The sequence below is a fragment of the Bacillus sp. FSL L8-0528 genome (genome assembly GCF_038593085.1).
Classification (GTDB): domain Bacteria; phylum Bacillota; class Bacilli; order Bacillales; family Bacillaceae; genus Bacillus; species Bacillus paralicheniformis.
Genome location: NZ_CP151961.1, coordinates 3,347,094 through 3,460,927, shown reverse-complemented (window position 1 = coordinate 3,460,927; position 113,834 = coordinate 3,347,094). Strand labels below are relative to the sequence as shown.

The following is a 113,834-nucleotide window of genomic DNA, read 5'->3' as shown; positions in this document are numbered from 1 at the left end:
GACAGACGGGACGTCTTCAAGCTTCTTTGCAGACATCTTGCGCGGCGTCAACAAGGTGATCGATGAAAACTATAATATGGTTGTCAGGGGGATTGACGATTATCATGATTTGTCATCCATTCACCGCAACCGCTATGACGGCATGATTTTAATCAGCCAAAGCGAACAGGACCAGGCTTTTATTGAGCATGTCCTCAAACAGAATATTCCGGTCGTCGTGCTGAACAGAAAAATCGAAGGGCACTCCGTCGTCAATATTTTGGCGAATGAACACGAGGGCGCTTTCCTCGCTGCTTCATACTTGATCAAAAACGGCCACAGACGGATCGCCATGGTGCAGGGGAAAGAAGGTTTTAAATCGTCTCAAGAAAGAAAAGGAGGCTTTCTTCGCGCGCTTCGCGACTCAAATCTTGACATGCCCGGCGAATACCTCGTTCAAGGTGATTATACGATGCAAAGCGGCTTTCGCGCGGCTGAAACGCTGCTGAAACTGAAGAACCCTCCGACAGCCCTGTTTTGCGCCAATGATGATATGGCGATCGGCGCGATGAACGCCCTTTATGCAAACGGGAAACGCTGTCCTGACGATATGTCGATCATCGGTTTTGACGATAGCGGATTTTCGGCGTATACGACACCGTCATTGACGACGGTAAAAAAACCGACGGAAAAAATCAGCATGCTTGGTGCGGAAAGCCTGTTGTCACTGATCGAAAATCCGCAGGTAGAAGGCAGGCAGACGCTCATCGGCACGGAGCTGATCATTCGCAATTCAGTTAAGCATCTATAGCATCATTTTTGATGCGCTATAAAATGTGAACGTGTGCAAAAATGAGGAGGGAATTGAAATGGAGAGGCTGTCCAAACGGATAAGGTCTAAGCCGAGCCGTCCCGAACGGATTTTGCAAATCGGGGAAGGTAATTTTATGAGGGGGTTTATTGACTGGCAGATTCATAGATTGAATGAAGAAACCGATTTTAACGGCAGCGCCGTCGTCGTGCCTCCGCGCCGCGGTTCAGTAACGGCCTTTCAAGAGCAGGATGGGCTTTACACGCTTTATCTTGAAGGTTTCCGGGAAGGACGGGAGGTTCGCGATTCTGCTGTCATTACAACAATCAGCAGAGTCGTCAGCAGCTATGAACACTATGATGAATTTATGGAGCTGGCCGATCTGCCGGATTTGCGCTTTGTCTTTTCAAATACGACAGAGGCCGGCATCATTTATATCGAGGAAGACCGGCTGTCCGACCGTCCGCAGAAAAGCTATCCGGGGAAGCTGACTGCACTGTTATACAGACGATATCTGACTTTTCAGGGAAGCAAGGAAAAAGGTCTGGTCATCCTCCCGTGTGAGCTGCTTGAAGATAACGGAAAAAAATTGAAAGACATTGTGATGCGCTATACGAACGAATGGGCGCTTGAACAAGGGTTCATCGATTGGCTTGAGGAGGCGAATGTGTTTTGCAATACGCTTGTGGACAGGATCGTACCGGGATTCCCGCAAGAAAATGCACACCGGCTTGAAGAGGCGGCCGGCTATCGCGATTCCCTGATGGTGACAGCGGAGCCGTATCATTTGTTCGTGATTGAAGGGCCGAAATGGCTTCCAGACGAGCTTCCGCTTCATGAGGCCGGTCTGAATGTCGAGTTTGTCAAAGATGTGACACCGTACAGGGTGAGAAAAGTGAGAATCTTAAACGGCGCCCATACCGCGATGACGCCGGTCGCTTATTTGGCAGGCCTTGAGACGGTTCGTGAAGCGGCTGAAGACGAGCTTATCGGATCATTTGTGAAAGAGCTGATTCAGCGGGAAGTGCTCGAGACGATCGATATGCCCGGCAATGAGCTTGACGCCTATGCGGAAGAGATTCTCGACCGCTTTAAAAACCCGTTTATCCGTCACAAGCTGATCGATATTTCCTTAAATTCCTTTGCAAAATTCAAAGTCAGAAATTTGCCCGTCTTAATGGAATATGCGGAACGAACTGGCAAACTTCCGGCTCGAACCGTATTTGCTTTAAGCGCTTTAATTTATTTTTACCAAGGAAAACGGGAAGATGAGGCCATTCCGCTGTCTGACGACGATGAGGTGCTGGCTTTCCTCAAACGGCTCTGGACAGAAGTGACAGACGTTTCGAACATCGCGTTCCATGTTCTCGGGTTTGAAAAAGTATGGGGGCAAAACCTGAACGACATGCCCGGATTGACGGACAAGACGACCGAATATTTAAGGGACATGAAACAAACGGGAATGAGAAAGGCGCTGAAAAAAATGATGAACAGCCAAATGGCTGAGCTGGGGGACATGTGATGAAAGACTGCTTGATGATCAATCCTCAAGATAATGTCGGCATTGCGTTAAGAGAATTGCAGACCGGTGAAACGGTCACTGCAGGAGAACGGACCATCGTGATCAAGGAAACGATTTTGAAAGGCCATAAGTTTGCTTTAAAAGACATCGCTGAAAATGAAGACGTCATCAAATACGGCTTTCCGATCGGGCACGCGACTGACATGATTCAGACGGGGGAGTGGGTGCATACAAAAAATGTGAAAACGAATTTGGGCGGTGTCGAAGAATACAGCTACAAGCCGAAATTTACGGAAAACCGCTATCAAAAAGAACCGCTCACATTTAAAGGCTTTAAACGAAAAGACGGAAAAACGGGAATCAGAAACGAGCTGTGGATCGTACCGACTGTCGGCTGTGTAAATGGCATTGCAGAGCTGATCATCAAAGAATTTAAAGCTGAGGTCGGCTCTATCGCCCCTTTTGAAAGCGTTCACGTATTAAAGCACCAGTACGGCTGTTCACAGCTTGGCGATGATCATATCAACACGAGAACGATTTTGGCGAATGCCGTCAAACACCCGAATGCAGGCGGTGTCCTTGTGCTGGGACTCGGCTGTGAAAACAACAGCATCCATGAATTCCGCGAAGCGCTCGGCGATTATGATCACAGCCGGGTCAAGTTCCTGCTTTCCCAAGAAGTATCAGACGAAGTCACGGAAGGCGTCAAACTGTTAAAAGAAATTTACGAGTATGCAAAAGGTGACCGGCGTGAAGATGTTCCGCTTTCTGAACTGAAAATTGGTTTGAAGTGCGGCGGATCTGATGGATTTTCCGGCATTACCGCGAATCCGCTGCTCGGCCGGCTCTCCGATTTTCTGATCGCCCAAGGGGGAACGGCGGTTTTGACAGAAGTGCCTGAAATGTTTGGAGCGGAAACGCTTTTGATGGAGCGGGCTGAAAATGAGGAAGTGTTTCATAAAATCGTCCGCTTAATCAACGATTTTAAACAGTACTTTATCGATCACAGGCAGCCTGTCTATGAAAACCCGTCTCCGGGCAACAAAGCAGGCGGCATTACGACATTGGAAGATAAGTCGCTCGGTTGTACGCAAAAAGCCGGCACTTCAAAGGTGACGGATGTTCTGGAATACGGGGGCGTTTTGAAAAAGAACGGGCTGAACCTGCTGAGCGCTCCGGGAAATGACCTTGTTGCTTCATCCGCACTGGCCGCTGCAGGGTGTCAAATCGTTTTATTTACGACAGGGCGGGGCACGCCTTTTGGCACCTTTGTGCCGACGATGAAAATTTCGACAAATACAGCGATTTATGAGGCGAAGCGCCACTGGATCGATTTTAATGCGGGAAGGGTGCTCGAAAATCAGTCAGAAGATGACGTTTTGAAAGAGCTGACAGCATATTTGATCGAAGTCGCGGGCGGCAGGCAGCTAAACAATGAGATAAACGATTTCAGGGAGCTTGCGATATTTAAAACAGGCGTTACATTGTAAAGGGGGAGGTAACGTGAGTCTGCAGAAAATAAAAGACGAGATTCTAAAGACGCTGAAGGTTCCGGTATTTCCAAATCAATCATTTGATGTTACAGCGTTTGGGGCTGACGGAAGCGGAAAAAAGGATGCGACGGGAGCGATACAGAAGGCGATTGATCAAGCCCACCAAGCCGGCGGCGGAAGAGTAGCAGTTCCTGAGGGCGTGTTTCTTTCCGGTGCACTCAGACTGAAAAGCAATGTGGAGCTTCATCTTGCACAAGGAGCGGTGATCAAATTCAGTCAGAACCCGGAAGATTATCTTCCCGTTGTGCTGACGAGGTTCGAAGGCGTCGAGCTTTATAATTATTCACCGCTCATCTACGCTTACGAAGCCGAAAATATTGCGATAACCGGAAAGGGCACACTTGACGGTCAAGGAGATGACGAGCATTGGTGGCCGTGGAAAAGGGGAACGAACGGCCAGCCTTCACAGGAAAAAGACCGGAATGCTTTGTTTGAAATGGCTGAGCACGGTGTTCCGGTCACTGAGCGGCAGTTTGGAAAAGGGCATTATTTGCGGCCGAACTTCATTCAGCCGTATCGCTGCAAAGATATTTTGATTCAAGGTGTCACCGTGCTGAATTCGCCGATGTGGCAAGTTCATCCCGTGCTTTGCGAGAATGTGACAGTGGACGGCATCAAGGTCATCGGACACGGTCCGAATACCGACGGAGTCAACCCGGAATCGTGCAAAAACGTGGTGATCAAGGGCTGCCATTTTGATAATGGAGACGACTGCATTGCCGTCAAATCGGGAAGAAACGCTGACGGCCGAAGGATCAACATGCCATCGGAGAACATTGTCATCGAACATAACGAAATGAAAGACGGGCATGGAGGGGTCACGATCGGAAGCGAAATTTCCGGCGGCGTGAAGAATGTCATCGCCGAGGGAAACCTCATGGACAGCCCGAACTTGGACAGAGCCCTCCGCATTAAAACGAATTCGGTGCGCGGCGGCGTTCTTGAAAACATCTACTTTCACAAAAATACAGTCAAAAGCTTGAAGCGCGAAGTGATCGCCATCGATATGGAATATGAAGAAGGGGACGCCGGAGATTTCAAGCCCGTCGTCCGCAACATTGATGTTAAGCAGCTGAAAAGCATGGGCGGACAATACGGGATCAGGGTGCTGGCGTACGATCATTCTCCAGTCACCGGTCTGAAAGTGGCTGATTCCGAGATCGACGGCGTCGATATTCCGATGGAACTGAAACATGTGAAAGACCCTGTTTTTTCGAATCTGTATATTAATGGAAAACGCTATGATTCACACGAAGTCTAAACAGAAATCCTCTGCAGACATGCAGAGGATCTTTCTTTTAACGCGGCGGCGCTTCAGCAGTTTCGTTTTTGACCGAGGAAATCAGCAGTTCCATAAACACCCGGCTTGCAGCGCACATATGCTTGTTTTTACGGTAAACGATGCTGATCTCCGTCGTCAAATCCGGCATTTGAATCGGAATCGTCTGAATGGATTTATTTCCAATATCATCAAGATAGCCTTTCGGCAAAATGGTGGCGCCAATGCCTTTACCAACCATGTTCATGATCGATTCCATCGTTGTCATTTCCATGACCGGCCGAGGCTCGAATCCAAACGTGCGGCACTTTTCGTTGATCAGCTGCCGCAAAAAATACGTCTGAGGCAGCAAAATAGATGGAATCTCCCTTAACACGTCAAGCGTGACAAACTGCCGTTTTGCAACCGGATTGTCGACAGGCACTGCGAGGGCGAGCTGCTGGGTCAGGAATGGAACGGTTTCCAGGTCACTGTGTTCCACCCGCTGGGCTACAATGCCCAAGTCGAGCTCATTTTGCAGCAGCCGGTCGTAAATATCCCCGGTTCTCAGCCCTAAAACAGACAATTCAATATTGGGGTAGCTGCGGTGAAATTCGATCACGGTCCGGGGAAGCAAATAATTAACCACGGTCAAAAGCGCTCCGATTTTTAGCGTCCCCCTCTTTAAACCTTGGAGCTCGCTGATCGCGTCTTGCGCCTGTGACAGTTCATGAAAGATATTGTAACAGTGCTGGAGCAGGATCTTTCCCGCTTCCGTTATCACGGTGCGTTTGCCTGAACGGTTAAACAAAGGCGTTCCGATTTCGTGTTCAAGCAACCGGATTTGCTGGCTCAGCGAGGGCTGAGCGATATTCAGTTTTTCGGCGGCACGGGTAAAATGAAGCTCCCGGCACAATGCCATGAAGTATTCCAATTGCTTTAGCTCCAATGCTCTTCCTCCTCTCCATCATAAAAAACAGACGAATTTCAATGATAGGTTTAACCTATTGTTTTTATAATAACGATTGAATAGTTTTATGGTAAGAGGTCGATTATACTTAAATCTCAAAAGGGATGGGCAGCGCTGCTGTTCGGCCGTTGCCGTCTGCAAGACATTTGAATGTAAGAGGTGATATGAATGGAATATGCCGATATCCTTTCGATCAATGTGGGGAAGCCAGAGGCAATTCAGTTTCAAAATAAAGCTGTGTCTACCGGAATATACAAGAAGCCGGCAAGCGGCCCTATCTTCCTGTCATCTACTAATTTCGCGGGGGACGGACAGGGGGATCTCGTTCATCATGGTGGCGCGGAAAAAGCAGTGTGTGTCTATCCGTATGAACATTATCTCTTTTGGGAAAAGGAACTGCAAAGAAAGCTGGAATACGGAGCATTTGGCGAAAATTTAACGATCAAGGGTCTGCTGGAGGATGACGTTCATATCGGCGACATCTTTCAGCTGGGTGAAGCTGTTGTACAGGTGAGCCAGCCGAGGCAGCCTTGCTATAAACTAACCGTAAGGTACGGTGTGCCCGACATGATACTGAAGGTACAGGACACCGGATTTACGGGTTTTTATTTTCGCGTGCTGAAAGAAGGGTTCGTCTGTAAGGATCGTGGTCTGAAACGAATCTCACGCCACCCTAAAGGCATCACGATTTCTTACGCAAATCGCATCAAGCATCATGAAAAGAACAATATTGAGGGGATCAAAGGTGGAGGAACTGTCGGCAAATTGGCGGGCATCATCTTTAAAACGGCTGAACGGTTTTGAGCCGGATGACCGCGAAAGGCTGACTGGAGGTCTGAAGCAGAGACCTTAATCCAAAAGGAAAAAAATCCTCTGCCGATCGGCAGAGGATACCTGTTAAATGGAGCGGATAATTCCGCCTTCCACTCTTTGAGCGGAACCGTTGATGGCCGCAGCTTTTTCGGAAGCGAGATAGACGATCGTACTCGCCACTTCTTCCGGTTTTGCATAGCGCTGAATCAAAGAAGTCGGCTCATTCACTTTGAAATAATCTTTGACAAAGGTGTCTAAATCGGTTTTCTCCTGAGCGGCGGCACCCTCCATATAATTGGCGACGCCTTCCGTCCATGTAGGTCCGGGAAGGACGGAGTTGACCGTCACATTTGTCCCTTTCGTCATTTCGGCCAAACCTCTTGATAAACTGATCAGAGCGGTTTTCGTCATCGAATAAGGGATCATCTGCGGAAGCGGTTTGATGCCGGCTTCGCTTGCCAAATTGAGAATCCTTCCCTTATTACGCTTCAGCATGGCCGGCAGAAACGCGCGGCAAAGCCTGACTGCGCTTAAAACGTTTACTTCAAAATAGTTGAGCCACTCTTCGTCTGTCACCTCTGTGAAATCCTTCACTTCAAAGAAGCCCATATTATTGACGAGGACATCAAGCTCCCCGATTTTAGCTGTTTTTTCGACCAATGCCATGCTTTCTTCAGGAACGGATAAATCAGCGGCAATGCCGTGAACGTTTCCGTGCCGGGAAAGTTCCTCAACGACTGACTGGACTTTTTCTTCTGTCCGTCCGTTCACGATGACTTCGGCCCCTTCCGCCAAAAAGGCTTCCGCCGTTGCTTTTCCAATACCTGCAGTAGAACCTGTCACGAGGACGAGTTTGTCTTTCAGCTTTAAATCCATATGTCATCAATCCTTGTTTTGAGAGTAAGATGAAAAAACATCTAATGAACAGTATATCGCAGCTGGACACCTCGGTCGAAAATCGTGCTTGACGTTTTATTGTTCCTTGTCTTTTAAAATCTTATGAATATCTTCCATCGGACGGAGCCAATTCTTTTTCATCACTTCAGCCGCCAATTTCGGATCGTTTTTTTCAAAAGCGGCGATGATTTCCCAATGCTCGGCGGCGGACTGCAGTTTCGGAGCAGACGGCCGATTAAAAAACACATACTTCATCCGTCTGACATGAAGCTGCAGAACGGCGGAAAACTGAAGAACATACGGGTTTTTAGCCGCTTCTGTAATCAAATGGTGGAACTGTTCGTCCAGTTCAGCTGCATCGTGGTTCCGCTCCTCTTTAAAAGCGGTTTCGTATTGAGCCGCGAGTTTTTTGAGCTCGGTGATCTCTTCTTCAGTCAAAAGCGGAGCGGCCAGTTCTGCCGCCAGAGCCTGAAGATGTGCGAGCGGGGGATAGACGGCCAGCGCATCATCGGGATGAATGAGCGTGATCTTTGTTTCTTTTCCCGGCTTCATTTCCACAAAACCTTGAGATTCGAGGAGCTGAAGCGCTTCTCTGACCGGTGTGCGGCTGACGCCGAGCGCTTCGGCCAGATCGACGTCTGTGACTTTTTCACCGGGTTCAAGGGTTCCGTCAACAATCCAGCGTTGCAATTGATGAAACGCTTTTTCCTTTGCTGAAAGTCTGACCTGCGGCGTATAGTTTTTCGGTATCGGCATAAAACCACCCTTTCTCTAAATGCAATATATCGTAAATGATTTAGTAAAAACAACGTTTTTTGGTTGAAAATCTCCTTTTCAGAATCTCATATACAGACCTGTGTCGATTATAGTATAATAATTCCGAAATTAGGACACGAATGAGTCAGAAAGGCGCTGCCCAGAAGCAGCTAAGAGGGGAGCCGGCGAGTGCCCCCCGCGAGCAGTTCGGCGGGCCGGAGCGATCAACCGAAAGCCGGAATAACCGCCTGGATGATGACCGCGTTTTCTGCGAAGACAGATGCGGTATAAGCGATGTGCTCTTTTTTTGTAAGTTCCTGGTTTGCTGCATCTTTACTGAGTAGAGATGTTTTTATTTTATCCCGAGGAGGAAGCAGAATGAAGAAGTTAGGGCTTTTATTGCTGTCACTGCTGTTGGCCGCCGGCGTTCTTAGCGGCTGCGGTCAAGCGCAAAAACCGGCAGAACAGCAAAAACAGGGGAAGGCGGCTGAAGCGTTTCCGGTCACCATAAAAGATGCTTCAGGACAAGAGGTTAAAATTGAAAAAGAACCGAAGAAAATCGTCTCTCTGATGCCGAGCAATACCGAAATTACATACGCCCTCGGCCTGGGGAAGAAAGTCGTCGGCGTGACGGATTTTGATACATATCCAAAAGAAGTGAAAAACGTTGAAAAAATCGGGGGCATGGAATTCAACACAGAAAAAATCATTTCGTTAAATCCCGACTTGGTCTTGGCACACGCTTCCAGCATGCAGAGTGCCAAAGAAGGGCTGAAGCAGCTGGAGGATGCAGGAATTACGGTGGTGACCGTTAATGATGCGGCCTCTTTTAAAGAGGCGTACCGGTCCATCGAAATGATCGGAAAAGCTGCCGGCGCAGAGGATCAAGCGGCAAGCCTGATCAAAGGCATGAAATCTGACCTGGCTGACATAAAAGAAAAAGCCGCCGGCATATCTAAAGACGATCAAAAGAAAGTATTTGTCGAAGTGTCTCCGGCTCCGGACATTTATACGACCGGAAAAGGCACCTTTATGGATGAAATGCTTGAAGCGATCCATGCGGAAAATGCCGCTTCCGCGCAGAAAGGCTGGACCAAAATAACGGAAGAAGCGATCGTCAAGCTGAATCCCGATGCGATCGTGACGACAAACGGTGAATCCGCTGTCAGCGAAATTAAAAAACGAAGCGGCTGGAGCGGTGTAAAAGCCGTCAAAAATAACGAAGTATACGACGTGGACCCTGACCTCGTGACCCGTCCGGGACCGCGATTGATCAAAGGGGTCGAAGAGCTTGCTGAACATATTTACCCTGACGTTTTTAAGAAATAACCGCTTCGCGGCATATGTCTTCAGCCTGATGTTTCTGTCGGCATCTGTTCTTATGGGAATCTCTATCGGATCTTTGGAGATTCCCATTCCTTCTATTATCAAGGTTTTTTTGAACGAATGGTTTGGCATTCAAGGGTTAAATCCCGATCCGACAGAGGCGAGCATCATCATGAAAATCAGACTGCCGAGGGTGGTGCTGGCCGCTCTCGTCGGCGCGGGGCTTGCTGCTGCGGGAGCCGGGTTTCAGGGGCTCTTGAAAAACCAGCTCGCAGATCCGTATACGCTCGGCATTTCATCAGGCGCGGCCGTCGGTGCAGTGGTCACGCTGTTTTTTGGGATTCAGCTGCCGGTGATCGGAAGTTTTACACTGCCGTTTTTAAGCGTTGCCGCGGCCGTTGTCGTGATTTTTTTAGTTTTGTTCTTTGCGCGGCTCGTACACCCTTCATTGACCCTGTCTGCTTTGATTTTGACAGGAATTATCTTCAGTTCTTTTTTGGGGGCGCTTATTTCTCTCATGATCGCATTGACCGGCGATGATTTAAAACCGATCGTCCACTGGCTGCTCGGCAGCGTATCGATGAGAGGCTGGGGCTATGTCGCGCTGTTTCTGCCTTTTTTTTCTGCGGGTGCTGCCGCGCTTTTGATCAGCGGGAGAGAACTGAATGTGATGACTTATGGCGAGGAAAAAGCGAGGCTCCTCGGTGTGAATGTGAAGCGAAGTAAGTATGTCGTTCTGTTGGCGGGAGCTATTTTAACTGGCAGTGCGGTTGCTGTGTCTGGAACCATTGGCTTTGTCGGCCTCGTCATTCCGCATTTTATCCGGCTTTTCTCTATTACGGATCACCGCCATCTTCTGCCGCTCTCGATGCTGAACGGCGCTTCGTTCCTTGTGCTGTCAGACCTTTTGTCGAGAACCATCATTGAGCCGTCCGAACTGCCGATCGGCATTATTACCGCACTGATAGGAGCGCCTGTTTTTGGGTTTATTTTGATTCGGCGCTACCGGGGAGGGCGAATTCATGATTGATGTCATCCGTGTGTCCGGCGGTTACGGAAAAACGGATGTCTTACAGGACATCAGCTTTGCTGTAAAGCCGGGTGAGTTTTTAGGAATTCTTGGTCCGAACGGCAGCGGAAAAACGACTTTGCTGAACATGTTGTCGGGAACAATCGCGCCTCGAAGCGGCGAGGTGCTGCTTGAATGCCGTTCAGTCGGGGCGTACCAAACGAAGGAGCTCGCTCGCAAAATGGCGGTCCTTCCTCAAAAAACGGAGCAGGCCTTTTCCTTTACGGTGGAGGAAACGGTACAGTTTGGCCGCTACGCGTATCAATCAGGCCTTTTTCGGCAGCTGACAGCGGAAGACCATGATATCGTGAAGAGGGTGATGAAGCAGACAGACACGCTTCGTTTCGCTCAAAAATCCATTCATGAGCTGAGCGGCGGAGAGCAGCAGCGGGTGTATTTAGCGCAGGCACTTGCCCAGGAACCCGAATATTTGCTGCTTGATGAACCGACGAGTTTTCTCGATTTGTCATTTCAAAAGAGTCTGCTTGATTTAATGAAACAAGAAACGGCTGCATCCAAACTCGCAGTGGTCGGGGTGTTTCATGATGTGAATATTGCGAGTTTATACTGTGACCGCCTGTTGTTGTTGAAAGATGGAAAAGCGGAAGTTCTTGACCGCCCGGAAGCTGCCCTTTCTGCCGAGGGTATCGGAAGAGTGTATGATACGGGCATCACAGCGCTGGACCATCCTCAGCGTGCAAATCCGCAGTTTACGATCAAGGCGAAAACCATCCCGGAGAAAACCGAGCCCCTCTTTTTAAAAGAGCAAATTGAACAATATTTGCCGCATGGCATCGCATTTTCGGCAGACCGCCCGCTGCGTCTTCTGTCCTCTGAAGCAGGCTTTGCGTGGAGACGAAAGCTTGTCTTCGCAAGCGGAAACAACTCTGGATGGCCGCATGACCTGTCAGCCTATGAACAGGAAACGCTGTTTATCCAACATGATGCTGAATTGGCTGACTGTCATATTGTGTCGGAAAACGGTGATCTTTGCATCGTCGGTATGAAAGATACGGCGGGGCGTTTGATCATGTGGGTGCTAGTTGACGGCTGTTTGCAAGATGGTCAATTTGTGACGGCGATAAGCGCTGCAGCAAATGCCGCAGCCCAGCACCATGTTCCGTGCAGCGATGTGCTTGTAGCTGCCACTCAATCCGGCCGGTCAGCGGATCAAACCGCCTTTTTTACAGAAATTCAAAATAAAACAGCGGCTTGTGTGAAAGCTTTAAAAGGTTAATTTGACCTGCTTTGGTCACGCTCCCCTAAGATAGACAGTTGAAATAAAAAATTCTGTTTCTCTAAGCAGCCGTTACAAACGGAGTATACTAATAGGTACAAGTAATAAAGAGGGGAGAAGGAAATGAAACTATACACAAAAACAGGCGATCAGGGAAAAACGAGTTTAATTGGCGGAAAGGCTGATAAAGATCATCTTAGAGTGGAAGCGTACGGCACATTGGATGAAGCAAACAGTTTCATCGGGCTGGCCCAGTCTTATTTAAAAGCGGAAGAAGCGCTGTTTCGAGATGTTCTGTCAGAGTTGACCGCCATCCAGCATGAGCTGTTCGACTGCGGCACTGATTTGGCGCATGTCAATGTTCAGGAAGAAGGCAAGCTCAAGGCTGAATCGATCACGATTCTTGAAAAACGAATTGATGCCTATGTCGAGGAAGCGCCGCGGCTGACCAAGTTTATTCTTCCGGGCGGAACAGAACCGGCATCATTTTTGCATGCGGCGAGAACGGTCATCAGAAGAGCTGAACGAAAGATTGTCGCTTTGGCCAAAGAAGAAGACATTCCGCCGCTTGCGCTGCCATACGTCAACCGGCTGTCCGATTATTTATTTGCGGCGGCGCGCATTGTCAACCACCGGCTCGGGGAAGTGGATGTCGAATATGAACGAAGCGCTGATGTATTCCGGACAAAGAAAAAATCATGATTGAGCCATCCACCAATCGTGATCGAACAGAAAAGGGGCCGATTGATCAAATCAAGCCGTTTTCCGGCAGGGGAAAACGGCTTTTTGTCGTAAATTTTAAGTAAGCGTTTTCAAAGAGAGGGAGTGTTCAAGTGGTCAATCGGGAGGCAGCTGCTATACGGCTGACGGTTTCGAAGGATGGAGACGGCGAATTTCAAACCGTTCAAGAGGCGATCGATGCTTTGCCTGAGTACAGTCGGGAACAGAAAGTGATATTCATCAAAAAAGGAGTTTACAAAGAAGTCGTTCATATTCCGGCTACAAAGCCGTTTGTGAAGCTGATCGGCGAAAATCGTTACGAGACTGTGATTACGTATGACAACTATGCCGGAAAAGAAAAGGAAGGAGGAGGGAAATACGGCACGACCGGAAGTTCAAGCGTGTTTATTTATGCGGATCATGTTGAAGCCGAAAATTTGACGTTTGAAAACTCGTTCGACCGCACGAAAGTCGACACGACCGATACGCAAGCGGTGGCGGTTTATGCGAAAGGAAACAGAATGACGTTCAAACATGTCAGGTTTATAGGCAGGCAAGATACACTGTTTGTCAATGAAGGTACACAATATTTTTATCAATGCTATATAGAAGGCGATGTCGATTTCATTTTCGGAGGAGCAAGAGCCGTGTTTGAAGAGTGCCAGATCCATAGCGCTGACCGCGGGTCCGCTACAAACAACGGTTATGTGACAGCTGCGAGCACGCATATCGCAAAGCCGTTCGGTTTATTGATGACAAACTGCAGACTGACAAGCGATGCCGCAGATGGAACGGTATACCTCGGGCGCCCTTGGCATCCGGGAGGAGACCCCGACGCCATCGCCAGTGTACTATATCACCGCTGCGATTTAGGCGCACACATCAAGCCTGAAGGATGGACGGATATGTCGGGCTTTTCGGCAGCCGATGCCAGATTGTATGAATACGAGAATACGGGTCCGGGTGCGATATCACATGAGGATCGAAGACAGCTTGCCGATCATGAGGCTGAGAAATGGACAATTGAAAACGTATTGGACGGCTGGAATCCTAAAGTTGAATCATAGCAAGGCAACGTGCAGAAAGACCGCTCTCTGGCTGAGATGAGCGGTCTTTTTATGCGAGCGGGTCCGATGTGCCGTACGACCAGGGTCGTACGGCAAAATCAATCTGTGACTCGTTTTGTCGAAGCCTGAAATTGACTATAGTAAAGACATGAACGAGAAAGGAGGAGCAAATATGAATATAAATGGGAAGTCCATCATCGGCTTTTTTCTAATCCTTTTTGGCGTCTCCCTGTTCTTCGGCGGAGGCCATTTCGGCGGATTGGTTACAGGTGCTATTGGAGCATTGCTTCTATTCTATTCCGTGAAAAAATGGAAGGAAGGACGCCAGTTTGCCGCGGTACTGGCCGCGATCTTCGGCATCATGTTTTTGGGAGGGTCATTGCCGTTTCTGATCGGCATCGCGGTTGCTGCAGCGATGGTTTATTTCGGATGGAAAATGATGAAGCAGGATGACAAACAGGATGACATCCTTTATTCAGAGAAAACGGAGCCTTCCGCAGCTTCATATGACACAGGCTTTGATGCAGAGTGGGAAGACTTTTTGAAAAAGAATAAATAATATTTTAGGAGGACGAGATCATGGCTTTAAAAAGAATCAGAGACATGTTTGTCGCATCAGTAAATGAAGGATTGGATAAACTTGAGAACCCACGGGTGATGCTGAATCAATACGTACGCGACATGGAAAGCGATATCGCCAAGGCGAAGCATACCATCGTCAAGCAGCAGACAATTGAACATAGTTTTAAAGGAAAAGTGGAAGAAGCCGAAAAGCTTGCTGTAAAGCGAAGAAACCAGGCTCAGCTCGCTTTTGATGCGGGTGAAGAAGAACTTGCTAAAAAGGCGCTCTCAGAAATGAAGTATTTTGAAGAAAAAGCTGCTGAATATAAGGACGCTCACCAGCACGCGAAAAAGCAGCTTGCCGAATTAAAGGAACAGCTTGAGACACTCGAAATTAAACTGCGTGATGTCAAAGACCGCAAGCATGCGCTGATCGCCAGGGCAAACGCGGTGAAAGCGAAAGAACATATGAATGCATCATTTAATAAAATCGACAGCGAAAGCGCCTACCGGGAATTTATGAGAATGGAAAACCGCATTGAAGAGATGGAAACAAAGGCGAACAGCTATGCTGAATTATCCGCTTCACCAAGCAGCCCATTCGGCCGCCTTGAATATGAAAAAGAGGTGGAAGAAGAGCTGGAAAAAATGAGGGCTAAAAAGACAGGCTTGGAAAAGCAGACGCCTGCGGGAAATGCATAAACGAATAGGGGCGCTCACAGGCCCCTTATGCAATTTTTGATTTCTTTCATAGATCATTTTCCTTATAATAAGGAGCATACACTTACTAGCCGAAAGGGTAATCCAAATGAAAAAAACGGTTGGAAAACTGCTGATCATCGCCGGCATTCTCATCCTTGCCGGCATGATGCTGAATGGGCGCGAAGGTTTTTCTTTCTTCGGCTTCGATGACGAGTCAGCCCGCACATATCATGCACAGGCAAAAGACATCGATAAACTTGACATTGATGCAAAGAGCATAACAGTCAACATTCAAGCTGAAAACCGCGATGATATAAAAGCCGAGATTTCGGGAAAAAACGTCCGGCTTGATTCGTCTGAACAGGGGCGTACACTCCGGCTTTCCGCTGATTCGAAGGGCTTTTGGCCGTTTTTCTGGAATAAAAAAGAGCTGATTGTCAAGATCCCTTCTGAATATAAAGAAGATCTGTCGATTTCTTCGGGAAGCGGAAATGTCAAACTGTCCGGCGGCGGTCTGCATTTGCGAAATGTAGCCTTGAAGTCGGGAAGCGGCAGCCTCAAGGCCGATGATCTTCAGGCGGTAAACCTTTCTGTAAAAGGGACCTCGGGGTCGGTCAGGCTGGAAAACGTTCAAACCACAGATGGTGACATCCGCTCCACATCCGGTAATACAAAACTTGAAAATGTCACCGGAAGACTGAGCATCAAACAGACTTCGGGCAATTTGCGCGCTTCATTTGCAGAGATCAACGATCCTCTGAGCATCAAACAAACATCCGGAAACACCAAGCTTAAACTTCCCGATGATGCCGACATCAGTCTTAAAGCCGAGTCGACAAGCGGAAACATCAGTCATTCCTATTCATTTGACCAAGTCGCCAATGAGAAGCGGACGCTGACTGGAAAAAAAGGAAATGGAAAAAATAAAATCGACATCTCTATCACGAGCGGGAATGTCTCAATTGAATAATCAACAAAAAGAAAGGGGGCTCGAGTCAGCATGCGTCTTACTAAAAACCAGCTGATCGGACTGATCATCGTACTCTTCGGAATCAGCATATTTTTGCAAAACAGCGGGCTTGGAGACGCGTTATTCTGGCCGCTCGCTTTTCTTTTTGCCGGTTATTTTCTCCATAAATATTCCCGCCGCTGGCTCGGGTCTGTCATGTATATCTTTGCGGGCTTTCTGCTGCTGAAGGACATCTTCAGCATTACATTCAGCCTGTTCGGCTTCTTCTTTGCCGCTTTCTTAATTTATGCGGGATACCGGCTGGTGACAAACCAGCCGGTATTTGACCGCCATAAGCCGAAAGGCAGGGAGAAGGAAAAGACGGATTCCAAGCCGCTTCAGGAGAAGAACAGCCCGGGACAGCGCAGCTTCTTTTTCGGTGATGTAAAATTGATGAAAACACCTTTTGACTTAAATGAATTGAATATCTCCGGGTTTATCGGTGACGTGAAAATCGATTTGTCAAAAGCGATTATTTCAGAGGGAGAAAACACCATCGTCATCACGGGGTTGATCGGAGATGTCGATATTTACATCCCGTCCGACCTTGAAGTGTCCATCAGCTCCTCTGCGTTCATTGGAGACATTGACGTTATCGGCGGCCGAAAAAGCGGCATCGGCAATCAAATCTATACCGAGACAGAGAATTACGAGCAGTCGGCACGACGGGTCAAAATTTCGATTTCGCTGTTTATCGGCGATGTGGATGTGCGGTTCATATGAGAACGAACAGGCTTGCAAACATTCAATGGCGCGCCGTCCGCTTATCCCTTGGTGTCAGCTTTACGATTTTTCTTGCTGTATTGGGCTTTATGCTGTTTTATTACCAGCTGGATCCGAGGGTGCTCATCGTTTCCAGGTGGTTCGGGATTCCGTTTATCGCACTTCTCGCATTGATCAGCACAGCTGTCGGGTTCGGCTCAGGCTATATGTTCGGCAATCAGCTGAAAAAACGGCTTGAAAAGCTGATCGAGTCTATTCTAAAGTACGAAAACGGCAACTTTGCCTACCGGATTCCATCGCTTGGAGACGATGAGATCGGGCTGGCCGCCGACCAGCTCAATGAGATGGCCGAACGGATCGAAAGACAGGTTGCCTCTTTGCAAAAGCTGTCCAATGAGAGAGCGGAATGGCAGGATCAAATGAAAAAATCGGTGATCTCCGAAGAGCGGCAGCGTCTCGCGCGCGAATTGCATGATGCGGTGAGCCAGCAGCTGTTTGCGATTTCCATGATGACTTCAGCTGTTTTGGAGGGAATCGATGCTGCGGCTGATGAAAAGCTCGCTCAAAGGCTGAAAATGGTCGAAAAAATGGCGGCCGATGCCCAGAATGAAATGAGGGCGCTGCTTTTGCATTTACGACCTGTTACCCTTGAAGGGAAAGGTCTACAAGAAGGGCTTGCAGACCTTTTGAAAGAATTTAAAGCGAAACAGTCGATCGACATCGATTGGGAGATTGAGGATGCGGGCAAACTTCCGAAAGGTGTGGAAGACCACCTGTTCAGGATCGTTCAAGAAGCGCTCTCAAACGTGTTCCGGCATTCAAAAGCGACAAAAGTCACCGTCAGACTGCTGCTCAGGAACAAACAGCTCCAGTTGAAAGTCATTGACAATGGCGAAGGATTTAAGATGGATGCCGTCAAAACATCTTCGTACGGGCTGAACTCGATCAAGGAAAGAGCCAGCGAAGTCGGCGGAGTGGCAGAAATCATTTCATTTACGGGAAAAGGAACACAGGTTGATGTAAAGGTTCCGATTTTTGAACAACAAAAAGGAGAGGCTTAAAAGGTGATTCGAGTATTGTTAATTGATGATCATGAAATGGTGAGAATGGGGCTGGCCGCTTTCCTGGAATCCCAGCCTGATATTGAAGTGATTGGGGAGGCATCAGACGGAAAGCGCGGCGTTGAATTGGCGCTTGAAACCAAACCCGACGTGATTTTGATGGATCTTGTGATGGAAGGGATGGACGGAATTGAGGCCACGAAACAAATATGCCGGCAGCTTGCCGATCCGAAAATCATCGTTCTGACGAGCTTCGTTGATGATGACAAGGTCTATCCGGTCATCGAAGCCGGAGCGCTCAGCTATTTGCTGAAAACGTCGAAAGCGAGTGAAATCGCCGATGCGATCAGGGCTGCGAGCGTCGGAGAACCAAAGCTTGAAGCCAAAGTCGCAGGAAAAGTGTTGTCCAAGCTGAGACATTCAGCCGGCGAACAGCCCCTTCATCAATCGCTGACAGCAAGAGAATTGGAAATCCTCAAACTTGTAGCAGAGGGCAAGACAAACAAAGGTATTGCCGAAGAATTATATATCACCATTAAAACAGTTAAAACGCATGTGACGAACATCCTTTCCAAGCTTGAAGTCGACGACCGGACACAAGCCGCAATCTACGCCCACCGAAACAAACTTGTCGACTGATCAAACAAAAAACAGCTTTCTCAAGAAAGCCGTTTTTCAGCCGTTCCAATATTTTCGATCCTCGGCTGCAGGAAGAGTGAATGAATCTGTTTCAACCGTGCGGGCGGTAAGTTGGGCGGCCTCGTTTTCTTCGCGTGCATGTTCGCCCGCTGTACCGTTTTGGCAAATGATGTCGAGCCGCTCGGCCACTATGGCATTGTGTTTCTCCTGCAAGTCGATCAACTTGCCGATGCCTAGCAAAATGAATCCGCCGATGAAGCAAAAAAACGGAGTGGTGAGGTATGTGCCGATCGTGAAGAAAAGCATCGACTGCGAATCCTCCATAAACGGATCATAGGCGACATCACTGATAATGAATCCGGACAGAATGACTGCCGCTGCAATCAAAAAAATGCCTGTCATGTGCAATATCCGCTTCAAGCTCATCACCCTTTCAAACACATTCTATCAGAAAAACGGGGCGCTATCTGCTTTTTGTCGCACCTTTTGTTCCAAAGTCCTGAATCGTCGCTTTAATATGATAGTCGATATAGGCTTCGCTGAAGTGTTTGTCCCAATTGAATCTGTCTTTTTCCCACTCCTTCGGAAAATTGATCCGCGCATTGTCGGAAAAATCGGTGACGTCCGTTTTGATATCGTGCTGCAGGACATGGATCAGCTGCTCAACCCGCTTTTTGATGTCTTTTTGAACCGATTTCTCTATGTTTTTTATATATTGGTCATTAAAAGAATCCTCTCCAAGATACCAGTCCTCTGACAGCCTTCCTTTAATATTGGCATTTACGACGAATTTGTACTTTCCGTTCTGCCTCATCGCCCGCACGCGGTGGGTCATCGAAAACACTTCATACGAGAACAAATGTCCATCATGCCTTGAGTCGATCACTCCGCCGATGGCATTGCCAGTTAATAAATTCAGCGCTTCGATCTGAGACGGCGAAAGGTTTGCATGGTATTTGTTGTTTTTGATCACGGCGCCGCCTTCAAGCTGAAGCTGTCCTTTTTCGATCACAACCTTCGGCATGATATAAGATAAATCAGACTGCATTTTAATCGAAATATCGTTCAATGTGACGGGCTTGAGCAGCTTGATCGTCGAAGCTCTGTTTTCAGAGATGCTGTGGATCACGTCGGACGCAGGGTCACTTGCACCATCAACCTTCAGTATGCTGTCGGCAGCTCCGGGCGTCATATAGACCTCGCTGCTCCTTCTGATGCTGTTGTCCCTAATAAATTGATTGATCAATGCTTCCAGAGAAATATCGGATACAAGCTCCTCTGAGAAAATCAGGACTTGCAGATGCTGCGAGAATACCGGGAAATTTTTCAAAGCGGTGGAACGGATGGTTTGATGGACCGTGTTTCCGGAGGTGGACACCACTTTAGACGGATCCTGAGCGCTGCCGTCTTGTCCGATCTTTTTAGGAACAAGAAACTGATACGTCAATTTCACGTTTTTATCGTCCTCGCCTTTATCGAGGGCAAGGCCGATGGCGATGCTAAGCTTTTCGATCTGCCTGCTGTCCCAGCAGCCTGTTAAAAGGAGAAGCAGAGAAAGGGCTGCTAACATTCCCTTTTTTTTCATGAAGAAGTAAACCTCCTTTTGATAGACACGAGCAAAAAGATCATAAGCGGAAGTGCACAGAAGACAACGATAAAGATATATCCAAGGTAGTCGCTGAAGGCGCTGACCTGGTTGGCGTCCCGCGGGACAAGGGATGCTAGATAGATGACAACGCCGATGAAGAGGACGTTTTTTTTCACAGGCCATCCGAATACGTTTTCAAGTCCTGAAGCGGCAAAGTACGTATAGACGACAAACGTTGTGAAAAACTGGATCGTCCAAATGACGAGCAAAAACGATTCGAACCTTTCGATGAAAATCCCTCTTATCTCAAAAGACTGAAACAACGAGATCGTCGGCCATGTCAACGTCATGACCTCAGTCGCGGTCAGCGCCCCGACAACGACCGCAAAGGTGAGGATATATAAGAAGAGCGGTATCCCAAATCCAATCGCCGATGCCTTAAAAAGCTTTTCTTTGTTTTTGACGTATTTCGGCAGAAACATCATCAGCTCCACCCCTAAAAATGAAATGGAAACGACCGTCAAAGCTCTGCTGACCGGCTCCAAACCAAGGCCGAGAACCGGCCGCAAATGGTTCAGCTGAAACATATTCAGGCTCAGTCCGCAGACGATCAGAAGAATGACAATGGTAACGGACAGGAAGAACGGGAATATCTTTGACATATCGCTGATACCCCCGACAACCAAATAAATTGCACAAACAATAAAAGCGAAAATCGTCACGCTCATCGGCGTGAACTGAAGAAGGAAAAACTTTGCCATTTCAGCCATCGCCCTGGCTTCAAAGCTGGCCACGCCCATGAAGTATAAAACGATTAACAGGTTGAGAATATTCCCGATTATAAAGCCGCAGCCTTCTCTTGTGTAATCAAAAAAAGACAGGACGTTGTGTTTTTTAACGATTTTTGCATTGATGTAGATAATGAGAAAAAAGACAAGCCCCTCAAAGATTAATACGATCCATCCGTCCGGCGACAGCGTTTTTTGCGTCAGCGCCCTGGGCAGCGTCAGCAGGCCTGCGCCAAGCATTGTGCTGGTTATGATCGAAGCGGCTTCATACGTGCTAATCCGATCGTGCTGATTTTTTGGATCCATTTTTACGGTTCACCTCCCGAGCTTTTGTTGGCAGACGAATAATGGCTTCATCCGTATGTTTTAAGCTGAAAAAATGGTTCGGGTTAAAATACGGGATGCCGAAGCTTCTTTGCCTAGCCAAATGGGTGAAGATGGCGAGCATGCACAATATGATCCCGTAAAGCCCGAACACGGCTGCAGCCACCATGGAAATAAAACGAAGCACGCGAAACGACAGACCCATGCCGTACTGCGGCACAGTAAATGAAGCAAGGGCGATAATGCTGACGATGATCACCATCACAGAGCTGACGATATTTGCTTCGACCGCCGCCTGGCCGATGACGACGCCTCCCACGAGGCCGATCGTCTGGCCTAGCGGATTGGGAAGCCGCAGTCCCGCTTCCCGTAAGAGCTCGATCGTCACTTCCATAATCAGCGCTTCAAGGAGCGGCGGAAACGGCACATTTTCGCGCGTGCTCGCAATCGTAACAGCGAGAGCCGTCGGCAGCATGCCTTGATGAAAAGATACAAGCGAAATATAAAACGCCGATAGGAACAGGGTGATGAAAATCGAACTGAACCGAAGAAATCTGATCAAGGTCGTGGCGATCCATCTTTCGTAAAAATCGTCCGGGGACTGCATCACCATTCCGAAAGAAGCCGGCACGATCAGGGCAAATGGCGAGTAATCAACAAAAATTGCGATCCGTCCATTAAACAGCGCTGAAGAAACCTTGTCAGGTCTTTCGGTATTCTGGATCTGCGGAAACGGCGAGTACTTATTATCCTCGATTAATTCTTCAAGAACGCCGGTATCTTGAATATCATCCAGCTGAACTTTTTTCAGGCGCTTTTTAAGATCTTTGATGATCGAATCGTCCGCTTTGCCCTGGATATAGAGAATGGTCGCGTCTTTAAACTTGCTCTTGCCGAGCGGGATTTTTTCCACGGTCAGTTCTTTATCCGGGACACGCTGCCTGACTAGAGCCACATTTGTATCGACATCCTCGATAAAACCGACTTTCGGGCCTCTGACGACGTTTTCCGTATTCACTTCTCCAAGGCTTCTTTTCTTTTTCTCAGCTGTCGGCAGTGCAAATACAGTATTCAAACCGTTGATCAACAGCAGACATTTTCCTTTGAAGATCGCGTTAATCGCGTCCTTTTCTGCTGTAACGGGTTCCGCATTCAGCTTGTTTAAGCGGAGCCGGACATCCTCCAATGAATAGGAGCTGTCATCGGAGACAAGCAATTTCGCAGCCTTCTGGATTTTCTTGTCATCATTCAAATCTTTAAAGTACAAAAAGTAAAAAATGATTCCGTTTTTCAGCATTTTTTTATTTTGAACCAGATCATCGTTATGCTCGAGATGGGGAAGGAGCATTGCGAGATTTTCATGGATGTGTTCCTTGAATTCCGATTGAGTCATGATCGTCACCTGCCCTGGTGTTTCTGGAGTTGTATAGGTTATCTTTTCCTGTTAAAAAAACAATATACTGTGTTACAGTAGTGTTTGGCGAAATTTTCATTGAACAGAGACGGAGTGAGAAAGTTGGCGCAAATCAGGCTTACGGGGAAACCGGAGGAGATTGAACGCATTATTCAATCTTTTTCTAAGCATTATGAGGTTTCATATGTATCGAAAGAATACGGTAAAACAAATCCGAAATATAAATATGCAAAAGATACCCGGGTTTATATTGAGCTAAAATTAAAATAAAGATAAAATTTAAATGGAAGGGTTTTATCGATTTTTATCGAAATATAGAATATTGCAGAATTAGAGAAGGAAGGGATAAGAAAGTGGACTACAGAATTGAAAAAGATACGATGGGTGAAGTCAAGGTTCCCGCCGATAAGTTTTGGGGAGCCCAAACCCAAAGAAGCAAGGAGAACTTTAAAATCGGTTCCGAGAAAATGCCGCAGGAAATTGTGTATGCGTTTGCAATCTTGAAAAGAAGCGCTGCGATTGCCAATGAAAAGCTTGGAAATCTTGAGGCGGAAAAAAAGGAAGCGATTGTTTCCGTATGCGATGATATTTTAGAAGGAAAGTATGACAGCCATTTTCCGCTGGTCGTCTGGCAGACCGGCAGCGGAACACAGAGCAACATGAATATGAATGAAGTCGTGGCAAACAGGGGAACGGCTTATTTGCAGGAAAAAGGATCAAGCCTGAAGATTCACCCGAATGATGATGTCAACCGCAGCCAAAGCTCTAACGACACATTCCCGACAGCGATGCACGTGGCTGCTGTTCTCGCGATTCACGATAAACTGATCCCGGCGATTGACCGCTTGAGAGGCACGCTGCATGAAAAAGCTGAAGCGTTCAAAGACATTGTCAAAATCGGCCGCACTCATTTGCAGGACGCGACACCGCTGACATTGGGACAGGAAATCAGCGGCTGGGTATACATGCTGGACCGTTCTAAAGAGATGATCCTTGAAGCGGCTGACAAAATCCGCGATCTTGCCATCGGCGGAACCGCCGTGGGAACAGGCATTAATGCTCACCCTGAATTCGGAAACACTGTTGCCGGAGAGATCAGCGCCTTGACCGGACAGACATTCAAAAGCTCGTCTAATAAGTTTCATGCGCTGACAAGCCATGATGAACTGACACACGTGCATGGCGCACTTAAAGCGCTTGCAGCAGATCTCATGAAAATCGCCAATGATGTCAGATGGCTTGCAAGCGGACCGCGCTGCGGAATCGGCGAATTGATTATTCCGGAAAATGAGCCGGGAAGCTCGATCATGCCTGGAAAAGTAAACCCTACGCAAAGCGAAGCGCTGACAATGGTCGCATCCCAGATCATGGGGAATGACGCAACGATCGGCTTTGCCGCGAGCCAGGGGAACTTTGAGCTGAACGTCTTTAAACCGGTGATTATTTACAATTTCCTGCAATCCGTTCAGCTTCTTGCCGACGGCATGAATTCATTCCATGACAAGTGTGCCGTGGGAATCGAGCCTAATCGGGAAACAATTGAAAAGAACCTGACCAATTCTCTCATGCTGGTTACGGCTTTAAATCCGCATATCGGATACGAAAATGCGGCGAAAATCGCGAAGCTGGCCCATAAAGAGAGGCTGACGCTGAAAGAAGCGGCGCTCAAGCTGAACCTTTTAACAGAGGAGCAGTTCGACGAAGTTGTAAAACCTGAAGAAATGGTGAAACCGAAAGCATAATCAACAAACCGGCTGCATGCATTGCAGCCGGTTTTGTTTTGCAGATCATCCGTGCGGATGGTGCATGTCTTTTTTAATCAATTCAGCGAGTTTGTCCGTTTCTTTTCGAATCGCGTCATATTCCTTCAAGTTGGATATCATGCCTTTGATGATGGCGTTTTTGCGCTTTTCTTTTCTAAGCTCTTTTTCCAGAATATCGAGGCTTTCGGCAAGGTCGGCAGGAGGAGCGCCGTTGTACCGCTTGTTCGCTTTGACCCGCATTTCATTGAGGAGGGCGTCTTTCAGCGGATCAAATGTGTAAAACGGGCCGAACCACTCGTCTGCTTTTTCGAATGAGATCAGCGGCTGATCATTGCGCTTGATCATCCCCTTTGCCAAATCGTCGAGGCGGTTCAGCATGTGGTCGGCGAGAGACTGCAGGTCGAACGAATGGTGCAGCAAAATCATCAGGTCAAGATAAACATCGCTCATTCCATTGATCATAAAGCACAATTCGGCGCTGTACGGTTCAATGTCTTTGCCGTAAATGTTCTGGATGTTTTCGATGTGCAGCCTGAGCGTGGTTCTCCGCATTTTTTTCGCGAACGCTTCAATTTCTTCATTGATCGGCATTGACCGCTCATTAAACTGCATCGTGATAAACTCTTTGTGCTCCAAAATGTTTTCGAAAAAAACGACGAGCTGCATCCGGTACACATCGCGCGGGTGGTCATGCTCCGTTTTGATTTTCTGAATTCGGGTAAAGATTCTTTCATAGTAGTAGTGAAGGACTGAAAGGAGGAGCGCTTCCTTTGATTTAAAATAAATGTAAAAAGCGCCTTTTGACATTTGGCACTCTTTTGCAATCTCCTGAACTGAAGTAGAGCTGTATCCTTTTTTTGCGAAAAGTTTGATGGCTGTTTCAATAATGACTTTCTCTTTTTGTTTCATGGCTTTCACCTTCCTGAAAGATCGAACCCGAAAGCGGCTTTCGGCGGACCGTGGTGACTGGCGGGTCACTTTTTCTGCTCCGTTATATTTTTAACTGGATTGTAACTTGTTTTTTTGTTTGATATTATTTATATTATAAAGTAAGGTGACCGAGTGGTCAAAATTTGTGGAGAAAGGGTGAAGGTTGATGAAAGAAATCGATGATATGATCAGGCGTCTGCGCAGCAGGGGAATTAAGGTGGACAAAGTCAAATATCCAAAGCATGTCCTGTGCGAAAAGAAATGGATGAAAAAGCCGAAAAACACGATGAAGCCGAGCTACCGGGATTTCAACGGCTATTCGTTTATATGAAAAAAGACTGCAGCGTCTACAGTCTAATTTCGCGGAACGGATATTGAGTAGCACACACCGGTTTGATCATTCCGAATGGTCATGTCAGCATGGTGGAGCGTCAAAATTCGTTTAACGATGCTGAGTCCAATGCCGAATTCGCCTTTCTTCCCTTTATTAAAAGGCTCATACAGGCTGGAAACCATCTCTTCTTCAATGTGTGGTCCGTCATTTTTAATGGTGATCAACGTATGTTTTTTCGTCGACCTGACGCTGATTTCAATGCATGTCTCCGCATAGCGGATCTGGTTTTCAAGAACGTTTTCCAACAGCTTGCTCCATTGTTCTTGATCGCCCGTCAACATTGTTTCCTCTTCAAGATCAATCTTCCAGTTCAATTCTTTTTTGGACCATTTCAAGCGTTCAACAACTTCTTTAATGACCTCTTGTATATCAAAAGTTCCGTACTGTCTTTCTTGTCTCAGCAAATAATCAAGCTTTGTCAAATAAAGAAGATCCTTGATTTTCTTTTCGAGTTTTTCCGCTTCGCCTTCAATGACTTCAATCGTGTTTTCCAAATCTCCTTTAGGATAGATGCCGTCTTTGATCGACTGGGTATACCCGCGGATGACCATGACCGGTGTTTTCAGATCGTGTGAGATGTTTTGCAGGAGCGTGCGTTCTGTCTCATCTTTCTGGATGAGTTTTTGCCGCATGTCCTCAATGGTGTGTCCGAGCTTGCCGATTTCGTCTTCCCTGTCGACAATCACGGGATCATCCCAATCCTGTTTAGAAATTTGTTTGACGTGTTTTTCAAGCGTGACGAGCGGTCTTGATAAATATTTCGCAAGCCAGATTGAAGGAATCCAGCTCAGCAAAATGACGACAATCAAAATAAACAGCAGCTGCTTAAACAGCGTCTGGGACAAATCGTCCCTGTATGAATCAAGCGCATAGGACAACAGCAGAAACGTCTGGTCCTGGGTCTGGATTTTTTTGAGCACAAAGAAAATGTGCTCTCCGTTGACATTCTCCGAATACCTTTTTGATGGCTCGTCCTGTCTTTTGCCGAGCTTCTGCACCTTCTCGATAAATGAATCGGGGAGAATCTGCGGGCTTTGATAGACGGTTCCTTTCTCAGGCAGCAGGACGTGCTGAACATGGCGGTTTGTGCTGCGCGAGCCGCTGCTTCCGCCGAAGCCTCTTTCCGGTGAATCGGAAAATCCGTATTCTGTCAGAACATGCTGCTCATTTTCAATGTTTGTATAAATTTCGTCAGTAAAAAAGTTCTGCAATGTCGTCGAGAATAAAAACGTCAGCAAAATCGAGACCGTTAACAGGATGCCGCAAATGACACTCCAAATTTGAAAGGCGAGCGACCTGTTCTTCATGATTTCAACATCCTGTAGCCGAACCCGTAGATGGTTTCCACTTTCAGTTCGGGCATTTTCTTGCGCAGCCTTCTGACAAGATCATCGACGACGCGGTCGGTTCCGAAGTAATCGTCTCCCCAGACGCTGACGAGGATATCCTCCCTTGAAAAGGCGCGGCCTTTGTTGTTTATAAATAGAAGCAGAAGATCAAATTCCTTTGACGTCAAATTGATCATGCTGCCATTTTCATAGACTTCTCTCAAGTCTTCATAGACTTCATAGCAGGAAACAGGCGTTCCTTTTTTCATGTCTCCCGGTTCTTCTTTATATATCAATTTGAGCAGCTTTTGCACGCGGATGATCAGCTCTCTGGGGAGAAACGGCTTAGATATATAGTCACTGCTGCCCAGCTCAAGCCCCAGCACTCTGTCAATATCGGCATCGCGCGCAGAAATAAAAATGACGGGGACTTCCGGATCATGATTTTTTATTTCTTTTATTAGCGTATACCCGTCGATATCTGGTAACATGATATCGAGAATCCATAAATGAGGTGACTGGCCTATTTTTTGCCTGGCACTTTCACCGTTTAGAAAAGAAGTGACGTGCCAGCCTTCACTCTCTAAGTATTTTGTCAGCAATTCATTTAAATTCTCTTCATCTTCAACTAGATAAATGGAGTATGACAAGGGCGGTTCACATCCTTTCTACGTCATTATACTAGTTTTAACATAAGTCTGGTCAATTTTCATAATTTCACATATTCTTTTCATTTTTATCCCACAATGTTTTCGTAACATACTCATCAGGGAAGAAAGGGAAATGAACACAGAGTGAACGACGGCCGGGTCTCTTTTTTTGTGGATGTTAAAGCTTTTATGCCATTTGCGATAGTTGAAGACAAGAAAAATAAAGGAAGTGTACGCTTATGGATTTTAGACGCGATGACGAACAAAAACATGCAAATGAAGAGCAGCTTCAAGAAGAAGCGCAGACGCCGCAAACGGCAGGTTCTGAGGAGCAGCAGTCAGAACAGCCGGCAAAGGAACCCGAGCTGATTTTAAAGAAGGATACAGACGATCAGTCAGATCTTACGAATAAAGAAACCGCTGCAGCCTTAGAAGATGCCAAGGAAACGAGAGCGGCAAAAGAAAAGCGGCGTAAGGCTTCGTGGTTGAGCCCGATTTTGGGCGGCATCATCGGGGGCGGCTTAGTGCTTGGAATCTCTCCGTATCTTCCGGGCGATCATCCGAGTGAAACAGCCGGAACCGGACAGACAGAGCCAAAGCAGTCACAGAATTTCACCACAAAACCTGTCACAAACGCAGATAACGTGCCTGATATGGTGGAAGATTTAGAGCCTGCGATCGTCGGCGTTTCCAATATCCAAACGAGCTTCGGCTTTTCTGAGGATGACGTGGAGGAAAGCGGTACGGGATCAGGCGTCGTCTTTAAGAAAGACGGCGGCAAGGCCTATATTATTACAAACAACCATGTCGTTGAAGGCGCTTCGAAGGTGACCATCTCCTTATACAACGGTAAGACAGCGGATGCCAAGATTATCGGCAGTGACGCTTTGACTGATCTGGCTGTTTTAGAGATCAGCAGCAAAGGCGTTGATAAGGTTGCTAGTTTCGGAGATTCCGCAAAACTTCGCGCCGGTGAAAAAGTAATCGCGATCGGAAACCCTCTCGGCCTTCAATTTTCAAGAACGGTTACAGAAGGTATCATCAGCGGTGTCAACCGGACAATTGAAGTCTCCACATCTGAAGGGAATTGGGATATGAACGTCCTTCAGACAGATGCGGCGATCAACCCTGGAAACAGCGGCGGACCTCTGATTAACAGCAGCGGGCAGGTCATCGGCATCAACAGCCTGAAGATCAGCCAAAGCGGTGTTGAATCGCTTGGTTTCGCGATTCCGAGTAACGATGTTCAGCCGATCGTTGACGAGCTTTTGGAAAAAGGAAAAGTGGAACGGCCTTTCCTTGGTGTACAAATGATCGATATGCAGCAGGTGCCGGAACAGTATCAGCAAAATACGCTTGGCCTTTTCGGAGACCAGCTCAATAAAGGCGTGTACGTCGATAAAGTATCGCCGAAATCGCCTGCGGCTGATGCGGGCATGAAAGCCGGCGACGTCATCACCAAAATGAACGGCAAAAACGTCGAAACCACTTCAGACCTCAGAAAAATTCTTTATACTGAAGCAAAAGCAGGAGATACCGTCACATTTGAGGTGCTGAGAAACGGAAAGCAAACAACAATGAAAGCAAAACTTGCGAAAAGTAAATCATAAATAAAAGCCATGGCGTCTGCCATGGCTTTTTCATATTACTTGTCCAAAAATGAAGAAAGCATCCAAATTTGCTTATCAATTTCCTCTGTCAGGGCGATATAAAGGTCAGCGGTAGAATGGTCTGATTTGTCTTCCGCCAGTTCTATGGTATGCTGAATTTCATCGCGGATTTGACGGTAATCGCTGACAAGTGCGGAAACCATTTCTTCGGCCGTTTTTTCGTATCCGTCTTCCTCGATTGTGCCGTGGTCAAGGTATTCTTTCATTGTGGCAAGCGGCTGTCCGCCGATGGCCAGCAAGCGTTCCGCGACCACATCTGCTGTTTCTGCGGCATGGTTGTAAAGCTCTTCGAATTTTTCATGAAGGGTAAAGAACTGCGGCCCTTTTACATACCAGTGAAAACGGTGAAGCTTCGTGTAGAGAATGAACCAGTTGGACAAATTCGTATTCATTGAGTTTTCAAGTACAGGATTTTGCTGTTTTAATTGTTGAGAGATCATGTGATATTTCCTCCTCGTGTTTTCATTTGTTAATTATATTATAACAAATATAAAATTAAAATCAATACTAAATTATAATTATTTTAAATAACCTTATTTAAACAAATTTTTTATGACCGCGCGTTCCCAAATCCGCCATGGCAGGGCGTTGTGGAGGAGAATCAGGAGGCGGACGCCCCTGCCGATCGGATAGCGCAGCCTGTTCAGCCGCTTTTTTACCGCGAGGCGGCAGATCAGTTCAGCCACATCATCAGGGTTTCCGTAATGTTGGCGGCTCGCCGCAATGTAGGCGGAGATCCGCTCAAAATATGTACTGTACCGTGATTCGGCTTCAGGTGCAGTGACCTGGGCGGCAAACGATGTCTCCCAAATCGCCGTCTGATACGAACCCGGCTGGACGACGGCCACATCGATCCCGAATGGGCGGAGTTCGAGGCGGAGGCTTTCTGAAAAGCCTTCAACCGCATGCTTTGATGAAGCATATGCCGAAAAAGCGGGGAAAGCGATCCGCCCGCTGATGCTGCTCAGATTGATGATTTTGGCGCCGCTGTGTTTCTTCATATAAGGAAGGATCGCTTTCGTTACCGCCATCAGGCCGAAAACATTTGTCTCATACTGTTTTCTGTAGTCGTCAAGAGAAAGCTCTTCAGCAAATCCGCCGTATGCCGTTCCTGCATTATTGACGAGAACGTCTATCTGTCCGTACCGTTTCAGCTCTTCGGTAAATGATGAAATCGATTGTTCGTTTGTGACATCTAGTTCGGCGACGGCAATCGATGAATCGATCGAAAGCTCCGCTATGCGGTTCCGCAAAGCTTCAGCTTTTTCTGGATGGCGCGCCGTTGCGATGACGAAATGAGTGCCGGCGAGTTTTAAAGCGGTCAATAAACCAAACCCGCTCGTCGCGCCTGTTACGATGGCGATTTTATTATTCAATGAGTTTCCTCCATTCAAAATTTTGGCTTGTTGACAAAAAAAGGCTTGTCAGCGGCAGTTTATCATTGATAAAATTTAAAAAGTGCTAAAAGACCTATTTTTTTATAAAAAAACGCAAGAGAGAAAGAAGGCAGGGTGACACGATGAATGTTAAACGATCCTTCCTGTTCATTATTGTACTATGTCTGACGCTGTTTTTTCATAGCTCGGCTCAAGCAGGAGAAAAAAATAAACCGGAAATTAAAAGCGTTTCCGCCATATTGATCGATGGGAAATCGGGGCAGGTCCTCTATGAAAAAAACAGCCGCAAAAAAATGTACCCGGCCAGCATTACAAAAATTGCCACGGCGATTTATGCAATAGAAAATGGAAATTTAGAAGATCGTGTGAAAGTCAGCAAAAATGCTGCTCAAACGGAAGGATCAAGCGTATATCTGGAAGCGGGGGAGTCGGTTCCGTTAAAACGGCTGCTCCAGGGGCTCTTGATGAATTCGGGAAATGACGCAGGAACGGCGATCGCCGAACATGTCAGCGGAAGCGTGACACAGTTTGCGGATGATTTGAACGCGTTTATTGCTGAGCATGCGGGAGTGCATGACACTCATTTTGTGAATCCTCACGGACTGTTTGACAAAAATCATTATACGACGTCCGCCGACATGGCGAGAATTACCGAGTACGCAATGAAAAACAAAACGTTTCGAGCGCTTTTTTCGGAAAAGCAAACGGCTTGGCACGGACAGACGTGGGACACGACGCTGAAAAACCATCACCGAATGCTGACAGGTGAGATTCCTTACAAAGGAATAACCGGCGGCAAAACAGGATTTGTGGATGAATCAAAGCATACCCTTGTCACGACGGCAACGCGGGGCAGCCTTGATTTAATCGCCGTCGTCATGAAGGCTGATAGCAAGAAAATGATGTACAGCGATACAAAAACGCTTCTGGATGAAGGATTTCACAATTACGAGACACAAGAACTCAAAAAGGGAGAGGCGTTTACCGACCAGAACGGGACGAGCCATGAACTGAAAAACCCTTTATACGTGACGAAAAAGAAAGGCGAAGCCCTGAGTGAAAATGTAGACAGCGACGGAATTCTGAACATTAAAGGGGAGGACGGCAGGCTGCTTCAGGCTTTGCAAATCGCAGAACCTTTCAGCGCAGAAATAGCAAGCGGCACAGATGGTGTTCACGGTCAGCCGCAAAGTAAAGGCGGATTGTTTTTATTTGTGTTCGGCCTAATCGGTTTATTGACGGCCAGCTATGCGGTCAAACGCATGAGGCAGCTGTAATATGATCAGGGAAGATGCGTGCCGGCTCACAAGCCGGCCGTTTTTTATTTGCCCTGAAAAGGCAAATTTATCTTATAATGGAAACAAGCCAATGAAAGGGGACGGGAATAATGACATTTCATCAACTTAAAGATACGTGGGAGCTCGAGGTTTTCTTTAAAGGCGGGAGCGGCTCCGCCGAGTTCCGTCAATATTTAAATGAGACTAAAGCACTGCTTTCAACTTTTAAACGCTCTGCCGAGGCTCTTACCGTTTCAAAAAGCAGCCTTGATGAATTGAAGGAAACACTGGCGCTTTTTGAAACAATTGATGTTAAAATCCGCGAAGCAGACGCTTTTGTCGGATGTCTCCAAGCGCAGGACACCGCGGATTTAAAGGCGAATGCCCTTAATTTTGAGGTCACCCAGCTCGCTGCCGATGCGCAGAAGGCGCTGGTCGTGCTTGACAGCAAATTTGCCGTTGTCCCAAATGAAGAATGGGAAGCGCTTCTACAAGATGAAGGCATTTCAGATATCGCTTATATTTTGAATGAGAGAAGGGAGCGGGTAACGGAAAAGCTTAGTTCCGAACAGGAAACATTGATTCAAGGCTTGTCTGTTGACGGATATCATGCCTGGGGCGATATGTACGACAGCATCGTCGACCAAATTCAAATTCCGTATGAAGAAGATGGCGAGACGAAAATTCTGTCTGTCGGACAAGCGCAGAACCTGACATCTAAACCTGACAGAAAAATCCGCCGCTCCGTATCGGAAAATTTGAACCACGGCTGGGAACAGCACGCTGATTTGCTCAGCAGCACGCTGAATCACCTCGCCGGTTTCAGACTGAACGTCTATGAGGCAAGAGGCTGGGACAATGTATTGAAAGAACCGCTGAACATCAACCGCATGAAGCAGGAAACCCTTGATGTCATGTGGCAGGTCATTATTGATCATAAAAAGCCGTTTGCAGACTATCTTTCACGGAAGGCATCTATGCTCGGGCTGGATAAACTGAGCTGGTATGACGTCGAAGCGCCGCTCGGTTCAGCGGCAAAGGAATATTCGTATCAAGAGGCAGCCGCTTTTATTACCGGGCAGTTTAAAACGTTTGGAAAAAAGCTCTCCTCCTTTGCCGAAAAAGCGCTCAGAGACAGATGGGTTGAAGCTGAGGACAGGGGAGGCAAGCGCCCGGGCGGCTTTTGCGCCAATTTTCCTGACAGCGGGGAATCGAGAATATTTATGACATTTGCAGGAAGCCAGTCAAACGTTTCTACGCTGGCGCATGAGCTTGGCCATGCCTTTCATCAGGAATCCATGCTGGACGTCAGGCCGCTGAACAGGGCGTACGCGATGAACGTGGCGGAAACCGCGTCCACTTTTGCAGAAATGATCGTGGCTGATGCGGCATTAAAACAAGCCGGTTCAGACGAAGAAAAACTCGTCCTTCTGGAAGATAAGGTTCAGCGAAGCGTCGCCTTTTTTATGAACATTCACGCAAGATTCCTATTTGAAACCCGCTTTTACGATGAACGAAAAAACGGCGTCGTATCCGCCGGAAGGCTGAACGAGCTGATGGAAGAAGCTCAGAAAGAAGCGTTTTGCGGAGCGCTTGGCGAGTATCATCCGTACTTTTGGGCATCAAAGCTTCATTTTTATATTACGTCTGTCCCGTTCTACAATTTTCCTTATACGTTCGGCTACTTGTTTTCGCTTGGCATTTACGCGCAAGCGCTGAAAGAGGGAGCGGCATTTGAAGAAAAATATATCGCGCTCTTAAAAGATACAGCCTCCATGTCTGTTGAGGAACTGGCGATGAAGCATCTCGGCGCCGATCTGACGAAGCGGGATTTCTGGGAAGCGGCCATTCAGCCGGCTGTCCGCGATGCAGAAGCATTGTTAGCGATGATATAAAGGCTTCCGCTAAGAGATTGAATGAGTTTCCGCAAAGTGGACATAGCTAAGGATAATGTGCATAGAGGAGATGAACGGTATGAACCTATTTCGGATGGCCGTTATCGCTCTTGTCATGATCCTGATGACCGGCTGCCGTTCAATAGTGGAAGAACATGCTGAAGGCAAGGAGGCCGTTCCCGATAACGCCCCTGTTTCAGATGTGGAAAGCGTGCCTTACGCCGCATTTGCATTGGAAGTGAACTATGGCCGTGGAAAGCACAATACGTTTGAAGCCGTATACGACAAACAGGAGCGGGAAAAAGCATCGATTAAAGACCACCTGAACGGAGCGGACCGCGAAGGGGAAGAAGCTTTAAACGAAATGAAAATGGTTTTAAGCGAACTTTCGATCGCTAAATCCGATTCAAAGCAGGACGTGATCAGCAATGTGCTCGAGGCTTTCAATCTTGATGAGCGATATGACCGGTTTCATCTGCGGGTGAAATGGCCGGATGGTACGTCAAGAATCTATCACGGAAAATAAGCAAAAGAGCATTTCCAACGGCGGAAATGCTCTTTTTTGCTTACGATTTTAAAAAGTATTTTTCGATGTCATCAAGGAACAGATACGCTGCTTTGACACCGCCGGCCGTCGTCCAGATCGCATCATCGACTTCGTGGGCGTTTCCGGTTTTTACAGCGTTCAATTTTTTCCAAAGCGGATCGCTTGTCCAATCGTTTTGCCATGTTTCGGCTTCTGTTTTGCTTTCGGCAGGTTTATATGTGAAATAGAAGAGGACATCCCCATCCATTTCAGGGATCGATTCTTTATTTTCTGTCATAAAAACAAATTTGTCGTCTTGTTTCTTAAACAGTTTTTCCTGTTTTTCCGGATACTTAAATCCGAGCTGATCCAAGATGATTCCCGGGAAAGAATCTTTATAGTAAATCCTTGATTGGCCGGCCATAAATCTGACAACCGACACCCGTTTCTTTTTCTGGTCGACGAGCTTGTCGCTCAATTCGCTGACTTTTTTATCGAAATCTTCTAAAACTTCTTTGCCCTTTTCCTCTTTGTTTACCGCTTTCGCGTAGAGGGAGAAGTTGTCTTTCCATTCGCCGCGCAGCGTTTCAGAGAAGACAGTCGGAGCAATTTTTTCAAGCTTGTCGTAGATTTTTTCATGTCTCATTTTATTCCCGATGATTAAATCAGGCTTCAGCTCGGCAATCGCTTCGATATTCGGTTCGCCTTCGAGTCCGACTTGCTTAACGCCTTTCATATCGGCTTGAATATGCTTATACCAAGGATCGCCTGTCCAGGATTTGACTGCACCCACAGGTTTGATTCCGAGTTCCAAAAGCGCTTCGGTTCCTTCATTTGTCAGGACGACGACTCTTTTTGGGTCTGAAGGCACTTGGTCTTCCGTACCCATTGCGTGTTTAACGGTGATCGTATCTTTATTCTCTCCGCCCTTTGCAGAGTCATCCTTGCCTCCGCCGCAGGCTGCAAGAATTGAAATCGCTAACAAAGCGATAAATCCAACAATTGACCATCTCTTCATGTGTGTCCTCCTTAGGTATGTAAGTCATTCATCCTGATCATAATTTTTGATCAGAATTTTGTCAATTGTTAATTGAAAATGATTTTCAAGATCAATGTTATCTGATACAATGACCAGTAGATGTTTCAGTCAAACTAGGAGAATTTTAATTTATGCTCTTAAGAACGAATAAATATAGAACGATCGCACTACTGTCTTTTATTTTGGTGCTGGTTGCCGCCGTTTGCGCCAGTATCGTATACGGTTATACGAATACGTCATGGTCGGTGGCCTACAAGGCTTTTACCGGCTTCAGCGGCTCTAATGAACATCTGGTCATCAAAAACGTGCGTTTGCCGCGCGCGCTGATTGCTGCAACTGTCGGCGCTTCCCTCGGGGTTGCCGGCGCTTTAATGCAGGCGATGACAAAAAACCCGCTTGCTTCCCCGGGAATTTTCGGTGTGAACGCGGGTGCCGGTTTCTTTGTTGTTGGAGCGCTGTTTTTCTTTCATGTCGGTTCGCTTCAGACGATTGCATGGATCTCGTTTTTCGGTGCAGCGTTTGCCGCGCTTGTCGTCTATTTTGTCGGCTCTCTCGGAAGGGAAGGGCTGACGCCGGTCAAGCTGACGCTTGCAGGGGCGGCGATGTCAGCGCTGTTCTCATCATTGACGCAAGGCATGCTTTCCGTTAATGAAGCAGCCCTTGAGCAGGCGCTGTTTTGGCTTGCGGGCTCTGTCCAGGGGCGCGACCTCAGCCTCTTGGTCTCCGTCCTTCCATATATCGTGCCGGCATTCATCATCAGCTTTTTACTCGGATCGAAAATCAATGTCTTAACGATGGGGGAGGAAGTGGCAAAAAGCCTCGGCCAGAAAACGTGGCTGATTAAAGCGCTGATGGCGGTTTCGATTATCCTGCTTGCCGGGGGATCTGTCGCCGTCGCCGGGCCGATCGGTTTTATCGGTATTGTCATCCCGCATTTTGCAAAATTTATCGTCGGCCACGACCATCGCTGGGTTCTTCCGTACTGCGCCGTGCTGGGAGCCATCCTGCTCGTAACCGCAGACATTGGCGCAAGGTACCTGATTATGCCTGAAGAAGTGCCTGTTGGCGTCATGACAGCCATCATTGGGACACCCATTTTTGTCTATATCGCGAGAAGGGGGTTCCAAAAATGAAAAATTACCGCACGCTGAGAATCGGAAAAGGCGGCATTTCATTGTTGATCGGCAGAAAAGCGCTGTTTTCATTCGTGATCCTATTGGTGTTGACGGCTTGTGCAGTCATCCTCAGCGCCGGCATCGGTGAACGTTTTATTTCTCCGGGCGCCGTCGCGAAAACGTTTTTGGGCATGGGGGATCCGGGCGATGACCTGATCATCATGTCCTTCAGGATGCCGCGGATTTTGGTCGCTCTGTTTGCCGGAATCTGTCTGGCGGCAGCCGGGTCGATCCTCCAGGGTCTGATCCGCAATCCGCTCGCTTCGCCGGATATTATCGGCGTGACCGGCGGGGCTTCAGTCGCCGTTGTCTTGTTTTTAATGCTGTTTTCCAATAAAAATAATGCGCTTACGGTCAGCATCAGCTGGCTCCCGGTCGCCGCATTTATCGGCGCGGCTCTCGCCGGAATGCTCGTTTATTTTCTTTCATATAAAAACGGCTCTTCGACTTTCAGGCTCGTTTTGATCGGAATCGGATTTTCGATGCTTGCCCAGTCGCTGACGACATTGTTTATGATAAAAGGACCGATATACAGAATGTCTCAGGCGAACGTCTGGATTACCGGATCAGTATATGGATCGAACTGGCAGGATGTGAACATTTTAATGCCGGCTGCGCTTGTCCTTTTGCTGATATCCGCAGCCGCCGCCAGAAACGTCAACATTCAGACGCTTGGCGAAGAACTGGCGACAGGAGCGGGCAGCTCGGTTCAGCGGAACCGCTTTTTGCTCCTTCTGCTGAGTACGGCTTTTGCCGGAATTGCCGTTGCCTTTGCCGGAACCGTCGGATTTGTCGGTTTGATGGCCCCTCATATCGCAAGAAGGCTTGTCGGTTCATCATTCGGCGCCCTCTTGCCGGTTGCCGCGCTGATCGGAGGATTGCTTGTGCTGATTGCCGACATCATCGGACGCACGCTTTTTTCTCCCGTTGAAGTGCCTGCCGGTGTGTTTACTGCAGCGATCGGCGCCCCTTACTTTATCTACTTGCTGTATAAAAGCAGAAACCAATAAAAGGAGAGATTTCATTTATGAGTGCCATTTCAACAGAAACGTTAAGCTTAGGTTATGGAGAAACAATCATTATTGATGAGTTAAACTTAACGATCCCAAAAGGTGAAATCACCGTATTTATCGGCAGCAACGGCTGCGGTAAGTCGACTCTCCTTCGGTCTCTCGCACGTTTGATGAAGCCAAAGGGCGGTTCAGTGCTTCTCGAAGGAAGTTCCATCGCCAAACTTCCGACGAAAGAAGTGGCAAAGGAGCTGGCCATTCTGCCTCAAGGCCCTTCGGCTCCGGAAGGCCTGACCGTTCTCCAGCTCGTTAAGCAGGGGCGGTATCCTTATCAAAACTGGCTGAAGCAATGGTCGGCGGAAGATGAAGAGGCCGTGCAAAAGGCTTTGAAAGCGACAAGAATGGAAGAACTGGCCGAGCGCACAGTCGATTCCTTGTCCGGAGGCCAGCGGCAGCGCGCCTGGATCGCGATGACGCTCGCTCAGGAAACGGATATCATTTTACTGGATGAACCGACGACATATTTGGATATGACGCATCAAATTGAAATTCTGGACCTTTTGTTTGAATTAAATGAACACGAAAAGCGCACGATCGTGATGGTGCTGCACGATTTGAACCTCGCCTGCCGCTACGCCCACCACCTCGTCGCGATTAAAGACAAAAAGATATATGCCGAAGGCCGGCCTGAATCCATTATCAACTGCAAGCTTGTGCAGGACGTTTTTGAAATGGACTGCGAAGTGACGAAAGATCCGCTTTTCGGCACCCCGCACTGCATCCCGTACGGAAGAGGAAGATGCATCGTCCAGCAGGTGGTTCAGTCCCATGCTTAATTTAACAAAAGAGGAGCTTGAGTCATTTCTTCGTTTTCGCCTTGGAACGAAGCAGACCGGCTCCTTATTCTCTGTTAAAGGAAACATGCTTCTTGATGAGGATTTTTTAGAACGTTATGTAGAAGATATGAAAGACTGGCTGAACGCTCCGAATCAAAAAGTTGCGGCTTCAATGCTCGTCAAGCGCAGCGGGATGCTTGCTGCGCTGCATTTCTATCTGTTTACGGTTTGCGGAAAACGCTTGCCAGCCGCTCCCGCTTCCGTGTCATGGGAGATAGAAGCCGATGATCAAGGGTGGACGCCGTCGTTTTATTTTCACAAAGGTGCTGAGCTTATCGAAGCGGATCGCACCGAAGAACTGAAAAAATTGACCGAGGATATCTTCAGGCGCCATCTTGGCGCCCTGATCGCAGCCTGTCGGCGGACATTTTCGATTTCAAAGCATATTCTTTGGGAAAATATTGCGGTTTATCTGTATTGGATGTATGACACGCTTCTGGAAGATCCGAAGCTCAAGGCGCGGGCGGCGCAAGATTTTCATTTTCTTCTTTATGAAGCTGAGCCCGGCCTTTTTGAAGAAGGGGCTGACGAAAACCCTCTCAAAAGGTTTTATCACGGACAGCACGCGGAGGATCGGACACGCACGACTTGCTGTCTGTATTATGCAACAGACAAAAACGGCGTCAAATGCAGGACATGCCCGAGAAATAAACGTAAAGAAAGGGTGTCGTGAGTGGAAAAACTAAAGGAGCAGCTGGACGGACTTGTTGAGAAATATACGGAGCTGCTTTTAGGCAAAACGGACGAAGAACTGAAAGAACAGGTGAAGATGTGGATCATCTACAGCCATATCGCCAAAAGCATGCCGTCCCTCGCCAAGCATTGGAACGGAGCTTATCCGGATGCGAAGCAGGAGATAAAAGAAGTCATCCGCCAGATTAAAGAACGAAATGAAGCGCACCGTGCGGCTAATCAAAAAAAATAAGCAGGGAGACTCCTCTGCTTATTTTTTGTTTATTGGTTTTGCTGATATGGCGACTGGTCTTGCAATGTAGAATGGAACTGCTGATAAGACTGCTGGATTTTCTGAGCATCTTCTGCCTCCACCTTGTACCATCCGTTTTGAAACATCACCTGGTACAATCTGCGCTGAACGTTTTGCGCCTCGTTAAACAGCGGCTGAACAGCCTGGTAAAGCGATTCATGGCTTAATTCATTAAGCGCTGTCGAGTATGCTGCCGTCATGTATTTTTCAGTTGTCAGCAGTTCGTTGACAAAATCCCTGTCATTCATCGCGCTCGTTTTCGGGACAGGAGTTTCCTGATTGCCGATTTTCTGTTGGTTTTGCTGATTCATCATTGACCTCCTATTGCATGTATGCTGACGGGTTTTGCGTTTGATTTTGACGAAGCTGCTCCAATATCACATTGTAATGGTGATGGTGCATTTGGCCGACCCTGTCGAGTTCTGTTTTAAGAGACTGATCCTGGCACTGCTCCGCCATAAAATGTGCTTTTTTCATCGCGAGCAAGTTCCAGTTCAGCATATCCGTCAAATACAGATGATCCTTTGTTGAAATGACCGGCGGCGGTGTTGTCATTCCTTGCTGTTGCTGCATGCGTCTGCCTCCTTTTAGCGTTTATTTTTAGATTTCCTAACACATCGGAAATTTATACCGGATGCTTAAAGGGGGCTTAGTGATCTTCAGGAACATCCATATTATGCTTTTTATATTGCTGGTTTTGGCTTGTTCGTTTTCCGCCCGCATTCGCCTTTTTATAATCCGGACCTGCATTGCCTTTTATGCTTGCGGCGCTGACTGCGGCAGAGGATGGATTTTTTCTTTCACGTACCAAGGCCTTCACCTCCTCTCTATTGGTTTGTCCCAAAAGCGGGGAAACATGTAACCGCGGCAAAATAATACCCGCTGAAAAAATTTCAGAAATTTTGCACCAAGTTATTGAACTCGCTTCCAAAATCTTTTAAGATGAAAGAAGACAGGAGAGTTTATTTTTTTGGAGCAAAAATGAATGAGTATTCATTCAAAGCGGAGGAGGATCTTTTCATGGTCAAGCATATTCGTAAAGCCGCCGTTATCGGTTCCGGTGTAATGGGTTCCGGAATCGCGGCTCACTTAGCCAATATCGGGATTCCTGTGTTACTGCTCGATATGGTGCCGCGTGAATTAACAGATGAGGAAAGAAAAAAAGGCCGCACCCTTGAAGACCCGGATGTGCGCAACCGGCTGGCACAGTCAGCCGTACAAAAGCTGCTAAAGCAAAAACCGGCTCCGCTGACTTCGAAGAAGAATATCAGCCGTATCACCACAGGGAACATGGAAGACGATTTTGAAAAAATTAAAGATGCCGACTGGATTATTGAAGTTGTTGTCGAAAAACTGGAGATCAAGAAGCAAGTGTTTTCAAAGGTCGATCAATACAGAAAACACGGAAGCATCGTCAGCAGCAATACATCAGGCATCTCCGTCAGGCAGATGGCGGAGGGAAGGTCCGCTGATTTCAAAAAGCACTTTTTAGGAACGCACTTTTTTAACCCGGCCCGCTATTTAAAGCTGCTTGAGGTGATTCCGATTGACGAAACGGATCCCGAAGTGCTGGCTTTTATGAAGAAATTCGGCGAAGACGTCCTTGGCAAAGGGGTTGTTGAAGCGAAAGACACACCAAACTTTATCGCCAACCGCATCGGAACCTATGGCTTGCTTGTGACGGTTCAGGAAATGCTGAAAGGCGGCTACACGATAGGCGAAGTCGATTCGATTACAGGTCCGCTGATCGGGCGCCCGAAAAGCGCAACTTTCAGAACGCTCGATGTCGTCGGGCTTGATACATTTTCGCACGTTGCCAAAAATGTTTATAACCAAGTCACTGATGAAGAAAAAAACGTTTTCCGGCTGCCTGAATTTATTGAACAAATGCTCGAAAAAGGCTGGATCGGAAGCAAAGCGAAACAAGGTTTTTACAAAAAAGAAGGAAAAGACATCCTTGAGCTCGATCCGATGACGATGACCTACAGCAAACGCCAAACATTAAAAACATCGGGACTTGAAGCGGCCAAGCAAATGAAAGGCACAGGAGCGAGATTGAAAGCGCTTATTTATTCAGATGACAGAGCGGGAAGCCTTCTTTGGAACATGACAGCTCCGACGCTTGTCTATTCGGCTGAGCTGACAGGGGAAATCGCTGACAGCATAACGGCGATTGATCAGGCGATGAAATGGGGGTTCGGCTGGTCGGAAGGGCCGTTTGAAATGTGGGACAGCATCGGTGTGAAAAACGCGGTGCAAAAGCTTGAAGCTGAGGGCTGGAAAGTCGCGGACTGGGTGAAGGAAATGCTCGCAAAAGGACATGAGACCTTCTACATTAAGGAAAACGGAAAGACGTTCTATTACTGTTTTGAAAGCGGCGAATACAGGGCGCTTCAAGAAAACAAGAAAACGATCCATTTGTCATCACTCAAAGAAACAAAAGGCGTCATCAAGAAAAACAGCGGGGCAAGTTTGATCGATTTAGGCGATGATGTTGCACTGCTCGAATTTCATTCGAAAAGCAATGCAATCGGCTTCGATATCATCCAAATGCTGAAATTCGCTCTTGAGGAAGTAGACGCCAATTATAAAGGACTTGTGATCGGCAACCAGGGCAAAAATTTCTGTGTCGGAGCCAATCTTGCGATGATGCTGATGGAAGCTCAAGACGACAACTATATGGAAATTGACATGATCATCCGTCAGTTCCAGGAGACGATGATGAAAGTGAAATACAGTACCAGGCCGGTCGTCGCCGCTCCGTTCGGAATGACGCTTGGTGGTGGGACTGAGCTTTGTCTGCCTGCAGCCCGTGTTCAAGCTTCAAGCGAGTCATACATGGGCCTCGTTGAAACAGGCGTCGGTCTGATTCCGGGCGGCGGAGGCAATAAAGAGCTTTATTTAAACTACTTGAAGGGGCTGCCTGAAGGCGTTAAACCGGACATCCAGGAGGCCGCCATCAAGACGTTTGAGACAATTGCCCTTGCAAAAACGTCGACTTCGGCTCAAGAAGCGAAAGAGCTGAACATCTTAACCGCAGAGGATCAAATCAGCATCAACCAGGATCACTTGTTATACGATGCTAAAAAACTCGTCCTGACGCTTTCCGAAAGCGGCTACCGTCCGCCGGTGAAAGAGAAAGTTCCGGTGACGGGCGAAACCGGCTATGCGGCGCTCCTGCTCGGTGCTGAATCGTTAAAACTTTCCGGCGCCATCTCTGAACACGACATGAAGATTGCGAAAAAACTGGCGTTTGTCATCGCGGGCGGCCGAGTTCCATTCGGCGCCGAAGTAACGGAAGAATACTTGCTCAATTTGGAAAGAGAAGCGTTTCTGAGCCTTGTGAGCGAACCGAAATCGCAGGCGAGAATGCAGCATATGCTTGTGAAAGGCAAACCTTTGCGTAATTAGGAGGGAAAATAATGAAAGAGGCAGTTATTGTATCGGGGGCGAGAACCCCGATCGGAAAAGCAAAAAAAGGCTCATTGAGGACTGTCCGTCCCGATGATTTAGGCGCATATGCGGTGAGAGAGACGCTGAAAAGAGCGGGCGGTTATGAAGGGAATATCGATGATTTAATCATCGGCTGCGCTACGCCGGAAGCCGAACAAGGCTTGAATATGGCGCGCAATATCGGCGCGCTTGCCGGTCTGCCGCACACAGTTCCGGCCGTTACGATCAACAGATATTGTTCATCAGGACTTCAATCAATCGCTTACGGGGCCGAAAAAATCATGCTTGGAGCTGCTGACACGATCATTGCAGGCGGCGCCGAATCGATGAGCATCGTGCCGATGATGGGTCATATCGTCAGACCGAACGCGGCTCTGGCGGAAACGGCTCCTGAATATTATATGGGAATGGGCCATACAGCTGAACAGGTTGCCGTCAAATACGGCGTTTCCAGGGAGGACCAAGATGCATTTGCCGTCAACAGCCATCAAAAAGCAGCCAAGGCGATCGCGGAAGGAAAGTTCGAAGATGAAATCGTCCCGGTGGACGTCACCGTCAGAGAAGTGGATGAACATCATAACCTGAAGGAGCGGACGTTTACTTTCTCTGCCGATGAAGGTGTACGCCCGGGGACAACCAAAGACGTTCTGTCAACGTTGAAACCGGCGTTTTCGGCAAACGGCTCGGTTACGGCAGGGAATTCCTCGCAGACGAGCGACGGGGCTGCCGCAGTGATGATCATGGACAGAGAAAAAGCGGACGCACTCGGGTTAAAGCCCCTCGCAAAATTTCGTTCGTTCGCAGTCGGCGGCGTTCCGCCGGAAGTGATGGGCATCGGCCCTGTGGAAGCAGTCCCAAGGGCGCTGAAGATGGCGGGACTTGAGCTGTCGGATATCGGTTTATTCGAATTAAATGAGGCGTTTGCATCGCAAGCGATCCAGGTTATCAGGTCGCTTGGAATCGATGAAGAGAAAGTCAATGTCAACGGCGGAGCGATTGCGCTCGGACATCCGCTCGGCTGCACGGGAACAAAGCTGACGCTGACATTGATCCACGAAATGCGGCGGAGAAGCGAGCAATTCGGCGTTGTGACGATGTGCATCGGCGGAGGCATGGGAGCAGCAGGGGTATTCGAATTAGTTTAATCACAAGGGGGATGGAACAATGGAACAAACAAAAGATCATATGAAAAAAGGCGGAGCCTTTCTGATCGAAGAGGTGACGGCTGATCAGCTGTTTACACCGGAAGATTTCACGGATGAACATAAAATGATCGCCAAAACGACTGAAGATTATATTCTCGGAGATGTTTTGCCATACATCGACGAAATTGAAGAGCACAATTTCGAACACTCTGTCAGGCTTCTGAAAAAAGCCGGCGAACTCGGGCTTCTCGGTGCTGACGTTCCTGAGGAGTATGGCGGACTCGGACTTGATAAAATCAGCTCGGCGTTAATCACCGAAAAATTTTCAAGAGCGGGGAGCTTTTCGTTATCGTACGGGGCGCACGTAGGGATCGGCACGCTTCCGATCGTATTTTTCGGAACCGAGGAGCAAAAGAAAAAGTATCTGCCGTCCCTTGCAACAGGGGAAAAATTTGCAGCCTATGCCTTAACAGAGCCGGGCTCCGGATCTGATGCATTAGGGGCAAAAACAACGGCCGTTTTGAATGAGGCGGGAACCCACTATATATTAAACGGTGAAAAGCAATGGATTACAAACTCAGCTTTTGCCGATGTTTTCATCGTCTATGCGAAAATAGACGGCGAACATTTTTCGGCCTTCATTGTGGAAAAAGATTACGCAGGTGTTTCCACAGGGCCTGAAGAGAAAAAGATGGGCATCAAAGGCTCTTCGACCCGCACGCTCATCTTAGACCAGGTTCAAGTTCCGAAAGAAAACCTTTTAGGCGAACCGGGAAAAGGGCATGTCATCGCCTTCAATATTTTAAATATCGGCCGCTATAAGCTCGCTGTCGGGACAATCGGCGCTTCCAAACGGGTCATCGAGCTGTCCGCTTCATACGCCAATCAGCGCCAGCAATTTAAGACGCCGATCTCAAAGTTCAGCTTAATCGGGGAAAAAATCGCCAATATGTCAGCCAAACTTTATGCGATGGAAAGCTCTGTCTATCGTACGGTCGGGCTGTTTGAAGACAAAATGGGCACCTTGAGCGAAGAAGAGCAAAAAGACGGGCGCCAGGTCGCAAAATCGATCGCTGAATATGCAATCGAATGCTCCCTTAACAAAGTATTCGGATCTGAAACGCTTGATTATATCGTTGATGAAGGCGTCCAAATCCATGGCGGTTACGGATTCATGCAGGAATACGAAGTGGAGCGGGCTTACCGCGATTCACGGATCAACCGGATTTTTGAAGGCACAAACGAAATCAATCGTCTCATCGTCCCGGGCACCTACTTGAAAAAAGCGATGAAAGGCGAGCTTCCTCTGTTTGGGAAAGCAAAGGCGCTTCAGGAAGAACTGATGATGCTCATGCCTGAAGAACCAGGTGACGGCGTTCTCGAACAGGAAAAGTATCTGCTGAGAAACGCCAAAAAGACCGCGCTCATGATCGCGGGACTCGCCGCGCAAAAATACGGAAAAGCGCTCGACCATGAGCAGGAAATCCTCGTTAACATCGCCGACATTGTCAGCCAGGTCTACGCGATGGAAGCAGCTATTTTGCGTACTGAAAAAGCCATCCAGGCAACCGGCGAAGACAAAAACGCCCAGAAAATTCTCTATACACAGATTTTTGCGCAGGAAGCTTTTCAGGAAATTGAAAGCCATGCCAAGGAGTCGCTCATTGCGATGGAATCAGGCGATTCGCTGCGCATGATGCTGTCCGCGCTCCGCAAATTGACGCGCTTTACGCCTGTCAACGTCATTGAGAAAAAGCGCCAGGCAGCCAAGGGAGTCTTTGAAGCTGAGAAATATATCGTTTAAACGAAAAGCCCTGCTTTAGGCGGGGCTTTTAAGCTGTTATAGAATCGAGCACGGTTTTAGGTTTTTCATTCGATCTGTGTTAAAATTACCTCGATTAAATGAGAGGGGTGTATGTATGGCTTTGGATTTTTACTGGTATCCGAAATGCGGGACATGCCGCAAAGCGAAAAAATGGCTTGAAGACCACGGCAAAGAAATCAATGGGATACATATCGCAGAACAGCCGCCAAGCAAGGAAAAACTGAAAGAACTCTACGAGAAAAGCGGGCTTGAATTGAAGAAGTTTTTCAACACGAGCGGCCAAAAATACCGCGAACTCGGTTTAAAAGACAAGCTGCAAAGCATGTCTGAAGATGAGCAGCTGGAACTGCTGGCTTCGGACGGTATGCTGATCAAACGCCCGATTACGACAGACGGCAGTAAAGTAACGGTCGGTTTTAAAGAAGATCAGTTTAAGACATACTGGTTATAACACATCAAAATATGATATCTTCAATGTAGGATCGATTAAAACACTTTATGGAGGGGTTAGCATGAGCACACCGAAAGAGTTGCGTTATTCAGAAGAACACGAATGGGTGAAAACAGAAGGAGATAAAGTCAGAATCGGCATTACAGACTTCGCCCAATCCGAACTTGGAGACATCGTATTTGTCGAGCTTCCTGAAGTGGGAGACGAAATCAAAGCGGACGAGCCTTTTGGCAGCGTTGAATCCGTAAAGACCGTTTCTGAGCTGTATGCCCCGATCAACGGAAAAGTGGTCGAAGTGAACGAAGATCTGGAAGACAGCCCTGAATTCGTCAACGAGTCTCCGTATGAAAAGGCATGGATGATTATCGTCGAGCCGTCAGATGCTTCTGAAATCGAAAATCTGATGACAGCCGAGCAATATGAGGACATGATAAAAGAAGACTAAGGATTATTCAGGATAGCCATGTGTCGTTTGGATACTCTATATCAAGAGGGGGTGTCCAAATTGACGCTGAAAAAAGAACGTATTGATATTACAGAACATGTGGAAAGCCGATTGAAAAACGGCGGAATGCAGCTGTACCATGAGAATGAGCTGATCGGCCGAATGACCGGCAAGGATCAATACGAGTTGAAATCTGGATATTCATTCCAAGACGAAAGATTTTACAAAACGGCGGATACCGTAAGCGGTCCGGATGCTAAATATGTAGACTGTGATGACCACCAAGGCTGGTGTTAATCGAGTCAGGCGGTGAATATTCACTGCCTTTTTTTACAAGTAAATCATTAAAGGTGATCATATGCCGGAAAATGAAAAAGTCATGATCGTCGAAGGGAAATCAGATAAGCAAAAAGTGAAGCATGTCATCGAAGAGCCCGTGGACATCATTTGCACAAACGGAACGATCAGCCAGGCAAAACTCGATGAATTCGCCGAGACGCTGTTTGATAAAGACGTTTATATCCTGGTGGATGCCGATGAATCAGGGGAAAAGCTCCGCCGTCAGCTGATGAGGGAGCTCCCCCAAGCTTCGCATCTATACATCGATAGGGTATACAAAGAAGTCGCTTCCGCCCCGAGTCAGCATGTTGCAGAAGTATTATTTCGTTCAAACATCCGGGTACATACAAAATATTTATTATAAAACGTATTGAGGTGCGGTTTAACAGATGCAAGAACTTCAAGAAAAAGAGCTGACACGGCTTGAACATGAGACCTGTCTTCTATATGTATACACGCCGTTCTGCGGAACGTGTCAGCTGGCCGGAAGAATGCTGGAGGTCGTTGATGAAATGATGAAGGACATTCCTTTTTATAAAAACAATCTCAATTACTCCCCGTCATTTGCCAAACAGCAGGAAATAGAAAGCGTCCCGTGTTTTATCCTTTACAAAAAAGGGCGAGTCGTCAAAAAAGAATACGCTTTTCACTCCGTTTCCTACTTATATGATACGATTAAACAAAATGTTGTGGATTAAGGGCGGTTTTGACATATTTCTCGGGAAATAACCAGCAAAAACTTGTCGAGCAATTCCTAAAGGAACTCCTGCAGCAGACAGAGAATCTGTAAGTATGACCAATTTACAGGAGGTTATACAGTTGGAGAAAATGGGATTGATAGAAAGAGAGGGCAAGGCTCTTTTTTTAAAACCTCTATTATCTACAACGGCTTTGCTGATTACGTTTCAAGGAGAGAAAGAAGCTTTTACGTTAGCAATCAACGAAAAAGGGGAAATGGAAAAATATTCTCCTGTAGAAAAAGCTCATTTGACCTTTTTTGGAGAGCAAAGCGAGATTATTGACCTTCTTCATGGCGACATTTCATTGCAGCATCTCGTACAGCGCGGCACTGTTAAAGTAAAAGGCTCTTTTAGAGCTTTATTGAAGCTTGAAGCGATTTTATGGCTGACGGACGGCTTCTTTAAAAACAGCGATCTTTATTCATAGACTTTTTAAAAATTCAAAAAATCGGCACATTCCGTGTATTAGTCAGACAGGGACGGGCGTTTACGCTCGTCTCTTTTCGCCGTAGGACGATTGTCTTACGAAAAATAGTTGACAACTATTTTTTCGCATGATATCCTACTTTAAGAATTCCGATCATAATAATCAAAAAATAAATATATGTTTCTCTTATCCAGAGAGGTGGAGGGAAGTGCCCTATGAAACCCGGCAACCATCAACACGTGTTGAAATGGTGCCAATTCACGCGAAGCGTTATGCTTTGAAAGATGAGAGAAAGGCCCAGACTTTTCCAAAGCCTTTCTGCTCATGTGTGCAGAAAGGCTTTTTTCGTTGATTGATCAGGAATTTAGACAACTATGAGAATTGAGCAAGAAAGCAGGTGATGGCTTTTGATAAATCTTCAAAATGTTTCAAAGATTTATCGGTCAAAGCATGGAGATGTCAATGCTGTCCAAGATGTCACCCTTACGATTAAAAAAGGTGAAATCTTCGGAATTATTGGATATAGCGGAGCCGGAAAAAGCTCCTTGATCCGTCTCTTGAACGGACTTGAACAGCCGACTTCAGGCACGGTTGAAGTAGCCGGCAGAAAAATCAGCGAGATCAAAGGGAAGAAGCTGAGGAAAGCAAGGCAGGAAATCAGCGTGATTTTCCAGCATTTCAACCTGTTATGGTCGAGAACGGTGCGCGACAATATTGCGTTTCCGCTGGAGATCGCCGGTGTCAGCAAAGCAAAACGTCTGGAAAGAGTCGCTGAACTGATTAAGCTTGTCGGTCTTGAAGGCAAGGAAAACGCCTACCCTTCACAGCTGAGCGGAGGCCAAAAGCAGCGCGTCGGCATCGCACGGGCGCTCGCAAACAATCCGAAAGTTCTGTTATGCGATGAAGCGACATCAGCGCTTGATCCGCAGACGACTGATTCGATTCTGGGTCTTCTGTCCGATATCAATGAAAGGCTCGGACTGACCATTGTCCTGATCACTCATGAAATGCATGTCATCAGGAAAATCTGCCACAGAGTGGCCGTCATGGAAAACGGAAAGGTCGTAGAAGAAGGCGATGTACTGAACGTCTTCATCAAGCCGAAGGAAGAAATGACAAAGCGCTTTGTTCAGCAGGTAACAGAACCGGTGGAAACAAAGGAAACGCTGAAGCATTTCCTCGAAGAAACGACATCCGGGCGGACGATCAAGCTCACTTTCGTCGGCGAAGCGGCCGAATCGCCGCTGATCACGCAGATCATTCGGAAGTTCGATGTTGAAGTCAACATCCTTCAAGGCAAAATCTCGCAGACTCAGGACGGTGCATACGGTTCATTGTTCATACATGTCGACGGACGTGAAAACGAGGTCAATGACGTGGTCGATTTCATCAAGAGCCGCCAGGTAGAAGCAGAGGTGATCACGAATGTTTGAAAAACTGTTTCCAAACGTAGATATGGAGCAGCTGTGGGAAGCAACGTATGAAACGATATATATGACAGGAATTTCCCTATTGTTTGCTTTTATCATCGGAGTGATTCTCGGTATGCTGCTGTATTTGACTTCAAAAGGAAACATTTGGCAGAATCGGGTCGTGAACGGTGTCATCTCGGCAATCGTCAATGTGTTCAGGTCTATTCCTTTTATCATATTGATTATTTTGCTGCTCGGTTTCACAAAGTTTTTAATGAACACGATCCTGGGACCGAATGCCGCACTTCCGGCTTTGATTATCGCATCCGCTCCCTTCTATGCCCGCCTGGTTGAAATCGCTTTGCGCGAAGTTGATAAGGGCGTGATTGAAGCGGCGAAATCGATGGGAGCCAAAACATCGACGATCATATTTAAAGTGCTCCTGCCCGAATCGATGCCGGCCTTGATCTCTGGCATTACGGTTACGGCGATTGCACTGATCGGTTCGACGGCGATGGCCGGAGCAATCGGGTCAGGCGGACTCGGGAACCTTGCCTATGTAAACGGTTTTCAGATGAACAATCCCGATATTATACTGATCGCCACTATTTTCATCTTAGCTATTGTGTTCATCATCCAGTTTATCGGGGATTTTATAACAAATAAATTAGACAAACGTTAGGGAGGACATCAACATGAAAAAAGGTTTATTAACAGCTTTATTCATCATTTTTGCAGGCGTTTTGGCCGCTTGCGGATCTTCCAGCAGCGAAGGGGATAAAGACAGCAAAGTCATCACAGTCGGAGCGACGCCGACGCCTCACGCTGAAATCCTTGAAGAAGCAAAGCCGCTTTTGAAAGAAAAAGGCTATGAGCTTAAAATCAAAAATTTCACGGACTACAAACTGATCAACAAAGCGCTTGCAACGAAAGATCTCGATGCGAACTATTTCCAGCACGTCCCGTATCTTGAACAGGAAATGAAAGAAAATAAAGATTATGATCTTGTTAACGTCGGCGCGGTACACCTTGAGCCATTCGGCATTTACTCTAAAAAGTATAAATCTTTAAAAGACCTTCCTGACGGTGCAAAAATTATTATGAGCAACAACGCAGCTGAACAGGGCCGCATGCTTGCAATGCTTGAAAATGCCGGACTGATCAAGCTGAAATCAGGCATTGAAAAAGTGGATGCGACAGTAAAAGACATTGCAGAAAACAAGAAAAACCTCAAAATCAAAAATGATGTGGCGCCTGAAATGACAGCAAAAGCATACGAAGCCAATGAAGCTGACGCAGTGTTCATCAATGTGAACTACGCGATCCAAAACAAGCTGAATCCGAAAACTGATTCAATCGAACTTGAGTCTCCAAAAGACAATCCTTACGCTAACATCATCGCCGTCCGAAAAGGCGACGAAGATTCTGACAAAGTGAAAGCTCTGATGGACGTATTGCGCTCTGATGACATCAAAAAGTTCATCGACAAAAAATATGAAGGCTCTGTCATTTCTGTTTCTGAGTAAATGAAAGAACACCCCGGTTTCGAAGAAAACCGGGGTTTTTTCGCGTATTTTTTGAAAAGAGGCTCATAATAAAAAAAGACTACCAACTGAAAATGGAGGAACAAAACGTGAATCAGCATGAATCAGAAAGCATTATCGAATCTGCACTGCATGAATATAAAGCAGGGATCGGCATCTTTTCCGAAAAAATGCCCGGAATTGCCGCCAAATACAACGAATTTACCGAGGAATGCTTTAAAAAAGGCGCGCTCAGCGAAAAGGATAAGCAGCTGATCGCACTGGGCATCAGTGTGAATACTCAGGATGAATATTGCATTATTTATCATATCAAGGGCTGCCTGGATTGCGGAGCGTCGGAGGAAGAAATTCTTGAAGCAGTCGGCGTAACTGCGGCATTTGGCGGAGGCGCGGCCATGAGCCAAGCTGTCACACTCGTTCTGCAGGCGATGGAAGAATTCCAGCAAATGAAGCATTGATTTTTCGTCCGTGAAAGCATATTGAAAGCACACACATTTTTGCAGAGTTTGTATATAACTGGTACTATGTAAGAAAATCTCTGAAAGGATGATTCATTATTTGTTCAAGCCAAGATCAGCTTGACCTTGAATTCACGGCCGAAATGGAAAAAGCGATGCACAAGTCGCATGGAATGGGGTACGAAGAGTACAGCAGAAGCCATGTGAACCGGCTTGAAGTTGAGAAAAGACGTGAAAAGCAGTATCAAAAAAGCAAGCAGATCGTATCAGACTTACCCATGATCGGATAAAACGCGAGGGGGGCGGATGTGTCGATCCGTCCTTCTCCATGTTCTTAAAAGCCGCTTGACCATAATTAAAGGAAAAGGTAAAATTTAAATATGAATACATGATCATATACTGATTTAAGAGGGGGATTTAAAATGGCTCATTCTCACGGACATACAGGTCACAGCCACCATGGCAGCCGATCAGCAAATCAAAAAGCGCTGTTCATCAGCTTCGGTTTGATTTTTACTTTTATGATAATTGAAGTGATAGGCGGGATATTGACGAACAGCCTCGCTTTGTTGTCAGATGCGGGACATATGCTCAGCGACGCTGCAGCGCTTGGATTCAGCCTCTTGGCGTTTAAAATTGGGGAAAAGGCTGCAACTGCGAGCAAAACATTCGGCTACAGGCGCTTTGAAATTTTGGCTGCGTTTATCAATGGGATCACCTTGCTTTTGATTTCACTTTATATTTTTTGGGAAGCGTACAACCGCTTTTTCAGCCCGCCGGAAGTCGCCGGCAGTGGCATGCTCGCAATTGCAACGGTTGGTCTGTTCATCAACATTGCTGCAGCCTGGATATTAATGAAAGGCGACACAAGCGGGAATTTAAACATGCGGAGCGCTTTATTGCACGTCATCGGCGATATGCTGGGATCTTTCGGCGCGATTATCGCAGGCCTCCTCATGATTTTCTTCAATTGGAATATCGCCGATCCAATCGCAAGCACCGCCGTCGCGGCTTTGGTTCTTGTTAGCGGGTGGCGGGTGACGAAAGACTCGGTGCACATATTAATGGAAGGAAAACCGAAAGACATTGATGCGGAAGCGCTTAAAAACGGCTTGCTTTCCATTCCGTCAGTAAAGGAGGTTCACGATCTCCACATTTGGTCGATCTCATCTGATATGCCGTCATTAAGCTGCCATATCGTGGCAGACGAAAACAGTGACAGGGATAGAATCTTAAAACAAGTATCAAAATATCTAAGGAAAGAATGCAACGTGGAGCATGTGACGGTCCAAATAGAAGGGGAGCGCTGTTCCCGTCATGAATCGTGCAGCCTGGGATCAAATCGTTCCCGCTCGTAATTCGCGCTGTTTGTCGATAGCTTGTTGATTGCAAGGTGCGCATCTCTCGTCCGGGAAGTTTTCTTACCCCAATCTCTTTAAGAACAAAACGTTTTTTGTTAAACTTGAGAACATGTACACGAAAAGATAGGAAGACTATTGTTGTATTCACTTTTCATTTGTTATAAAATTAGAATGAGAATAAATTGAGAATGATGATTATATATATTGGAGGTATATTTCATGGCTGCTTCGACATTAACAATCAAAGATCTTCACGTTGAGATTGAAGGAAAAGAGATTTTAAAAGGTGTAAACCTTGAAATAAAAGGCGGGGAATTCCACGCTGTAATGGGACCGAACGGAACGGGTAAATCAACTTTATCCGCGGCGATTATGGGTCATCCTAAATACGAAGTAACAAAAGGAAGCATCACGCTTGACGGCAAGGACGTTCTGGAAATGGAAGTGGACGAGCGCGCTCAGGCCGGCCTGTTTTTGGCTATGCAGTATCCGAGTGAAATCAGCGGTGTTACAAACGCCGATTTTCTCCGTTCAGCGATCAACGCGCGCAGAGAAGAAGGCGACGAGATTTCTTTAATGAAATTCATCCGCAAAATGGACGAAAACATGGAATTTCTTGAAATGGACCCTGATATGGCGCAGCGCTACCTGAACGAAGGTTTCTCAGGCGGTGAGAAAAAACGCAACGAAATTCTTCAGCTGATGATGATCGAACCGAAAATCGCGATTCTTGACGAAATCGATTCAGGTTTGGATATCGACGCCCTTAAAGTCGTTTCAAAAGGAATCAACAAAATGCGCGGCGAGGACTTCGGCTGCCTGATCATCACGCACTATCAGCGCCTCTTGAACTACATTACGCCTGACCACGTGCACGTCATGATGCAGGGCCGCGTTGTGAAATCCGGCGGACCTGAGCTGGCGCAGCGCCTTGAGGCTGAAGGATATGACTGGATTAAGCATGAGCTTGGAATCGAAGACGAAACTGTCGGTCAAGAAGCGTAAGCGTTAGGGGGATAAACATGACATTGGAAACAAAACTATCTGTAGATCGGGAATATGTCAAAAGCTTCTCTGAGAAGCACCAGGAACCGGCATGGCTGCAAGATCTACGCTTAGAAGCGCTTGAAAAAGCCGAAGATCTGCCGCTGCCGAAACCTGATAAAACGAAAATTACAAATTGGAATTTTACACGGTTTGATAAGCATACTGTAGAAAATAAACCGCTTGATTCTTTGGATGATCTTTCAGATGAGGTCAAATCGCTGATCGATCTTGGAAATGAAGACAAAACGCTTTATGTCCAAAGAGACCAGACGCCGGCTTACCTTTCTCTTTCAAAGGAGCTGCAGGATAAAGGCGTCATCTTTACAGATATTCATACTGCGTTCCGCGAACACGGCGAGCTAGTCAAAAAATACTTTATGAAAGACGGCGTTAAAGTCGATGAGCATAAATTAACGGCATTGCATGCAGCCCTCCTGAACGGCGGAGCCTTCCTTTACGTTCCGAAAAACGTCGAACTGGAAGCGCCTGTGCAAGCTGTTTATGTCCATGAAAGCAATGATACAACGCTTTTCAACCATGTACTTGTTGTTGCTGATGACAACAGTGCAGTCACATATGTAGAAAACTACATCAGCACTGTGAACCCTAAGGAAGCGGTCTTTAACATCGTGTCAGAAGTGATCACAGGCGCGAATGCCCGCGTGCAATACGGTGCGGTCGACAACCTTTCCGCAGGGGTGACGGCTTATGTCAGCCGCCGCGGAACTGCACTCGGACGCGACAGCAAAATTGAATGGGCGCTCGGTTTGATGAATGACGGAGACACCGTTTCTGAAAACACGACAAATCTGCATGGAGACGGCACATTCGGCGATACGAAAACGGTTGTCGTCGGCAGAGGAGAACAGACTCAAAACTTTACAACGCAAATCATTCATCACGGAAAGCATTCAGAAGGCTATATTTTAAAACACGGCGTTATGAAAGATTCCGCATCTTCGATCTTCAACGGTATCGGAAAAATCGAGCACGGCGCGTCAAAATCAAATGCAGAGCAGGAGTCACGCGTTCTTATGCTGAGTGAAAAAGCGCGCGGCGACGCAAACCCGATCCTATTAATCGATGAAGACGATGTAACGGCAGGACACGCTGCATCTGTCGGCCGCGTCGATCCGGTTCAGCTCTACTATTTGATGAGCCGCGGAATTCCTAAAGAAGAAGCAGAGCGCCTCGTCATTTACGGCTTCCTCGCACCGGTTGTCAATGAACTTCCGATTGAAGGCGTGAAGAAGCAGCTGGTCTCTGTGATTGAAAGGAAAGTAAAATAATGAATGCTAAAGATATTCGCGAACAGTTTCCGATTCTCAGCCAACAGGTCAACGGACACGATCTCGTTTATTTGGACAGCGCGGCCACCTCGCAAAAGCCGCGCGTCGTCATTGAGACGCTTGATGAGTATTACAACTCTTACAATTCCAATGTCCATCGCGGCGTCCATACATTAGGAACGAAAGCAACGGATGGATATGAAGGAGCACGTGAGAAGGTCAGGAAGTTTATAAACGCGAAATCGATGCAGGAAATTATTTTTACAAGGGGTACGACAACGGCCCTGAACACGATTGCGCTCAGCTATGCCCGCGCAAACCTCAAGCCCGGTGATGAAATCGTCATTACACCGATGGAGCACCATGCGAATATTATTCCGTGGCAGCAGGCTGTCAAAGCAACCGGCGCCACGCTGAAGTACATTCCGCTTCAGGAAGACGGAACCATTTCCTTGGACGATGTCAGGGAAACGGTGACGGAAAATACAAAAATCGTCTCGGCTGCGCATGTTTCAAACGTTCTCGGTACAATCAACCCGATTAAGGAAATAGCCAAAATCGCGCATGACAACGGCGCGGTTATGGTCGTAGACGGTGCGCAAAGCACGCCTCACATGAAAATTGACGTCCAGGATTTGGACTGCGATTTCTACACGTTTTCAGCCCACAAAATGTGTGGTCCGACCGGGATCGGGGTATTGTATGGAAAAAGAGCATTGCTTGAAAACATGGAACCCGCAGAATTCGGCGGAGAAATGATCGATTTTGTCGGTCTTTACGAATCGACTTGGAAGGAGCTGCCTTGGAAATTCGAAGCCGGCACACCGATCATTGCCGGCGCGATCGGATTGGGAGCGGCGATTGACTTCCTTGAAGACATCGGACTTGATGAAATATTAGCGCATGAACACCGTTTGGCGGCATACGCGCTGGAGCGCTTTAAAGAGCTTGAAGGCGCTGTTGTCTATGGTCCGGCCGAACGTGCAGGACTCGTGACGTTCAACCTTGAAGACGTTCATCCGCACGATGTGGCAACCGTGCTGGATGCAGAAGGGGTCGCCGTCAGAGCCGGCCATCACTGCGCGCAGCCTTTAATGAAATGGCTGAACGTCTCCGCCACTGCAAGAGCGAGCTTTTATCTGTATAATACGGAAGAAGACATCGACAAACTGATTGAAGCTCTTCAGAAGACAAAGGAGTATTTCACAAATGTCTTTTAATGTGAACTTGGATACACTGTATCGCCAGGTGATTATGGATCACTATAAAAACCCGAGAAATAAAGGGGTTTTGAATGACAGCATCGTCGTTGACATGAACAACCCGACATGCGGTGACCGGATCAGGCTGACGATGAAGATAACGGACGGTAAAGTAGAAGATGCAAAATTTGAAGGCGAAGGATGCTCAATCTCAATGGCTTCTGCGTCTATGATGACACAGGCGATCAAAGGGAAAGACGTGGAGACCGCCCTTCAAATGTCACGGATCTTTTCAGATATGATGCAGGGCAAAGACTACGACGATTCGATTGATTTAGGAGATATTGAAGCTCTGCAAGGCGTTTCAAAATTTCCGGCCCGAATTAAATGCGCAACATTGTCATGGAAAGCCCTCGAAAAAGGCGTTTCCAAAGAAAACAGCGATAACGAATAAAGATTGGAGTGAAAATGGATGGCTAAGAAAATGCCGGATATCGGCGAATATAAATACGGTTTTGCCGACAAAGACGTTTCCATTTTCCGTTCAGAGCGGGGATTGACAAAAGAAATCGTTGAAGAAATTTCACGCATGAAAGAAGAGCCACAGTGGATGCTCGACTTTCGCTTGAAATCTCTTGAACACTTCTACAATATGCCAATGCCGCAATGGGGCGGAGATTTAAACTCATTAAACTTTGATGAAATCACATACTATGTAAAGCCTTCTGAGCGTTCAGAAAGATCATGGGACGAAGTGCCTGAGGAAATCAAACAGACATTTGACAAGCTCGGAATCCCAGAAGCTGAGCAAAAATATTTGGCCGGTGTATCCGCGCAATATGAGTCAGAAGTCGTTTACCATAACATGAAAGAAGACCTTGAGTCTCAAGGGATCGTCTTCAAAGACACAGACAGCGCCCTCAAAGAAAATGAAGACATTTTCCGCGAGCATTGGGCAAAAGTCATCCCGCCGACTGACAACAAGTTTGCGGCCTTGAACTCTGCGGTATGGTCCGGCGGATCATTCATCTACGTGCCAAAAGGCGTAAAAGTTGATACTCCGCTGCAAGCATACTTCCGCATCAACTCAGAAAACATGGGACAGTTCGAACGGACGCTGATCATCGTCGACGAAGGCGCTCACGTTCACTATGTAGAGGGATGTACAGCACCTGTTTATACAACGAACTCCCTTCACAGCGCGGTTGTTGAGATCATCGTTAAAAAAGGCGGATACTGCCGCTATACAACGATTCAAAACTGGGCGAACAACGTCTTCAACCTTGTGACAAAGCGTGCGGTCTGCGAAGAAAACGCGACAATGGAATGGATCGACGGAAACATCGGCTCCAAGCTGACAATGAAATATCCTGCCGTTATCCTGAAAGGCGAAGGCGCGCGCGGCATGACGCTTTCTATCGCTCTTGCAGGAAAAGGACAGCATCAGGATGCCGGTGCGAAAATGATTCACCTTGCACCGAATACGTCATCCACAATCGTTTCAAAATCGATCTCAAAACAAGGCGGAAAAGTCACATACCGCGGAATCGTCCACTTCGGACGCAAAGCCGAAGGCGCCCGCTCAAACATCGAATGCGACACGCTGATCATGGACAACAAATCAACTTCTGATACAATCCCATACAATGAAATTTTGAACGACAACATTTCATTGGAGCACGAAGCGAAAGTATCAAAAGTATCTGAAGAGCAGCTCTTCTACTTGATGAGCCGCGGCATTTCTGAAGAAGAAGCAACAGAAATGATCGTCATGGGCTTCATCGAGCCGTTCACAAAAGAACTGCCGATGGAATACGCGGTTGAGATGAACCGTTTGATCAAGTTCGAAATGGAAGGGTCTATTGGATAATAATTGGAAAGAAAGGGTGTAATCAGATTTCGATTTGATTGCACCCGCATAATTTTATATGTTTGTGTACCGCAGCTATAATCTATTGCCTATCGATTTTCTAAAAGGCGTAGAAATGTATCTGCGGTTTTTTCTTGAATAGATTAAACGATAATCGTAACGATTAGTTATACCAAATTGCATATCAACAGGAAAATATAATCCTTGATCTGTTCTGCCTTCCTTGCTATACTTCTAAAATTCACCCGAACACGGAAAACGAATCATATTGATTAGGTCAAAAAACCCCTAACTTTTAAAGATTTCATACAATGTTGTTGTGAAAAATTATTCTTTTATGTAAAATGATGACTATGAAGAAAAAGGAAAAACCTATTTAATTTTTCTGAAAAATTATAATCTTACGAGAAAGGACGAGGATATGTGAGCGTAATACCATTTGATTTAGTTGCGACGAAAATGAATTTTTGGTATACAGCATTAAAAAACAATTGGACAGGCAAGGCCGAGGATACAAAAAAAGAAGTTGAAAAAGAACTAGAACAAATGGAAGAAAACCAGGATGTGATTGTTTATTATAACTTACTGCTCTTTCGGCACAATCTTCAACTTGATTATATGTATTCAAATCCCGGTGTTAATTTAGATAGTCGGTTTGATGAGTTTAAAAAAATTCGCGATCAGAATAACCTGGAAGGGATGTTGGATTATTATTATCATTTTTTTGCTGGGATGTATCATTTCAGACAAAAAGAATTAATACTTGCGTTGAATTTTTATAGGGATGCCGAGAAAAAACTAGATTCTTTTGATTGTGATGAACTGGAAAAAGCTGAATTTTATTTCAAAGCATCTGAAGTGTATTACCATATGAAGCAAACGTTCTTTTCAATGAATTACGCAAGTCGTGCGTATAACATATACAAAAAGTACGAAACTTACGGTGAGCGTCGAGTGCAAAGTCAGTTTATCATTGCGGGTAACTGGTTAGATCAGATGTATCCTGAAAAGGCTCTACATAATTTAAATAAAGCACTTGAAGAGTCAGAGAAACAAAGAATCCATCACCTTATGGGTTCATCACATTTAAATATCGGAATATGTTATAATCAACTGGAAGAACTTGATAAAGCAACTGATCATTTTCAAGAGGCTCTTAATTTGTATAATGAGGAGAAACACGGTTTCTTGCCTAAAACGTTATTTAACCTCGCGCATGTTAGGGCGAAGCAAGGTAAGTTGTCGATTACTGATGACTTGTACTTTGAGGGGAAAGAACTGGCTGAAAAGAACAAAAATTCAGATATGCTTGCGAAGTTTGACTTAATAAAAGGGCTTTATCTTTCATTTGATCTAGACATGGTTCGGGAGTCGTTCAAGTTCTTCGAAGAAAAAGGTATGTATGCAGATATGGAGGAATATGGTTTCGTCACAGCAGACCTTTTAGAAAAACAAGAAAAAATTCGGGACGCTGTTGAATTTTACCGGATTACAGTTAATGCGAGAAGACAAATTCAAAGGAGTGCTTTTCTACATGAAAACTAAATTATTGATTTGTTTTGTTCTGTTGCTAGGAGCTATTGGAGTAGCAGGATCGTCTTCCTTTAAAGCAGAAACTCCCACCTACAAAGTAGCCGACAGGTTCGCTTCTTAAACTAACTATACCAAGGAATGATTTTATCTGATATAAATCCCAGTCTAAAATATGATACTCAGTCAGTAAAGCCCTTCTTCCAGCAGGGCTTTATTTATTCCAGTCCACTAACAATTTCAAATTTCGGATGATGAAGAAACGGCTCACGCGTTCTTTGTCATTATAGCTTAGTGTCCATCGTTGAGCCCTATTAAAGAAATTCAACAGCAATTCGGTTGTCCAGCAGCTCCACAAGGTTGCCTGCGAGAAAAAGATCATCATGAAAATATCCATCTTCATCAACAATTTTTATACCTGTCTTAATCATTTCAGCTTTGCTTCATACATGTAAATCATCCCCTTTCACCCACTTATACAGTATTTGTCCATTAAAAGAAGAACATGATCTTCTTGTCAAATATCTTTATTAGATCATATTGTCATGTATAATGAAGAGTATATCATGTGACATTCATACTGTATAAGAAAGGATATGACCAGTGAAAATGTTGAAAAAGGCTGTGTTGACAGCCGTTATTTTCTTGCTGGCCGCATTTGCAGGGAGTACAGAAGCCTTTGCTATGCCTTCCAAAGGGGCGGTGAAATTCAGGACGGATGCCAATACATATACGAAATCAGCCACTTCGATCGTTGTGACGGGAAAAAGTCCTGTTACGGGGACGATGGTCGCCGTCAGGCTGATCAATAAAAAAGGGACTGTCCTGATCTATCGAGATGTTCATTTAACACGCGGAAAACCTCATTTTCGGGTGAGCTTTCCGACGAAAAAGCTGAAACCGGGCAAGTATGACGTCTGGGTGGATGCCGTCAAAGGAAAGAAATGGCACGGGGAATTGAAGCGCTACATTGTCATCAAACATTGAGCTCCATTATGATGAACGGAGGGCTGTGTAATGACTGCCGTGGGTTTTTGTGTATTATTATGTTCTGCATTTATCCATGCATCGTGGAACTATCTTTCTAAAAAAGCCGATGGAGGCGTTCCGTTTATCTGGTTGTTCACAGCGATTGCAGCCGTTGTCTACACGCCGTTGGCCATAGGTGTTGTCATATATGAAAAGCCTGAAATCGGCAGCTGGCAGCTTGCCATCATCATGGCGAGCATCCTTGCCCACTTGGGCTTTTTTCTTGTTCTTCAAAAAGGGTACAAAAAGGGCGATCTTTCCCTCGTCTACCCTATCGCGAGAGGAACTGGCCCGCTGCTCACCTGTGTGCTGGCGGTCGCCTTTTTTGGCGAGACATTGACGCTGCCCGCTATTATAGGGATTCTTTTGATTGTGATCAGCATTCTTTTTTTCACAGGGGGAGTCAAGCGGTTAAAAGAATCAGGCTCGCTCACACCGGTTCTTTACGGGCTGGCGGTCGGCGGTATTATTGCCGCATATACCCTCCTTGATAAAGCAGCGGTCAGCCGGTTTCTTATTCCGCCGTTGCTGCTGGATTATTGCAATACGCTCGGCCGTCTGATCATATTGACTCCTTTTGCCGCGAAAAGCTGGAGCGAAGTCCGGTTTGAGTGGAAGCATCACCGGATGGAAGCTGTCGGGGTCGGGGTTTTTAACTCTTTGGCTTATATTTTGGCGCTGAGTGTCATGGTATTTGCGCCGGTCAGCTATGTGGCACCGGTTCGGGAAATCAGCATTTTAATCGGAACGGTGATGGGGGCGGTTCTTTTGTCTGAAGGTTTCGGACGGCTTAGAATTGTCGCGGCTGTCTTTATGGTGCTTGGCGTCATATCGGTAGCCGTTGGTTAGGTTGTGTTCCATCGATGTGATCCGTTATATTTGTAGAATAAACAGAAATGAAAAAGGTGTTAGTCATGAAATCTTTTATTGTAGTCGGAGCGGGCGTCCTCGGCGCTTCTGCCGCTTATCATCTTGCAAAAAAGGGCGCGGATGTGACATTGATTGACCGCGGAGAGCGGGGAAGGGCTACAGATGCCGCGGCTGGAATCGTCTGCCCCTGGCTTTCACAGCGCAGAAACCAGGCATGGTACAAGCTTGCAAAAGGCGGAGCGGCGTACTACGCCGATTTAATCAAGCGGCTTGAAGCTGACGGAGAATCGGATACGGGGTATAAACGGACAGGCGCTATCAGCTTGCATACAGACGAGCGAAAGCTGGAGAAAATGGAAGAACGGGCGCATCTCAGGCGCAAGGATGCGCCTGAAATCGGCGAGATCACCCGTTTATCCTATGAGGAAACGAAGCGTTTATTTCCGCCTTTGGCAGAGGGATACAGCTCGGTTCATATCAGCGGAGCCGCGCGCGTAAACGGAAAATTGCTCCGCCGCTCACTTGTGAACGCCGCACAAAAATACGGCGCTTCAGTTGTTGCCGGAAACGCTTCATTGCTCTATGAAGGAAACCTGGTAACAGGGATCTCCACAGCGGACAAAAAAATATACGCTGATCAGGTGCTGGTCACAGCGGGCGCTTGGGCGGACGAGCTTTTGAAGCCGCTCGGCGTGCGTTTTTCAGTCAGCCACCAAAAAGCGCAGATCGTTCATCTTCGTCTTCCAGATGCGGATACCGGCAGCTGGCCCGTTGTGATGCCTCCGAATGACCAATACATATTGGCATTTGAAGACGGCCGGATCGTTGCCGGCGCTACTCACGAAAATGAAGCGGAGCTTGATGATCTTCGGGTAACGGCCGGCGGCCTTCACGAAATTTTCTCAAAGGCGCTTGCCGTTGCGCCGGGTTTGGAATTGAGCGAGCTGCTTGAGACGCGCGTAGGCTTCAGGCCATTTACACCGGGCTTTCTCCCCGTGATCGGCTCATTGCCGAACATTTGCGGGCTGCTTGTTGCCAACGGTCTCGGCGCTTCAGGGCTTACGTCAGGTCCGTACCTTGGCGCAGAATTGGCAAGGCTCGCCTTAGGAGAAGAGCCTGAGCTAGATATCGCTTTATATGATCCGGCCGGCGCGCTTGAAAGTTAAATTATCATGCAGAAAAAAGTTCACTCGAAGCTAAAGTGAACTTTTTTCTTGTTTACAGTTTTAAAATAGAAAATTTTTCAATATAAATTCATGGAGGAAAATTTAGAAAAAAATCTAATTTTATTTGAAGGCATGCCGGTTTTTTGAATCGGCTGCCTCTGATTCCTAAACAAATTTGGGAAATGAAGGAGGGTCGCCATGATCCAGTTTGACTTTGAGTATTACAGGCCCCAATCTGCGCAGGAAGCGGTAAAGCTCTTTCAAAGCTTGGAGCGGGAGGGGAAAAAGCCGGCGTATTGTTCCGGCGGAACAGAACATTTGACGCCCGGACGGCTGAATGTGATCCATACAAATGCCGTTATCGATATTAAAGACATACCTGAGTGCAGAACTCTGCAATTTGAACGGAGTCACCTCGCTTTAGGCTCAGCATTAACATTGACGGAGGTCACGGAAAACGGCGGCTTTCCGCTGTTGAGTAAAGCGGTGAGGGATGTGGCTGACCATACGGCGCGCAATAAGATTACGCTTGGGGGCAATATTTGCGGGCAGATCTTTTACCGTGAAGCAGTGCTGCCTTTCTTATTAACCGACAGCAAAGTGGTGACGATCGGAGACGAGGGGGAAAAGCGCTATTTGATTCACGACGTATTCGATCAGCAGCTGAAGCTGAACAAGGGAGAAATCCTCATTTCGCTTTTAATTGAAGAACGCTATCTTCATCAGCCTTTTGCAAGCATAAAAGTGAGGCAGCAATGGGATACGGGATATCCTTTGGCGACGATTTCAGCTCTCGAAATAGACGGACGCGTCCGCTGTGCATTCAGCGGTGTCTGCCCTTTTCCGTTTCGTTCCGCAGAAGTGGAATCTGCGTTGAATGACGAAGCGCTCCCTGTCGATCAAAGGGTGGAAGAGGCGATCAGCCGCTTTCCCGGCCCTGTTTTGGACGATGCGCAAGGTTCCGCTGAGTATCGCAAATTTGTCATCAAACATACGCTGTTTGACATTCTCGGCATGCTGAAAAAGGGGCCACTATGACCAAGCGCTTGAATCCAATATTTGCAGGTGCACGGGGATACATGAATTTGAACTGGCCGTAAAATCGGTGCTGAACAAAAAAACAGAGGTTTTAAAAAAGAGCGCCGGGCAGGCGCTTTTTTTGTTCAATTCAAAACGCCTGAGCCCCAAATATCCTCCGCCCATTCAGGGTGATCAATGAATGGATTGCGGTTATGCTGGTATTGCTGATAGATGATGTCGTTCCGCTTTCTTTCGAGGGTATCGACAGGGTCTTCATGGTGCCATTTCAATAAAACCGACATTTTTCCGTGGTATGGTTTAGATCCGTTGTTCGTTGTGTCGTTCATTTCAAGATCCGGATGACCGTCGTCCCCTTCATAGCGGACCGCCATATAGAAAATCATTCTGGCGACATCGCCTTTAATGCTTTTGTCAGGTTCCCAGGAATCGCCGTCATAGCGGTTTCCGGGGGAACCGGGATAAGGGCTGCCGCCTTCGTCGAAATCAAGGTTTCCGCGGGCGGCGTTTACTTGCACATCGCTGGGCCTGAGGTGATGCAAATCTGTTCCGGGCCCTTTGCTTGTTCCGAAATCGCCGTGCGATTTTGCCCATACGTGCTCGCGGTTCCAATCGCCCGTTTGCCCCCCGTTCGCCTGTTTAGAGCGCGACTCTCTGGAATATAAGAGAATCACGTTGTTTCGATTGGCCGGATCTTCATCCGTTGCTTTCAGCGCTTCCCATACCTCACTGTAAGACAGCTCTCTATGATCGTCGATCGTGTCGTGAAGCGCTTGTTTTAAAGCTTCGCCTGTTTTGCCTTGCGCCTGTTCATAGTAATCCGCCGGAGCCGAGGACTGATAGGGCTGGACGTGTAAGGAAAACAATTGGAAGGCTTCTGCGTTTTGGGTGGGCGCGCACATCGCTGACAACATCAAAATAAACGGTATGAGACATTTTCGGTTCATCTTTCGATCGCCTCCTTTTCATTTCTTTCATTATCCAATCTTTTCATGAAAAGGAAATATCATTTTCGTTACGGTTTTCTTACGGTCTTGTAAATGAAGCTTTCCACCTCTCGAGAGCTTCCAGGCCGGCTTTTTCTTTCAGCTGTTTTTCCGCCGTTCGGATGCCTTCTTCAATGGCCGCGCAGTATCCGAATAAATAATAGCGCAATGCGGCATTCATGATGACTTGTTTTCTTTCGTATTCAGTATCTGCCGATTCGTCTCCGGCGAGAACGGCTGTTATTTTTTCCGCCTGTTCCTCAGCAGACAGCGGTTTGTTGAGCTTTGCTTCATCTGCGTAAAGTCCGTATTTTTCCGGTTTTAATATAAAGGAATCGATCGCGCCGCTTTTTATCGTAAACACAAAGCTGCCTCTGTGGACCGGCACGTCTTCCGAGCCTTCCGCCCCCTGGACAATGAACACTTCTTTGTACGTCAAGCGCTGAAAAACGGGATGCATTTTCTGAATGGCCGTCCGGTGAAATGCGCCCAGCATGAGCCTGTCGGCATCAGAGAAGTTGACCAGTTTTTCTGCTGTATTCAGCACGGTGCGGACGCCGATCTCTTCGCGGATTTTCCTCATGCGAACAAACGGTTTGCAAAATGTTTCAGCGGCCGCGAATCCGATTGAGGCCTCTTCCAGTGTGTGTGCCGTTTGCGCAGGATCAGTCTCAGAGGGGATTCCGAGTTTGTCCAGGACATCTTTTACGCTCGTTCCATATTTGGGCGGCAATGCATCACTGCCGTGGAGAAACGCGGGGATCCCGTTTCCTGCGAGAAGGAGCGAGACGGGAATGGTTGCTAAAAAAGAATGTCTTCCTGTGTAAGGTCCTGCAAAATCGATGACCGCATCTTTTACAGCTTTGGAAAGGTTCAGTGTTTTCGAGCTTTTCCGCAATGCTTCGGTAAACGCGAGCAATTCCTCAGGGGACTCTGTTTTCATCCGCTCCGCTATTAAGAATGCGGCGGTCTGGACGGGGCTGGCATTTCCCGTAACGATCGCTTCTGCAGCCTGTTTGGCCTCTTCATAAGTTAAATCGCGGGCGCCCCTTTTTCCTCTTGCGACTTCTTTAATCCACTGTTGCAATGTGAACGCTCTCCTTTACATGCTGATCTTTCTTATGACTTTACATGAAAATGGAGAAAAGGAACAGCCGAGATTGTCGGCTTAATGATTGATAGAAAATATGACGATTTTCTGGATTGGCCGTGTAGATTTAGGTATTTTAACTGAAAACATGCTGAAATTTAGAGGATTTTTCAATGCCATCAATGCTGTAATCATTTAATATGTTAAAAAAGTTAACATGAAAAAGGGGATGATCAAAAATGGGAATGCCGGCTTACAAAACAGAAGACGTGAACAAGAATGAAAAACGCAAAAAAGAATTTCCGCATATTTATGTTATTCTGGCTGTCATGATTGGTCTAATGGCGCTTATGACATATGTGATTCCGGCAGGCGAATATGAACGGGTGAAAAGTCCGGACGGCAGGGAAATGATTGATCCGGCGTCCTACAAACGGATCGAACAGACGCCGGTTGATATCTTGGGATTGCTTACGGCGGTTCCGAAAGGGATGACAGAAGCGGCTCCGATTATCGTGTTTACATTTGTGATTGGCGGCGCTTTTGCCGTTCTGCGGAAAGCGTCTGTCATTGAGCTCGGCGTCCGTCTGCTGGCTGATCAGTTCAGGAACAAACCGGTTTTCGTTACGCCTGTCTTAATATTTGTTTTTTCCGGCATTTCCTGTTTTATCGGGACGCCTGAGCTTTCCATCGTTTACGTCCCTGTCATTCTTCCTCTGCTGCTGTCTTTCGGATATGACCGGATGACAGCAGCAGCAATTGCGTTGTGCGGGACGATCGCCGGCTTTACAAGCGCTTTGACAAACCCTTTTACCGTGGGGACCTCACAAATGATTTCCGGTCTCCCGCTTTATTCAGGGATGGGGTACAGGGCGGTCATCTTTGTTGTCATTACGGCGATTGCCGCGGTATATGTGCTCAAATATGCGGAAAAGGTCAGGGCGTACCCTGAAAAAAGCCTGACGGGGAAAGAAGCAGTCGAAGCGGTGCCTGCTTTTAAAGCAAGCGGACGGGTGAAATGGGCCGGCATCGCGGCGCTTGGGTTGTTTGCCGGCTTGATTGGCTGTGTCATTTATTTCAGGTGGGATATGCTGACAATGGCGGGCTATTTCCTAGCGCTCGGCATCATTCCTGCTTACATTGCCGGCATGAGCTCGAGAGACATTGCCGAGTCCTTTAATGAGGGCTTTAAAGAAGTGCTCGTCGGGGCGATGATTTGCGGCATTGCAAGAGCTGCTGCCGTCGTTATGGCCGACGGGCAGATCATGGATACGATTGTTTACGGCTTGTCCCATGCGGTCTCACAGCTTCCTTCTTATTTAACGGTTACAGCGATGCTTTTTACACAGATGCTGTTTAACTTTTTTGTTCCAAGCGGAAGCGGACAGGCTTTAATTATGATGCCGATTATGGCGCCTTTGGCTGATATTGTCGGAATTACTCGGCAGACGGCGATTCTGGCTTTCCAATTCGGCGACGGTTTTTCAAACATCGTCTTTCCGACATCGGGTTACTTTATGGCGACGCTTGCGATCAGCCGGATTGCCTGGAACAAGTGGCTGCGATTCATCCTTCCGCTGTTTTGCCTCTGGATGGGAGCGGCCGTGCTTTTCCTGATGTTTGCTAACGCTGTCGGCTGGTCGTAAATAGATAAAAAGGCGGGGGAATCCTCCGCTTTTTTATTTTCCCATCATTCCTTCAGAAGAAAAAATATGCAAAAATATGAAAAAACTAGACTTTGAACCTATCTGTGGATATACTAATTTAGTAATTGTTCGAATTTAAGATTGTCCGATATTTTCGGGCTTTAAGGAAGGTATCCGCGGATGAAAAAGATGGCCAGATTGTATATTCTCATGCTGAATGTGTTCATCGTTATGCTTGGTATAGGCTTGATTATTCCACTCATGCCTACGTTTATAGAAGAATTCGGCGCGTCAGGCAGCACACTCGGATTGCTGATTGCGGCTTCGGGGATTACCCAGCTGCTGTTTTCGCCCGTTGCCGGGGAAATGACCGATAAATACGGAAGACGGAAAATGATCATTTTAGGCATTGGGGCGTTTGCGGTTTCCCAGCTGCTTTTCGCCTTGGCGAGCCAGATGTGGCTGCTGTTTGTTTCCCGCCTTCTCGGCGGAGCGGGGGCGGCGTTTTTGGTGCCGGCCATGTTTGCCTACATCGCTGATATCACATCGGAAAAGGATCGAAGCAAAGGGATGGGGCTGATCAGCGCCGCGATGTCTCTCGGCTTTGTCATCGGTCCGGGAGCAGGCGGATATTTGGCTGCGTTCGGGCTCACTTTCCCGTTTTACGTGTCAGCCGGATTAGCCGGCTTGGCGACGGTTTTATCGCTTCTTGTCCTTCCGGAAACGCTCAGTCAAGAAAAGATGCTTGAAAAGCGCCGCTCCGCTCAAAAGCGCGAACCGCTTCCTAAGCAAATGGCGCGCGCGCTGCGATCACCGTATGCTTTTCTGTTTGTCCTCGTGTTCATCCTGAACTTCGGGATCATGAATTTCGAGGCGGTATTCAGCCTTTATGTCGATCATAAGCACGGCTTTACACCGGGAGACATTGCCTTTGTCATTACAGCGGCAAGCTTGATCGGCGTGTTCGTCCAGGCGGTGGCCCTCGGGATGCTGACGAACCGCTTCGGCGAAAAAAAGCTGATGAACATGACGCTGATCGGTTCAGCCGCAGCGCTAGCCGTCTGCTCGATTGCCGGTTCGTACTGGCTCGTTTTCGGAGCAACGATTGTTTTCTTCATGCTGACGTCCATCCTCCGTCCGGCGATTAACACGCTGATTTCAAAAATGGCCGGTGATGAACAGGGCTTTGCCGCAGGCATGAACAATGCGTTTATGAGCCTTGCCAACATTGTCGGACCGACGGTGGCCGGTCTGTTATTCGATGTGAACGTGGAAATTCCATATATTTTTGGTGCGGTCGTTCTCGTGCTCAGCTTTTTGGCGGCAGTCAGCTGGGGGCGGAAGCAGCAGGCGCGCGCAATTCCCGAAAAAGTATAAGGGAGCCGGCACATATGCCGGCTTTTTTCTATGGTGAATGTCTAATCATCAGCCGGTATGGCTTAACTTTCTCGATTGCCGCTGTTGGAGTTTCTCACAATCCAAGCAGCATTTGAATTCTGAGCGCCAGTCTCAAGCGCAGGGTCGTGTCCGCGTCTTTCAGGCTTTTCCCGAGCAATTCTTCGCATTTTTCAAGCCTGTAGATGACGGTGTTTCTGTGGACGTACAGGCGTTTGGCCGTTTCGGAAATCTGGCAGTGCGTTTCCAGATAGACGGACAATGTTTGCAGGAGCCCCTGGTCATCCTTCGGCAGGCTGGCAAGCTGATGCAGCGCATGCGTGTAAAATGTCTTCAAATCATCAGCCGGAATCATGCGCAAAAGCTCAGAGACGTCTTTCATATGGTACGTCTGGATGAACTCGGTGCTGCCGGACAAATGGCCGGAGTGGAGCGCGTCGACGGCTTCTTTGCAAATGTGCGGAATGTCGCTCAGCTGATGGCTGAGGTTGCTGATTCCGAAAGAGATCGTCCGCTGGAAGTGTTCCGCTGCATGGCGCTGAAACGTCTTTAAAAATCCGCCGACGGCTGCATTCAGTTCAGCCCAGCTGTCCGTCGCCTCGGCCAGCAGGAAGCATACGTTTCCCTTTGTGAAAAGGTGCGGAGGAAACGGGAAGTAAACCAGCTCTTCTTCCAGGCGTTCGAACACGGAATCTGATTCTAGCTGATTTTCCGTGAAGCTGAGCGATTTTTCGCGGCGGTCCAATTTGCCCGCAATGCACACATATTTTTGATCCCACTTGAGCTGAAATTCTTTGGCTCGGTTTTTAATTTCTTCAGCGGAGGAAAAGGCGCCGTCCAAAAAATTGCTGAAAAACTCGTTCCGCGCTCTTCGCAAATATTGTTTGAGCGCATTTTCCTTCAGCAGCTCAAAGGCGATGACATTGGCGGCTTGTTCGAGGGTTAACAGCAAGCCTTTGTCTGAAGCGGAAATCATCCCGCAGACAACGAGGAAGCCGCATTTTTTTTCATGAGTATAGATCGGAAATACCGAATAAGTTTGTTTGTCGGGAAGCGTTGAAAAACAGGTGAGCCCCGTTCTGTTTCCTTTTTGAAATATTCCTTCATAATGCGACAGCGTCCCGGCGGCATCCGCTTTTGAGGAGGCGATCGGCTTGAGATGCTGATTGAATAGAAGAACGGGAAGCTTCAAAACAGCAGAGACGTTATGCAAGAGCGATTGAATGCTTTTTCCGCTCATAATATGGGTTGTGAATTTTTTTTGGGCGGCGATGGCCTGTTCGAGTTCTGCCGTCCGTTTGTCTAAAATATGGCTCAGTGTATGATTGACAATATCACCGAGGCGGACATCTTCATTTAGCTCGATGATCGGAAAGGACCGCTCGTCGGCAAGCTTGATCACCTCGTCGGGTATTTTCTGCAAAAAGCGCGTTTTGATGCCGAGTCCGGCGCAGCCCCGCCTGATCATCCTTTCAATCAATTCCTTCAATAAAAAAGGCCGGTCTTTTAAATGGTATGCGGTCGTGACGAGGAGCTCGCCATGATGCAGATAATCGGCAATATCTGGCGCATCCATCATATTGATGTGTTCGATGTTCCGGGTCCCTCCCGTTTTTCCGGCGGCAAGCGTTGCGCCTTTAAACACGGGGAGTTTCATCATGTCATAGATATTCATTGATCTGTACAGACCTCCTTTGTCATTTTAGTCATTATCAACAAAAAATGAGCGGATTTGTGACATTTATGCCGATGTTTATTTTTCATGTTACCAGTAAACTTGTATTTATATAGAGAGTTGTAAAGAAATATAACAAGAAAATAGAAAGGAAGTTTCTTTACATGACCATTGGTATTCATAAGACCGGAGAAAATACAGCCCGCAATATCGAAGACATGATCAATTGGCTGGCATCATTCGGAGAAAGCGGAGAAGGAGGGGTGACACGGCTCCTTTATTCAAAGCCATGGCTCAGCGCCCAGCAGTCGTTAAAGGAAAAGATGGAGGGCTGGGGAATAGAGCCGTACTTCGATGATGCCGGAAATCTGTTTGGGAGAATAGAAGGTACAGAGAATCATGCGAAAGCGATCCTGACCGGTTCACACATTGACACGGTCATCAACGGAGGGAAATTCGACGGAGCATACGGGATTTTAGCAAGTCTTTTGTCTGCCAAACACCTTCTGGATACGTACGGCCGGCCGAAAACGTCGATCGAAGTCGTGTCTTTGTGCGAGGAAGAGGGAAGCCGTTTCCCCTTGACTTTTTGGGGATCGGGGAATTTAACGGGCTTGTTTGACTGTCAAAAGACGCCGGCTGTGCACGATCAGAACGGAGTATCGATCGAGCAGGCGATGAAAGATTGCGGTTTCGGAAAACGGCAGTACAGGCGCCCGTTCAGGCGTGACGCGAAGTGCTTTATTGAGCTTCATATTGAACAGGGGAGCATTCTTGAGGAGAGCGGCCGTCAAATCGGCATTGTCACAGACATCGTCGGACAAAGGCGGTTTACGGTTATGGTCAAAGGAGAAAGCAACCATGCCGGAACGACGCCGATGAATGCCAGAAAAGACGCGGTGGCCGTCTCGGCATTGTGCATTTCCTATTTGACGAACAAAGCTAAAGCCGCTTATCCGCATTTAACGGCAACGGTCGGCAGGATTGAAGCAAAGCCGAATGTGCCGAATGTCATATCAGGAGAAGCTGTTTTTTCTCTTGATCTCCGCCATCATCAAGAAGCGGTGTTGGACCGGTACTGCGACGATATTTTTGCTTATTTCACAGAGCTGGCCGGCGAATGGAACGTTCAGATCACAGTTGAGCAGACGACGGAAGCGAAGCCTGTGAGGATGGATCAGGACTTGATCCAACTCTCGAAGCAGTCGGCCGAGGAGCTTGACGTGTCCTATCAGGAGATGGTCAGCGGGGCGGGGCACGATGCCCAGGTTTTCGGCACGCATTGCCCGACGTCGCTCTTGTTCGTTCCGAGCCGGAACGGCATCAGCCATTCGCCGGAAGAATGGACAAAACCGACTGATCTTGCAGCCGGCGTTGAGCTCTTGACCGATTTATTATACAGGCTGGCATATGAATGAAAGGAGAAAAAGATCATGACAATTGGCGAAATGAATATTCCGAAACGAACAATTATGACTCCCGGTCCTGTTGAGGTTCATCCGAGAGTGCTGAGGGCGCTTTCCTCACCTGTACTGGGACAATTCGATCCTGCATTTACAGACATGATGAACGACGTCATGGCGCTGCTCCGGCAGATTTTCCGAACGACAAATAAATGGGCATTTCCGATAGACGGGACATCGCGGGCCGGGCTTGAAGCCGTCCTTGCCAGTCTCATCAAACCGGGGGACCGGGTGCTCATTCCCATTTTCGGACGGTTCGGCTATCTGCTGGAAGAGATTTGCGAACGGTACCGGGCTGATGTTTATACAATGGAATGCCCGTGGGGAGACGTTTTTGAACCGAAAGAGATCATCTCTGAAATCAAACGGACGAAACCGGAGATTGTCGCGGTTGTGCACGGCGAGACATCGACTGGATGCATTCAGCCGCTCGAAGAAATCGGCCGGGCCTGCCGGGAGCTTGATGTGCTTTGTGTAGTCGACGCGGTGGCTACTATCGGGGGGACGGATGTCAATACGGATGAATGGTGCCTTGACGCGGTCGTCGGAGGTACGCAAAAGTGTTTATCCGTTCCTTCTGGTATGGCGCCGATCACATTTAACAGCCGGGTTGAAAAGCGCATCAATGAAAGGAAAAAGGTAGAACGGGGCATTGCTACAAGAGAAGATATCGAGCTTGAAACAGGACGCTTGCCGATTTCCAGCAATTATTTTGACCTCGGCATGCTGATGGATTATTGGAGCCCGAGGCGCCTCAATCATCATACAGAAGCGACTTCGATGCTGTACGGTTTGCGCGAAGGAGCGCGGGTCGTTCTTGAGGAGGGTCTCCGCGAGCGATTCTCAAGACACCGGCTGCATGAAGCAGCGCTAATCAAGGGCATCAAAGCGATGGGACTCGAATTGTTTGCGGAAGGCCATAAAAAGCTGCCGACCGTCACTTGTGTGAAAGTGCCTGATCGGGTTGACGCGGATCTTGTCAGGAAGATGATGCTCGACGACTTCGGCGTCGAAATCGCCAGCTCTTTCGGGCCGTTGGCCGGAAAGATATGGAGAATCGGAACGATGGGGTACAGCTGCCGGAAAGAAAATGTTCTTTTTACATTGGCAGCTCTCGAAGCGATTCTCATTCGCACAGGTGCTTCTGTATCGCCGGGAAACGCGCTTCAGGCGGCTCTGGATTTCTATCATGAGTAGGCTAATCTCATGAAAACGTTTGACTTGAACGGCGCTTCCGTCGTGTGCTCAGAAGGCGTAAGGAAAACCGATAGGCGTCAAAAACGGGATGATTGCTGAAGTTTGGCGTGCATGACGGCGGGCGTCAATACATTTTTAAGGCGGAACACGGCTAAACGAAAGAGAAGCAAAAGCGGTTCACTAAAGCGCAAAAAACAGCATGTGATTATGCTGTTTTTTTTTGTGATGACCAGAAAAAATAATTTTGCGACATCAAATTTTCAATTATAATTTGAAAATTTTTGCAGAGGTTTATGCTATATTAGACTTGTGAATAAATGATAGGAGGTATCAAGGTAGAAGAGAAGGAAATAATGACAGCGCCTCCAACCGCTAGCAAAAGAAGATATTGCAAAACAGACAATTATCCCCTTCTCCGTTTATTCTTTAGCGAGAAACATAAGATTAAACTTACACTGATCAACCTCATGAGCCTGCTTCCTCAGAAAATAAAGATTATCTATCTCGTGAACGCCTTCAGGTTCGGTGAATAAACGGTTGTCCCGAAAAGCCGGAATACATAAAAATAGGAACTCAATGCTGTGCTTAGAAAAATTTATTTTAAGGAGAGAATAATGAAGCAAAAACGGTTCGGAATTTTGTTCTTAGCTCTTTTCTTGTTACTGTTTAATACAGCTTCACAAGCGGCTGATCCAAATCAAAAAACAACTGAAGAAGTACTCCTCGACGCCTTTGATAAGTTTGGTTTAGTTAGTTCTGTGATTGGAAAAACAGACCCAGTTATATCAATAGGTCTTGATGATACTAGAAGCGAAGAAAAACTCCGAGAATACTTAGATGAGAACTTACCTCCAGAGGCAAAAGAGAAATACGAAATTGAAATTATTAAAAGAAACGTTGAAGAAATGAAGAAGGAAATCCGTGAGAATCAAAAACAAGAGAACTAATCAAAAAAAGCAGGCTGAGAGGCCTGCTTTTCCGTGGTTTGTGTAAGTCTCTTCTGGTGCAATGCGATCGATCTGTGCCTATTCCAACGATTTTAAATAACCCGCCAATACAGAATCGATCCTTTCAGCCGTCAGCCTTTCGGGGTCCATGATCAAATGAAGCGCCAGCCCGTCGACAAGGGCGTACAGGTGCTCGGTTTCCTTTAGAACATCGATCCCCGGTTGGGCGCCGGTATTCACCAGCATTTCTACAGCCGATTTACAGGCTGAATAAATGCCTTCATTCATCTCCTTTCTTAACGGTTTGAGCTCCGGATCGCTGAGCGATTTGGCCGTAAATGCATACCATGCCTCCATTTCCAGTTTTCGCTCCTCATCAAGAGGCATAAGCTGAAAAAGAAGCTGTTTGACGTTCTCAGCCGGTGTACCGTTAAATGTCATGCTCTCGATCCGCGTTTTGACCCGGTTTGCCACAAGCCTCATTGAATAAATGAAAAGCTCAGACTGTTGGGGAAAATAATGGCGCATCGATCCGGCCGAAAGTCCGGCTTCCTTAGCGACATTTCTGACGGTGCACTGTTCAAGTCCATCTCTGTGAATCACCTTCCACACCGCTTCGGCAATTTTTTCTTTTTGTTTTTCGTGATCAACTATTTTTGGCATACACACATTATAACACGGGTGTATTATTTAATACATCTGTGTTATAATTTTTTAGTACAAATGTGTTAAAAAGAGAGGCGGATAAAAGGTGATTGGTTTATTGATTATAGCTTGTGAGATCGGTTTTTGGATTTTTATTTTGCTTGGCCTTATTTTTCGCTATATGGCAGGCTGGAAAAAGGCTGGTTTGATCATGTTTGCATGCACACCGGTTTTGGATTTGCTGCTTTTGGCTGCAACGGCGCTTGATCTGTACAATGGGGCGCAAGCGGATGTTTTGCACGGCATCGCCGCTGTTTATATCGGCGTCAGTATCGCGTTCGGGAGCCGCATGATCAAATGGGCGGATGAAAGGTTCGCCTATCGCTTTGCCGGCGGTCCGAAGCCTGACAAAGGCCCGCAGTACGGCAAGGAACACGCCAAAAAAGAGCGCAAAGGCTGGTTGCGGCATTTTATCGCATGGCTGATCGGGGCGGCGCTGCTGGCCGGGATGCATCTGTTCATCGGCGACCCGGAAAGAACGGAACCGTTAATCCGCATCGCTTCTTTATGGTCGATCATCCTTGCCATCGATTTTCTGTACAGTTTCAGCTTTACCCTTTTTCCGAAGAAAGCCCGTTAAAAGAAGCCGGATGTCCGGCTTCTTTTTCATGTTCAAGTATCCCGCCGCTGAAAAAGGAAATGCTACAAGCAGACCTGGATCAAGTTTTCGAAAAAAACCTGTGATAAACTAAAAGAAGAGGTGAACTGCATTGATTTATATTGGATTAACAGGATGGGGGGATCATGACAGCCTGTATCCGCCCAAGACAAGCAGTCAAAACAAGCTGACCCACTATTCGGCGCATTTTCCGATCGTCGAGCTTGATGCGAGCTTTTACGCGATTCAGCCCGAGCGGAACAATGAAAAATGGGTGAAGGAGACGCCGGAAACCTTTCAGTTTATCATTAAGGCATATCAGGGAATGACGGGGCATCAGCGCGGGGAAATCCCCTTTGAAACGAAAGACGACATGTTTGCTGCTTTTAAGCTTTCGTTAACGCCATACATAAAAGCGGGCAAGCTGGCGATGGTTCTCTTTCAGTTTCCGCCATGGTTTGATTGCAAAAAAGAAAACGTCAATTACTTAAGATGGGTAAAAGAGAAAATGGGAGATATACCGTGTGCGCTTGAATTCAGGCATCGGTCATGGTTTATGCCCCAGTTTTACGACAAAACGCTCGCTTTTATGGAGGAACAGCAATGGATTCACAGCATTTGCGATGAACCCCAGGCGGGCGAAGGCAGCATACCGACGGTTCTTCATGCGACTGACAGTCAAAAAACGCTCGTCCGTTTTCACGGCCGCAACAAGGAAGGCTGGTTAAGGCCGTCTTCCGGGCAAAATTGGCGTGAGGTCAGATATTTATATTTATATAATGAACAAGAATTAAAAGACTGGAAGAAAAACCTTGAGCTGCTTGAACAGCAGTCGAAAAACGTTTACGTGCTGTTTAATAACAATTCAGGCGGTGATGCGGCTCAAAACGGGAAGCAAATGAAGGAGCTGCTCGATATTGAATATAAAGGGCTTACGCCAAGGCAGCTCGATTTATTCAGCTAGAAAAGAGGACTTATTTTATGGAATATCTTATCTTGATCATACTCGGATTTATCGCGGGAACCATCGGCAGTCTTGTCGGGCTCGGCGGAGGGATCGTCATCGTTCCCTCGCTCCTTTTTCTGGCGGGGTTGCCGACGCTGTTTGACCATGTGACACCGCAAATGGCGGTCGGCACATCGCTGGTTGTCATCATATTTACAGGGCTTTCTTCAACGCTTGCGTATATGAAGTATAAAACCGTAGATTATAAAAGCGGTCTTATTTTTTTCATCGGCTCGGGGCCGGGCAGCATCGCAGGTGCCCATGTATCGACATATTTCAGCTCAGACTCGTTTTCTCTATGGTTCGGGATTTTTATGATTCTCATTTCCCTTTCCTTAATGATAAAGAAAAGGGTGAAACCTGCCGAGAAAAAGCATACGGGCGTTATCAGAACGTTCACAGGAGATGAAGGACAGGAATATACGTATTCATATCATCCTTTAGCCGGAATCGCGATCGCCTTTGTTGTCGGCTTCCTCGGCGGGCTTTTCGGCATCGGGGGCGGCTCGCTGATGGTGCCGGCGATGATTCTTCTGTTTTTATTTCCGACAAGGGTCGCCGTTGCGACATCGATGTTTATTATTTTCCTTTCATCTGTCGCGGGCTCTGCCGGCCATGTCATCGCGGGCCATGTCAACTGGCTTTATGCGCTCGCATTGATCCCGGGCGCCTGGTTTGGCGGACAGCTCGGCGCCTACATTAATAAAAAGATGCAGACAAAGACGATCGTATTGATCATGAGGTTCGTATTGATCATCATCGGAATCAGATTAATCTATCAAGGCGTGTTTAGTTAAACGTTAGGGAGAGATTTGCATGACGGAAAAGCTCCATATTTACCATACGAACGATTTGCACAGCCATTTTGAAAACTGGCCGAAAATCGTTGATTATATTCAGACACAAAGACAAAAACATGAAGAGCGGGGGGAAGAAGTGCTTTTGTTCGACCTCGGCGATCATGTCGACAGATTCCATCCGATATCTGAGGCCACCTTCGGAAAAGCGAATGTGGAGCTGTTGAACCGTCTGCAGTATGATGCTGCAACGATCGGAAATAATGAAGGAATTACACTGCCGCATCAGGAGCTGGATACACTTTATGACAACGCTCAGTTTCCTGTCGTTGTTTCCAATTTATTTGACGAAAAAGGGAAGAGGCCCGGCTGGGCAGTGCCGTATGTGCTCAAAAAGGTGAAGAACGGCGCGACTCTTGCCATTCTCGGTGTGACAGTCCCGTATTATCCGATCTATCGACAGCTTGGCTGGACGGTTGCAGACGCATTTGAAAGCATCGGCGAGATGCTCAGTGAAATCAAAGGAAAAGCCGATACTGTCATCCTTCTTTCACACCTCGGCATTTTGGATGATCAGCGCGTCGCGGAGGCTTTTCCCGAAATCGACCTGATCCTCGGCTCGCATACCCATCACCTGCTTGAAGAAGGGATGATGATAGACGGTGTTATGCTGGCCTGCGCCGAAAAATATGGGAACTATGTCGGTCATGTTGAACTGACGTATAACGGAACGCTTGAGAACATCACAGCAACCGTTATGAAGACGGCAGAGTGGAACGAAGAATCAGAGGAGACGATTCGTTTTCTGAAGGAAAAAGAGAAAGAAGCTGGACATCTCCTTGAAGAAGAAATTGCGACATTGGACAACACCCTTGAAACCGCCTGGTTCCGCAGAAGCGCCCTTCCGCAAATGCTGGCAGACGCCTTAAAGGAATGGTGTGAGGCGGAAATCGGAATGGTCAACTCAGGCATTGTACTGGAATCTCTTTCACAAGGCGCGGTGACGAAAGCGGATGTTCACCGCATCTGTCCGCATCCGATTAATCCGGTCAAACTGAAGCTGACGGGACGTGAGCTGAAAGAGGTCATCCTTCATGCATCATCGGAAGAAACCGAGAAACTGCGCATTAAAGGGCTCGGTTTTCGCGGCGAAGTGATGGGAAAAATGCTGTATGCCGGCCTTGACCCGGAAAAGCTCTCTGTCAACGGAGCGGACATTGAAGATGATGTGTTCTACACGATAGCCACGATTGATATGTTTACACTCGGAACGCTGTTTCCGGCGATCCGCGATGCGGAAGATATCGAGTACTTTATGCCTGAATTCCTGCGCGATCTGCTCGCCTGGAAGCTTAAAAAAGCAAACCGGTTCTAATACAGATGGTTTAAGATTCGGGGCAAACCGGAACATGTCTCCCGCTTTATCATACATTAATGGTAAAGGAGGGATCTCGATGGTAAATTTAACTCCGATTATGATAGAAGATCAGCCGTTTACGGCTGTAACGGTCAAACTGCCGAAAACGAACTTTATGGCGGTAACCAATGACCATGGATATATTATGTGCGGAGCGCTTGACGTCGCCCTGCTGAACGATAAATTAAAAGAACGGAAGATCGTCGCCGCCAGAGCCGTCGGCGTGCGGACGATCGATCAGCTTCTCGAAGCCCCGCTCGAATCTGTAACCGATGCGGCCGGAGAGCTCGGCATCCATCCCGGAATGAGCGGAAAAGAAGCCCTTTTAAAAATGGTGAAATAAAGTTGTCTGATTGAATCGTATATCCCCTCTTACAAGCATACACTTGTGATGTAAGGGGGGATTTTGCTTGCGAAGATTTCGCGGCCCTCTGTCAAAAAGAGGACCTTTGCCTTTTCGATATGTCATGCTGCTTTCGTTTGTATTTTTTATTTTTTCAACGGCCGTCAGTCTGTTGATCATCAACTCATCCATCAAACCGACGCTTCTGAACATTGCTGAAATGGAAACGAACCGGATTGCGACGCACGTCATCCAGGAAGCCGTCGAGGATTATATGAGCCAAGATGAAAATGTGCAAAATCTAGTAGAAATGAAGACGAATGAAAATGGAAAAGTAACAACAATTGATTTCAACTCTCATGGTCTTCGTGGTATGCATTCGAAAATTACGAAACAACTTCACGAAAAGCTGAAGGAAACAGAAACCGAAGAATTTAATTCTTCTGCGAAAACTCCCGAAGGTAAGAATGATGGTGTAATCTATAATATTCCACTAGGTCAGGCAACTGGAAACACGCTTCTTGGAAACCTAGGGCCGAAAATACCTGTACGGCTTAATGTTGTGGGGGATGTCTTTACAGATTTTAAGCATAGTGTCGAACCATATGGAATTAATAATGCTTTAATTAATGTCGGTGTGCTTGTCGAAGTCAAGGTCCGTGTCGTCATACCGTTTGCGACAAAAACGGCGGTTGTCAAAAATACGATTCCGGCAACGATTCAAGCCGTGCACGGCGAAGTACCCGACTTCTACAGCGGCAGCGGCAGCCAGACGGCGCCATCGATTCAAATTCCTTCAAAGGATGAAAAAACAGAGCAAAAAAAGGAACAGAATAAGCAATGATTTCCAGGCGTTCTGCAAACATCAGGCAGAATGCTTTTTTTCATGGCTTAGAAACGGCATGCGTCTATTTTCTTAAAAAAATACTTTGACTTAGGCAAAAAGACTGTATATACTATTCAATAATAATAATTATTAGAAAATTCAATGTTTTCAGATGTTTCGAAAAGATAAAGGAGGAAGCTTATGGATAATCGTCCGCAATGGGGAACAAGAGCGGGTTTTATTTTAGCAGCTGTCGGTTCTGCGATCGGTTTGGGGAATATTTGGAGGTTCCCGGCTGTAGCTTATGAAAACGGAGGAGGCGCGTTCTTTCTGCCATATTTGTTCGCGCTCTTGACAGCAGGAATCCCTCTTCTCATCATGGAATTTACAATCGGTCATAAATACAGAGGCTCAGCCCCGCTGTCCTATGCCCGGATGGGGAAAGGGAAGGAATGGATCGGCTGGTGGCAGGTCGCCATCTCATTTGTCATCTCGACGTATTATGCCGTTATCGTGGCATGGGCCATTTCTTACACTGTCTTTTCTTTCAATTTAGGCTGGGGAAAAAATACAGAAAATTTCCTGATGAATGAATATTTAAACAGAATTGATATCGGGGGAGGAGCCATCGGCCAATTCGGCGGCTTCGTGCCGGGCGTCCTGATTCCGCTCGCAATTGTCTGGATTGTTTCATTGGGGATTTTATTTGCCGGAGTCAAAAAAGGAATCGAAATCGCGAACCGCATTTTCATTCCGCTGCTTGTGGTCTTATTCTTAATCATTGTCATTTATTCGATAACACTTGACGGGGCTGCACAAGGACTGAATGCCTTTTTCACGCCTGATTGGAGCCAGATTACAAACGGAAAGGTGTGGGTGGCGGCCTACGGCCAAATTTTCTTCAGTCTGTCGATTGCGTTTGCCATCATGATTACGTATTCCAGCTATTTGCCGAAGAAATCCGATATTACAAACAATGCGTTTATCACCGGCTTTGGGAACTCCTCATTTGAACTGCTGGCCGGAATCGGGGTATTCAGTGCGCTGGGCTTTATGGCGGCGCAGCAAGGCGTTCCAGTCAAAGAAGTCGTCTCTTCGGGAATCGGTTTGGCGTTCGTCGTCTTCCCGCAAATCATCAATGAGTTTCCGGCGTTTAATGCGTTTTTCGGAATTTTATTCTTTGGCTCGCTCGTTTTGGCAGGTCTGACATCTCTCATTTCTATCTCTGAAACATATGTTGCCGCGATTCAGGATAAATTCAACGTTCCGCGGCGGAAAGCTGTCCTGTTCGGCGGAGGGGCTGCTGCATTGTGTTCGCTCGTATTTGCGACGAAAGGCGGGCTGTTCTTCCTCGATGCGGCAGATTACTTTATCAACAATTTCGGAGTGGCGCTTGCCGGATTGATCGAAGTCGTTGCGATTGCATGGTTTGCGAAAGAACTGAAAGCTCTGCAGGCTCACGCCAATTCGGTTTCCGACATTCAGCTCGGCGCCTGGTGGAGAATCTGCCTGAGCGTCGTCACCCCGATTGTTCTGGGGTATATGATGTTTGATAATATCAAGACGAATATCACAACAGCCTACGGTGATCTGCCGGTAGAGTTTCTCCTGAAATGGGGATGGTGCGTCGCTTTTGGAGCGATCGCAGCCGGATTTATCCTTTCGCTTTCAAAATGGAAGAACGAACTGAATTATACGCCATTTCAACATGACAAGGAGGTTTCCTCATGAACGGCGCATCTATAGCAATGATGGTGATCGGCATCGTCATTATTTGGGGAGGATTGGCCGCAAGCATTATCAATGCGGTTGTGAAAAGCAAGAAAAGCCAGGCCGGCTAACCTCTTAAAGCAAGACATCCCTATTCTTCTGAAATAGGGATGTCTTTTATTTTTTCTTTCGAAGCTCCTTCCGTTCCCATGCCCTTAAATGAGGATAAGGGTCAAAAGACCACTCTGTTCTTCCATTGTCTTTATACATGCCGTAGTGAAGATGGGGCGGGAATTTTCCCGATGTTCCCGGCGGCCCGTATCCCGTCGCTCCGACTGAGCCGATCACTTGGCCGGGCTCGACGATTTCTCCCACTTTCAAGCCTTTTGTGAATCCGTTCAAATGGGCGAAATAATGGTACGTATTGTTGATGTCTCTGATTCCGATCCGCCATCCGCCGAAACGGTTCCAGCCTTTCATTTCCACAATGCCGTAGCATGTCGACCGGACGGGGAGGCCGTAATGGGCGAACAAATCCGTCCCTTCGTGAATGCGCCTGCCCCCGAATCCGCGGGCATCTCCCCATGTGCTTCTATAGCTGTAATCTGATCTTACGGGAAGAGGAAAGGCGTGCTTGCCCAAATCAATGTGGCCGTATTTTTGAAATAGCCTGATAAAGCCTGATATGATGCCGACCGTCTGATCCCTTTCGTAAAACTCCCACAGGCCGATGCGGATATTTTCTATGTCTCTTCCGTATGTCAACAAGTATTGTCCAAACGTATAAAGGACGTCTTCATCCTGATCCGGTTCCGCCAGTCCGTCTCCGTTTCCGTCCATTCCAATTCCGTCAAAAACCTTGATGCTGAGCGGTGATGTATCTTTCGGGTTGGGGTTTTCAGGTCCGCTCCACACGCTTTGCGGAATATATATCCCGGTGTGCCCTTTTTGCTTCGGCAAGTCCTTACGGTTTTTGCGGATATTGATTTCGTATTGGTCGACAGCCGCGAAAACATACCAAGGAATATGGGTTGCAGCTTCTGTTTTATGATAAAGGGCCATTCTCTTTTGCAGATCGGGCTCTTTTTTCTCCTTTGCAAGAGCGCACGGCTGCGATATGAGCAAAAGGAGGATGAGAACGGATAATACAGCTTTCACAGTGTCCTTAGCTCCTTTCAGTTTGAATACGGTTAGTTTGTGACATCTGCAGAAATCGATAATAAGAAAATGTTAGAAATTCTATCTTGACTAATCAAGCTCTTGTTCACAAATCTGTACTATGTTAAAGTGACTAAAGATGAAGATTTAGCATTTTTAATTTAAGCGGTTCCAAAGCAGGGGGACACATCCGGCGCTATGTTTTCGTATTGAACTTGACTACAATCCACAATGGAGATGATGGAATTGGCAAAGAAAGACGAGCACCTAAGAAAGCCCGAATGGCTTAAAATCAAGCTGAACACAAATGAAAACTATACGGGCTTAAAAAAATTAATGCGGGAAAACAACCTCCATACGGTCTGCGAAGAGGCAAAATGCCCGAACATCCACGAATGCTGGGCCGTCAGACGTACCGCGACCTTTATGATTCTCGGATCTGTCTGTACGAGAGCCTGCCGCTTCTGTGCGGTGAAGACGGGGCTGCCGACAGAGCTTGACTTGAATGAGCCGGAAAGAGTCGCAGATTCTGTGAGCATCATGAACCTGAAACACGCGGTCATTACAGCCGTTGCCCGCGACGATTTAAAAGACGGAGGAGCGGGGGTATTCGCTGAAACCGTACGCGCCGTCCGGAGAAAAAGCCCGTTTACAACAATTGAAGTTCTCCCGTCTGATATGGGCGGAGACTATAATAATTTGAAAACGCTGATGGATACGCGTCCGGACATTTTAAACCATAATATTGAAACGGTCCGCCGCCTGACGCCGAGAGTCCGTGCGAGAGCTACATATGAAAGATCATTGGAATTTTTGCGCCGCGCCAAAGAGATGCAGCCGGACATCCCGACGAAATCCAGCATTATGATCGGTCTTGGCGAAACAAAAGAAGAAATCATCGAAACAATGGACGACCTTCTTGCGAACAATGTCGACATCATGGCAATCGGCCAGTATCTGCAGCCGTCCAAAAAACACATTAAAGTACAGAAATATTACCATCCTGACGAGTTTGCCGAACTGAAAGAAATCGCCATGGAAAAAGGCTTCAGCCACTGTGAAGCAGGACCGCTCGTCCGTTCTTCATACCATGCCGATGAACAGGTGAATGAAGCGTCTAAAAAACGCCAGGCGCAGGCATAACATTGGATGAAAAAACGCCAGCCATATGCGCTGGCGTTTTTCTTATTTTCAGGTCAGGATTCGGTCGCCTTTCCTTTTCCGTCAAGGTCGTTTCCGTTTTCATCTGTACCTGTCGTGGTTTTGCCTTGCGGCGATTTTTGCATTTCCTTAATTGTATCGGCCATCAGCTGATCGACGTTTCTCGAATTGGCTCCAAGCCGGCTGAAATTGGCGACGGATTGCATCATGTCCGGATCATCGGAAATATAGATATGGTAATATCTCGGAACGACGGATGCCGCCGTCTTTTTGACTTGATCAGCCGTCTGTTTGCGCTGCCCGGAGTCCGTTTTGTACACGACAAGCGCTTCTTCGTCTGTCACAAGCGCTGACGCATCTTGAATATTGGGAAGCTGAACCGTTAAACTAGATATAATATGCGCCATTTCTTCCCGGTCGATTTGGGGCGCCTGCATTTCTTCTTTGTTTGCAACAGGTGTTGCCTGATGTCGCGCATATCCGAATCTGCCTTTTCGGTTGTCATTTCTGAACTTTTCATGATATTGAGGGTTCTTGTCTGCAACGTGAACGGTATTTCCGTCTTCGTCATATATATTGTGTTCGGTATCGTTTAAGGCCGTCTGGCATCCTGCTAGAGGCACCGCCAGCAGCCCTGCTAAAAGAATTTTTTTATTCATCTGCTTTTCCTCCTCATTTATAGCTTTTCCAAAGGGGAGGATTTATTCTTAGCAATTGATGGCGGCCCGGGTTTGAATTATCATATAAAAGAGGTGAAAAGAATGATTGTCGTTCAGAACGCTGCATTTGAAGTCGTCAAAGATGTGAAAAACGGTTTTAACGAAGAAGCGTTTAAAGCCAGATACTCCGACATTTTAAATAAATACGACTACATCGTCGGGGATTGGGGATACAGCCAGCTGAGGCTGAAAGGCTTTTTTGACGATCAAAATCAAAAGGCCACATTTGATACGAAGATCAGCACGCTTGATGAATATATTTACGAGTACTGCAATTTCGGATGTGCCTACTTTGTTTTAAAACGTCTGCGAAAATAAGCGATCATAAAAGGGGATGCACTGATGATGTATTTTGTCGATCGACACAAAATCGAAAACACGCTCAACTTCCTGGAAGAGGAGCTGCGGCTTTATCAAATGCAGGAAGAATGGACTTCCGACGTCGAAAAAAAAGCGCTTGAACGAATCGGCCACACGCTGATCGAATGTATATTGGATATAGGGAACGATATGATTGACGGCTTTATTATGAGAGATCCGGGAAGCTATGACGACATTATGGATATACTGACCGATGAAAAGGTTGTCAGCCAAGCGGAAGGCGACAGTTTGAAACATTTGATCGCCTATCGGAAGACATTGGTCCAAGACTACCTGAACGTCAACCATGAAGAATTGGAAGAGCTGCTCAGCAGGCATGCGGAAACGCTCGAGAAATTTCCGGCGCGGATCCGCGATTATTTAAACCATGAACTCGGTCCGGTATCCGCATTCAAACCGCACTAAACGAACTGGAGTGTACAACATGAAAACATACAAAGGATACTTAATTGATCTTGATGGAACAATGTACAAAGGGACGGAAAAAATCGAAGAAGCATGCGAATTCGTGAGAAAGCTGAAAGACCGGAACATCCCGTATCTGTTCGTCACGAACAACTCGTCGCGCACGCCGAAGCAAGTGGCGGACAAGCTTGTTTCATTTGATATTCCGGCCGAAGAGAGCCAGGTATTCACAACCAGCATGGCGACCGCCAATTTTATCGCCGAACAAAAACGAGATGCTTCCGTATATGTGATCGGTGAAGAAGGCATCCGGCAGGCCATTGAGGAAAAAGGACTGGCATTCGGCGAAGAAGACGCCGACTTCGTCGTCGTCGGCATCGACCGCGGCATTACATACGAAAAGCTAGCCGTCGGTTGCCTTGCCATCCGCAACGGCGCTACATTCATCTCGACTAACGGCGATATCGCCATACCTACAGAAAGAGGACTCTTGCCAGGCAATGGTTCTCTCACGTCAGTATTAACCGTTTCTACGCAGACAGAGCCTATTTTTATCGGCAAGCCGGAGCCGATCATCATGGAGCAGGCGATGAAGGTGCTCGGTACAGATATCAGTGAAACGCTGATGGTCGGTGACAATTATGATACGGATATTATGGCGGGAATGAATTCCGGGATGGACACGCTTCTCGTTCATACGGGCGTGACCAAAAAAGAACACCTTGAAGCCTATCAGGAAAAGCCGACATATGTCATTGATTCATTGACAGACTGGATGGATCGCATCTAAACCGAAAAAAAACACTTGTCTTTTAAGGACAAGTGTTTTTTTAATGGCTTATTCCGCATCTTTTGCTCGATGCGCCAGTCTGCTGGATGCGGCTGCAGCAATCGCTCCGACGATATCATCCAAAAATGTGTGGCATTCGCCTGTTGATTTATCGTTTAAACGTGCGAGCACTCCCGGTTTGATTTTATCGATATATCCATAGTTTGTATAACCGATTGATCCATACAAATTCACAATGGAGAAGGATAAGATTTCATCGACGCCGTACAGGCTTTCATCTGTCTCGATTAAGGTTTGGAGCGGTTCCATGAGCTTTCTTTGCTCACCCAGCATATCCAATTGAATCCCTGTGATCACGGCGTTTTGAACTTCGCGTTTTTTCATGACCCGGTTGACATTCTCTTCACATTCTTCTTTTGTCAAGTTTGGATGATATTTCTTCTGAAGTACGTAGACAAGATCGGCAATATCCGAAATCTTGACGCCCCGTTTCTCAAGCCATTCTTTTGCTGCTGTTTCGATTTGATGCATGCTGTTGTTTTCCGGCATCATTTTCACCCAATCTTTTTTTACTTAGTGTATACAAACAACCTTAAAAATGTAACGATTTTAGAACTCTTTTTCCGGATCGATTCATAATCGAATCCCTTCATGATTACGATGTGTAGAAGGGGAAAAATTTATCAGGAAGTGATGTCCGTGAAGGAGCTGATCAAAGAAAAATTCGGAATCCATATTCGCGATCTTACTTCATACTTGTCTTATCAGGCTTTTCATACCCCGAATTCGATGTTTTTGATCGTCCCGGTTTCCCACTTGAGTCAGGATGAGCTGGCGGAATTGTTTAGTATGAGTCAGTATTTGCAAGAACAGCGCGACCCATACGTTTCATCTTTTATATTGACAAAGGACGGGGAGATGACATTTGAGGAAAATAGCGTCTCATATGTGCTGCTTCAAGCTGCTCCCCGCATGACAAACAGGTCTGTTTCATTTGGGGCGGAGCTGGCCGAATTTCATCAGAAGGGAAGGGGATACCCTTACGAGGTAAAAGAAACCTCGCGGATCGGGCAGTGGAAAGAACTGTGGGGGAAACGGCTCGACCAGCTGGAACAATTCTGGATTCAAAAAACGCAGGCAAGACAGCTGCAGCCTTTTGAAAAACATTTTATCGAATCGTTTCCTTATTATCTCGGTTTAACCGAAAATGCGATTCAATATTTGGCCGATACCGAATTGGATGATCAGCCGCAGGCCGCCGACTCCGGGACGATTTGCCAGCAGCGGCTCACCTGTGAGGCTTTAAGGCGCGAACCGCTTATAAAAATCCCGATGGAATGGGTGTTTGATCATGCGGCCAGGGATCTTGCGGAATATGCCAGAAGCTTGTTTCACGAAAGGAAAAACTTCAATGAAATCGCATTGTTTTTTCAGCAATACGAACAAGCCGCGCCGCTTTCCTCATTTTCTAAGCGGCTGGTGTACAGCAGGCTGCTGTTTCCGCTCCACTATTTTGAGACGGTTGAAGGGTACTATATTTCTCCTGAATCTGAGCACCATTATTTTGAAAGCAGACTCGACCATTTATTGTCTCAAGCGCCGGCATATGAGCAATTTCTGAACGTCTTTCAAGAAATGGCGGGCATGAGAGCCGCAGGATTGATGAGCATGCCGCCTGTCAATTGGCTGAAAAGGACACCATAGACGCCGCGGTGTTCTTTTCTTCATGTTAACATTTCCGGATTTTTTCGATATGCTTAGATTGGAAGCTACTCTTAGAAAGGAACGAGGCAGCATGGACAAACCGTTTGTATATGTAACGAGAAAATTACCCGAAGAACAGCTTTCTGCGTTAAAAGAAGAAGCGCGTATTGAGATGTGGGAAAAGGAAGAAGAACCGTGCCCGCGCGCCGTTCTGGCGGAAAAAGCAAAAAAGGCGCACGGACTGTTGACGATGCTTTCCGACACGGTTGATGAGGAGCTTTTAAAAGGCGCGCCGCATTTAAAAGTGGTGGCCAATTTGGCGGTGGGTTATGACAACCTCGATGTGGCGGCTGCGAAAAAGCATCGCGTCATCTGCTGTAACACGCCCGGCGTGCTGACAGAGTCAACGGCAGATTTGACGTTTGCTCTGCTGATGGCATCCGCGCGCAGAATCGTCGAGGCAAGCGACTGGATTAGACAAGGCAACTGGACGGGCTGGGGGCCGCTGCTTTTGGCCGGAGCGGATGTCCATCATAAAACGATTGGCATCGTCGGGATGGGGAGCATTGGACAAGCCGTCGCCCGGCGGGCGAAAGGCTTTGGCATGGAGATTTTATATCATAACCGCACCCGCAATCCCGAGGCGGAAGCCGAACTGGGGGCAACTTATCTGTCCTTTGGCGAACTGCTTGAACAGGCGGATTTTGTTGTATGCCTGACGCCTTTGACTGATGAAACGAAGCATTTGTTTAACCGCAGCGCTTTCAAAAGGATGAAGCGCTCCGCTATTTTTATCAACGTCTCAAGAGGACAGGTTGTGAATGAAGGCGATTTATATGAAGCCTTGATCGAAAAAGATATTGCCGGCGCAGGACTCGACGTCTTTGCGGAAGAACCCGTGCAACAGGATCACCCGCTCGCCAGTCTGCCGCAAGTGACCGCACTGCCTCACATCGGCAGCGCCACTGTCGAAACGAGAGAAGCCATGATGAGGCTTTGTGCGGAAAATATTGCGCTTGTCCTGGGAGGGAAGCCGGTAAAGACCGAGATTTGACGTTTCTTCCGGCCTGAGCGGGTCGGAAGATTTTCTTACAAAAATATTTCTGAATATATAGAATCTTATTATATCAATGTATAAAGCGTTTTCATGATTTGTTTTTCAGCAAATGTCATCTTGTCAAAAAAAGAATCCCCCATTATAATGTTTGTAACTTAAATGTCTGCGTTGTGTTTACAAATGTCCTCACAGAGAGGACGATAAGAGAGAGAAAGGTGGAATTTCATTGAAGGCGATACGAGTGGGGCTGCTAGGATTAGGAACAGTCGGGAGCGGTGTGGTGAAGATTATTCAGGATCACCAGGATAAGCTGACACACCAAGTCGGATGCCCTGTTACGATTCAAAAAGTTCTTGTAAAAGATAAAGATAAGAAGAGGGATGTCGAACTTTCCAAAGATGTTCTGACGACGGAAGCTTATGATGTCATTCAAGATCCGGATGTGGATGTCATCATCGAAGTCATCGGGGGGATCGAGGAGACAAGACGCTATTTGCTTGACGCGCTTCAGGCGAAAAAACATGTTGTGACAGCGAATAAAGATTTGATCGCCCTCTATGGATCGGAACTGACGGCTGCCGCGAAAGAAAACGGCTGCGACCTTTATTTTGAAGCGAGCGTCGCCGGCGGAATTCCGATTTTGCGAAGCCTTGAAGACGGGCTGGCTTCAGACCGGATTACGAAGATGATGGGCATCGTCAATGGAACGACCAACTTTATTTTAACGAAGATGAACAAAGAAAACGCGCCTTATGACGAGGTGCTGAAAGAAGCGCAGGAGCTCGGCTTCGCAGAAGCAGACCCGACAGCTGATGTTGAAGGTCTTGATGCCGCGAGAAAGATGGCGATTTTGGCCAGGCTCGGTTTCTCAATGAATGTCGACCTTGACGATGTCAAAGTGAAAGGCATTTCCCAAGTGTCTGATGAAGACATCAATTTCAGCAAACGGCTCGGCTATACGATGAAGCTGATCGGCATCGCTCAGCGCGACGGACAAAAAGTCGAAGTGAGCGTCCAGCCGACATTGCTGCCGGAGCATCATCCGCTGTCTTCCGTCCATAATGAATTCAATGCGGTTTACGTATACGGCGAAGCCGTAGGGGAAACGATGTTTTACGGGCCTGGCGCAGGAAGCATGCCGACTGCGACCGCCGTCGTATCAGATTTGGTCTCTGTCATGAAAAACATGCGTCTCGGCGTGAACGGCAGCAGCTTTGTCGATCCGCAGTTTGAAAAGAAGATCAAGGCGCCGTCTGAAATCTTCGCCCAGCAGTTTTTAAGAATTCATGTCAAAGACCAGGTCGGTTCGTTTTCAAAAATCACATCGATTTTTTCGGAAAGAGGCGTCAGTTTTGAAAAAATTCTGCAGCTTCCGATTAAAGGCCATGATGACCTGGCTGAGATTGTCATTGTGACACATCATACGTCTGAAGAGGATTTTACGGATATTTTGCAAAAGTTGAATGATCTTGAGGTTGTTGATCAGGTGAAAAGCACTTATCGAGTAGAAGGGAACGGTTGGAGCTAATGTGGAAAGGACTCATCCATCAATATAAAGAATATTTGCCAGTAACGGACAAAACACCGGAATTGACGCTGAACGAAGGAAATACTCCGCTCATTTATCTGCAAAATCTTTCGAAAAAGCTCGGAATCGAGCTTTATGTCAAAACGGAGGGTGTCAATCCTACAGGCTCCTTTAAAGACCGCGGGATGGTCATGGCGGTCGCCAAGGCGAAAGAAGAAGGCAATGACACGATCATGTGCGCTTCGACCGGCAATACGTCGGCTGCTGCTGCGGCTTATGCGGCCCGCGCCAACATGAAGTGCATCGTCATTATTCCAGACGGCAAAATCGCCTTCGGAAAGTTGGCTCAAGCCGTCATGTACGGCGCCAAAATCATTGCGATCGACGGAAACTTCGACGATGCCCTGAAAATGGTGCGAAGCATTTGCGAGAAAGAGCCGATTGCGCTCGTTAACTCTGTGAATCCTTACCGGATTGAAGGACAGAAAACCGCTTCCTTTGAAATTTGTGAACAGCTGGGCGAAGCGCCTGACATCCTTGCGATTCCTGTCGGGAATGCCGGAAATATTACGGCTTACTGGAAAGGCTTTAAAGAATATCATGAGAAAAACGGCACAGGCCTGCCGGTCATGAGGGGTTTTCAGGCGGAAGGCGCGGCCCCGATTGTCAAAAATAAGGTAATTGAAAAGCCGGAAACCGTTGCGACAGCGATCAGAATCGGAAACCCGGCAAGCTGGGACAAAGCGGTCAATGCTGCAAAAGAATCGAACGGAAAAATCGATGCAGTGTCAGACGAAGAGATCCTGCACGCTTATCAGCTCCTGGCAAGAGAAGAAGGCGTATTTGCAGAACCGGGATCGTGCGCATCCTTTGCCGGCGTGCTGAAACAGCTGCAAACGAAAGAGATTCAGCCGGGGGCGAAAGTTGTCGCCGTCTTAACCGGAAACGGCTTGAAAGATCCGAACACAGCTGTTGATGTGTCGCAGATTAAACCTGTCACACTGCCGACAGATGAAGAAGCAATTCTCGAACACTTAAAAGGAGCCGCTCGTGTATGACTGAGGCTGACATGCTGTTTTCCGTTACGGTTCCCGGAAGCACGGCCAATCTGGGTCCGGGCTTTGATTCAGTCGGCATGGCGCTGTCCCGTTATTTGAAACTGTCTGTTTTTCCTCATGATGAGTGGCGTTTTGAGGCTGAAACAGAAGTCGTAGCGGGAATACCTGAAGGAACGGATAATTTAATTTTCCAGGTGGCCAAACGGACCGCCGCACACTTCGGAAAAGACCTTCCGCCAAGCCTTGTCAAAGTGTGGAGCGATATTCCGCTGGCGCGCGGTCTCGGCAGCAGCGCAGCCGCAATTGCCGCTGCGATTGAGCTGGCGAACGAACTTGCCGATTTAAAGCTCTCTGACCGCGAGAAACTCCATTTTGCGAGCCTTGAAGAAGGCCATCCTGACAATGCCGGAGCATCGCTTTTCGGCGGGCTTGTCATCGGACTTCATGAGGAAGATGAAACAGAGATGGTTTCTATGAAAGACATCGATTTGGATGTCGTCGTCGTCATTCCTTTTTATGAAGTGCTGACAAAAGATGCGCGGGATGTTCTTCCCGAAAGCCTCTCTTATCCGAAAGCCGTGGAAGCAAGCGCGGTCAGCAATATGCTCGTCGCCGGACTGATGGCGAAAGATTGGAAGCTTGTCGGCCGCATGATGCAAAAAGACCTCTTTCACCAGCCATACCGAAGGGCGCTCGTCCCTGAGCTTTCGAAAGTGGAGCATGAAGCAGGCCAAAACGGCGCGTTCGGGACGGCTTTAAGCGGAGCCGGCCCGACGATCCTTTCCTTTATTGAAAAAGGAAAAGGAGAGGCGCTGAGAAACCAGCTTGCGTCCAAGTTTCCGCACTGTGAGGTCGACTGCCTTTATGTCCCGGATACAGGCATTATCGTTGAAAGAAAGTCAGTAAACAGTGTTTAACGAAAAAAGAGCTTTTTCGGCTCTTTTTTTGTTTGCCTTCAAAACAAGGATTTTTATTTAGGAAGTCGAAGTAGTATGGCAAACAGACATGAGGAGGAGAAACGACATGAAGCAGCTGATAACCGAAAAAGACCTCATCAAGCTTGTATCCATTACCGATCCCCAGTATTCGCCCGATGGTGCAAAAATCGCCTACGTCCAAACAAAAGTAAACGAAAAACAGGACTCATATGATTCGCATATCATGATCTACGACCGCGAAAAACAAGCTTCGGTGCAATGGACGTTTGGGAAAGGCAGAAACCAGCATCCCCGCTGGTCGCCGGACGGCAAATACCTTGCATTTACGTCCAATCGCGAGGAAACCGCACAAATTTACGTGATAAGCGCCGCCGGGGGAGAAGCGAGAAAAGTGACCGATATTCCCTATGATGTATCACAGCCTGAATGGTCGCCGGACGGCAAGTCATTGCTTTGTTCAGTGAAGCTGACAAAAGAGGAAAGCGTCGACGATGAGAAGAAAACCGAGATTGAAGACCACGAACCGCTGGAAGTCGATTCTTTGTCATATAAAGCAGACGGCCAAGGGTTTAAAAGGGGAAAGTATACGCAGCTTGTCCTCGTTCAAGTGGAAACCGGGGAAATGAAACAGCTGACCGATCTTGAACGCGACCATTTCAGCCATGCATTTTCACCGTGCGGAGATCAGATTGCATTTTGCGCCAATCAAACGGATATGCGTGTGAACGATGTCTACTTGATGAACCTTTCGACAGGTGATTTGAAGCGCCTCACAGGTCAAAACGGCATTTTTTCTTCACTATCGTTTTCTCCTGACGGCAAACACCTTGCATTTATCGGAAACGAGAAAGAATATCAAAACGCCACGCTCGATAAAGCATGGCTGTATGATATTGAAACAGGAAAACTAACGTGTCTGACGGAAATGCTTGACGTCCATCTCAGCGATGCGGTGGCAGGAGACAGCCTTGTCGGAGGCGTTCTTCCGAAACCGGCCTGGACCAAAGACGGAAACGGCTTTTATGTCATCGGATCTGACCAGGGTTCTACAGGCATTTACTACATATCAATCGAAGGTCTTGCTTATCCGGTCCGGTTGGAAAAAGAGCATGTGAACGGATTCAGCCTGCATCCGGACGAAAGTGGCTTTGCGGCATCCATAGCCCTGCCCGTCCGGCCGAGCGAACTTTACCATCTCCAATTGGGTGAAGAAAAAGCGGAGCGACTAACAGATGCCAACCAAGCGTTTACGGAAGAACATATCATATCGGAACCGGAGGAGCTTCAATTTCAGGCAGCGGACGGTCTGACAATTCACGGATGGCTGATAAAGCCCGCCCAATATGAAAAAGGAAACACGTATCCGCTCATTCTGGAAGTGCACGGCGGACCTCACGCCATGTATGCGAATGCTTATTTTCATGAATTTCAAGTGCTGGCCGCAAAGGGAAGCGCCGTCGTATATGTTAACCCGCGGGGAAGCCACGGCTACGGACAGGATTTTGTCAACCGGGTGAGGGGCGACTACGGCGGTGGAGATTTTAAGGATGTAATGGCGGCTGTTGACCACGTGCTTGAACATTATGATTTCGTCGATCAAGAAAGGCTCGGCATCACCGGAGGAAGCTACGGGGGCTTTATGACAAACTGGGCTGTCGGCCACACGAAGCGCTTCAAGGCCGCAGTGACACAGAGGTCCATTTCCAACTGGATCAGTTTTTACGGGGTAAGCGACATCGGCTATTTTTTCACAGACTGGCAGCTCGGTGCAGACCTTTTTGAAGATCCAGGCAAACTGTGGGAGCATTCGCCGCTCAAATACGCGGACAAGGTGGAGACCCCTCTTCTCATTCTGCATGGCGAACGGGACGACAGGTGCCCGATTGAACAGGCGGAACAGCTGTTCACGGCGCTGAAAAAAATGGGGAAAGAAGTAAAACTCGTCAGATTTCCGAACGCGTCACACGATTTATCAAGAAGCGGGCATCCGAAGCAGCGGATCAGGCGGCTTGAGTATATTGCAGGCTGGTTTGAAGCTTATCTATAAAAAAGAAAAGGCTGCCGTACACTACGGCAGCCTCAGCGTGTCGACAAACCCTCGCATTCGTTGTCAGGGCTGCGCGTCGGTGCTCACGAATTCCAACATTCGCTCCGCTCCGATGCTCGACCTTCCTAGACTGCAAGGGTTTTCAATCACGCTGAGAGGATGACAAAATCCTAAACTGAAAACCGTTTTAGGATTTTGTCAACAATTTAGGCTGCCGTTACGGCAGCCTTCTCAAATTAAAATACTTGCTCTACTTCAATGACGCCCGGAACTTCTTCTAAAAGGGCGCGCTCAATTCCAGCTTTAAGGGTGATGGTGGAACTTGGGCAGCTTCCGCATGCGCCGAGCAGGCGAAGCTTGACGATGCCGTCTTCAACATCGACGAGTTCACAGTCACCGCCGTCACGGAGTAAAAACGGACGAAGTTTGTCCAGCACTTCCTGTACTTGTTCTTTCATTTCGACCTCTGTCGTCATTCGTATCGCTCCTTTCAAATCATACAACCATTATATTCAGTCGAACAATAAAAAGCTATTGTTTGGTTTCAATCGTTTTCCCACATATTATATCATATTTGCCGGCAAAGACAAAAAACGATTTTCATTTCAATATGGAGCAGATGGACAAAATAGAATAAAATAAAGATAAAGAGAAAGGAGCTGCCGCTGATGAAAAAACAAGCCGAGCTTTTTGTTTACGGTGCCGACGTTCTTTGTCCAAGCTGTGTGAACCTTCCGTCATCAAAAGAAACGTATGAGTGGCTAGAAGCCGCCCTGAAAAGAAAATATCCCGACCAGCCTTTCTCAATCACGTACATTGATATCCATCAGCCGCCGGAAAACGACCCTGAAAAACAGGAAATCTCCGAAAAAATCCTGAACGACGAATATTTTTATCCGCTCGTCATGGTCGGTGATCAAGTGGTCGGCGAAGGAAATCCGAAGCTGAAAGACGTGTATAAAGAAATGGAAAAGCAAGGATATAAGCCTGCATGATAAACAGCAAGGGACAGACATGCCCCTTGCTGTTTTATTTTTTATGATTGCACCTTTCTTAAACCGGACAGACTAACTATCAGCCAGATCAATTAGGAGGGACAGCAAGCATGTCAAGCATTGAAGGACAAATCATGTCAGGCGATTTTGATGACGAAATGAATGTTTTTTCATTAAAGAAAATCAAGCAGTTTCAAACGCAGACCAGTCTGAAAGAAAACCAGCTCAAGGCTTTACAGCACTATTTAAGGCAGCATGAGCACGATGAGGACGGACAGATCATCACCCTCTACGACCAAATGCTTGTACCTTTGTCGCAAGATGATATAAAAGCGCTGCTGGATGACTTAACAAAAGTCCAGTCATTATATCATTAACTTTCCCTTTTATACCCGCTTTCCTGCCCTGATGTCATCCGTCATTCCGGGATAAGGGGCTTTTGAAATCAGATCTTCATTATCGATTCCGGCATTTTCAATAAATGTGATATCGGCGAATTCCGGTACGACATATTTTGGATACGTCTCATATTTTTCGCGCGATTCCTCCATTAAGTCGATATGGTCATTTTGATAGCAGACTGTAATATCAGGGCGTTCATGAACCCATTTAGGGAAGAAGATGATGCCGTGCATCCGCTTTTCATTCGGCATGAAGTTCAAGGAAACGTCAGTCCCTGTCGGTTCTGTCCATGATACTTTATAGACGCCTTCAGTCAGCTTGACGATATCGGCTTTTTGATCGCGAACCCAGCGTCCCCCAACCATTCCGCTGTGAATGCGGTAATCAATGGTATGGTCATTTTTAATGTAGATTTCATATTCCCATCCGTTTTCATACGTATAGATCATATGGCTTCCGACAAACTCTTTGACATCTTGATTCATATGAACCGCTCCCTTATTTGTTTATTGTAAAATCAAACATGTTTATATTTACATATATAATTATAAAATGTCATCAAAAACAATGTCAAACGAAAATACTTCCTGAGAGATTTGCAAGAATACAGAAAATGGTTACGATTGATGTCAGAATTTTGAGTTATTTTAGGAAATTAAGCCAATATTTAGAAAAGTGATTGTCAAAAAATAAGCGATTCTGTAAAATGAAAAACAACCCATAAAAAGGAAGAGACATGGGAGGAAAGGAAGGATAAACGATTGAAGACAAAAATTGCTTATGAGGAAGTCGCGGGAATGCTTAATCAATGGTATGTCATGATCAAGCGCCATGAAGTAGCACAAGCGGTCTCGATTAAATACGACATTGAGCACCGGCTGCCGAATATGGAAGAAAATCAAGATCTGCTTCTTTATTTTAATCTTTTAGACTATCGGCACAAACTGCTGACAGAAGAGTTTGCCGCTTCCACCAAATTGTTCGAGGATATTCAGGAGCAAAAAGCAGATATGCAAAGCACAGATGACATGATCGAATATTATTATTTCTTTTTCGCAGGCATGTACGAATTTCATAAAAAGGATTATACAAATGCCATCAATTATTATAAACTAGCCGAGGAAAAGCTCAGGACAATCCCCGATCAAATCGAAATCGCCGAATTCCATTACAAACTGGCTATCGCCTACTATCAAATCAAACAGAATTTCCTCTCCTTAAACCATGCAAAAACAGCTCTAAAAACCTTCAAAGCACATGATGATTATATTCAAAAAGCGATCAGCAACGATATGCTGATCGGAGCAAATAAACTCGATTTATTTCGTTTTGATGAAGCCGAACAGCATTACAAGCAAGCCCTAAAAGACGCGGCGCTGATCAAGCACCACGTTCTCCTCGGCATGGCTCACCACAACTTAGGATTGAGCTATGTCAATCGCAATCTCCTCACCTTGGCCGAACAGCATTTCAAAGAAGCGCTGCTTATTAAAGAGCATGAAGAATCGGTTTACGGCATCCACTCCATGTTTGAACTGACACATGTGCTATACAAATCAAATGTTGTCAAAGAAGCCCGCAAATTGTATGAAACAGGATTTTTCCGCGCGGAAAAAGCAGGAGAAAGGGAATATTTGTCGAAATTTAAACTTATTCATGCTCTGTATGATGAACAGGATCCACTTACAGTTGAACATGCTTTAGAATATCTTAAAACGATCAATCTCTGGACGGATGTAGCGGAATTAACATTTGATATCGCACTTTACTATAAAGAAAATGGAGATGCAGACAAAGCTGCCGAATATTTTGAAGAATCTCATCATGCAAGAGACCAAATTCTTAAAAGAACGGAGGAGTTAAAGTGAAAAAGATGATTGCCGTTGCGTTGACTGCCGTCTTTGCCAGCCTTGTCGTTTTAAGTTTTTCGTCTCAGCCGAAGGGAAATGCCGAGTTTGCCGGTCGCGCCATTTTTCTTGACGATAAGCCGGCCCAGCTGATGGCGGGCAGAGCGATCTTTCTCGACAGCTTTGACGGAAAAGCGCCTGCAGCTTTGCAAAAGACTGCATAAGCTGATTTGTTGCTGTACAAGCTGTTAAACTGGCGCCGAAGCCGGCGCCCTTTTTTTATGCAGCAATGAGAGACAAGGAGTCAGAACATGATACATATTCAAAATAAATCCGATACAGCGGTTATCGTGCTGCACGAAATATACGGGATTAACCGGCACATGCACGATGTTTGCCGATTGATAGCTGAGCAGGGCTTTGATGTTATTTGCCCCAATTTGTTAAATCGGGATCAACCGTTTGATTACGCTGAAGAAAAAGCGGCTTATCTTTTTTTTATGGAAAACGTCGGTTTTCCCGGCGTTTTGCGCAAAATAAATACAATCATATCCAAGCTGGATCGTCAATATCGCAAGATCATCTTACTCGGGTTCAGCGTCGGAGCAACCGCTGCCTGGCTCTGCGGCGAAGATGAGCGTGTCGATAGGATCGCCGGATACTACGGCTCCCGGATAAGGGACTATCTGAACATATCGCCTTCGTGTCCGGCACTGCTTTTTTTCCCTGAAAAAGAGCAGTCCTTTGACGTTGGCTCATGTATGTCCCAATTGGAATCAAAGAATGTCAAAACGGTGAAGCTGAAGGGAGAGCATGGATTTAGCGACCCGTATTCCGTAAAATACAACCGGCAGTCCTCGCAAATTGCTTATGAAATGATGATGGAGTTTTTAATAGCTTTATAAAAAGCGGGACAGGCATGGAAACGGTATAATAGGTATGACGCTCAATTCAAGAAAGCTCGCCGATGACAAGGGGGCTTTTTTGAGTAAAATCTTATCTGAGGGAATTCGAACTAAACTGTTCCAAGGATAGACTTCTTACAAAAGCTTCATTTAAGAAACAAAGTTCTAACATCATTGTAATTTTAGGAGGGAACAACATGGAAGCTTTTGCAGAATATTTAGAGGGAATTGATCACCCGGAACATCGGGCCCGGATGGAGGAAGTGTTGAGTTGGACAGCGGAGACATTTCCAAATTTAACGCCGAAAATCGCCTGGAATCAGCCTATGTTTACCGATCACGGCACTTTTATTATCGGTTTCAGCACAGCGAAAAATCACTTGGCTGTTGCCCCTGAAAGCGCGGGAATTGATCGTTTTTCTGAAGAAATCGTGCAGGCCGGCTATGATCATACGAAGCAGCTTGTCCGTTTCCGGTGGGATCGTCCGTTTGATTTCTCATTACTTAAAAAAATGATCGAGTTTAATATTGATGATAAGGCGGACTGTTCAACTTTTTGGCGGAAATAAAAATAAGGGCGTTCTCTCATGAAGGCGAGAGAGCGCCCCTAATTAAAAACGCTGCTGTTCTAAAACGCTAAGGTTTCACGCAATCTTACCCGTTATGATGCTTATACATCCACAGCAAGCCCGATTTCAGCAGGCGAGGCACTCTGCCGATCAACGGCCGTTCGGCGACTAAACCGAAGCCGGCTTTTTTGCCGAGTGAACCGAGCACGCCTTTCAGCTTGAATTTCGGCATCGTTTCAGGAAGAGGTTCGCCTTTCCAGCGCAGTTCAAGCACTTGGACGATTTGTTCCGCCTGAGCTTCGGCCAGCTGTGCGCTCGGCGCGTGAGGCAGGCTTGCGCAGTCGCCGACAACATACACGTGTTCGTCTCCCGGCAGGTTATGGTGCGGCGTCAGGACGACGCGCCCTTGTGGATCTTTTTCCACATCGAGATCCCGAACGATTTGGTTCGGCTGTATCCCCGCTGTCCAGACGATGGCGTCAGCTTGTATCGGGTCGTCATGATTATAGACGATGCCTTCTTCCACCTTTGTGATGTTGGCGCAATTGATAATCTTGACGCCGTGCTCTTCAAACCAGCTTTGAACATATTTGCTCAAACGCTTCGGGAAGCTCGACAAAATTAATTCTCCCCGGTCAAAAAGGACGATGTTCAAATCTTTTCGGCTTTCCCTCAGCTCGCTCGCAAGCTCAACGCCGCTCAGTCCTGCCCCGACGATCGCAACGGTGGCTTCCGCATTTAAATTGTTGAGCGCCTGGTACGTGCTGCGTGATTGATCAATTGTCTGAATGCTGTAGGTATGTTCAGGCGCACCGGGAACGTTGTGATATTTATCTTCACAGCCGAGTCCGATGACGGCGTCATCATAAGATATCGGCTCCCTGTCATGAAACAAAACTTTTTTCCCTTCCAAATCAACAGATGAAATCGTCCCGTATTCAATCTTTAACTTCGGGTGATCCGGGAAGGACACTCTGATATGATGATCGGAAATCGTCCCCGCAGCCAGTGCGTAGTACTCCGTTTTTAAACAATGGTAAGGGTTTTTGTCGATTAAAGTGATCATCACATCATCTGGCAGCTGGTTAGGCAGCAAACGATGAATGATCCGCATATTTCCGTACCCGCCGCCGAGCAAGACTAAATTTCTCATTGGTAATTCCCCTTTTCCCCTCAGATTAAGAAACTAACCTTTTTCATTGCAAAATTAAAAAACTATGTAAATACCCTCTAGAATTATATCTAATTTGATGTAAAATCACAATATTTCTCGGGAAAATAACCTACATATCCGCTTTGAATCGATAATTAGTAAAACCCTTTAAGGTATTAATATGTTACAAATGCTTTATTCCTCAGCCTTAAACTTTGACTATTGAAACGTAAATAGGGTACGATAAAAAAGCGATGTGAGGTGAAATAAAGTGTTTCCAATCGTTGAGTTTTGCGTCAGCAATCTTGCCCAAGGTTCTCAGGAAGCAAAAGAAATATTGGAGAAAGATCCGAATCTGGACGTCGTCGAATACGGCTGCCTGAGTTACTGCGGACAATGCATGCAGACCATGTATGCTCTTGTAAACGGAGAAATGGTGACAGCGAATAATCCGGCTGAATTGGTCGAAAATATATACAAGTTCATTGATGAAAATGAACTTATTTAAAAACGGGGTCATCTTGGTGATCTCGTTTTTTCATGCAAAGCCTTTGTTTGAAAGGGTTTACATAAAAAGAGAAAAAATTCTTAAAAATTTTTGTGGACAGGCCAATCATTAATTGTTATCTTAATAAAAGTTTAAAAAATAATAAGAGGTGTGGTCATGAACATTTTATGGGGACTTCTTGGTATTCTGGCGATTTTCGCGATTGCTTTTCTGCTTTCTGAGCATAAGAGTAAAATTAACATAAGAACGATTTTAATCGGTTTGGCGATCCAGCTCCTGTTCGGATTCATCGTTCTCAAATGGGAAATGGGGCGGGAAGTGTTTCTTTCGTTTACGAAAGCCGTTCAGCATCTCGTCAATTATGCGAATGAAGGAATCAGCTTTCTCTTTGGGCCTCTCTTGCAAGTAGGCGACAGCGCTGCCTTCGCTTTAAGCGTTCTTCCTGTTATCATCTTCTTTTCATCGCTGATTGCGGTTCTTTACCACTTACGGATCATGCAAGTCATCATCCGCTTTATCGGCGGCGGATTGGCAAAACTGCTTGGAACAAGCAAAACGGAATCTCTTTCTGCAGCTGCCAATATCTTTGTCGGACAAACTGAAGCGCCGCTTGTGATTAAGCCGTTTATTGCAAACTTAACAAAGTCGGAGCTGTTTGCCGTTATGACAGGCGGACTCGCATCAGTGGCCGGTTCTGTTTTGTTCGGTTACGCCCTTCTCGGGGTTCCTCTCGAATATTTGCTTGCAGCGAGCTTTATGGCCGCACCTGCGGGCTTGATTATGGCAAAAATGCTCATTCCCGAAACGGAAAAACCGAAAATTGAAGAAAAAGATATTCAAATGGCTGAAGACGAAGACGCAGCAAATGTCATCGATGCCGCGGCAAAAGGGGCATCAACGGGTCTCTCTCTTGCGTTGAATGTCGGCGCGATGCTGCTTGCTTTTGTTGCTTTGATTGCCGTTTTAAACGGAATTCTTGGAGGAGTCGGCGGATGGTTCGGCTTTAAAGACCTTTCACTCGAATATATTCTCGGCTATGTATTTGCCCCGCTCGCCTTTGTCATCGGCGTGCCATGGGATGAAGCGGTCCAGGCCGGAAGCTTTATCGGTCAAAAGCTCGTTCTGAACGAATTTGTCGCTTATTCCAATTTTGCTCCGATGTTTGATCAGCTTTCCGTCAAAACAGCTTCGATTATCAGCTTTGCGCTGTGCGGTTTCGCAAACTTGTCTTCTGTGGCGATTTTGCTTGGAGGACTTGGAGGAATGGCGCCGAACCGCCGTTCCGATATCGCCCGTCTCGGCTTGAAAGCCGTTGCGGCCGGAACATTGGCCAACCTTTTAAGCGCGGCGATCGCCGGAATGTTTATCGGATAACATGATAAAAGCTCCCTGCAAATGAATGCAGGGAGCTTTTATGTATGAAAAACGGGGGATAGCCATATTGTATCCATCCCTTTCAGCTTTTATACTAGAAGAAAGAAAAAAATGTGGAGGCGGCTATGAATTCTTTTCGTTTTACTAAAATGCACGGCTTAGGAAACAGCTATATATACGTCAATCAGTTTGAAGAACATCTCCCTGAGGAGCTGTTGTCGGATTTGGCCGTCAAAGTGTCTTCCGTTTACACCGGAATCGGTTCAGACGGAATGATTCTGATCTGTCCTTCAGATCGAGCGCCGGTTAAAATGCGGATTTTCAACAGCGACGGATCTGAAGGCAAAAACTGCGGAAACGGTTTGCGCTGCGTTGCAAAATACGCGTATGAACATAAACTGGTAGAGGAAACGTCCTTTTTAATTGAAACCCTTTCAGGCTTGGTAAAGGCTCAGGTTGAGGTGGATGAAGGAAAAGTTGTATCGGCTACGGTCGATATGGGCGAACCGCGACTTCTCAAATCAGATATGCCGATGCGGGGTGAACAGGGTTCAGAGACGATCAATGAAAAGATGATATTCGGCGGCCGTGAAATGAAGGGTACCGCTGTATCCATGGGCAATCCCCACATCGTCTTTTATTTAGACGATATTGAAAAAGCCCCGCTGACGACGATGGGACCGCTCATTGAAAAAGATGAAAGGTTTCCGGAAGGGGTTAATGTAGAATTTGTTGAAGTTGAAAACGAAAATGAACTCCATTTCCGCGTTTGGGAAAGGGGATCAGGAATTACCCAGGCTTGCGGAACAGGCGCCTGCGCAGCCGCAGTGAGTTCGGTGCTCAACGGCTATTCCAAACGGGACACGGACATTACCGTCCATCTCGCCGGCGGCGATTTGATCATTAATTGGAAAAACGACGGACGCGTCATGATGACGGGACCCGCTGAAACGGTATGTGAAGGCGAGTTTTTTATATCATAAGTCGGTCTGTTTGAGAAATCGGACGTGCGACTTTATAATAAAGGTACACATGAGCTTTTAGGAGGTGTAATCTCATGAGCGAAAAAACGGTCACGGTTACGGAAGCGGCTGCTCTTCATATCAAGGATATGATGAAAGAGCATGAAGAGGAGAACGCATTTTTGAGAATCGGAGTAAAAGGCGGCGGATGCAGCGGCCTGTCATACGGCATGGGTTTTGAACATGAAAAAAACGAAGACGACAATGAATTCGTCCAGCATGGAATCACAGTGCTTGTAGACCAAGAAAGTCTGGATATCATGAACGGTACGGTCATTGATTTTAAACAATCGATGATGGGCGGAGGCTTCACCATCGATAATCCAAACGCCATCGCTTCATGCGGCTGCGGATCATCATTCAGAACCGCAGCGAATGCGGGGAAGCCTGAAGAGTGCTGACATAAGGTCAACGATATGCAATGAAAAAAACGCCTTTCATCTCGATGCTTCATCGTGATGAAAAGGCGTTTTATTATGGTCTGGGGGAAAAAGAAATGAAACTCGTATCAACGCACGCCTTGTCAAAAGCGGACGTTACCGCGTTTTTTCATACACATTGGGGAAGTCCGGAAATGGTCAATTCACACGGAACATTCCGCTGCGATGAATTGGAAGGATTCGCTGTAACAGATGAAAAAAGCGACATTAAAGGCTTGATTACGTACTTCATCGCTGGAAACGAATGTGAAGTCGTCTCTTTGGACAGTGTTGTCGAAAACAAAGGGATCGGCTCACTCCTTTTACAAGAAGTGGAGCGTGTTTCAAAGCGAAAACAGTGTAAATCGATTAAACTGATCACGACGAACGATAATATGCGGGCGCTTATGTTTTATCAAAAGAGGGGCTATACTTTGGCCGAGTTGTATGTAAACGCAGTTGACAAAGCAAGAAAAGTAAAGCCGGAAATTCCCTTTGTCGCTGATAACGGCATTCCGATTCGGGATGAGATTCTATTGGTGAAAGATTTAGCATAGTTTTTCTGCTTCTTCGCGAAGAGGAGCAATGCAGCCACCCCGCTCAAAGTGTTGAGCAAGGTTTTTGCAATGGGCTTCCGGAACACAACCGTGTTTATTTCTGGTTAAAGATGCGATTCAGATTGCTCGTGTTGTTGGTGATAGAGGTGATATAGCGGCTTCCGCTTATCATTTCCTTGTTGCACAGAGGGCATAAAGGGCGGTCGCTGCTCGTGAAATTTTTTCTCATCCATCCGTTGCAGTCCTCAGCCGTACATTCCCACGTACTGATATCTTCCTTTGGCAGAGGCTCTTGATTGCGATTGTTGTAGTAAGACATATCGTCACTTCCTAACAAGGGTTTTTTGGAGTTCATTTAAGAATATTTTGTGAATCTTAAGACATTCTATTCGTCAATTTGTTATTCTATACTGGACAGGTTTATTTAGTGTCCAAGCCCAGTAAAGAAAAGGGGTTCAACCATGGAAAAAATCAACTGCAGAAGCTGCGGCGGGCTTACGCCGTACGATTCAAAAGTCTGCGAGGCATGCGGATGCGAAAAACCGCTTCCAAAATCACAGAAAATTACGGACCGGATTGTCTTGACTGCGGCGGGAGTCGTCGGCATCTTAACAATTGTGCTGATATTGGGAACGATCTTCTCATATTTGAATATCATATAATGAAAAGGAGCCGGTGTCAGGCTCCTTTTCATTTTTATTTGTTTTCAAACATGCTTGTAGAGTGCAGCGGCTGCACACGCGCTTTAGGATCCATATAAGCTTTTGCATTGTTGACAGCGGTCGGCGCTTCACCAAATCCGCTCGCAATCAGCTTGACTTTCCCTTCATATGTGCAGATATCGCCGGCTGCATAGAATCCCTCGATGTTCGTTTCCATTGTGGACTTGACGACGATCGAATTTTTCTCGATTTCAAGCCCCCAGTTTTTGATTGGTCCGAGAGATGAAACAAAACCGAAGTTGACGATCACATCGTCGACATCGATGATTTCTTTTCTCTCGCCTTTCACTTCCTCAATGACGATCTGTTCGATTCGCTCGCTGCCGATCAGCTCGGTCGGAACAAACGGTGTCAATACATTGACTTTAGAATTGCGCAAGTTTTCGACGCTGTGCTCGTGTGCGCGGAATTTATCGCGGCGATGAATAATTGACACCTCTTTTGCGATCGGTTCCAGCATGAGCGCCCAGTCGACGGCGGAGTCGCCGCCGCCCAATACCGCAACGCGCTTGCCCGCAAATTGATTCAGATCATCTATAAAGTAATGAAGGTTTGCATTCTCGAATTGTGCCGCAGATTCAAGCTCGAGCTTTCTCGGCTGGAATGCTCCGTTTCCGGCTGTAATAATCACCGTTTTAGAATAGTGGATTTCTTTGTTGGTGACGAGTTTGAAAATACCGTCTGCTTGTTTTTCAACGCTTTCGACGGCTTGTTCCAAACAAACGGTCTGATCGAATTTCGCCATTTGCTCTTTTAAATTGTCGACCAGCTCCTGAGCGCGGATTTTAGGGAACCCGGCTACATCGTATATGTATTTTTCGGGATACAAAGCGGACAGCTGACCGCCGAGCTGCGGCAGGCTTTCAATAATTTTGACGCTCGCTTGCCGCATTCCGCCGTAAAATGCGGTAAACAAGCCGACAGGGCCGCCCCCGATAATTGTGATGTCATATACTTTTGTGTCTTCACGCATGAAAATAATGCCCCCTAAATGAAAATTGTTCTTAATGATATCATATCACATAAAATAAATACGAGCGCGTCTGTTTTTTTAGGCGCGGAAAATATTACTGTCTGATCTAAAGTCTGCCGCCCGAGCATATTTAACCTTGAAAAAGCAAAAGCGAGCGGCTATGATGTAGTTGTGAACAATTTGTTAAAGATTCGTGAATATTTTTCGACGCACAGCCGAAAAACATTCCGTTGTTCGGCAAACTAAAGTGAAGGGTTTCACAAACTTTTTTTCATAAAAAGCCTGAAGCCGGCAGAAGATAACCCAAAGGCTATTTTTAATCCGGCTTAGCAGTAAAATACAGAAAAGGTGGATGTGATTCCGTTGAATAAGCCAAAAGTAGTAGTATTAGGTGCAGGTTATGGTGGATTAATGACCGTGACGAGACTTGTTAAAAAAATCGGCGTCAATGAAGCGGATGTTACGCTTGTCAACAAGCACAATTATCATTATGAGACAACCTGGATGCACGAAGCGAGCGCAGGTACGCTTCATCATGACAGATGCCGCTACCAAATTAAAGATGTCATCAATACATCCCGTGTCAATTTCGTTCAGGATACGGTAAAGAAAATCGATAAAGAAGGAAAGAAAGTCGTCCTTGAAACCGGCGAGCTTAGTTACGACTATCTTGTCGTGGCGCTGGGGGCCGTCCCTGAAACTTTCGGAATTTCTGGATTGAAAGAGTATGCTTTCTCCATTTCAAACATCAATTCGTCCCGGCAGCTTCGCGAGCACATTGAATATCAGTTTGCAACGTATAATACAGAAGCCGAGAAGCGCCCGGAACGCCTGACGATCGTTGTCGGAGGAGCGGGTTTTACCGGCATTGAATTTTTGGGCGAATTGGGCAACCGCATTCCTGAGCTGTGCCGCGAATACGATATCGACCGCCAGCAGGTTCGTTTAATATGCGTGGAAGCCGCGCCGTCCGTTCTCCCGGGCTTTGATCCGGAGCTTGTCGATTATGCGGTCAACTACCTTGAAGGAAAGGGCGTTGAATTCAAAATCGGCACGGCTGTGAAAGAATGCACGCCTGACGGAATCATTTGCGGAAAAGACGATCAGACCGAAGAAATCAAAGCAGGCACTGTCGTATGGGCCGCAGGTGTCCGCGGCAACCCGATCATAGAAGAATCAGGCTTTGAAAACATGCGCGGCCGTGTGAAGGTAAAACCTGATCTGCGTGTTGAAGGCCATGATGATATATTTGTTATCGGAGACTGCTCGCTGATCATAAATGAAGAAACCGAAAGGCCTTATCCGCCGACTGCGCAGATTTCCATGCAGCAGGGCGAAACGTGCGCAAACAATCTGGCCGCACTGATTCACGGCAAAGAAACGGAAACGTTCTCATTCGATAATAAAGGCTCTGTCGCTTCTCTCGGCGAACATGATGCAATCGGCGTCGCATTCGGGAGAAAGATGACGGGAACGACGGCGTCCATGATGAAAAAAATCATCGACAACCGCTCGCTGTTCCTGATCGGCGGGCCGGGGCTTGTTCTGAAAAAAGGAAAGTTTAAATTTTTCTAATCAGAATCAAAGCCTGCAGCGGAAGCTGCGGGCTTTTTATTCGGGGTTAAAAACTTCAAAAACGAAAGAAAAAGGAAGAAAGCTTAGTTTTTAAGCGCTTACATCAAATGATCTGTTATATTTTCTGACTTTATTATTGACAATGTTCATGATATATTATCAGAAAATTAAGAAAAAAGGTGTGTATCTAATGAAGACGACGTCAACCCATCGCCTTGAATCAACCTGTACTTTCTGTTCGGGAAAAGGCTATTTTCAGCTTCTGCTTGGCGGTTCGGAAACGTGCAGCAACTGCAAGGGAACGGGAAAAGACCGCTGATCGCCGCTTTCCAATGATTGACTCAAGTTCCTTCCCCAATGTACACTAAAAGAGGTGAATTGGGGGTGGAGGCTTTGATTAGTTTACCAGTTGTCATCATTTCAGTTGTCTTATTTTTCGTCCTGTTTTTCGGTATCGGTTTTCTGCTGAATATGCTGCTCAGGATGTCATGGATCATGGCTGTCATTTATCCAATTGTATGCCTTTTCATTGTGAATAAAGAAAAGCTTATTCGCTATGTAGAGGCGCCGGGAGAGGCATTTTCCGGCCTTTTTGACAGAGTGGCTTCATTGGCTGCTGCCGATATCATCATTTTAGCCAGCGGAATGGCCGGGGCCCTGTTGTCGGGCGTTACGATTAAAGCGCTGCGAAAAAGGGGATATCAAATGTTTTAAGCCTTCTTCTTCAAGGGAGAGGGTTTTTTGGATTTAATTTTTTCACTTTTCTCAAAACTTTTCCGCCATCTGAATATTTCTGTTTCCGCTTGGAAACAACTAGATGGTGAGAGGAGTGGAAGATTTGAGAAAAGTGATGACAATGTTCCGGCGTTTCTTGATGACAGTTTTGTTTGTCCTTGCTTTTATGACGACCTTCTTTGCCGTTTCAGGCGTGGAAGCACAGGACATATCCAGCTGGGCGAAAGAACGCGATCTGTCCTTGAAACAGCTGATGCTCACCTTTAAATCACTTCCGAAAGAAAAAGCGGAAAAAACGTCTCTGTCTGCCGCAGAACAAATTAAAAACAAACCGAAATCGCTTGAAGATGCCTTTGACTGGACCAAGTATCCGAAGCAAAAAGTCACCGCGACCGGATATACAGCAGGGGCGGAATCGACGGGAAAACAGCCTCATCATCCAGATTACGGGATTACATATTCGGGAGTCAAAGTCAAAAGAGATTTATATTCAACCGTTGCTGCCGACCCGTCGGTCTTTCCGATCGGCACGATATTGTTCATACCGGACTACGGCTATGGCGTTGTTGCGGATACCGGATCAGCCATTAAAGGGAACCGGCTCGATTTGTACTATGAGACGGTTGAGGACGTTTATAAAGAGTGGGGCAAAAAAACACTTGATGTTTATGTCATTAAGAAAGGAAACGGCACCATTACCGAAGAGGATCTCTTGAAGCTGAATGAAAATAAATCGATGCAAGTATTCAGACAAAAATATAAAATGGCGAAAGAATAAGAAAAAACGTTTAAGACCTGTGCGTCTTAAACGTTTTTTTGCTCTACATCAATAAATAATCGAGAAGCAGCGTCAGGGCAATGCCGGTCAAACCGCCGAAAAACACTTCAATCGGCTGATGGCCGAGCAGTTCCTTCAGCTTCTTCTGTTTTTCTTCCTGATGACTTTTAGGGAAATCTTTCGCTTCGTTGACAAAGCGGTTGAAATCGCGGACAAGCCGGTTGATCACTGTTGCTTGTTCTCCGGCATGTCTTCTCACTCCGGTTGCATCAAACATCGTAATAACGGCGAATATTGCGGAAACGGCGAACAAAGAAGAATCCATCCCGTGATCAAGAGCCACGCCGGTTGAAAGCGCCGTAACGGCTGCTGAGTGTGAGCTCGGCATTCCGCCAGTGCTTGTGACGAGCCGCCAATCCCATTTTTTCGAGACGACAAAGTAAATGGGAACCTTGATAAACTGAGCGAAAAAGATCGCGGCAAAGCTCGCCAGTAAAGGAAAGTTTGTGAGGATTTCCATTTTGCAGAACATCCTTTCTATAAAGAAAATAGAGATGAATTCAAAAAAGCACGCAGTTATTTGCTAAAATATATAATATGAAACCCCAACGGGGAAAAATGTTTTTCCTATTATAACATTGTTGTTTCAATTTTACTCACTTTGCTGATAAGGAGCTGTGAACGCATGTTTTATGCCTTTAAAGACTTCGAAAAAAAAGAAACACTTTTAATCGGACTGTTTAAAAAAAGCCGGCTGTACGGGAAGGCGGAAGAAATCGACCGCCTTTTGGACGGCCAGCTTTCTCAGCTGCTGAAAGACGGGGATGTATCTTCCAAAAAAACGAAAGTGTCTAAAATATTTACCCCTTCCCTTCAGGGAGTCAAACGCATCTATATCGTCGGATTGGGCCGTGAAGCGGAATTTACCTTCGAGGATGCGAAGCAGTGCTTTGCCGAAGCTGTTCAGCAGATTCACAAAGATCGAAAGCAGGAGTTAACCGTCATGCTCGACAGCTTCGTATCTGAAGAGGTCCCAGCCGCTGACGCCGCGCATGCATTGGCTGAATCGTGCATGCTGTCATGCTATGAAGTGCAGGATTACAAGCACAGAGCAAATGTGCCTGATCAATGCCTGCAAAGCGTCTATGTTTTGACAGACCATGACCTGAAAGAAATTCAGGCGAGTTTGCACGTCGGGCAGGTGTACGGAAATGCGACGAATTCGGCGAGAACCCTCGTGAACATGCCGGGGAACATGCTGACAGCGGCGGATCTCGCGTCATACGCCGCTGAATTGGCAGCAAAATACGAATTTGAATGTGAAATTCTCGAAAAGGCTGAAATGGAAGAGCTCGGGATGGGCGGTCTCCTCGCGGTCAACCAAGGATCAGAAGAGCCGCCGAAAATGATCGTCTTAAAATATCAGGGAAAAGAAACATGGGATGATGTCATCGGGTTAGTCGGCAAAGGGATCACGTTTGATACCGGCGGCTATTCGATTAAGACGAAGAGCGGCATTGTCGGCATGAAGTCAGATATGGGCGGAGCCGCCAGCGTTTTGGGAGCGATGGAAGCCATCGGAGAATTAAGGCCGGAACAAAACGTGCTTGCCGTGATCCCGTCGACTGATAACATGATTTCGGGAAGCGCAATGAAGCCGGACGATGTCATCGTTTCCTTGAGCGGCAAGACGATTGAGATCTTGAATACGGACGCCGAAGGAAGGCTGGCGCTCGCTGACGGACTGACATATGCGAAGCACCACGGAGCTTCCGTGTTGATCGATGTCGCGACACTGACCGGAGGTGTCGTCGTAGCTCTGGGAACGGAAACGACGGGCGCGATGACAAATCATGATCCGCTTTATCAGCAGGTGAGACAGGCGGCTGAAGAAGCGGGAGAAGCGATTTGGCAGCTTCCGATTACAGAAAAAGACAAAAAAAGAGTGAAAAACAGCCAAATGGCCGATCTTAACAATTCACCGGGCAGGGAAGGCCATGCGATTATGGCCGGAACGTTCCTCGGCGAATTCGCCGAGCGGACGCCATGGGTTCACCTTGACATCGCCGGAACGGCAACGACAGCTCAAAGCTCATGCTTTGGACCGAAAGGCGGAACAGGCGTGATGGTAAGGACGCTTGTCACGTTTGTCGAGCGGTTTTCAGATCAATTGTAGGCTTTTATCCCCTTTGACAGAAGGGGATTTTTTTATGGAAAATACAGAGGAGCCTCATTGACGCATTCATAAAATATGTGGTACTATACGTTCATTACTTTAATTATCTACTACATTAGCAAACTAAAGCGTTTGTTCGGAGGTTTCAAATATGAATGCAGTTGTGATTGCTGTTATTGTCATGCTTATATTAAGCCTGCTGCGGGTCAATGTTGTTCTTGCCTTGATTGTGGGCGCACTTGCCGGAGGTCTGACGGGCGGTCTCGGCCTCGGCCAGACGGTCAGCATATTCACGGAAGGACTCGGAGGGAACGCAACCGTCGCTGTCAGTTACGCGCTTCTCGGCGCATTTGCGGTCGCTTTGACGAAAACGGGTCTTCCTGATGCCATGGTTGAAGCTGCTGTCAAGCTGATCGGCAAAGAAGGCGATGCAAGGCGCAAAACCCTTTCAAAAGCGCTGATCGTCTTCGTGATTTTAATCATTTCTTGTATGTCTCAAAATATCGTTCCAGTTCATATCGCATTTATCCCTGTTTTAATTCCGCCGTTATTGAAAATTTTGAATGAGCTGCAAGTGGACCGCCGCCTGATTGCGTGTGCGATGACATTCGGACTGACAGCTCCGTATATTTTGCTTCCCGTCGGCTTCGGCCAGATTTTCCAGGGGATTTTGAAAGACAATATGAAAGACGCCGGTCTTTCGGTCACATTGGCTGATATTCCGATCGCCATGATCATCCCGATCGCCGGGATGATTGCCGGTTTGGCTGCCGCTGTTTTTGTGTACCGCAAACCGCGCACATACGAAATGAAGGAAATCGCCGGTCAAAAATCGGCGGTTTATACGAAAAAAAGCCTTTCGATTGCCGGTTTGGCCATCGCTGTATCACTAAGCGTACAGCTTTATTTGTCTCAGAGTTTAGACGTCGACGGAATGATCTTCGGCGCGCTCAGCGGTTTGACAGTCTTGTTTTTAAGCGGAGCGATGAAGCGCGGCGAAGCGGACGAATTGATCACAAACGGCATGAACATGATGGCGTTTATTGGATTTGTGATGCTGGCTGCAGCCGGTTTTGCCAATGTGCTTGAGAAAACGGGCGATGTCAAAGCTCTTGTTGAAGCGTCAACCGGTTTCATCAGCAATAATCAATTGATCGGCGCATTGCTGATGCTGATTGTCGGTTTATTGATTACAATGGGGATCGGTTCATCATTTGCGACGATTCCGATTATCGCAACGATATTTGTGCCGCTTTGCATGCAGCTTGGCTTCAGTCCGATGGCGACCATCGCCATTATCGGAACGGCGGCGGCTCTCGGAGACGCCGGTTCACCTGCGAGCGACAGCACGCTTGGCCCGACATCCGGCTTAAATGCAGACGGACAGCACCACCACATTTGGGACACTTGTGTTCCGACATTCATCTTTTATAATATTCCGCTGATTTTGTTTGGCTGGATCGCGGCGATTGTTCTTTAAAAAAATTCCCCTCGCTTTGAGGGGAATTTTTTTCTATGTTTGGTAAAATAAAAAGAGAACCGCACCGCCGGCTCTTTATTAATAAGTCGGGTTTCTTCTGAAGCCTGCGCCTTTTTGAACGGCCCGGAAAACCTTTGAGGCGAGCGCGGCGAGCAGAACGGAGAATGCCAAGTCTTTCACGAAGAACCAGGCCATCATCTTCCAAACGGCTGAATAAGACAACGGTGTATTGAGCCAAGTTGAAAACGCGAGATACGTATAATTGACGCCAATCAGATAAATGATCAGTGTACCGATCAATGAAGCTGTGAAAAAATGGCCTGTTTTCGGTTGTGATACTTTGTCCGTGATCCAGCCCGCGGCATATGCGGCAGGAATGTAGGATAGAATAAATCCGGCGCTTCCTTTGAAAAGAACGGAAATACCGCCTGAAAAAGAAGCGAATACAGGAGTGCCTGCAAAGCCGACTAACGCATAGACGATCATGGACAGCGCACCTAATTTGCGGCCGAGCAGAAGCCCGGCAAGCAGACA

At 47.0% G+C, this 113,834-nt stretch carries 122 protein-coding genes, 2 pseudogenes and 1 riboswitch (2 of these 125 cut by a window edge); of the genes and pseudogenes, 94 read left to right on the top strand and 30 right to left on the bottom strand.

What is annotated here, in order from left to right:
• The 4 genes in view from MHI30_RS17735 to MHI30_RS17720 are tightly spaced (at most 58 nt apart) and all read left to right on the top strand, a layout consistent with a single transcriptional unit that may run on beyond the window.
• Window positions 1–790, top strand: the 3' portion of a protein-coding gene (locus tag MHI30_RS17735; RefSeq protein WP_048350397.1) for a LacI family DNA-binding transcriptional regulator. 209 nt of this gene lie to the left of the window's left edge; 790 of the gene's 999 nt are visible here — the last part of the coding sequence; the start codon falls outside the window, past its left edge; the stop codon is at window positions 788–790.
• A gap of 58 nt (window positions 791–848) precedes the next feature.
• Window positions 849–2,312 (top strand): tagaturonate reductase, encoded by a 1,464-nt coding sequence (locus MHI30_RS17730; protein ID WP_048350398.1) that lies wholly within the window; start codon window positions 849–851, stop codon window positions 2,310–2,312.
• Window positions 2,312–3,802 carry an altronate dehydratase family protein gene (locus MHI30_RS17725; RefSeq protein WP_048350399.1) on the top strand — a complete coding sequence of 497 codons (1,491 nt, stop codon included), beginning with the start codon at window positions 2,312–2,314 and terminating at the stop codon, window positions 3,800–3,802. Before MHI30_RS17730 ends, MHI30_RS17725 begins: the two co-directional genes overlap by 1 nt.
• Window positions 3,803–3,815: 13 nt before the next feature.
• Window positions 3,816–5,126, top strand: coding sequence for a glycoside hydrolase family 28 protein (locus MHI30_RS17720; protein ID WP_075751364.1), 1,311 nt, complete (start codon window positions 3,816–3,818; stop codon window positions 5,124–5,126).
• 37 nt (window positions 5,127–5,163) lie between these two features.
• Here MHI30_RS17720 and MHI30_RS17715 read toward each other — a convergent pair whose 3' ends face one another.
• Window positions 5,164–6,072 (bottom strand): LysR substrate-binding domain-containing protein, encoded by a 909-nt coding sequence (locus MHI30_RS17715; protein ID WP_075751363.1) that lies wholly within the window; start codon window positions 6,070–6,072, stop codon window positions 5,164–5,166.
• A 189-nt stretch (window positions 6,073–6,261) separates the two neighbouring features.
• On the opposite strand from MHI30_RS17715, the pseudogene MHI30_RS17710 reads away from it, so the two are divergent.
• Window positions 6,262–6,946 (top strand): annotated as a pseudogene (locus tag MHI30_RS17710) (MOSC domain-containing protein).
• Window positions 6,947–6,990: 44 nt separating this feature from the next.
• Here the strand turns inward: MHI30_RS17710 and MHI30_RS17705 are convergent.
• Window positions 6,991–7,782, bottom strand: coding sequence for an SDR family oxidoreductase (locus MHI30_RS17705; RefSeq protein WP_075751362.1), 792 nt, complete (start codon window positions 7,780–7,782; stop codon window positions 6,991–6,993).
• Window positions 7,783–7,878: 96 nt separating this feature from the next.
• Window positions 7,879–8,559 (bottom strand): GntR family transcriptional regulator, encoded by a 681-nt coding sequence (locus MHI30_RS17700; RefSeq protein ID WP_075751361.1) that lies wholly within the window; start codon window positions 8,557–8,559, stop codon window positions 7,879–7,881.
• Window positions 8,560–8,937: 378 nt separating this feature from the next.
• Between MHI30_RS17700 and MHI30_RS17695 the strand changes: the two genes are divergently transcribed.
• The 11 genes from MHI30_RS17695 to MHI30_RS17645 all read left to right on the top strand — a co-directional run bounded on the left by MHI30_RS17695 (window position 8,938) and on the right by MHI30_RS17645 (window position 18,673).
• Entirely contained in the window at window positions 8,938–9,888 is a 951-nt protein-coding gene (locus MHI30_RS17695; protein WP_075751360.1) for an ABC transporter substrate-binding protein, read from the top strand.
• Window positions 9,851–10,915 (top strand): iron ABC transporter permease, encoded by a 1,065-nt coding sequence (locus MHI30_RS17690; protein ID WP_075751359.1) that lies wholly within the window; start codon window positions 9,851–9,853, stop codon window positions 10,913–10,915. Before MHI30_RS17695 ends, MHI30_RS17690 begins: the two co-directional genes overlap by 38 nt.
• A complete protein-coding gene (locus tag MHI30_RS17685; RefSeq protein ID WP_075751358.1) occupies window positions 10,908–12,191 on the top strand; it encodes an ABC transporter ATP-binding protein in 1,284 nt (427 codons plus the stop codon). The genes MHI30_RS17690 and MHI30_RS17685 overlap by 8 nt, the downstream gene beginning before the upstream one ends.
• A 123-nt stretch (window positions 12,192–12,314) precedes the next feature.
• Window positions 12,315–12,893 (top strand): cob(I)yrinic acid a,c-diamide adenosyltransferase, encoded by a 579-nt coding sequence (locus MHI30_RS17680; protein ID WP_075751357.1) that lies wholly within the window; start codon window positions 12,315–12,317, stop codon window positions 12,891–12,893.
• A 131-nt stretch (window positions 12,894–13,024) separates the two neighbouring features.
• Window positions 13,025–13,978 carry a pectinesterase family protein gene (locus tag MHI30_RS17675; RefSeq protein ID WP_075751356.1) on the top strand — a complete coding sequence of 318 codons (954 nt, stop codon included), beginning with the start codon at window positions 13,025–13,027 and terminating at the stop codon, window positions 13,976–13,978.
• 172 nt (window positions 13,979–14,150) lie between these two features.
• The gene (locus MHI30_RS17670) at window positions 14,151–14,537 is read left to right on the top strand and encodes a protein liaI (protein ID WP_003185133.1); all 387 of its coding nucleotides are present in this window, start codon (window positions 14,151–14,153) and stop codon (window positions 14,535–14,537) included.
• Between the two features lie 20 nt (window positions 14,538–14,557).
• Complete coding sequence (locus MHI30_RS17665; protein WP_075751355.1) at window positions 14,558–15,241, top strand: PspA/IM30 family protein; 684 nt, start codon at window positions 14,558–14,560, stop codon at window positions 15,239–15,241.
• Window positions 15,242–15,347: 106 nt separating this feature from the next.
• The gene (locus tag MHI30_RS17660; RefSeq protein ID WP_075751354.1) at window positions 15,348–16,211 is read left to right on the top strand and encodes a DUF4097 domain-containing protein; all 864 of its coding nucleotides are present in this window, start codon (window positions 15,348–15,350) and stop codon (window positions 16,209–16,211) included.
• Window positions 16,212–16,241: 30 nt separating this feature from the next.
• Entirely contained in the window at window positions 16,242–16,973 is a 732-nt protein-coding gene (gene liaF / locus MHI30_RS17655) for a cell wall-active antibiotics response protein LiaF (RefSeq protein WP_048350404.1), read from the top strand.
• On the top strand, window positions 16,970–18,034 hold the full coding sequence (liaS, locus tag MHI30_RS17650) for a two-component system sensor histidine kinase LiaS (RefSeq protein WP_003185128.1): 1,065 nt from the start codon (window positions 16,970–16,972) through the stop codon (window positions 18,032–18,034). Before liaF ends, liaS begins: the two co-directional genes overlap by 4 nt.
• A gap of 3 nt (window positions 18,035–18,037) precedes the next feature.
• Window positions 18,038–18,673 (top strand): response regulator transcription factor, encoded by a 636-nt coding sequence (locus MHI30_RS17645; protein ID WP_003185124.1) that lies wholly within the window; start codon window positions 18,038–18,040, stop codon window positions 18,671–18,673.
• Window positions 18,674–18,709: 36 nt separating this feature from the next.
• Here MHI30_RS17645 and MHI30_RS17640 read toward each other — a convergent pair whose 3' ends face one another.
• The 4 genes from MHI30_RS17640 to MHI30_RS17625 are packed head-to-tail and all read right to left on the bottom strand — an operon-like array spanning window position 18,710 to window position 22,766.
• A complete protein-coding gene (locus MHI30_RS17640) occupies window positions 18,710–19,099 on the bottom strand; it encodes a hypothetical protein (protein WP_223254851.1) in 390 nt (129 codons plus the stop codon).
• A 37-nt stretch (window positions 19,100–19,136) separates the two neighbouring features.
• Entirely contained in the window at window positions 19,137–20,258 is a 1,122-nt protein-coding gene (locus MHI30_RS17635; RefSeq protein WP_075751353.1) for a Ger(x)C family spore germination protein, read from the bottom strand.
• On the bottom strand, window positions 20,255–21,355 hold the full coding sequence (locus tag MHI30_RS17630; protein ID WP_003185118.1) for an endospore germination permease: 1,101 nt from the start codon (window positions 21,353–21,355) through the stop codon (window positions 20,255–20,257). The genes MHI30_RS17635 and MHI30_RS17630 overlap by 4 nt, the downstream gene beginning before the upstream one ends.
• Window positions 21,324–22,766, bottom strand: coding sequence for a spore germination protein (locus MHI30_RS17625; protein ID WP_075751352.1), 1,443 nt, complete (start codon window positions 22,764–22,766; stop codon window positions 21,324–21,326). The genes MHI30_RS17630 and MHI30_RS17625 overlap by 32 nt, the downstream gene beginning before the upstream one ends.
• Window positions 22,767–22,889: 123 nt before the next feature.
• Here MHI30_RS17625 and MHI30_RS17620 point away from each other — a divergent pair, with 123 nt between their 5' ends.
• The gene (locus MHI30_RS17620) at window positions 22,890–23,057 is read left to right on the top strand and encodes a YvzF family protein (protein WP_003185114.1); all 168 of its coding nucleotides are present in this window, start codon (window positions 22,890–22,892) and stop codon (window positions 23,055–23,057) included.
• A gap of 83 nt (window positions 23,058–23,140) precedes the next feature.
• Window positions 23,141–24,529: a class II fumarate hydratase gene (gene fumC, locus MHI30_RS17615; protein WP_075751351.1), complete on the top strand. Its 1,389-nt coding sequence runs from the start codon at window positions 23,141–23,143 to the stop codon at window positions 24,527–24,529.
• Window positions 24,530–24,574: 45 nt separating this feature from the next.
• On the opposite strand, the gene MHI30_RS17610 is transcribed toward fumC, so the two are convergent.
• A complete protein-coding gene (locus tag MHI30_RS17610) occupies window positions 24,575–25,459 on the bottom strand; it encodes a TetR/AcrR family transcriptional regulator (RefSeq protein WP_075751350.1) in 885 nt (294 codons plus the stop codon).
• 187 nt (window positions 25,460–25,646) lie between these two features.
• Here MHI30_RS17610 and spxO point away from each other — a divergent pair, with 187 nt between their 5' ends.
• Window positions 25,647–25,811: an anti-adapter protein SpxO gene (spxO, locus tag MHI30_RS17605; RefSeq protein WP_023856228.1), complete on the top strand. Its 165-nt coding sequence runs from the start codon at window positions 25,647–25,649 to the stop codon at window positions 25,809–25,811.
• 23 nt (window positions 25,812–25,834) lie between these two features.
• On the opposite strand, the gene MHI30_RS17600 is transcribed toward spxO, so the two are convergent.
• The gene (locus tag MHI30_RS17600) at window positions 25,835–27,181 is read right to left on the bottom strand and encodes a HAMP domain-containing sensor histidine kinase (protein WP_075751349.1); all 1,347 of its coding nucleotides are present in this window, start codon (window positions 27,179–27,181) and stop codon (window positions 25,835–25,837) included.
• Complete coding sequence (locus tag MHI30_RS17595) at window positions 27,178–27,852, bottom strand: response regulator transcription factor (RefSeq protein ID WP_075751348.1); 675 nt, start codon at window positions 27,850–27,852, stop codon at window positions 27,178–27,180. The genes MHI30_RS17600 and MHI30_RS17595 overlap by 4 nt, the downstream gene beginning before the upstream one ends.
• 239 nt (window positions 27,853–28,091) lie before the next feature.
• Between MHI30_RS17595 and MHI30_RS17590 the strand changes: the two genes are divergently transcribed.
• The gene (locus MHI30_RS17590; RefSeq protein ID WP_075751347.1) at window positions 28,092–29,462 is read left to right on the top strand and encodes a S1C family serine protease; all 1,371 of its coding nucleotides are present in this window, start codon (window positions 28,092–28,094) and stop codon (window positions 29,460–29,462) included.
• Window positions 29,463–29,497: 35 nt separating this feature from the next.
• On the opposite strand, the gene MHI30_RS17585 is transcribed toward MHI30_RS17590, so the two are convergent.
• Together MHI30_RS17585 and MHI30_RS17580 are read right to left on the bottom strand one after the other, a co-directional pair.
• On the bottom strand, window positions 29,498–29,962 hold the full coding sequence (locus tag MHI30_RS17585; RefSeq protein WP_075751346.1) for a DNA starvation/stationary phase protection protein: 465 nt from the start codon (window positions 29,960–29,962) through the stop codon (window positions 29,498–29,500).
• Between the two features lie 93 nt (window positions 29,963–30,055).
• Window positions 30,056–30,898: an oxidoreductase gene (locus MHI30_RS17580; RefSeq protein ID WP_075751345.1), complete on the bottom strand. Its 843-nt coding sequence runs from the start codon at window positions 30,896–30,898 to the stop codon at window positions 30,056–30,058.
• A gap of 143 nt (window positions 30,899–31,041) precedes the next feature.
• Between MHI30_RS17580 and MHI30_RS17575 the strand changes: the two genes are divergently transcribed.
• The 3 genes from MHI30_RS17575 (at window position 31,042) to MHI30_RS17565 (ending at window position 34,617) form a co-directional block, all read left to right on the top strand.
• Complete coding sequence (locus MHI30_RS17575) at window positions 31,042–32,196, top strand: D-alanyl-D-alanine carboxypeptidase family protein (protein ID WP_075751344.1); 1,155 nt, start codon at window positions 31,042–31,044, stop codon at window positions 32,194–32,196.
• Between the two features lie 110 nt (window positions 32,197–32,306).
• A complete protein-coding gene (locus MHI30_RS17570; protein ID WP_075751343.1) occupies window positions 32,307–34,091 on the top strand; it encodes a M3 family oligoendopeptidase in 1,785 nt (594 codons plus the stop codon).
• A gap of 79 nt (window positions 34,092–34,170) precedes the next feature.
• Window positions 34,171–34,617 (top strand): YusW family protein, encoded by a 447-nt coding sequence (locus tag MHI30_RS17565; protein WP_075751342.1) that lies wholly within the window; start codon window positions 34,171–34,173, stop codon window positions 34,615–34,617.
• Window positions 34,618–34,657: 40 nt separating this feature from the next.
• Here the strand turns inward: MHI30_RS17565 and MHI30_RS17560 are convergent, their stop codons facing one another.
• Window positions 34,658–35,635: an iron-siderophore ABC transporter substrate-binding protein gene (locus MHI30_RS17560; protein WP_075751341.1), complete on the bottom strand. Its 978-nt coding sequence runs from the start codon at window positions 35,633–35,635 to the stop codon at window positions 34,658–34,660.
• A gap of 152 nt (window positions 35,636–35,787) precedes the next feature.
• Here MHI30_RS17560 and MHI30_RS17555 point away from each other — a divergent pair, with 152 nt between their 5' ends.
• The 5 genes from MHI30_RS17555 to MHI30_RS17535 are packed head-to-tail and all read left to right on the top strand — an operon-like array spanning window position 35,788 to window position 39,662.
• Window positions 35,788–36,789, top strand: a complete 1,002-nt coding sequence (locus MHI30_RS17555) for an iron ABC transporter permease (protein ID WP_075751340.1) — start codon at window positions 35,788–35,790, stop codon at window positions 36,787–36,789.
• Window positions 36,786–37,841, top strand: coding sequence for an iron ABC transporter permease (locus MHI30_RS17550; RefSeq protein WP_020452889.1), 1,056 nt, complete (start codon window positions 36,786–36,788; stop codon window positions 37,839–37,841). The genes MHI30_RS17555 and MHI30_RS17550 overlap by 4 nt, the downstream gene beginning before the upstream one ends.
• 17 nt (window positions 37,842–37,858) lie before the next feature.
• Window positions 37,859–38,677, top strand: coding sequence for an ABC transporter ATP-binding protein (locus MHI30_RS17545; protein ID WP_020452888.1), 819 nt, complete (start codon window positions 37,859–37,861; stop codon window positions 38,675–38,677).
• Complete coding sequence (locus MHI30_RS17540; RefSeq protein ID WP_075751339.1) at window positions 38,670–39,410, top strand: IucA/IucC family C-terminal-domain containing protein; 741 nt, start codon at window positions 38,670–38,672, stop codon at window positions 39,408–39,410. Before MHI30_RS17545 ends, MHI30_RS17540 begins: the two co-directional genes overlap by 8 nt.
• Window positions 39,411–39,662, top strand: a complete 252-nt coding sequence (locus tag MHI30_RS17535) for a YusU family protein (protein ID WP_075751338.1) — start codon at window positions 39,411–39,413, stop codon at window positions 39,660–39,662.
• Window positions 39,663–39,691: 29 nt separating this feature from the next.
• Here MHI30_RS17535 and MHI30_RS17530 read toward each other — a convergent pair whose 3' ends face one another.
• The 3 genes from MHI30_RS17530 to MHI30_RS17520 all read right to left on the bottom strand — a co-directional run bounded on the left by MHI30_RS17530 (window position 39,692) and on the right by MHI30_RS17520 (window position 40,533).
• Window positions 39,692–40,033, bottom strand: coding sequence for a spore coat protein (locus tag MHI30_RS17530; RefSeq protein WP_009329552.1), 342 nt, complete (start codon window positions 40,031–40,033; stop codon window positions 39,692–39,694).
• Between the two features lie 10 nt (window positions 40,034–40,043).
• Window positions 40,044–40,295 carry a hypothetical protein gene (locus MHI30_RS17525; protein WP_075751337.1) on the bottom strand — a complete coding sequence of 84 codons (252 nt, stop codon included), beginning with the start codon at window positions 40,293–40,295 and terminating at the stop codon, window positions 40,044–40,046.
• Between the two features lie 76 nt (window positions 40,296–40,371).
• Window positions 40,372–40,533, bottom strand: coding sequence for a YuzL family protein (locus tag MHI30_RS17520; RefSeq protein ID WP_075213790.1), 162 nt, complete (start codon window positions 40,531–40,533; stop codon window positions 40,372–40,374).
• Window positions 40,534–40,742: 209 nt separating this feature from the next.
• Between MHI30_RS17520 and MHI30_RS17515 the strand changes: the two genes are divergently transcribed.
• The 25 genes from MHI30_RS17515 to MHI30_RS17395 all read left to right on the top strand — a co-directional run bounded on the left by MHI30_RS17515 (window position 40,743) and on the right by MHI30_RS17395 (window position 64,363).
• Entirely contained in the window at window positions 40,743–43,133 is a 2,391-nt protein-coding gene (locus MHI30_RS17515) for a 3-hydroxyacyl-CoA dehydrogenase/enoyl-CoA hydratase family protein (protein WP_075751336.1), read from the top strand.
• 11 nt (window positions 43,134–43,144) lie between these two features.
• On the top strand, window positions 43,145–44,320 hold the full coding sequence (locus MHI30_RS17510) for an acetyl-CoA C-acetyltransferase (RefSeq protein ID WP_075751335.1): 1,176 nt from the start codon (window positions 43,145–43,147) through the stop codon (window positions 44,318–44,320).
• 19 nt (window positions 44,321–44,339) lie between these two features.
• Entirely contained in the window at window positions 44,340–46,124 is a 1,785-nt protein-coding gene (locus MHI30_RS17505; protein WP_075751334.1) for an acyl-CoA dehydrogenase family protein, read from the top strand.
• Between the two features lie 115 nt (window positions 46,125–46,239).
• Complete coding sequence (locus tag MHI30_RS17500; protein WP_003185068.1) at window positions 46,240–46,596, top strand: arsenate reductase family protein; 357 nt, start codon at window positions 46,240–46,242, stop codon at window positions 46,594–46,596.
• Window positions 46,597–46,657: 61 nt separating this feature from the next.
• A complete protein-coding gene (gcvH, locus tag MHI30_RS17495; protein ID WP_020452879.1) occupies window positions 46,658–47,041 on the top strand; it encodes a glycine cleavage system protein GcvH in 384 nt (127 codons plus the stop codon).
• A 60-nt stretch (window positions 47,042–47,101) separates the two neighbouring features.
• The gene (locus tag MHI30_RS17490; RefSeq protein WP_020452878.1) at window positions 47,102–47,338 is read left to right on the top strand and encodes a YusG family protein; all 237 of its coding nucleotides are present in this window, start codon (window positions 47,102–47,104) and stop codon (window positions 47,336–47,338) included.
• A gap of 61 nt (window positions 47,339–47,399) precedes the next feature.
• Window positions 47,400–47,744 (top strand): toprim domain-containing protein, encoded by a 345-nt coding sequence (locus tag MHI30_RS17485; RefSeq protein WP_020452877.1) that lies wholly within the window; start codon window positions 47,400–47,402, stop codon window positions 47,742–47,744.
• A 25-nt stretch (window positions 47,745–47,769) separates the two neighbouring features.
• Window positions 47,770–48,078, top strand: coding sequence for a thioredoxin family protein (locus MHI30_RS17480; RefSeq protein WP_075751333.1), 309 nt, complete (start codon window positions 47,770–47,772; stop codon window positions 48,076–48,078).
• Window positions 48,079–48,199: 121 nt separating this feature from the next.
• Window positions 48,200–48,547 carry an SCP2 sterol-binding domain-containing protein gene (locus MHI30_RS17475; RefSeq protein ID WP_003185057.1) on the top strand — a complete coding sequence of 116 codons (348 nt, stop codon included), beginning with the start codon at window positions 48,200–48,202 and terminating at the stop codon, window positions 48,545–48,547.
• Window positions 48,548–48,730: 183 nt separating this feature from the next.
• Window positions 48,731–48,838, top strand: a riboswitch (SAM riboswitch).
• A gap of 116 nt (window positions 48,839–48,954) precedes the next feature.
• Complete coding sequence (metN, locus tag MHI30_RS17470) at window positions 48,955–49,980, top strand: methionine ABC transporter ATP-binding protein MetN (protein ID WP_075751332.1); 1,026 nt, start codon at window positions 48,955–48,957, stop codon at window positions 49,978–49,980.
• Window positions 49,973–50,641, top strand: coding sequence for a methionine ABC transporter permease (locus MHI30_RS17465; protein WP_003185053.1), 669 nt, complete (start codon window positions 49,973–49,975; stop codon window positions 50,639–50,641). The genes metN and MHI30_RS17465 overlap by 8 nt, the downstream gene beginning before the upstream one ends.
• 13 nt (window positions 50,642–50,654) lie before the next feature.
• A complete protein-coding gene (gene metQ / locus MHI30_RS17460) occupies window positions 50,655–51,485 on the top strand; it encodes a methionine ABC transporter substrate-binding lipoprotein MetQ (RefSeq protein ID WP_020452873.1) in 831 nt (276 codons plus the stop codon).
• A gap of 107 nt (window positions 51,486–51,592) precedes the next feature.
• Window positions 51,593–51,961, top strand: coding sequence for a carboxymuconolactone decarboxylase family protein (locus MHI30_RS17455; RefSeq protein ID WP_020452872.1), 369 nt, complete (start codon window positions 51,593–51,595; stop codon window positions 51,959–51,961).
• Window positions 51,962–52,104: 143 nt separating this feature from the next.
• Window positions 52,105–52,251: a hypothetical protein gene (locus MHI30_RS17450; RefSeq protein WP_020452871.1), complete on the top strand. Its 147-nt coding sequence runs from the start codon at window positions 52,105–52,107 to the stop codon at window positions 52,249–52,251.
• A gap of 132 nt (window positions 52,252–52,383) precedes the next feature.
• Window positions 52,384–53,319, top strand: coding sequence for a cation diffusion facilitator family transporter (locus MHI30_RS17445; RefSeq protein ID WP_048350182.1), 936 nt, complete (start codon window positions 52,384–52,386; stop codon window positions 53,317–53,319).
• 222 nt (window positions 53,320–53,541) lie between these two features.
• Window positions 53,542–54,327 carry a Fe-S cluster assembly ATPase SufC gene (gene sufC / locus MHI30_RS17440; RefSeq protein ID WP_020452869.1) on the top strand — a complete coding sequence of 262 codons (786 nt, stop codon included), beginning with the start codon at window positions 53,542–53,544 and terminating at the stop codon, window positions 54,325–54,327.
• A 17-nt stretch (window positions 54,328–54,344) separates the two neighbouring features.
• Complete coding sequence (gene sufD / locus MHI30_RS17435; RefSeq protein ID WP_048350181.1) at window positions 54,345–55,658, top strand: Fe-S cluster assembly protein SufD; 1,314 nt, start codon at window positions 54,345–54,347, stop codon at window positions 55,656–55,658.
• A complete protein-coding gene (gene sufS / locus MHI30_RS17430) occupies window positions 55,658–56,878 on the top strand; it encodes a cysteine desulfurase SufS (protein WP_048350180.1) in 1,221 nt (406 codons plus the stop codon). The genes sufD and sufS overlap by 1 nt, the downstream gene beginning before the upstream one ends.
• Window positions 56,868–57,314: a Fe-S cluster assembly sulfur transfer protein SufU gene (sufU, locus tag MHI30_RS17425; RefSeq protein ID WP_003185039.1), complete on the top strand. Its 447-nt coding sequence runs from the start codon at window positions 56,868–56,870 to the stop codon at window positions 57,312–57,314. Before sufS ends, sufU begins: the two co-directional genes overlap by 11 nt.
• 18 nt (window positions 57,315–57,332) lie before the next feature.
• Window positions 57,333–58,730, top strand: coding sequence for a Fe-S cluster assembly protein SufB (sufB, locus tag MHI30_RS17420; RefSeq protein WP_003185037.1), 1,398 nt, complete (start codon window positions 57,333–57,335; stop codon window positions 58,728–58,730).
• A 423-nt stretch (window positions 58,731–59,153) separates the two neighbouring features.
• Window positions 59,154–60,275: a Rap family tetratricopeptide repeat protein gene (locus tag MHI30_RS17415; RefSeq protein WP_075751331.1), complete on the top strand. Its 1,122-nt coding sequence runs from the start codon at window positions 59,154–59,156 to the stop codon at window positions 60,273–60,275.
• Between the two features lie 588 nt (window positions 60,276–60,863).
• Window positions 60,864–61,247 (top strand): hypothetical protein, encoded by a 384-nt coding sequence (locus tag MHI30_RS17410; protein ID WP_075751330.1) that lies wholly within the window; start codon window positions 60,864–60,866, stop codon window positions 61,245–61,247.
• Between the two features lie 30 nt (window positions 61,248–61,277).
• Window positions 61,278–62,138, top strand: a complete 861-nt coding sequence (locus MHI30_RS17405) for a DMT family transporter (protein WP_075751329.1) — start codon at window positions 61,278–61,280, stop codon at window positions 62,136–62,138.
• Window positions 62,139–62,203: 65 nt separating this feature from the next.
• Window positions 62,204–63,325, top strand: coding sequence for an FAD-binding oxidoreductase (locus MHI30_RS17400; RefSeq protein WP_075751328.1), 1,122 nt, complete (start codon window positions 62,204–62,206; stop codon window positions 63,323–63,325).
• A 198-nt stretch (window positions 63,326–63,523) separates the two neighbouring features.
• The gene (locus tag MHI30_RS17395; protein ID WP_075751327.1) at window positions 63,524–64,363 is read left to right on the top strand and encodes an FAD binding domain-containing protein; all 840 of its coding nucleotides are present in this window, start codon (window positions 63,524–63,526) and stop codon (window positions 64,361–64,363) included.
• Between the two features lie 125 nt (window positions 64,364–64,488).
• Here MHI30_RS17395 and MHI30_RS17390 read toward each other — a convergent pair whose 3' ends face one another.
• Together MHI30_RS17390 and MHI30_RS17385 are read right to left on the bottom strand one after the other, a co-directional pair.
• Window positions 64,489–65,310 (bottom strand): endonuclease, encoded by an 822-nt coding sequence (locus tag MHI30_RS17390; RefSeq protein WP_075751326.1) that lies wholly within the window; start codon window positions 65,308–65,310, stop codon window positions 64,489–64,491.
• A gap of 79 nt (window positions 65,311–65,389) precedes the next feature.
• Window positions 65,390–66,436, bottom strand: a complete 1,047-nt coding sequence (locus MHI30_RS17385; RefSeq protein ID WP_075751325.1) for a glycosyl transferase — start codon at window positions 66,434–66,436, stop codon at window positions 65,390–65,392.
• 242 nt (window positions 66,437–66,678) lie between these two features.
• Here MHI30_RS17385 and MHI30_RS17380 point away from each other — a divergent pair, with 242 nt between their 5' ends.
• Together MHI30_RS17380 and MHI30_RS17375 are read left to right on the top strand one after the other, a co-directional pair.
• Window positions 66,679–68,085 (top strand): AbgT family transporter, encoded by a 1,407-nt coding sequence (locus tag MHI30_RS17380; protein WP_075751324.1) that lies wholly within the window; start codon window positions 66,679–66,681, stop codon window positions 68,083–68,085.
• 180 nt (window positions 68,086–68,265) lie between these two features.
• Window positions 68,266–69,462, top strand: a complete 1,197-nt coding sequence (locus MHI30_RS17375; protein WP_075751323.1) for an MFS transporter — start codon at window positions 68,266–68,268, stop codon at window positions 69,460–69,462.
• A gap of 94 nt (window positions 69,463–69,556) precedes the next feature.
• Here the strand turns inward: MHI30_RS17375 and MHI30_RS17370 are convergent, their stop codons facing one another.
• On the bottom strand, window positions 69,557–71,155 hold the full coding sequence (locus tag MHI30_RS17370) for a PucR family transcriptional regulator (RefSeq protein WP_075751322.1): 1,599 nt from the start codon (window positions 71,153–71,155) through the stop codon (window positions 69,557–69,559).
• Window positions 71,156–71,319: 164 nt separating this feature from the next.
• Between MHI30_RS17370 and allC the strand changes: the two genes are divergently transcribed.
• The 3 genes from allC to MHI30_RS17355 all read left to right on the top strand — a co-directional run bounded on the left by allC (window position 71,320) and on the right by MHI30_RS17355 (window position 74,762).
• Entirely contained in the window at window positions 71,320–72,573 is a 1,254-nt protein-coding gene (allC, locus tag MHI30_RS17365; RefSeq protein ID WP_075751321.1) for an allantoate deiminase, read from the top strand.
• A 15-nt stretch (window positions 72,574–72,588) separates the two neighbouring features.
• Window positions 72,589–73,815, top strand: coding sequence for an alanine--glyoxylate aminotransferase family protein (locus tag MHI30_RS17360; protein WP_075751320.1), 1,227 nt, complete (start codon window positions 72,589–72,591; stop codon window positions 73,813–73,815).
• 614 nt (window positions 73,816–74,429) lie between these two features.
• On the top strand, window positions 74,430–74,762 hold the full coding sequence (locus MHI30_RS17355) for a hypothetical protein (protein ID WP_167564557.1): 333 nt from the start codon (window positions 74,430–74,432) through the stop codon (window positions 74,760–74,762).
• Window positions 74,763–74,840: 78 nt separating this feature from the next.
• On the opposite strand, the gene MHI30_RS17350 is transcribed toward MHI30_RS17355, so the two are convergent.
• Window positions 74,841–75,425 (bottom strand): TetR/AcrR family transcriptional regulator, encoded by a 585-nt coding sequence (locus tag MHI30_RS17350; protein ID WP_145651715.1) that lies wholly within the window; start codon window positions 75,423–75,425, stop codon window positions 74,841–74,843.
• 88 nt (window positions 75,426–75,513) lie between these two features.
• Here MHI30_RS17350 and MHI30_RS17345 point away from each other — a divergent pair, with 88 nt between their 5' ends.
• The 8 genes from MHI30_RS17345 to MHI30_RS17310 all read left to right on the top strand — a co-directional run bounded on the left by MHI30_RS17345 (window position 75,514) and on the right by MHI30_RS17310 (window position 82,295).
• Window positions 75,514–76,047 carry a hypothetical protein gene (locus MHI30_RS17345; RefSeq protein WP_075751317.1) on the top strand — a complete coding sequence of 178 codons (534 nt, stop codon included), beginning with the start codon at window positions 75,514–75,516 and terminating at the stop codon, window positions 76,045–76,047.
• A 130-nt stretch (window positions 76,048–76,177) separates the two neighbouring features.
• A complete protein-coding gene (locus MHI30_RS17340; protein WP_075751316.1) occupies window positions 76,178–77,029 on the top strand; it encodes a DUF72 domain-containing protein in 852 nt (283 codons plus the stop codon).
• Window positions 77,030–77,046: 17 nt separating this feature from the next.
• Entirely contained in the window at window positions 77,047–77,868 is an 822-nt protein-coding gene (locus MHI30_RS17335) for a sulfite exporter TauE/SafE family protein (RefSeq protein ID WP_075751315.1), read from the top strand.
• Window positions 77,869–77,887: 19 nt separating this feature from the next.
• Window positions 77,888–79,243, top strand: a complete 1,356-nt coding sequence (locus MHI30_RS17330; protein ID WP_075751314.1) for a bifunctional UDP-sugar hydrolase/5'-nucleotidase — start codon at window positions 77,888–77,890, stop codon at window positions 79,241–79,243.
• 79 nt (window positions 79,244–79,322) lie between these two features.
• Entirely contained in the window at window positions 79,323–79,628 is a 306-nt protein-coding gene (locus MHI30_RS17325; protein WP_003184991.1) for a DUF1805 domain-containing protein, read from the top strand.
• A gap of 67 nt (window positions 79,629–79,695) precedes the next feature.
• Window positions 79,696–80,472 (top strand): sporulation protein YunB, encoded by a 777-nt coding sequence (gene yunB / locus MHI30_RS17320; RefSeq protein ID WP_020452848.1) that lies wholly within the window; start codon window positions 79,696–79,698, stop codon window positions 80,470–80,472.
• A 183-nt stretch (window positions 80,473–80,655) separates the two neighbouring features.
• Entirely contained in the window at window positions 80,656–82,185 is a 1,530-nt protein-coding gene (locus MHI30_RS17315; protein WP_145699681.1) for a sodium-dependent transporter, read from the top strand.
• Entirely contained in the window at window positions 82,182–82,295 is a 114-nt protein-coding gene (locus tag MHI30_RS17310; protein ID WP_003184985.1) for a methionine/alanine import family NSS transporter small subunit, read from the top strand. Before MHI30_RS17315 ends, MHI30_RS17310 begins: the two co-directional genes overlap by 4 nt.
• Window positions 82,296–82,341: 46 nt before the next feature.
• On the opposite strand, the gene MHI30_RS17305 is transcribed toward MHI30_RS17310, so the two are convergent.
• On the bottom strand, window positions 82,342–83,322 hold the full coding sequence (locus tag MHI30_RS17305) for a M23 family metallopeptidase (RefSeq protein WP_020452846.1): 981 nt from the start codon (window positions 83,320–83,322) through the stop codon (window positions 82,342–82,344).
• A gap of 231 nt (window positions 83,323–83,553) precedes the next feature.
• Here MHI30_RS17305 and lipA point away from each other — a divergent pair, with 231 nt between their 5' ends.
• On the top strand, window positions 83,554–84,465 hold the full coding sequence (gene lipA, locus MHI30_RS17300; protein ID WP_009329538.1) for a lipoyl synthase: 912 nt from the start codon (window positions 83,554–83,556) through the stop codon (window positions 84,463–84,465).
• A gap of 53 nt (window positions 84,466–84,518) precedes the next feature.
• Here lipA and MHI30_RS17295 read toward each other — a convergent pair whose 3' ends face one another.
• Window positions 84,519–85,142 carry a YhcN/YlaJ family sporulation lipoprotein gene (locus tag MHI30_RS17295; RefSeq protein WP_075751312.1) on the bottom strand — a complete coding sequence of 208 codons (624 nt, stop codon included), beginning with the start codon at window positions 85,140–85,142 and terminating at the stop codon, window positions 84,519–84,521.
• Window positions 85,143–85,244: 102 nt separating this feature from the next.
• Here MHI30_RS17295 and MHI30_RS17290 point away from each other — a divergent pair, with 102 nt between their 5' ends.
• From MHI30_RS17290 to MHI30_RS17280, 3 genes are read left to right on the top strand one after another with little or no spacing between them, the layout of a single operon-like run.
• Window positions 85,245–85,520, top strand: a complete 276-nt coding sequence (locus MHI30_RS17290; protein WP_003184977.1) for a YutD family protein — start codon at window positions 85,245–85,247, stop codon at window positions 85,518–85,520.
• Between the two features lie 27 nt (window positions 85,521–85,547).
• Window positions 85,548–85,988, top strand: coding sequence for a DUF86 domain-containing protein (locus tag MHI30_RS17285; protein WP_025806013.1), 441 nt, complete (start codon window positions 85,548–85,550; stop codon window positions 85,986–85,988).
• Window positions 85,989–86,007: 19 nt separating this feature from the next.
• Entirely contained in the window at window positions 86,008–86,778 is a 771-nt protein-coding gene (locus MHI30_RS17280; RefSeq protein WP_075751311.1) for a TIGR01457 family HAD-type hydrolase, read from the top strand.
• A gap of 48 nt (window positions 86,779–86,826) precedes the next feature.
• Here the strand turns inward: MHI30_RS17280 and MHI30_RS17275 are convergent, their stop codons facing one another.
• On the bottom strand, window positions 86,827–87,327 hold the full coding sequence (locus MHI30_RS17275) for a phosphatidylglycerophosphatase A (protein WP_020452842.1): 501 nt from the start codon (window positions 87,325–87,327) through the stop codon (window positions 86,827–86,829).
• A 144-nt stretch (window positions 87,328–87,471) separates the two neighbouring features.
• Between MHI30_RS17275 and yutH the strand changes: the two genes are divergently transcribed.
• From yutH to MHI30_RS17245, 6 genes are all read left to right on the top strand, one after another.
• Window positions 87,472–88,482 (top strand): spore coat putative kinase YutH, encoded by a 1,011-nt coding sequence (yutH, locus tag MHI30_RS17270; protein WP_075751310.1) that lies wholly within the window; start codon window positions 87,472–87,474, stop codon window positions 88,480–88,482.
• A gap of 91 nt (window positions 88,483–88,573) precedes the next feature.
• A complete protein-coding gene (locus MHI30_RS17265) occupies window positions 88,574–89,536 on the top strand; it encodes a D-glycerate dehydrogenase (protein WP_075751309.1) in 963 nt (320 codons plus the stop codon).
• A gap of 229 nt (window positions 89,537–89,765) precedes the next feature.
• Entirely contained in the window at window positions 89,766–91,067 is a 1,302-nt protein-coding gene (locus MHI30_RS17260; protein ID WP_075751308.1) for a homoserine dehydrogenase, read from the top strand.
• Complete coding sequence (gene thrC, locus MHI30_RS17255) at window positions 91,067–92,125, top strand: threonine synthase (protein ID WP_075751823.1); 1,059 nt, start codon at window positions 91,067–91,069, stop codon at window positions 92,123–92,125. Before MHI30_RS17260 ends, thrC begins: the two co-directional genes overlap by 1 nt.
• A complete protein-coding gene (thrB, locus tag MHI30_RS17250; RefSeq protein WP_075751307.1) occupies window positions 92,122–93,042 on the top strand; it encodes a homoserine kinase in 921 nt (306 codons plus the stop codon). Before thrC ends, thrB begins: the two co-directional genes overlap by 4 nt.
• Before the next feature lie 106 nt (window positions 93,043–93,148).
• Window positions 93,149–95,110, top strand: a complete 1,962-nt coding sequence (locus MHI30_RS17245; protein WP_003184960.1) for a S9 family peptidase — start codon at window positions 93,149–93,151, stop codon at window positions 95,108–95,110.
• Window positions 95,111–95,346: 236 nt separating this feature from the next.
• Here the strand turns inward: MHI30_RS17245 and MHI30_RS17240 are convergent.
• Window positions 95,347–95,645, bottom strand: a pseudogene (locus MHI30_RS17240) (NifU family protein).
• A gap of 133 nt (window positions 95,646–95,778) precedes the next feature.
• Here MHI30_RS17240 and MHI30_RS17235 point away from each other — a divergent pair.
• On the top strand, window positions 95,779–96,105 hold the full coding sequence (locus MHI30_RS17235) for a YuzD family protein (RefSeq protein ID WP_003184955.1): 327 nt from the start codon (window positions 95,779–95,781) through the stop codon (window positions 96,103–96,105).
• A 110-nt stretch (window positions 96,106–96,215) separates the two neighbouring features.
• A complete protein-coding gene (locus MHI30_RS17230; RefSeq protein ID WP_003184953.1) occupies window positions 96,216–96,482 on the top strand; it encodes a hypothetical protein in 267 nt (88 codons plus the stop codon).
• Between the two features lie 9 nt (window positions 96,483–96,491).
• Here the strand turns inward: MHI30_RS17230 and MHI30_RS17225 are convergent, their stop codons facing one another.
• Complete coding sequence (locus MHI30_RS17225; protein ID WP_009329528.1) at window positions 96,492–96,992, bottom strand: phenolic acid decarboxylase; 501 nt, start codon at window positions 96,990–96,992, stop codon at window positions 96,492–96,494.
• 276 nt (window positions 96,993–97,268) lie between these two features.
• Between MHI30_RS17225 and MHI30_RS17220 the strand changes: the two genes are divergently transcribed.
• From MHI30_RS17220 to MHI30_RS17205, 4 genes are all read left to right on the top strand, one after another.
• Window positions 97,269–98,375, top strand: a complete 1,107-nt coding sequence (locus MHI30_RS17220; RefSeq protein WP_075751306.1) for a Rap family tetratricopeptide repeat protein — start codon at window positions 97,269–97,271, stop codon at window positions 98,373–98,375.
• 5 nt (window positions 98,376–98,380) lie between these two features.
• Window positions 98,381–98,578 carry a hypothetical protein gene (locus tag MHI30_RS17215; RefSeq protein WP_154495611.1) on the top strand — a complete coding sequence of 66 codons (198 nt, stop codon included), beginning with the start codon at window positions 98,381–98,383 and terminating at the stop codon, window positions 98,576–98,578.
• Window positions 98,579–98,665: 87 nt separating this feature from the next.
• Window positions 98,666–99,259, top strand: coding sequence for a dienelactone hydrolase family protein (locus MHI30_RS17210; protein WP_075751305.1), 594 nt, complete (start codon window positions 98,666–98,668; stop codon window positions 99,257–99,259).
• 197 nt (window positions 99,260–99,456) lie between these two features.
• Window positions 99,457–99,828 (top strand): iron chaperone, encoded by a 372-nt coding sequence (locus tag MHI30_RS17205; RefSeq protein ID WP_075751304.1) that lies wholly within the window; start codon window positions 99,457–99,459, stop codon window positions 99,826–99,828.
• An 85-nt stretch (window positions 99,829–99,913) separates the two neighbouring features.
• On the opposite strand, the gene MHI30_RS17200 is transcribed toward MHI30_RS17205, so the two are convergent.
• Window positions 99,914–100,981 (bottom strand): NAD(P)/FAD-dependent oxidoreductase, encoded by a 1,068-nt coding sequence (locus MHI30_RS17200; RefSeq protein WP_075751303.1) that lies wholly within the window; start codon window positions 100,979–100,981, stop codon window positions 99,914–99,916.
• 271 nt (window positions 100,982–101,252) lie between these two features.
• On the opposite strand from MHI30_RS17200, the gene MHI30_RS17195 reads away from it, so the two are divergent.
• The 5 genes from MHI30_RS17195 (at window position 101,253) to MHI30_RS17175 (ending at window position 104,861) form a co-directional block, all read left to right on the top strand.
• Window positions 101,253–101,489, top strand: coding sequence for a YuzB family protein (locus MHI30_RS17195; RefSeq protein WP_003184941.1), 237 nt, complete (start codon window positions 101,253–101,255; stop codon window positions 101,487–101,489).
• A 156-nt stretch (window positions 101,490–101,645) separates the two neighbouring features.
• Window positions 101,646–102,863 carry a NupC/NupG family nucleoside CNT transporter gene (locus MHI30_RS17190; protein WP_075751302.1) on the top strand — a complete coding sequence of 406 codons (1,218 nt, stop codon included), beginning with the start codon at window positions 101,646–101,648 and terminating at the stop codon, window positions 102,861–102,863.
• A 125-nt stretch (window positions 102,864–102,988) separates the two neighbouring features.
• On the top strand, window positions 102,989–103,846 hold the full coding sequence (gene dapF, locus MHI30_RS17185) for a diaminopimelate epimerase (RefSeq protein ID WP_009329524.1): 858 nt from the start codon (window positions 102,989–102,991) through the stop codon (window positions 103,844–103,846).
• Between the two features lie 74 nt (window positions 103,847–103,920).
• Window positions 103,921–104,286: an iron-sulfur cluster assembly accessory protein gene (locus tag MHI30_RS17180; protein ID WP_003184936.1), complete on the top strand. Its 366-nt coding sequence runs from the start codon at window positions 103,921–103,923 to the stop codon at window positions 104,284–104,286.
• Between the two features lie 95 nt (window positions 104,287–104,381).
• Window positions 104,382–104,861 carry a GNAT family N-acetyltransferase gene (locus tag MHI30_RS17175; RefSeq protein ID WP_011198262.1) on the top strand — a complete coding sequence of 160 codons (480 nt, stop codon included), beginning with the start codon at window positions 104,382–104,384 and terminating at the stop codon, window positions 104,859–104,861.
• A 94-nt stretch (window positions 104,862–104,955) separates the two neighbouring features.
• On the opposite strand, the gene MHI30_RS17170 is transcribed toward MHI30_RS17175, so the two are convergent.
• Window positions 104,956–105,180: a cold-shock protein gene (locus MHI30_RS17170; RefSeq protein WP_003184932.1), complete on the bottom strand. Its 225-nt coding sequence runs from the start codon at window positions 105,178–105,180 to the stop codon at window positions 104,956–104,958.
• 142 nt (window positions 105,181–105,322) lie between these two features.
• Here MHI30_RS17170 and MHI30_RS17165 point away from each other — a divergent pair, with 142 nt between their 5' ends.
• Window positions 105,323–105,523 (top strand): hypothetical protein, encoded by a 201-nt coding sequence (locus MHI30_RS17165; protein WP_009329523.1) that lies wholly within the window; start codon window positions 105,323–105,325, stop codon window positions 105,521–105,523.
• Window positions 105,524–105,557: 34 nt separating this feature from the next.
• On the opposite strand, the gene yumC is transcribed toward MHI30_RS17165, so the two are convergent.
• Complete coding sequence (yumC, locus tag MHI30_RS17160) at window positions 105,558–106,556, bottom strand: ferredoxin--NADP reductase 2 (RefSeq protein WP_003184928.1); 999 nt, start codon at window positions 106,554–106,556, stop codon at window positions 105,558–105,560.
• Window positions 106,557–106,913: 357 nt separating this feature from the next.
• Here yumC and MHI30_RS17155 point away from each other — a divergent pair, with 357 nt between their 5' ends.
• The 4 genes from MHI30_RS17155 (at window position 106,914) to MHI30_RS17140 (ending at window position 109,644) form a co-directional block, all read left to right on the top strand.
• Window positions 106,914–108,131, top strand: a complete 1,218-nt coding sequence (locus MHI30_RS17155; protein WP_026580067.1) for an NAD(P)/FAD-dependent oxidoreductase — start codon at window positions 106,914–106,916, stop codon at window positions 108,129–108,131.
• A gap of 190 nt (window positions 108,132–108,321) precedes the next feature.
• The gene (locus MHI30_RS17150; RefSeq protein WP_003184925.1) at window positions 108,322–108,450 is read left to right on the top strand and encodes a YuiA family protein; all 129 of its coding nucleotides are present in this window, start codon (window positions 108,322–108,324) and stop codon (window positions 108,448–108,450) included.
• A 74-nt stretch (window positions 108,451–108,524) separates the two neighbouring features.
• The gene (locus tag MHI30_RS17145) at window positions 108,525–108,845 is read left to right on the top strand and encodes a YuiB family protein (protein WP_011198260.1); all 321 of its coding nucleotides are present in this window, start codon (window positions 108,525–108,527) and stop codon (window positions 108,843–108,845) included.
• A gap of 133 nt (window positions 108,846–108,978) precedes the next feature.
• Window positions 108,979–109,644, top strand: a complete 666-nt coding sequence (locus tag MHI30_RS17140; protein ID WP_277619867.1) for a 3D domain-containing protein — start codon at window positions 108,979–108,981, stop codon at window positions 109,642–109,644.
• A gap of 43 nt (window positions 109,645–109,687) precedes the next feature.
• On the opposite strand, the gene MHI30_RS17135 is transcribed toward MHI30_RS17140, so the two are convergent.
• Entirely contained in the window at window positions 109,688–110,164 is a 477-nt protein-coding gene (locus MHI30_RS17135) for a divergent PAP2 family protein (RefSeq protein WP_003184918.1), read from the bottom strand.
• A gap of 165 nt (window positions 110,165–110,329) precedes the next feature.
• Between MHI30_RS17135 and MHI30_RS17130 the strand changes: the two genes are divergently transcribed.
• Window positions 110,330–111,820 (top strand): leucyl aminopeptidase, encoded by a 1,491-nt coding sequence (locus MHI30_RS17130; RefSeq protein ID WP_075751301.1) that lies wholly within the window; start codon window positions 110,330–110,332, stop codon window positions 111,818–111,820.
• A 151-nt stretch (window positions 111,821–111,971) separates the two neighbouring features.
• Window positions 111,972–113,300 (top strand): Na+/H+ antiporter family protein, encoded by a 1,329-nt coding sequence (locus MHI30_RS17125; protein ID WP_075751300.1) that lies wholly within the window; start codon window positions 111,972–111,974, stop codon window positions 113,298–113,300.
• Between the two features lie 78 nt (window positions 113,301–113,378).
• Here the strand turns inward: MHI30_RS17125 and MHI30_RS17120 are convergent, their stop codons facing one another.
• Window positions 113,379–113,834, bottom strand: partial view of a biotin transporter BioY gene (locus tag MHI30_RS17120; protein ID WP_075751299.1) — the 3' portion only. The gene runs 141 nt beyond the window's last position; only the last 456 of its 597 coding nucleotides appear in the window; its start codon lies beyond the right edge, outside the window; it ends in the stop codon at window positions 113,379–113,381.

Bases quoted from the DNA above. Each gene is read 5' to 3' on its own strand.
- MHI30_RS17730 (WP_048350398.1), top strand. From the start codon at position 849: ATGGAGAGGCTGTCCAAACGGATAAGGTCTAAGCCGAGCCGTCCCGAA.
- MHI30_RS17725 (WP_048350399.1), top strand. From the start codon at position 2,312: ATGAAAGACTGCTTGATGATCAATCCTCAAGATAATGTCGGCATTGCG.
- MHI30_RS17705 (WP_075751362.1), bottom strand. From the start codon at position 7,782: ATGGATTTAAAGCTGAAAGACAAACTCGTCCTCGTGACAGGTTCTACT.
- MHI30_RS17700 (WP_075751361.1), bottom strand. From the start codon at position 8,559: ATGCCGATACCGAAAAACTATACGCCGCAGGTCAGACTTTCAGCAAAG.
- MHI30_RS17695 (WP_075751360.1), top strand. From the start codon at position 8,938: ATGAAGAAGTTAGGGCTTTTATTGCTGTCACTGCTGTTGGCCGCCGGC.
- MHI30_RS17685 (WP_075751358.1), top strand. From the start codon at position 10,908: ATGATTGATGTCATCCGTGTGTCCGGCGGTTACGGAAAAACGGATGTC.
- MHI30_RS17680 (WP_075751357.1), top strand. From the start codon at position 12,315: ATGAAACTATACACAAAAACAGGCGATCAGGGAAAAACGAGTTTAATT.
- MHI30_RS17670 (WP_003185133.1), top strand. From the start codon at position 14,151: ATGAATATAAATGGGAAGTCCATCATCGGCTTTTTTCTAATCCTTTTT.
- MHI30_RS17665 (WP_075751355.1), top strand. From the start codon at position 14,558: ATGGCTTTAAAAAGAATCAGAGACATGTTTGTCGCATCAGTAAATGAA.
- MHI30_RS17660 (WP_075751354.1), top strand. From the start codon at position 15,348: ATGAAAAAAACGGTTGGAAAACTGCTGATCATCGCCGGCATTCTCATC.
- liaF (WP_048350404.1), top strand. From the start codon at position 16,242: ATGCGTCTTACTAAAAACCAGCTGATCGGACTGATCATCGTACTCTTC.
- liaS (WP_003185128.1), top strand. From the start codon at position 16,970: ATGAGAACGAACAGGCTTGCAAACATTCAATGGCGCGCCGTCCGCTTA.
- MHI30_RS17640 (WP_223254851.1), bottom strand. From the start codon at position 19,099: ATGAGCTTGAAGCGGATATTGCACATGACAGGCATTTTTTTGATTGCA.
- MHI30_RS17635 (WP_075751353.1), bottom strand. From the start codon at position 20,258: ATGAAAAAAAAGGGAATGTTAGCAGCCCTTTCTCTGCTTCTCCTTTTA.
- MHI30_RS17630 (WP_003185118.1), bottom strand. From the start codon at position 21,355: ATGGATCCAAAAAATCAGCACGATCGGATTAGCACGTATGAAGCCGCT.
- MHI30_RS17625 (WP_075751352.1), bottom strand. From the start codon at position 22,766: ATGACTCAATCGGAATTCAAGGAACACATCCATGAAAATCTCGCAATG.
- MHI30_RS17610 (WP_075751350.1), bottom strand. From the start codon at position 25,459: ATGAAACAAAAAGAGAAAGTCATTATTGAAACAGCCATCAAACTTTTC.
- spxO (WP_023856228.1), top strand. From the start codon at position 25,647: ATGAAAGAAATCGATGATATGATCAGGCGTCTGCGCAGCAGGGGAATT.
- MHI30_RS17600 (WP_075751349.1), bottom strand. From the start codon at position 27,181: ATGAAGAACAGGTCGCTCGCCTTTCAAATTTGGAGTGTCATTTGCGGC.
- MHI30_RS17590 (WP_075751347.1), top strand. From the start codon at position 28,092: ATGGATTTTAGACGCGATGACGAACAAAAACATGCAAATGAAGAGCAG.
- MHI30_RS17585 (WP_075751346.1), bottom strand. From the start codon at position 29,962: ATGATCTCTCAACAATTAAAACAGCAAAATCCTGTACTTGAAAACTCA.
- MHI30_RS17575 (WP_075751344.1), top strand. From the start codon at position 31,042: ATGAATGTTAAACGATCCTTCCTGTTCATTATTGTACTATGTCTGACG.
- MHI30_RS17570 (WP_075751343.1), top strand. From the start codon at position 32,307: ATGACATTTCATCAACTTAAAGATACGTGGGAGCTCGAGGTTTTCTTT.
- MHI30_RS17565 (WP_075751342.1), top strand. From the start codon at position 34,171: ATGAACCTATTTCGGATGGCCGTTATCGCTCTTGTCATGATCCTGATG.
- MHI30_RS17560 (WP_075751341.1), bottom strand. From the start codon at position 35,635: ATGAAGAGATGGTCAATTGTTGGATTTATCGCTTTGTTAGCGATTTCA.
- MHI30_RS17555 (WP_075751340.1), top strand. From the start codon at position 35,788: ATGCTCTTAAGAACGAATAAATATAGAACGATCGCACTACTGTCTTTT.
- MHI30_RS17550 (WP_020452889.1), top strand. From the start codon at position 36,786: ATGAAAAATTACCGCACGCTGAGAATCGGAAAAGGCGGCATTTCATTG.
- MHI30_RS17545 (WP_020452888.1), top strand. From the start codon at position 37,859: ATGAGTGCCATTTCAACAGAAACGTTAAGCTTAGGTTATGGAGAAACA.
- MHI30_RS17540 (WP_075751339.1), top strand. From the start codon at position 38,670: ATGCTTAATTTAACAAAAGAGGAGCTTGAGTCATTTCTTCGTTTTCGC.
- MHI30_RS17530 (WP_009329552.1), bottom strand. From the start codon at position 40,033: ATGAATCAGCAAAACCAACAGAAAATCGGCAATCAGGAAACTCCTGTC.
- MHI30_RS17525 (WP_075751337.1), bottom strand. From the start codon at position 40,295: ATGCAGCAACAGCAAGGAATGACAACACCGCCGCCGGTCATTTCAACA.
- MHI30_RS17515 (WP_075751336.1), top strand. From the start codon at position 40,743: ATGGTCAAGCATATTCGTAAAGCCGCCGTTATCGGTTCCGGTGTAATG.
- MHI30_RS17510 (WP_075751335.1), top strand. From the start codon at position 43,145: ATGAAAGAGGCAGTTATTGTATCGGGGGCGAGAACCCCGATCGGAAAA.
- MHI30_RS17505 (WP_075751334.1), top strand. From the start codon at position 44,340: ATGGAACAAACAAAAGATCATATGAAAAAAGGCGGAGCCTTTCTGATC.
- MHI30_RS17500 (WP_003185068.1), top strand. From the start codon at position 46,240: ATGGCTTTGGATTTTTACTGGTATCCGAAATGCGGGACATGCCGCAAA.
- gcvH (WP_020452879.1), top strand. From the start codon at position 46,658: ATGAGCACACCGAAAGAGTTGCGTTATTCAGAAGAACACGAATGGGTG.
- MHI30_RS17485 (WP_020452877.1), top strand. From the start codon at position 47,400: ATGCCGGAAAATGAAAAAGTCATGATCGTCGAAGGGAAATCAGATAAG.
- MHI30_RS17480 (WP_075751333.1), top strand. From the start codon at position 47,770: ATGCAAGAACTTCAAGAAAAAGAGCTGACACGGCTTGAACATGAGACC.
- MHI30_RS17465 (WP_003185053.1), top strand. From the start codon at position 49,973: ATGTTTGAAAAACTGTTTCCAAACGTAGATATGGAGCAGCTGTGGGAA.
- metQ (WP_020452873.1), top strand. From the start codon at position 50,655: ATGAAAAAAGGTTTATTAACAGCTTTATTCATCATTTTTGCAGGCGTT.
- MHI30_RS17450 (WP_020452871.1), top strand. From the start codon at position 52,105: ATGGAAAAAGCGATGCACAAGTCGCATGGAATGGGGTACGAAGAGTAC.
- MHI30_RS17445 (WP_048350182.1), top strand. From the start codon at position 52,384: ATGGCTCATTCTCACGGACATACAGGTCACAGCCACCATGGCAGCCGA.
- sufC (WP_020452869.1), top strand. From the start codon at position 53,542: ATGGCTGCTTCGACATTAACAATCAAAGATCTTCACGTTGAGATTGAA.
- sufD (WP_048350181.1), top strand. From the start codon at position 54,345: ATGACATTGGAAACAAAACTATCTGTAGATCGGGAATATGTCAAAAGC.
- sufS (WP_048350180.1), top strand. From the start codon at position 55,658: ATGAATGCTAAAGATATTCGCGAACAGTTTCCGATTCTCAGCCAACAG.
- sufU (WP_003185039.1), top strand. From the start codon at position 56,868: ATGTCTTTTAATGTGAACTTGGATACACTGTATCGCCAGGTGATTATG.
- sufB (WP_003185037.1), top strand. From the start codon at position 57,333: ATGGCTAAGAAAATGCCGGATATCGGCGAATATAAATACGGTTTTGCC.
- MHI30_RS17405 (WP_075751329.1), top strand. From the start codon at position 61,278: ATGACTGCCGTGGGTTTTTGTGTATTATTATGTTCTGCATTTATCCAT.
- MHI30_RS17400 (WP_075751328.1), top strand. From the start codon at position 62,204: ATGAAATCTTTTATTGTAGTCGGAGCGGGCGTCCTCGGCGCTTCTGCC.
- MHI30_RS17395 (WP_075751327.1), top strand. From the start codon at position 63,524: ATGATCCAGTTTGACTTTGAGTATTACAGGCCCCAATCTGCGCAGGAA.
- MHI30_RS17390 (WP_075751326.1), bottom strand. From the start codon at position 65,310: ATGAACCGAAAATGTCTCATACCGTTTATTTTGATGTTGTCAGCGATG.
- MHI30_RS17380 (WP_075751324.1), top strand. From the start codon at position 66,679: ATGGGAATGCCGGCTTACAAAACAGAAGACGTGAACAAGAATGAAAAA.
- MHI30_RS17375 (WP_075751323.1), top strand. From the start codon at position 68,266: ATGAAAAAGATGGCCAGATTGTATATTCTCATGCTGAATGTGTTCATC.
- MHI30_RS17370 (WP_075751322.1), bottom strand. From the start codon at position 71,155: ATGAATATCTATGACATGATGAAACTCCCCGTGTTTAAAGGCGCAACG.
- allC (WP_075751321.1), top strand. From the start codon at position 71,320: ATGACCATTGGTATTCATAAGACCGGAGAAAATACAGCCCGCAATATC.
- MHI30_RS17360 (WP_075751320.1), top strand. From the start codon at position 72,589: ATGACAATTGGCGAAATGAATATTCCGAAACGAACAATTATGACTCCC.
- MHI30_RS17355 (WP_167564557.1), top strand. From the start codon at position 74,430: ATGAAGCAAAAACGGTTCGGAATTTTGTTCTTAGCTCTTTTCTTGTTA.
- MHI30_RS17350 (WP_145651715.1), bottom strand. From the start codon at position 75,425: ATGCCAAAAATAGTTGATCACGAAAAACAAAAAGAAAAAATTGCCGAA.
- MHI30_RS17335 (WP_075751315.1), top strand. From the start codon at position 77,047: ATGGAATATCTTATCTTGATCATACTCGGATTTATCGCGGGAACCATC.
- MHI30_RS17330 (WP_075751314.1), top strand. From the start codon at position 77,888: ATGACGGAAAAGCTCCATATTTACCATACGAACGATTTGCACAGCCAT.
- MHI30_RS17325 (WP_003184991.1), top strand. From the start codon at position 79,323: ATGGTAAATTTAACTCCGATTATGATAGAAGATCAGCCGTTTACGGCT.
- MHI30_RS17315 (WP_145699681.1), top strand. From the start codon at position 80,656: ATGGATAATCGTCCGCAATGGGGAACAAGAGCGGGTTTTATTTTAGCA.
- MHI30_RS17310 (WP_003184985.1), top strand. From the start codon at position 82,182: ATGAACGGCGCATCTATAGCAATGATGGTGATCGGCATCGTCATTATT.
- lipA (WP_009329538.1), top strand. From the start codon at position 83,554: ATGGAGATGATGGAATTGGCAAAGAAAGACGAGCACCTAAGAAAGCCC.
- MHI30_RS17295 (WP_075751312.1), bottom strand. From the start codon at position 85,142: ATGAATAAAAAAATTCTTTTAGCAGGGCTGCTGGCGGTGCCTCTAGCA.
- MHI30_RS17290 (WP_003184977.1), top strand. From the start codon at position 85,245: ATGATTGTCGTTCAGAACGCTGCATTTGAAGTCGTCAAAGATGTGAAA.
- MHI30_RS17285 (WP_025806013.1), top strand. From the start codon at position 85,548: ATGTATTTTGTCGATCGACACAAAATCGAAAACACGCTCAACTTCCTG.
- MHI30_RS17280 (WP_075751311.1), top strand. From the start codon at position 86,008: ATGAAAACATACAAAGGATACTTAATTGATCTTGATGGAACAATGTAC.
- MHI30_RS17275 (WP_020452842.1), bottom strand. From the start codon at position 87,327: ATGCCGGAAAACAACAGCATGCATCAAATCGAAACAGCAGCAAAAGAA.
- yutH (WP_075751310.1), top strand. From the start codon at position 87,472: ATGTCCGTGAAGGAGCTGATCAAAGAAAAATTCGGAATCCATATTCGC.
- MHI30_RS17265 (WP_075751309.1), top strand. From the start codon at position 88,574: ATGGACAAACCGTTTGTATATGTAACGAGAAAATTACCCGAAGAACAG.
- thrC (WP_075751823.1), top strand. From the start codon at position 91,067: ATGTGGAAAGGACTCATCCATCAATATAAAGAATATTTGCCAGTAACG.
- thrB (WP_075751307.1), top strand. From the start codon at position 92,122: ATGACTGAGGCTGACATGCTGTTTTCCGTTACGGTTCCCGGAAGCACG.
- MHI30_RS17245 (WP_003184960.1), top strand. From the start codon at position 93,149: ATGAAGCAGCTGATAACCGAAAAAGACCTCATCAAGCTTGTATCCATT.
- MHI30_RS17235 (WP_003184955.1), top strand. From the start codon at position 95,779: ATGAAAAAACAAGCCGAGCTTTTTGTTTACGGTGCCGACGTTCTTTGT.
- MHI30_RS17230 (WP_003184953.1), top strand. From the start codon at position 96,216: ATGTCAAGCATTGAAGGACAAATCATGTCAGGCGATTTTGATGACGAA.
- MHI30_RS17225 (WP_009329528.1), bottom strand. From the start codon at position 96,992: ATGAATCAAGATGTCAAAGAGTTTGTCGGAAGCCATATGATCTATACG.
- MHI30_RS17215 (WP_154495611.1), top strand. From the start codon at position 98,381: ATGATTGCCGTTGCGTTGACTGCCGTCTTTGCCAGCCTTGTCGTTTTA.
- MHI30_RS17210 (WP_075751305.1), top strand. From the start codon at position 98,666: ATGATACATATTCAAAATAAATCCGATACAGCGGTTATCGTGCTGCAC.
- MHI30_RS17205 (WP_075751304.1), top strand. From the start codon at position 99,457: ATGGAAGCTTTTGCAGAATATTTAGAGGGAATTGATCACCCGGAACAT.
- MHI30_RS17200 (WP_075751303.1), bottom strand. From the start codon at position 100,981: ATGAGAAATTTAGTCTTGCTCGGCGGCGGGTACGGAAATATGCGGATC.
- MHI30_RS17190 (WP_075751302.1), top strand. From the start codon at position 101,646: ATGAACATTTTATGGGGACTTCTTGGTATTCTGGCGATTTTCGCGATT.
- dapF (WP_009329524.1), top strand. From the start codon at position 102,989: ATGAATTCTTTTCGTTTTACTAAAATGCACGGCTTAGGAAACAGCTAT.
- MHI30_RS17180 (WP_003184936.1), top strand. From the start codon at position 103,921: ATGAGCGAAAAAACGGTCACGGTTACGGAAGCGGCTGCTCTTCATATC.
- MHI30_RS17175 (WP_011198262.1), top strand. From the start codon at position 104,382: ATGAAACTCGTATCAACGCACGCCTTGTCAAAAGCGGACGTTACCGCG.
- MHI30_RS17170 (WP_003184932.1), bottom strand. From the start codon at position 105,180: ATGTCTTACTACAACAATCGCAATCAAGAGCCTCTGCCAAAGGAAGAT.
- MHI30_RS17165 (WP_009329523.1), top strand. From the start codon at position 105,323: ATGGAAAAAATCAACTGCAGAAGCTGCGGCGGGCTTACGCCGTACGAT.
- yumC (WP_003184928.1), bottom strand. From the start codon at position 106,556: ATGCGTGAAGACACAAAAGTATATGACATCACAATTATCGGGGGCGGC.
- MHI30_RS17150 (WP_003184925.1), top strand. From the start codon at position 108,322: ATGAAGACGACGTCAACCCATCGCCTTGAATCAACCTGTACTTTCTGT.
- MHI30_RS17135 (WP_003184918.1), bottom strand. From the start codon at position 110,164: ATGGAAATCCTCACAAACTTTCCTTTACTGGCGAGCTTTGCCGCGATC.
- MHI30_RS17130 (WP_075751301.1), top strand. From the start codon at position 110,330: ATGTTTTATGCCTTTAAAGACTTCGAAAAAAAAGAAACACTTTTAATC.
- MHI30_RS17125 (WP_075751300.1), top strand. From the start codon at position 111,972: ATGAATGCAGTTGTGATTGCTGTTATTGTCATGCTTATATTAAGCCTG.